Annotated in this window: 72 protein-coding genes and 1 tRNA gene (1 of these 73 only partly in view); 39 read left to right on the top strand and 34 right to left on the bottom strand. The window is 46.3% G+C overall.

What is annotated here, in order from left to right:
• Positions 1-590, bottom strand: the start of a protein-coding gene (locus QUA01_RS12810; RefSeq protein WP_333086945.1) for an elongation factor G. It extends 1,462 nt beyond the left edge of the window; the window shows 590 of its 2,052 coding nt (coding positions 1-590); the start codon lies at positions 588-590; its stop codon lies off the left edge, out of view.
• Positions 591-1,506: 916 nt separating this feature from the next.
• On the opposite strand from QUA01_RS12810, the gene metK reads away from it, so the two are divergent.
• From metK to QUA01_RS12795, 3 genes are all read left to right on the top strand, one after another.
• On the top strand, positions 1,507-2,769 hold the full coding sequence (metK, locus tag QUA01_RS12805; protein ID WP_333086944.1) for a methionine adenosyltransferase: 1,263 nt from the start codon (positions 1,507-1,509) through the stop codon (positions 2,767-2,769).
• 215 nt (positions 2,770-2,984) lie between these two features.
• Complete coding sequence (locus QUA01_RS12800) at positions 2,985-4,151, top strand: glycoside hydrolase family 10 protein (protein WP_333086943.1); 1,167 nt, start codon at positions 2,985-2,987, stop codon at positions 4,149-4,151.
• 466 nt (positions 4,152-4,617) lie between these two features.
• Entirely contained in the window at positions 4,618-6,498 is a 1,881-nt protein-coding gene (locus tag QUA01_RS12795; RefSeq protein ID WP_333086941.1) for a HEAT repeat domain-containing protein, read from the top strand.
• 356 nt (positions 6,499-6,854) lie between these two features.
• Here the strand turns inward: QUA01_RS12795 and QUA01_RS12790 are convergent, their stop codons facing one another.
• Entirely contained in the window at positions 6,855-7,862 is a 1,008-nt protein-coding gene (locus QUA01_RS12790; protein ID WP_333086940.1) for a zinc-dependent alcohol dehydrogenase family protein, read from the bottom strand.
• Positions 7,863-7,999: 137 nt separating this feature from the next.
• Between QUA01_RS12790 and QUA01_RS12785 the strand changes: the two genes are divergently transcribed.
• The 4 genes from QUA01_RS12785 to QUA01_RS12770 all read left to right on the top strand — a co-directional run bounded on the left by QUA01_RS12785 (position 8,000) and on the right by QUA01_RS12770 (position 14,468).
• Positions 8,000-11,539, top strand: coding sequence for a sensor domain-containing protein (locus tag QUA01_RS12785; protein WP_333086939.1), 3,540 nt, complete (start codon positions 8,000-8,002; stop codon positions 11,537-11,539).
• 56 nt (positions 11,540-11,595) lie between these two features.
• On the top strand, positions 11,596-11,832 hold the full coding sequence (locus tag QUA01_RS12780; RefSeq protein WP_333133075.1) for a hypothetical protein: 237 nt from the start codon (positions 11,596-11,598) through the stop codon (positions 11,830-11,832).
• A gap of 59 nt (positions 11,833-11,891) precedes the next feature.
• Positions 11,892-13,550: a CTP synthase gene (locus QUA01_RS12775; RefSeq protein WP_333086938.1), complete on the top strand. Its 1,659-nt coding sequence runs from the start codon at positions 11,892-11,894 to the stop codon at positions 13,548-13,550.
• 492 nt (positions 13,551-14,042) lie between these two features.
• Complete coding sequence (locus QUA01_RS12770) at positions 14,043-14,468, top strand: hypothetical protein (RefSeq protein ID WP_194009205.1); 426 nt, start codon at positions 14,043-14,045, stop codon at positions 14,466-14,468.
• A gap of 546 nt (positions 14,469-15,014) precedes the next feature.
• Here QUA01_RS12770 and QUA01_RS12765 read toward each other — a convergent pair.
• Positions 15,015-15,914, bottom strand: coding sequence for an ROK family protein (locus QUA01_RS12765; protein ID WP_333086936.1), 900 nt, complete (start codon positions 15,912-15,914; stop codon positions 15,015-15,017).
• Between the two features lie 155 nt (positions 15,915-16,069).
• The gene (locus tag QUA01_RS12760; RefSeq protein ID WP_333086935.1) at positions 16,070-16,600 is read right to left on the bottom strand and encodes a hypothetical protein; all 531 of its coding nucleotides are present in this window, start codon (positions 16,598-16,600) and stop codon (positions 16,070-16,072) included.
• 355 nt (positions 16,601-16,955) lie between these two features.
• Between QUA01_RS12760 and QUA01_RS12755 the strand changes: the two genes are divergently transcribed.
• Complete coding sequence (locus QUA01_RS12755; RefSeq protein WP_333086934.1) at positions 16,956-18,365, top strand: adenylate/guanylate cyclase domain-containing protein; 1,410 nt, start codon at positions 16,956-16,958, stop codon at positions 18,363-18,365.
• 756 nt (positions 18,366-19,121) lie between these two features.
• On the opposite strand, the gene QUA01_RS12750 is transcribed toward QUA01_RS12755, so the two are convergent.
• On the bottom strand, positions 19,122-23,342 hold the full coding sequence (locus QUA01_RS12750; RefSeq protein WP_333086933.1) for a chemotaxis protein CheB: 4,221 nt from the start codon (positions 23,340-23,342) through the stop codon (positions 19,122-19,124).
• Between the two features lie 1,452 nt (positions 23,343-24,794).
• Between QUA01_RS12750 and QUA01_RS12745 the strand changes: the two genes are divergently transcribed.
• The 3 genes from QUA01_RS12745 to QUA01_RS12735 all read left to right on the top strand — a co-directional run bounded on the left by QUA01_RS12745 (position 24,795) and on the right by QUA01_RS12735 (position 30,522).
• A complete protein-coding gene (locus tag QUA01_RS12745; RefSeq protein WP_333086932.1) occupies positions 24,795-29,000 on the top strand; it encodes a CheR family methyltransferase in 4,206 nt (1,401 codons plus the stop codon).
• A gap of 269 nt (positions 29,001-29,269) precedes the next feature.
• Positions 29,270-29,650 (top strand): endonuclease domain-containing protein, encoded by a 381-nt coding sequence (locus tag QUA01_RS12740; protein ID WP_333086931.1) that lies wholly within the window; start codon positions 29,270-29,272, stop codon positions 29,648-29,650.
• A 128-nt stretch (positions 29,651-29,778) separates the two neighbouring features.
• The gene (locus tag QUA01_RS12735) at positions 29,779-30,522 is read left to right on the top strand and encodes an HAD family hydrolase (protein WP_333086930.1); all 744 of its coding nucleotides are present in this window, start codon (positions 29,779-29,781) and stop codon (positions 30,520-30,522) included.
• A gap of 256 nt (positions 30,523-30,778) precedes the next feature.
• On the opposite strand, the gene QUA01_RS12730 is transcribed toward QUA01_RS12735, so the two are convergent.
• Entirely contained in the window at positions 30,779-31,270 is a 492-nt protein-coding gene (locus QUA01_RS12730) for a GNAT family N-acetyltransferase (RefSeq protein ID WP_333086928.1), read from the bottom strand.
• 287 nt (positions 31,271-31,557) lie between these two features.
• Positions 31,558-32,628, bottom strand: coding sequence for a tRNA (adenosine(37)-N6)-threonylcarbamoyltransferase complex transferase subunit TsaD (tsaD, locus tag QUA01_RS12725; RefSeq protein WP_333086927.1), 1,071 nt, complete (start codon positions 32,626-32,628; stop codon positions 31,558-31,560).
• A 341-nt stretch (positions 32,629-32,969) separates the two neighbouring features.
• On the opposite strand from tsaD, the gene QUA01_RS12720 reads away from it, so the two are divergent.
• From QUA01_RS12720 to cutA, 7 genes are all read left to right on the top strand, one after another.
• Complete coding sequence (locus tag QUA01_RS12720) at positions 32,970-33,458, top strand: Photosystem I reaction center subunit III (RefSeq protein ID WP_194012451.1); 489 nt, start codon at positions 32,970-32,972, stop codon at positions 33,456-33,458.
• 116 nt (positions 33,459-33,574) lie between these two features.
• A complete protein-coding gene (gene psaJ / locus QUA01_RS12715) occupies positions 33,575-33,703 on the top strand; it encodes a photosystem I reaction center subunit IX (protein WP_193971956.1) in 129 nt (42 codons plus the stop codon).
• Between the two features lie 415 nt (positions 33,704-34,118).
• On the top strand, positions 34,119-34,931 hold the full coding sequence (locus tag QUA01_RS12710; RefSeq protein ID WP_333086925.1) for a carbon-nitrogen hydrolase family protein: 813 nt from the start codon (positions 34,119-34,121) through the stop codon (positions 34,929-34,931).
• Positions 34,932-35,377: 446 nt separating this feature from the next.
• Complete coding sequence (gene ilvN, locus QUA01_RS12705) at positions 35,378-35,896, top strand: acetolactate synthase small subunit (protein ID WP_333086924.1); 519 nt, start codon at positions 35,378-35,380, stop codon at positions 35,894-35,896.
• Between the two features lie 482 nt (positions 35,897-36,378).
• The gene (locus QUA01_RS12700) at positions 36,379-38,889 is read left to right on the top strand and encodes a VIT domain-containing protein (RefSeq protein WP_333086923.1); all 2,511 of its coding nucleotides are present in this window, start codon (positions 36,379-36,381) and stop codon (positions 38,887-38,889) included.
• A 250-nt stretch (positions 38,890-39,139) separates the two neighbouring features.
• Positions 39,140-40,030: a pentapeptide repeat-containing protein gene (locus QUA01_RS12695; RefSeq protein ID WP_194065796.1), complete on the top strand. Its 891-nt coding sequence runs from the start codon at positions 39,140-39,142 to the stop codon at positions 40,028-40,030.
• 424 nt (positions 40,031-40,454) lie between these two features.
• Positions 40,455-40,787: a divalent-cation tolerance protein CutA gene (gene cutA / locus QUA01_RS12690; protein ID WP_333086921.1), complete on the top strand. Its 333-nt coding sequence runs from the start codon at positions 40,455-40,457 to the stop codon at positions 40,785-40,787.
• Between the two features lie 55 nt (positions 40,788-40,842).
• Here the strand turns inward: cutA and QUA01_RS12685 are convergent, their stop codons facing one another.
• Both QUA01_RS12685 and QUA01_RS12680 read right to left on the bottom strand, forming a co-directional pair.
• Positions 40,843-41,382 (bottom strand): DUF2231 domain-containing protein, encoded by a 540-nt coding sequence (locus QUA01_RS12685; RefSeq protein WP_333086920.1) that lies wholly within the window; start codon positions 41,380-41,382, stop codon positions 40,843-40,845.
• Between the two features lie 51 nt (positions 41,383-41,433).
• Positions 41,434-41,712, bottom strand: coding sequence for a hypothetical protein (locus QUA01_RS12680; protein WP_333086919.1), 279 nt, complete (start codon positions 41,710-41,712; stop codon positions 41,434-41,436).
• 319 nt (positions 41,713-42,031) lie between these two features.
• Between QUA01_RS12680 and QUA01_RS12675 the strand changes: the two genes are divergently transcribed.
• Entirely contained in the window at positions 42,032-43,231 is a 1,200-nt protein-coding gene (locus QUA01_RS12675; RefSeq protein ID WP_333086918.1) for an NAD(P)/FAD-dependent oxidoreductase, read from the top strand.
• A 347-nt stretch (positions 43,232-43,578) separates the two neighbouring features.
• Here the strand turns inward: QUA01_RS12675 and QUA01_RS12670 are convergent, their stop codons facing one another.
• The 7 genes from QUA01_RS12670 to QUA01_RS12640 form a co-directional block, all read right to left on the bottom strand.
• On the bottom strand, positions 43,579-44,691 hold the full coding sequence (locus tag QUA01_RS12670; RefSeq protein ID WP_333086917.1) for a hybrid sensor histidine kinase/response regulator: 1,113 nt from the start codon (positions 44,689-44,691) through the stop codon (positions 43,579-43,581).
• Positions 44,692-44,695: 4 nt separating this feature from the next.
• Positions 44,696-48,079 carry a PAS domain S-box protein gene (locus QUA01_RS12665; RefSeq protein WP_333086915.1) on the bottom strand — a complete coding sequence of 1,128 codons (3,384 nt, stop codon included), beginning with the start codon at positions 48,077-48,079 and terminating at the stop codon, positions 44,696-44,698.
• A gap of 270 nt (positions 48,080-48,349) precedes the next feature.
• Complete coding sequence (locus tag QUA01_RS12660) at positions 48,350-51,142, bottom strand: adenylate/guanylate cyclase domain-containing protein (RefSeq protein WP_333086914.1); 2,793 nt, start codon at positions 51,140-51,142, stop codon at positions 48,350-48,352.
• A gap of 273 nt (positions 51,143-51,415) precedes the next feature.
• The gene (locus QUA01_RS12655; RefSeq protein WP_333086912.1) at positions 51,416-52,966 is read right to left on the bottom strand and encodes a PAS domain-containing sensor histidine kinase; all 1,551 of its coding nucleotides are present in this window, start codon (positions 52,964-52,966) and stop codon (positions 51,416-51,418) included.
• Positions 52,963-53,499, bottom strand: coding sequence for a Rab family GTPase (locus QUA01_RS12650; RefSeq protein WP_194010105.1), 537 nt, complete (start codon positions 53,497-53,499; stop codon positions 52,963-52,965). Before QUA01_RS12650 ends, QUA01_RS12655 begins: the two co-directional genes overlap by 4 nt.
• Before the next feature lie 2 nt (positions 53,500-53,501).
• Positions 53,502-56,450, bottom strand: coding sequence for an OmpA family protein (locus QUA01_RS12645; RefSeq protein WP_333086909.1), 2,949 nt, complete (start codon positions 56,448-56,450; stop codon positions 53,502-53,504).
• A gap of 6 nt (positions 56,451-56,456) precedes the next feature.
• Positions 56,457-57,065, bottom strand: a complete 609-nt coding sequence (locus tag QUA01_RS12640; protein WP_333086907.1) for a hypothetical protein — start codon at positions 57,063-57,065, stop codon at positions 56,457-56,459.
• A 1,427-nt stretch (positions 57,066-58,492) separates the two neighbouring features.
• Here QUA01_RS12640 and alaS point away from each other — a divergent pair.
• Complete coding sequence (alaS, locus tag QUA01_RS12635) at positions 58,493-61,144, top strand: alanine--tRNA ligase (protein WP_333086906.1); 2,652 nt, start codon at positions 58,493-58,495, stop codon at positions 61,142-61,144.
• Here the strand turns inward: alaS and QUA01_RS12630 are convergent.
• The 3 genes from QUA01_RS12630 to QUA01_RS12620 form a co-directional block, all read right to left on the bottom strand.
• A complete protein-coding gene (locus tag QUA01_RS12630) occupies positions 61,141-61,317 on the bottom strand; it encodes a hypothetical protein (protein ID WP_333086904.1) in 177 nt (58 codons plus the stop codon). The two genes, alaS and QUA01_RS12630, sit on opposite strands and share 4 nt — an antisense overlap.
• Positions 61,318-61,452: 135 nt before the next feature.
• Positions 61,453-63,261 (bottom strand): CHASE2 domain-containing protein, encoded by a 1,809-nt coding sequence (locus tag QUA01_RS12625; RefSeq protein ID WP_333086903.1) that lies wholly within the window; start codon positions 63,259-63,261, stop codon positions 61,453-61,455.
• 540 nt (positions 63,262-63,801) lie between these two features.
• Positions 63,802-64,908, bottom strand: coding sequence for a FecR family protein (locus QUA01_RS12620; RefSeq protein WP_333086902.1), 1,107 nt, complete (start codon positions 64,906-64,908; stop codon positions 63,802-63,804).
• A gap of 455 nt (positions 64,909-65,363) precedes the next feature.
• Between QUA01_RS12620 and QUA01_RS12615 the strand changes: the two genes are divergently transcribed.
• Positions 65,364-65,549 carry a hypothetical protein gene (locus tag QUA01_RS12615; protein ID WP_333086900.1) on the top strand — a complete coding sequence of 62 codons (186 nt, stop codon included), beginning with the start codon at positions 65,364-65,366 and terminating at the stop codon, positions 65,547-65,549.
• A gap of 18 nt (positions 65,550-65,567) precedes the next feature.
• On the top strand, positions 65,568-65,768 hold the full coding sequence (petP, locus tag QUA01_RS12610; protein WP_194065781.1) for a cytochrome b6f subunit PetP: 201 nt from the start codon (positions 65,568-65,570) through the stop codon (positions 65,766-65,768).
• A gap of 394 nt (positions 65,769-66,162) precedes the next feature.
• Here the strand turns inward: petP and QUA01_RS12605 are convergent, their stop codons facing one another.
• The 3 genes from QUA01_RS12605 to QUA01_RS12595 form a co-directional block, all read right to left on the bottom strand.
• The gene (locus tag QUA01_RS12605) at positions 66,163-67,752 is read right to left on the bottom strand and encodes a glycoside hydrolase family 57 protein (protein ID WP_194065779.1); all 1,590 of its coding nucleotides are present in this window, start codon (positions 67,750-67,752) and stop codon (positions 66,163-66,165) included.
• A 106-nt stretch (positions 67,753-67,858) separates the two neighbouring features.
• Positions 67,859-71,071, bottom strand: a complete 3,213-nt coding sequence (locus QUA01_RS12600; RefSeq protein WP_333086898.1) for an EAL domain-containing protein — start codon at positions 71,069-71,071, stop codon at positions 67,859-67,861.
• Positions 71,072-71,392: 321 nt separating this feature from the next.
• Positions 71,393-74,671 carry a PAS domain-containing sensor histidine kinase gene (locus QUA01_RS12595; RefSeq protein ID WP_333086897.1) on the bottom strand — a complete coding sequence of 1,093 codons (3,279 nt, stop codon included), beginning with the start codon at positions 74,669-74,671 and terminating at the stop codon, positions 71,393-71,395.
• Between the two features lie 600 nt (positions 74,672-75,271).
• On the opposite strand from QUA01_RS12595, the gene gatB reads away from it, so the two are divergent.
• The 7 genes from gatB (at position 75,272) to QUA01_RS12560 (ending at position 81,854) form a co-directional block, all read left to right on the top strand.
• Positions 75,272-76,768: an Asp-tRNA(Asn)/Glu-tRNA(Gln) amidotransferase subunit GatB gene (gene gatB, locus QUA01_RS12590; protein WP_333086896.1), complete on the top strand. Its 1,497-nt coding sequence runs from the start codon at positions 75,272-75,274 to the stop codon at positions 76,766-76,768.
• A 502-nt stretch (positions 76,769-77,270) separates the two neighbouring features.
• Entirely contained in the window at positions 77,271-78,437 is a 1,167-nt protein-coding gene (locus QUA01_RS12585; RefSeq protein ID WP_333086895.1) for a pentapeptide repeat-containing protein, read from the top strand.
• 39 nt (positions 78,438-78,476) lie between these two features.
• The gene (locus QUA01_RS12580) at positions 78,477-79,052 is read left to right on the top strand and encodes a Uma2 family endonuclease (RefSeq protein ID WP_333086894.1); all 576 of its coding nucleotides are present in this window, start codon (positions 78,477-78,479) and stop codon (positions 79,050-79,052) included.
• Between the two features lie 81 nt (positions 79,053-79,133).
• Positions 79,134-79,772, top strand: coding sequence for a Uma2 family endonuclease (locus QUA01_RS12575; protein WP_333086893.1), 639 nt, complete (start codon positions 79,134-79,136; stop codon positions 79,770-79,772).
• A gap of 128 nt (positions 79,773-79,900) precedes the next feature.
• Positions 79,901-81,094 (top strand): pentapeptide repeat-containing protein, encoded by a 1,194-nt coding sequence (locus QUA01_RS12570; RefSeq protein WP_333086891.1) that lies wholly within the window; start codon positions 79,901-79,903, stop codon positions 81,092-81,094.
• 194 nt (positions 81,095-81,288) lie between these two features.
• Positions 81,289-81,492, top strand: a complete 204-nt coding sequence (locus QUA01_RS12565; RefSeq protein ID WP_333086890.1) for a hypothetical protein — start codon at positions 81,289-81,291, stop codon at positions 81,490-81,492.
• 119 nt (positions 81,493-81,611) lie between these two features.
• On the top strand, positions 81,612-81,854 hold the full coding sequence (locus QUA01_RS12560; protein ID WP_333086889.1) for a type II toxin-antitoxin system RelE family toxin: 243 nt from the start codon (positions 81,612-81,614) through the stop codon (positions 81,852-81,854).
• 135 nt (positions 81,855-81,989) lie between these two features.
• On the opposite strand, the gene dpdE is transcribed toward QUA01_RS12560, so the two are convergent.
• From dpdE to QUA01_RS12525, 7 genes are all read right to left on the bottom strand, one after another.
• Positions 81,990-85,325 carry a protein DpdE gene (gene dpdE, locus QUA01_RS12555; protein ID WP_333086888.1) on the bottom strand — a complete coding sequence of 1,112 codons (3,336 nt, stop codon included), beginning with the start codon at positions 85,323-85,325 and terminating at the stop codon, positions 81,990-81,992.
• 138 nt (positions 85,326-85,463) lie between these two features.
• Complete coding sequence (locus QUA01_RS12550) at positions 85,464-86,123, bottom strand: glutathione S-transferase (RefSeq protein WP_333086885.1); 660 nt, start codon at positions 86,121-86,123, stop codon at positions 85,464-85,466.
• Positions 86,124-86,334: 211 nt separating this feature from the next.
• Positions 86,335-87,282 (bottom strand): oxygen-dependent tRNA uridine(34) hydroxylase TrhO, encoded by a 948-nt coding sequence (gene trhO / locus QUA01_RS12545; RefSeq protein WP_333086884.1) that lies wholly within the window; start codon positions 87,280-87,282, stop codon positions 86,335-86,337.
• 54 nt (positions 87,283-87,336) lie between these two features.
• A tRNA-Gly gene (locus QUA01_RS12540) sits at positions 87,337-87,408 on the bottom strand.
• 278 nt (positions 87,409-87,686) lie between these two features.
• Positions 87,687-91,046: a beta strand repeat-containing protein gene (locus tag QUA01_RS12535; RefSeq protein WP_333086883.1), complete on the bottom strand. Its 3,360-nt coding sequence runs from the start codon at positions 91,044-91,046 to the stop codon at positions 87,687-87,689.
• A 715-nt stretch (positions 91,047-91,761) separates the two neighbouring features.
• Positions 91,762-92,058, bottom strand: a complete 297-nt coding sequence (locus tag QUA01_RS12530; protein WP_333086881.1) for a DUF2442 domain-containing protein — start codon at positions 92,056-92,058, stop codon at positions 91,762-91,764.
• Positions 92,059-92,073: 15 nt separating this feature from the next.
• Entirely contained in the window at positions 92,074-92,322 is a 249-nt protein-coding gene (locus QUA01_RS12525; protein WP_194065763.1) for a DUF4160 domain-containing protein, read from the bottom strand.
• Between the two features lie 66 nt (positions 92,323-92,388).
• Here QUA01_RS12525 and QUA01_RS12520 point away from each other — a divergent pair, with 66 nt between their 5' ends.
• Positions 92,389-92,520, top strand: a complete 132-nt coding sequence (locus tag QUA01_RS12520) for a hypothetical protein (RefSeq protein ID WP_333086880.1) — start codon at positions 92,389-92,391, stop codon at positions 92,518-92,520.
• A 302-nt stretch (positions 92,521-92,822) separates the two neighbouring features.
• Here QUA01_RS12520 and QUA01_RS12515 read toward each other — a convergent pair whose 3' ends face one another.
• From QUA01_RS12515 to QUA01_RS12505, 3 genes are all read right to left on the bottom strand, one after another.
• Positions 92,823-95,933, bottom strand: coding sequence for an efflux RND transporter permease subunit (locus QUA01_RS12515; protein WP_333086879.1), 3,111 nt, complete (start codon positions 95,931-95,933; stop codon positions 92,823-92,825).
• Between the two features lie 379 nt (positions 95,934-96,312).
• The gene (locus QUA01_RS12510; protein ID WP_333086878.1) at positions 96,313-98,106 is read right to left on the bottom strand and encodes an efflux RND transporter periplasmic adaptor subunit; all 1,794 of its coding nucleotides are present in this window, start codon (positions 98,104-98,106) and stop codon (positions 96,313-96,315) included.
• 135 nt (positions 98,107-98,241) lie between these two features.
• Entirely contained in the window at positions 98,242-98,388 is a 147-nt protein-coding gene (locus tag QUA01_RS12505) for a hypothetical protein (RefSeq protein WP_333086877.1), read from the bottom strand.
• 101 nt (positions 98,389-98,489) lie between these two features.
• Here QUA01_RS12505 and QUA01_RS12500 point away from each other — a divergent pair, with 101 nt between their 5' ends.
• On the top strand, positions 98,490-99,623 hold the full coding sequence (locus tag QUA01_RS12500) for an AI-2E family transporter (RefSeq protein WP_333086876.1): 1,134 nt from the start codon (positions 98,490-98,492) through the stop codon (positions 99,621-99,623).
• A 368-nt stretch (positions 99,624-99,991) separates the two neighbouring features.
• Positions 99,992-101,059 carry an ABC transporter permease gene (locus tag QUA01_RS12495; protein WP_333086875.1) on the top strand — a complete coding sequence of 356 codons (1,068 nt, stop codon included), beginning with the start codon at positions 99,992-99,994 and terminating at the stop codon, positions 101,057-101,059.
• A 293-nt stretch (positions 101,060-101,352) separates the two neighbouring features.
• Here QUA01_RS12495 and QUA01_RS12490 read toward each other — a convergent pair whose 3' ends face one another.
• Complete coding sequence (locus QUA01_RS12490; protein ID WP_333086874.1) at positions 101,353-104,757, bottom strand: PAS domain S-box protein; 3,405 nt, start codon at positions 104,755-104,757, stop codon at positions 101,353-101,355.
• Positions 104,758-105,383: 626 nt separating this feature from the next.
• Between QUA01_RS12490 and QUA01_RS12485 the strand changes: the two genes are divergently transcribed.
• The 6 genes from QUA01_RS12485 to QUA01_RS12460 all read left to right on the top strand — a co-directional run bounded on the left by QUA01_RS12485 (position 105,384) and on the right by QUA01_RS12460 (position 111,642).
• The gene (locus QUA01_RS12485; protein WP_333086873.1) at positions 105,384-105,728 is read left to right on the top strand and encodes a hypothetical protein; all 345 of its coding nucleotides are present in this window, start codon (positions 105,384-105,386) and stop codon (positions 105,726-105,728) included.
• Between the two features lie 396 nt (positions 105,729-106,124).
• Entirely contained in the window at positions 106,125-107,150 is a 1,026-nt protein-coding gene (locus tag QUA01_RS12480; RefSeq protein ID WP_194065756.1) for an ABC transporter permease, read from the top strand.
• A 390-nt stretch (positions 107,151-107,540) separates the two neighbouring features.
• Positions 107,541-108,287 carry a hypothetical protein gene (locus tag QUA01_RS12475; RefSeq protein ID WP_333195006.1) on the top strand — a complete coding sequence of 249 codons (747 nt, stop codon included), beginning with the start codon at positions 107,541-107,543 and terminating at the stop codon, positions 108,285-108,287.
• Between the two features lie 107 nt (positions 108,288-108,394).
• Positions 108,395-109,438, top strand: a complete 1,044-nt coding sequence (locus QUA01_RS12470) for a hypothetical protein (protein ID WP_333086871.1) — start codon at positions 108,395-108,397, stop codon at positions 109,436-109,438.
• A 405-nt stretch (positions 109,439-109,843) separates the two neighbouring features.
• Positions 109,844-110,617 (top strand): ABC transporter permease, encoded by a 774-nt coding sequence (locus QUA01_RS12465; RefSeq protein ID WP_333086870.1) that lies wholly within the window; start codon positions 109,844-109,846, stop codon positions 110,615-110,617.
• 125 nt (positions 110,618-110,742) lie between these two features.
• The gene (locus QUA01_RS12460; protein WP_333086869.1) at positions 110,743-111,642 is read left to right on the top strand and encodes an ABC transporter ATP-binding protein; all 900 of its coding nucleotides are present in this window, start codon (positions 110,743-110,745) and stop codon (positions 111,640-111,642) included.
• Positions 111,643-111,896: 254 nt separating this feature from the next.
• Here QUA01_RS12460 and QUA01_RS12455 read toward each other — a convergent pair whose 3' ends face one another.
• Complete coding sequence (locus QUA01_RS12455) at positions 111,897-112,856, bottom strand: GNAT family N-acetyltransferase (protein WP_333086867.1); 960 nt, start codon at positions 112,854-112,856, stop codon at positions 111,897-111,899.
• A 796-nt stretch (positions 112,857-113,652) separates the two neighbouring features.
• Between QUA01_RS12455 and pap the strand changes: the two genes are divergently transcribed.
• The gene (gene pap, locus QUA01_RS12450; RefSeq protein ID WP_333086866.1) at positions 113,653-115,140 is read left to right on the top strand and encodes a polyphosphate:AMP phosphotransferase; all 1,488 of its coding nucleotides are present in this window, start codon (positions 113,653-113,655) and stop codon (positions 115,138-115,140) included.
• Positions 115,141-115,343 lie beyond the last annotated feature (203 nt).

Raw genomic sequence — 115,343 nt, 5'->3', positions numbered from 1 at the left:
GGTGCGCCGGAGTGATAGTGGTAAGCTTGTTCGGTTACTAAGTCGATGAAACCGATGATTTGTTCGTTTTTGCCGATCGGGTATTGGTGAGGTACAATTGGTCTGCTGGAAACGGATTTGAGCGCGTTGACTACCTCGGTGAAGTTGCTGCCGCAAGTAGTTTCGTCGGTGCAAGCGCGATCGATCTTGTTGATAAAAACTAGGTGGGGAATTTCCCAATCGTCGAGGAATTTGAACAGCGGGGCGAGGGTTAAATTGCGATCGGCAACCGGTTCGCAAACAATCACCGCTGCATCGACACCGATCAGTGCATTGTAAGTTTCTTGGGCAAATTCTATCGAGCCCGGACAGTCAAGAAATGTGAAGCGAACGCCTTCGTATTCGGCGGTAGCGCTGTTGACTTCTACGCTCATTTTGCGATCGCGAGCTTCCGGCGAACTGTCACCTACCGTATTACCATCTTTAGCATTACCTTTGCGAGTAATTGTTCCTGTCACCGACAGCAAACTTTCTAGCAGTGCTGTTTTCCCGCTTAAATAAGGGCCGACAATTGCAACGTTTCGCGCGGCTCCGAGAACTTTTTCGTTCATAATTACCTCCTACACAAAGTGAAGGGGAAGGAGAAGGTGATGATTCAGGAAAAAAACTTTTGTTTGCCTGTTTCTCAGAACTCTTCCCTTGTGAATGTGAAAACTTTTATTTGCGAGCGTTCTTAGTTTAAACTTAAATTGCTACACTAATTCATTAATTGCTGTGAAGTATTAAGTATTTTTGTAAATCACTTTGAGTCGCGGGTAGCCAGAAACCGGGTTTTTTTCAAAATACCTCGGTATCACCAACAGATTCCGAAAAAAAATCGGTTTTTTTGAGTCTTAATGCGTGCTAATTCGTATACACAATGGCGGAAGGTGGGTAGATCAAATATCAAATTGTGTGTCGGTTTCATACAGCACTTCTCACAAAAATGAAGTATTGATCGATAGATTCCTCAATCCCTCAATCCCTCAATTCCCCAATTCCCAATCTCAAACTTGTACACTCGCGAAGCCGAAGTACAAGTTTGAGATTTGAGATTTACTTGCAGGATTTAATCTGCAAGCTGGCAGTTTAATCTAAAATTTTGGAATCGACCATCAGTCGTGTCGGCGGCGGCAGTTTTTTTGCCTGGGTCAAAGATTTATTGAGAATCCGACAAGACTTAAGTTTTTAGGACTTACCCAAACTGATATTAGTTTCCAAAAGTAATTAAACTGTAGATAAAGCTCCCAACCTCGCTCTCACCAGTTCTTCCCCAGCTCAAATTTAAAATCTAAAGTCTAAAATCCTATGACTTTGCTATAGTAGTGTCACTTTACCTAATTTCCAACCCTGCTTCAACACTGCAGAGCAGACCGACACACCTTAGACGGCGACCCAGAGGCGATGATTCTTGGCCTCTACCTGAAAAGTCAGTCGTCTGTCGCCGATGTCGTGCAGGATTCGCCCCCATCAAAGGAGAAATAATCATTGTCACGTCGCTACCTGTTCACCTCTGAATCTGTTACCGAAGGCCATCCCGATAAAATCTGCGATCAAATTTCAGATACAATCCTAGATGCCTTACTGACCGAAGACCCTAAAAGCCGCGTCGCTGCCGAAGTTGTCGTCAACACGGGCTTGATGCTGCTCACGGGCGAAATTACCACCAAAGCTCACGTAAATTACATAGAGTTGGCGCGGAAAAAAATAGCCGATATTGGCTACATCCACGCTGACAACGGATTTTCGGCCAATAGCTGCTCGGTGTTGGTGGCTCTAGACTCTCAGTCTCCCGATATTGCCCAAGGTGTCAATACGGCTCAGGAAAGCCGGGAAGAAGCTAGCGAAGAGGAATTGGATGCTATCGGCGCGGGCGACCAAGGTTTGATGTTTGGTTTTGCTTGCAACGAAACGCCGGAATTGATGCCTCTGCCGATCAGCTTAGCGCACCGGATCTGCCGTCAATTGGCCGCAGTCCGCAAAACAGGTCAGTTATCTTATCTGCGTCCCGATGGCAAAAGCCAAGTTACGGTAATTTACGAAGACGGAAAACCTGTTGGTATCGATACGATCTTAATTTCTACGCAGCACACTGAGGCGATCGGCGATATCACAGAAACAGCCGCGGTTCAAGCCAAGATTAAAGAAGACCTTTGGACTGCTGTCGTCCAACCAGTGTTTGCCGATATTAGCGTCAAGCCGGATTCAGAAACTCGCTTCCTTGTCAACCCTACCGGCAAATTTGTAGTCGGCGGGCCTCAAGGAGATTCGGGTTTGACGGGCCGCAAAATTATTGTGGATACCTACGGCGGCTATTCTCGTCACGGCGGCGGTGCTTTTTCTGGAAAAGACCCCACGAAGGTAGACCGCAGCGCAGCTTATGCTTGTCGCTACGTTGCTAAAAATATCGTGGCGGCTGGTTTGGCCGAAAAGTGTGAAGTGCAGTTGAGTTATGCGATCGGCGTGGCGCGGCCTGTCAGCATGATGATCGAAACTTTTGGGACGGGGAAAGTTGATGACGATCGGCTTTTGGAAGTTGTGAAGCAGCATTTTGAACTGCGTCCTGCAGGCATAATTCACGCATTTAACTTGCAGAATTTGCCGGCAGAAAGAGGCGGCCGTTTCTATCAAGATGTGGCGGCTTACGGTCACTTCGGGCGCACTGATTTAGAGTTGCCTTGGGAGCAAACTGACAAGGCCGAGCTTTTGAAAGAAGCTTTGAGCCAGAAGTTGTCTGGGGTAGCTGCATAGCACAATTTCAGGGCTGGCCAGTAAAATTTCAGGGGCGGGCACGCTAGCCCGCCCCACAATAAATTTTATTGTTTGTGTAACAGGCTTCTAGCCCGTGGCTAACAGCCCACAAGAAATTTTATTAATTGTCGAACAGGCTTCTAGCCCGTTGCTAATATTGACACCTAATGTGAGTTATAAAAAATCGTGCAAAATCTTGTAAATCCCTAGATTAAATGCCATTTTTAGAGCGATTCCAGTCAGCAATTCACAGTTTCAAATCTTTATTTAAACAGCAGTTTGCAGTTCCAGTTGACGCAAAAAATCAAATAACGGTTCCCGGAACATTTACGCCCCATCACACGGGAATTCGCGGCGTTTGGATCCCCAGCACCGACTGCAAAGTTCTCACCTCAAAACAGCGGATTGCTGAAGCAATGGACTTTCTGGCAGATACGGGATTTAATACAGTTTTTCCTGTTGTTTGGAACCGGGGTTTTACTGCTTATCCTTCTCAAATTATGCGCGAACAATTTGGGATAGAAATAGATGCGCGCTATCAAGGGCGCGACCCTCTGGCAGAATTAATTGTTGAGGCTAACAGAGTTGGTTTAAAAGTTATTCCTTGGTTTGAATACGGATTTGTGAGTTCTTACAATCTCAACGGCGGTCATTTGCTGGCGAAAAAACCTGAGTGGGCGGCTCGCGATTACAGCGGCAATTTACTTCAGAAAAATAAGTTTGAATGGATGAATTCTCTTGATGGGGAAGTTCAAGATTTTTTGCTGGGGTTGATGCTGGAAGTTGCTAGGAATTATCCGGTAAAGGGGGTTCAAGGAGACGATCGCATTGCGCTTCCTTCCGAAGGCGGTTATGACGAAAAAACGGTTAAACGCTACCTGCAAGAGTGCGGGAGAGAAGTACCACAGAATCCGAAAGAGCAACATTGGCTGCAATGGCGCGCCGATATTATTACTGAGTTTGTGGCTCGCTTGCACCGAGAATTGAAGGCTATTAGTCCTGATTTGTTGCTGTCGCTTTCGCCTAGTCCCTATGAATGGGGACTGGTGGAATATTTGCAAGATTCTCAAACTTGGGTTGACAAAAAGTTGGTTGATATGCTTCATCCCCAGTTTTACCGCCGGGATTTTAAGGCTTACAAACAATTGGTCGATCGACTCGTTGACCAACAGCTTAGCGGCGAACAACTGCACTGCGTATCCCCCGGTATTTTGTTAGCGAATCGAGGTAGTAAGTATAGCATGAATCCTGAGCTCTTGTTGCAAGTAATTGCTTACAACCGCGCCCGCGGTATTCAAGGAGAAGTGCTGTTTTTTTACGAAGGTTTGCGAGATAACGGTAACGCTTTGGCTGAGGTTTTGAAAAATGGGCCCTACGGGTGAGAGACTGTCCGGGAATTGGGCTGTTTCCGGTTCGCTGCGTTCAACGGAGCCGATCGCTCTTTGAACCTAAGTTGCTCTAAAATTATATAGCGCAGTTCGCCTAGTCAAGAGCGCGGCGATGCCAAGTAGCAAACACTACTAACTTTCTTGCCGATCGCCAAAACAAATTAGATAATTAATTATTGAGGAATTGCCAAAAATAGTCGAATCCGACATATTTTAAAAGTGGTACAAGTTTTATGAGAATTTGAGTTTTGTAGGTGCAGCTAATTTTTTTTATGAGTCAGCCCAAAAACAGGTACAAGTCGCTGATGCGAGAGTGAGTGTCTAACCGAAAAATTTTCACCCGAGTTTAAGCTTCCCGATTAATCTGTGGAGCAATTCTAAAATCTAAAATCTAAAATGGACGCTTCGGTGAGTTTAAAAGAGCAATCTCAAGCGATCGCCAAAATATGAGGATAAATCAGTGAACTCAGCAGCAACCCTCATCCAACAGCTACCAGAGCTCAGCGATGCTCAATTTAAACAAAAATATTTGAAAGAAAGACAAGGGATGCACGCCTTGGCGACAATATTGCCAAAAGTAGAACAGGAAAGTATGGCTTTGCGCACGATCAAATTAGCTTTAAAAGTAAACTTAAAACTAGGCTCGAAACTAGCAGGTACTCTCAAACCAGAATTTCAAAAAACAGCTATAAAATTAATCGAAAAAATCCCAACTTCGCCACTGCTGAAAATTCAACTGCTAGCACTAACTGGTTCTGATTGGGCAATTCCGATCCTAGTCCAAGCATTGAACCACAAACAAAGTGTCGTGCGCCTTCACAGCATTCGGGCGATCGGCAAAATTGGCTCGGAAGCCGCAGTAATTGAATTAGCCCGATCGCTCGAATCCGAAGATTCCCAAGTGCAAGCTTGGGCCGCTTGGGCCCTAGGAGAAATTGACTCGAAACCAGCAGTCGCAGCACTGCTAGAAGCCCTCAACCACAAAACCTCAGCAGTGCGCGCCAAGGCTGCTTGGGCCTTGGGCCAAATGAAGCCGAAAACAGCCGTCAGAGCACTGCTTGCTGCCCTCAAACACCAAGACCCCGAAGTGCGCTGGCGGGCTGCGGTCAACTGCGGGAAAATTGGGGGTTCTGAGGCGCTTCCCGGGCTGCTTGCCGCCCTCCGAGACACAAATCAAATAGTGCGCGCCCGGGCTGCGGCATCTTTGGGGAAAATCGGCGACCCCGACGCAGTACCCCACTTAGTAGAATTGCTGCACGATCCCGACTACTACGCCGTTTCTTTGAGGGCTGCCGAGGCCTTGGGACAAATCGGCACGGAAACGGCTTTGGCGGGGCTGCTTGCCGCCCTCAACCATAAAGACTCAGACGTGCGCGGCAGTGCAGTTTCTGCCTTGGGGGAAATCAGCAGCGAGGTGGCTGCGGTGGCAGTAATGCGATCGCTCTCGGATCGAGATATTTTCGTGCGCGGCAGGGCGGCGGTGGCCCTGGGGAACATCAATACAGGCGGCGATGCTAACTTGCAAAAAATGGTGGCTACGGGACTGGCGATCGCGCGAGGCGACAGCGAATCCTATGTTCGGTGGAGAGTTGCTGCTGCTTTGGGGCAAATTGCGACAGAGGAGTCCGTCGCAGGTTTGGTGCATCTGCTGGGGGACGAAACCCCTGGAGTCCGTCAAAAAGCTGTTAAATCCTTGGGTCAAATTGGATCTGGTGCTGCAATTTTGGCTCTGGAATCAGCTTTAAACCGCGAAGTTGCTGACGTTCGCGCCCTGGCGGCCCAATACTTGCCGGATGTTAGCGCTGAGGTAAACACAGTTGATTCTGAATTTTCAACTTCTGCAGATTTATTGGGTGAAAAACTGCCGAAAATTTTGATAGTTTCGGAAGGAGAAGCCACTGAATACATTATCGATCGCCCTGCGGGACGGCAACTCAAATACTTAATCTCGATCGGCACTCCGGGCCTACCCGAACCCAAAAGTTTTCACAAAATCCCGAACCGACTGCGGCGATCGTTAAACGACCTCGAAACCCCAATTGACGACCCCGATCTGGTTTTAGCTACACTCGATGACGTCCTCCAAATTATTGACTTTGCCCTCAAAATGTCGGCGAACCCCGGCAATTTGCTCGTCTGCTGTCAAAGTGGCATCAGCCTTTCAACAGCAACAGCTTTGACTGTTTGTGCTGCGCTGTTGGGCCGGGGTAAAGAAGCAGAAGCTTGGGCCTTGGTGCTCGCGGCCAGACCCCAAGCGCGGCCGAATCGCTGGATGGTGGAATTGGCCGATGAAGCTTTGGGTAGAGACGGTAAGTTACGGGATTTTCAATGGGAAATTTGAGGTTTTAGATTCGGGGATGATATCAATTTCCGTTGCACTCATAGATGTTATTTGTTATTTGTTATTTGTTATTTGTTATTTGTTAACTGTTAATTTACTATTCCGATGAAGAGAAAATTTGATATGATATCAAGTTTGATCGATTAATAACACAAATGGACGGTTCGTATTGCGGACATGATATGACTGATTTTCTGAGGGTTTCAACCACGAGCAAGCGAACTGCATTCTTGTTTTAAACCTTATTTTAGGTTCAATTTGAATGGCGGAATGTAGGTTGAATTCACAATGTTTTCAACCCGCTCCCGTAGTCGGCTGCAAGCTTGTGTCGCCGCTAATTCCCTTCGCCCGAAATCTCAATCGCCGGGAATTTCAAGAACTATTTTACCTGTTACAGAGCCTGTTTCTAACAGTTTGTGAGCAGCACCAGCTTGTGCTAGCGGGAAAGTTTTGCTGACATGAATTTTGAGCAAATTACGATCGCACAAACCAGCGCACTGCTGCAAAATATGAGCCTGCTGTTCCTGTTCTTCCCCCAAACCTTGCAGCATCGGAGTTAACATTAATTCCAGACTAATTCGCAGATTTCGCATCCTCGCTGTTTTCAAATTCCCCAAAGCCGGATCTGGTTCCAAAATTGTTACCAAATCGCCATAAATCTTCACAGCCGGAACAGTTTGGTAAAAAGTTTCTCCCCCGACTGTATCGAAAGCCAAGTCAACTCCTTGTCCTTGAGTCCAAGTCAAAACATCATCGACAACATCGGTATTTTTGTATAAAATAACTAAATCTGCACCCAAAGATTTACAAAATTCGGCTTTGGCTTCGGAACTCACAGTAGTGCAAACCTCAGCACCTTGCAACGAAGCCAACTGTATCGCGACGTGGCCGACACCGCCGGCACCAGCTTGGATCAATACTTTTTGGCCAGCTTGCAACCGCCCGCGATCGTACAGCGATTCCCATGCTGTAATTAAAACTAACGGTGCCGCCGCCGCCTCAACAAAACTTAAAGCAGCAGGCTTGATGGCGAGGAAACGTTCGTCTACAACGGCAAACTCAGCATAGGTACCCATCAACCCGCCCAAACCGCCGTTGCAGAAAAAAACCTCGTCTCCCACTTGGAAACTTTGCACCGCAGCACCGACAGCTTCTACGATTCCAGCACCGTCACACCCCAAAAGGTGAGGAGTTTTTTCTGGATAAAAAGTGCCGCGCGATCGCAACTTAGTATCTATCGGATTGACTCCCGCCGCCCGCAAACGCACTAAAACTTCACTTTCTGTTTGTATAGTAGGGGCGGGGATATCTTGCAGTCTCAGTACGGACGCACTTCCGGGCGTTTCAAAAACGATCGCTTTCATCAGGGTTATTAACTTGCATTGTCGCCTTCACTGCTATCCTACCTTGTCCGCGCTACCCATTGGTGACAATACTTAGTTATTTTTAATAAATAGATTGGCTTCAGATAACTACTATAATTGTCGAGCGGTATTAATCAATGTTCGATCGAGATTTATTTTTTTACTTTGAGATTCTTGTATACCTTCTAGGATTATCAGCGACTTTAGCTTTTGCTGGAGCGATTTATCTCAAATTGCAGCGAAGGCCTCCCAATCTGCCGCCCGCAAAGCAACCACAGCCGCCCCAATTAAACGGCGATTTATTTGCAAAATTGAAAATTAAGAAAAACTTTTGGCTTTTCCCCAACTCAAATCTGTTCCCCGTCGCTGACAGATTCTTGCGTAAAATTTTAGGTATTGTCCGCGCTCTATTATTCCCCCAGCAACAGCGCCCAACAGTAAACTCTTCACCTGTTGTGGGGTCTTGCACCAGCAAAGCCACAAGTTTGAGCGTGGAGGGAGAGATGACCCAAAATTCCTCTCGCCCCCAGGCCAGCAACCAAGCCGCTGTCAGCGATTCCCCGGAATTAGATCGAGACTTGCTCGGCCACATCCTAGCAGGTACTGATGCGCCGGGAGGAGCCGAATTCTTTGATACTTTAGTTCGCCACTTGGCCCGTGCACTCGGAGTTCGCTGCGCCGTGGCGGCCAAGTCGATTAAGTCGATCGAACGCAGCGATGCAATTCCCGATCGATTGGAAGTGCTCAGTTTTTGGAGCGACGGACAGCTACAGCCAAATTTTGAGTGCGATACCGCCAACACTCCCGAAACCCTAGTGTTCGAGCAGGCAATGTACTCCTGTCCAGACGGTCTAGTGGAAGCCTTCCCACAAGACCGCAGAGCGGTGGTTACAGGTTCGCGCAGTTTTGTCGGAGCCCTGCTCAAAAACTCTTACGGCGAACCTTTAGGGATTATTTGTATTTTCGACGATCAACCTTTGCTAGAAGCAGAACTCACTAAATTTCAACTAATTCTCAGCATATTTGCCGGACGCGCCGCCGCTGAATTAGAGCGGCAGCGCCTAGAAGCAGCACTCTGCACCGTAGAAGCGAAATACTGCGCCCTTGTAGAACAAATGCCGGCTGTCACCTACATTTCTACCCTCAACCGCAGCGCTGCCAAACTTTACATCAGCCCACAAATCGAGACTTTTCTGGGTTATTCTGTAGCTGAATGGAGGGCAGACCCAGATTTGTGGCTGAAACTCGTTCACCCAGAAGACCGTGATCGCGTGTTAGTTGAAAACGCCACACAAAAATTTAGCGAGGGAGAAGATATCTTTGGCGACGCCCCGCTGGTTTCAGAATACCGCGCGATCGCCCGCAACGGTCGAGTCGTCTGGTTCCGCGATCGAGCGATCGCAGTTCGCGATGAAGCAAGCAAATCAGTCATCATTCAAGGCGCGATGTTTGACATCACCGAGACTAAAGTAGCAGCCAGCGCCCTGCTAGAAAGCGAATACCGCTATTACACCTTGGCAAAAATCCTGCCAGTCGGGATTTTCCGCGCTGACGCGGCTGGAGATTGTTTTTACGTCAACGAGCGATTTTTGGAGATGGCGGGACTGACAGTCTCACAAGCACTCGGCGAAGGTTGGACTCAAAGTTTGCACCCCGAAGACCGCCAGAGCGTTTTGAGCCAATGGTATGGCGCTGTTAAAAACAAGTTGCCTTGTAAATTAGAGTACCGCTTTTGCAACGGCGACCGCACAACCTGGATATTTTGGCAAGCAGTCCCGGAAATTGCCAACAGCGGGGAAGTTCTCGGCTATCTCGGGACGCTGACGGATATCAGCGATCGCAAACAAGCGGAAGAAGCGCTGCAACAAGCCGAGGAAAAATACCGCAGCATCTTTGAAAACGCGATCGAGGGAATTTTTCAGACAACGCCCGACGGGCGCTACCTCAGCGCTAACCCTGCTTTGGCGAGAATTTACGGCTACGAGTCAGCCCCGGAACTGATCGCAAACATACACAATATTGATCGCCAACTCTACCTCGATCCCAACCGCCGCGTCGAATTTTTGCGCGCGATCGAAAAACACGGTTGTGTGTCAGAGTTCGAGTCCCAAGTTTACCGCGCTGACGGCACTACCATCTGGGTTTCCGAGAACGGCCGGGCGGTTCGCGACGCTGGTGGCAATTTGCTTTACTACGAAGGCACTGTCGAAGATATCACCCTCCGCAAAATAGCAGAAGAGAAGTTAGTACACGATGCTTTGCACGATACGCTAACGGGTTTGCCCAACCGAGCTTTATTTATGGATCGCTTAAGACACGCGATCGAGCTTTCAAAACGCCGTCCCGAGGTTTTGTTTGCGGTGCTGTTTATCGATCTCGACCGCTTTAAGGTTGTCAACGACAGTTTGGGGCATTTAGTGGGCGATCGCTTGCTAGTCGCGATCGCGCAGCGCCTGGAAACCTGTTTGCGCCTTGGAGATACCGTTGCCCGTCTCGGCGGCGACGAATTCGCTATTTTGTTAGAAAATATCAACAATACAGAATATGCAATCCAAATTGCCGAACGAGTGCAAGCGGAACTAGCAGAGCCTTTTTACCTCAACGAATATCAAGTTTTTAGCAGTGCTAGCATTGGCATTGTTTCTTCTGGTTTACCTCCGCAGCCAAGGCAAAGCAGCGAACTATCGGACTCTGGAAATGTCGAAAATATCGATCGGGCAACTGCTTTGTCTTGCTTGTCTTCCGACTCTCTCGTTGCCAATGTCCCGTTCCAAATGTTGTACGATCGACCCGAAGAATTGCTGCGAGATGCAGATGCAGCTATGTATCACGCTAAGGGATTGGGGAAAGCTCGCCACGAAGTTTTTGACTTAAGTATGCACACTCGCGCCGTCGCTCTTTTGCAACTAGAAAACGATTTGCGGCGAGCTCTCGACTCCCATGAATTTCGGCTTTACTACCAGCCCATCGTCTGTCTAACCAGCGGTAAAATCAGCGGTTTTGAAGCGCTGCTGCGGTGGTATCACCCTTCGCGAGGTTTAGTATCTCCCGGCGAATTTATTTTAGTCGCAGAAGAAACCAGATTGATTGTACCGATTGGTTGGTGGATGATGCGATCGGCTTGCCGTCAGATCCACCAGTGGCATCAAAGATTTCCCATAAATCCGCCCTTGACTGTCAGCGTCAACCTTTCTAACGAACAATTCAAACAGCCGGATTTAATCGATCGCATCAGCGAAATTTTACAAGAAACTCAACTAGACCCCCGCAGCTTAAAATTAGAAATTACTGAAGGCGTAATCATGGACAATGCCGAATCAGCAGCCGCTACCCTCGCACAATTGAAAAATTTAGAAGTTCAATTATATATTGATGATTTCGGCACAGGCTATTCTTCTTTGAGCCGCCTGCACACTTTTCCAACTGACGCTTTAAAGATCGATCGAGCTTTTGTCAGCCGCATGACTGAAGACGAAGGCAATGAAGCTATTGTACAGACTATTTTAATTTTAGCCACTCATTTACGCATGGATGTAATTGCTGAAGGAATTGAAACCATCGAACAGCTTAATTTGCTCAGATCGCTGAAATGCGAATACGGACAGGGATACTTTTTCTCAAAGCCGGTAGACACCATTGCAGCCACGCTTTTAATAGAAAGTCAACCAGTCTGGTAATTGGGAAGAAAAAATCAGGAATAAGGGAGGATCTGTGTTTGGGATTATAGACTTCGGTGTTGCATCTGCCCGATATCTGCGGTTTCTGGATCGATCGCCTGCATCTGGGTTTTGTAAAAAGCATTTTTTGTTTGAGTGGTGGGGCGATCGCCATACAAATGTTCGCGCACAGGTTGTTAATTTGGGCGATCGCTCTCAAAACCCGTGCAAAACGCCCGATCGAGCCAATCTGCAACCCATCGCCTCCCCACCCGTACAGGAAAAATGCTCTAGCCCTGCTGGACAATTTTTGATTTTAGCTCTTAAAGTTGAGTGTTACCTTAACTGAGAAACATCTAAAGTTGAAAATCCTATGAGCAAATTTGTGTTTGTGACCGGCGGCGTGGTTTCCAGTATCGGGAAGGGAATTGTCGCTTCTTCCCTCGGCCGCTTATTGAAGTCCCGAAACTACTCGGTCTCGATTTTGAAGCTAGACCCCTATATTAACGTTGACCCCGGCACTCTCAGCCCGTTCCAGCACGGAGAAGTCTTTGTCACCGAAGACGGTGCGGAAACCGACCTGGATTTGGGGCATTACGAGCGTTTTACCGATACTTCCATGTCTCGCCTCAACAGCGTCACCACGGGTTCGATTTATCAAGCTGTGATTAATAAGGAACGCCGCGGCGAGTATCAGGGGAGCACGGTGCAGGTGATTCCCCACATCACTAACGAGATTAAAGAGCGCATTCACCGAGTCGCAAAAAATACTAACCCCGATGTGGTGATTACGGAAATCGGCGGCACGGTGGGAGATATTGAGTCTTTGCCGTTTTTGGAGGCAATTCGCCAGTTTCGCAAGGATGTCGGGCGGCAAAATGTCTTGTATATGCACGTAACGCTGATACCTTGGATTCCTTCGGCTGGGGAGATGAAAACTAAACCGACTCAGCACTCGGTTAAGGAGTTGCGGTCGATCGGCATTCAACCAGATATTCTAGTCTGTAGGTGCGATCGGCCTTTACCTTTGGGCCTCAAACAAAAATTGTCGGAATTCTGCAACGTACCCGAAGAATGCGTCATCACGGCTCAAGATGCCAAAAGTATCTACGAAGTGCCTCTAATGATGGAAGAAGAAGGTTTGGCAGAACAAACCATCAATTTGCTGCAACTCGAACAGCGGCAACCCGATTTGACTCAGTGGCAAACCTTAGTCAAGCGGCTTTACAGTCCCAGCCACAAGATTGATATTGCTTTGGTTGGCAAATACGTGCGGTTGAACGATGCTTATCTTTCGGTGGTTGAAGCTTTGCGGCACGCGGCAATTGCGATCGGCTGCGACGTAAATTTGCACTGGATTAACTCAGAAGATTTAGAATCGGGAAATCTCGATAATTATCTCAAAGATATCAACGGCATTGTTGTACCCGGAGGTTTTGGGATTCGGGGAGTCGATGGCAAAATAGCGGCGATCGAATATGCTAAACAGCACAAAATACCTTTTTTGGGATTGTGTTTGGGGATGCAGTGTGCTGTGATTGAATGGGCGCGCAACACCGCCCAACTGAAGGATGCCAACAGTGCTGAATTTGACCCAACTACGGCAAATCCGGTAATTAATTTATTGCCAGAACAGCAAGATGTAGTCGATTTGGGCGGTACAATGCGACTGGGTTTGTATCCGTGTCGCGTCAACCCAGACACCCTCGCTTTCAAACTTTATCAAAAAGAAGTGATTTACGAGCGGCACCGCCACCGATACGAATTCAACAACTCCTACCGCAATCTGTTCTTAGAATCAGGTTATGTGCTATCGGGAACCTCTCCCGACGGCCGATTGGTAGAAATGATCGAATTACCCAACCATCCCTTTTTCATCGCCTGTCAATTTCACCCTGAATTCCAATCTAGACCTAGCGCCCCCCACCCCTTGTTTCAGGGGTTTATCCAGGCGGCTAGCACCCAGGGAAATCAGGATGTTTTAGAAACTGAGCCTCGGGACTTGGTAGCGGGGAAAGTTGCCGGAAGTTAATCTCCTATCCTGTGCGATCGATTAGTTTTGATATATTAAATGTCTGTAGGGACGGGTGAGTGCAGACAAATATTCACATAGGACGCATAATCGATCGCACTCTCACCCGTCCAACCCAACAATAGAATTTAAGAGGGGTCTCATCTACCGGACATGATATCGGGCAGCATTCTCAACGACAAAAAACCTCACCTCTGTCCTAACATAGGGTTTGGGGGGCTAGTACCCCAAGGTATAAGGGAAAACGTAAAAGGTAAAAAGCAAAAATACTGATATTTCTACTGAATTTTTTAGCTGTGATTTCAATAGTGATACCAATCTCAAAACACAATACAACTACAGGTAAGATGCCAATCCCCACAATCATCAGTCATTCTCAATCTAAAATCGATCGACTGAGCGTTAGCCGAAGTCTAAAATCTAAAATCTAAAATGGTATGAATTGTCAAACTATCCTAAAATACCAGGAAACGCAGGTTTGAGGAGGGTTGTGTGGCTTACTGGAGCAAGTTTATTTATGAAAAAAATACATACATAATTGATCTTGACACTATTAGTGCTTTTTCGAGCGAACTGGATAACAAGCGCATCACATTTTGGCTGCCTAATAGCAGTCAGCCGATTATCCTGCATCCCCAAGGCAATCATGAGGCTTACAAGCAAGTTCTCGATTACCTCAAAAAAACCATCGATCGCAATTCTAGAGGTTCGTGGATAAAAATTCATTTTGACCGCAAGGAATTTGCGATCGATTTAAGTCGAATTAGCTCTTTTGTTTGCGAACAAAACGGTCGGCTAATCAGCTTTTTTCTGCCTGACAGCGCGACTAATATTATCCTCATGCGCGAAGGCAACTCAGACGATTATCAAAAAATTCAGGAATACATCAAAAATACGACGGGGCAGTCTCTGCCATGAAGAAGTCATTGGTCATTGGTTGTTAGTTGGCAGTTGTTAGTTGTTAGTTGGCAGTTGTTAATTTTTAGTTGTTAGTTGTTAGTTGTTAGTTGTTAGTTTTTAGTTTTTATATCAATACGGTTTACTTAAGACGATCTCCCTGGCACACCCCTTAAAAAGGGGAGTAGGGGTGGGACAAGAATGCTCTCAAAGTCCCCCTTCTTAAGGGGGACTTAGGGGGATCTCCGGGGCATAAATATGTTAAGTGAACCGTATTAGTTTTTATATCGTTTCCGCTTGCATTGGAATGATTTAACCGGCGCTAGAACACAGAGTACAGAGAGTCCGAGAATATATATCTGAATCATTCCGATGCTACCGGATTTGATATTAGTTGGTAGCGGCGGTGGATGGTGCGGGCCCGCCCTCTTAGTTGGCAGTTGTTAGTTGTTATATCAAATCCTGTCTTCAGCGGAATAGTAAATTTACTATTAACTGTTAACAAATAACAAATAACAGTTAACTGTTAACATCATGTATGAGTACAACCAAAATTGATATTAGTCATCAGTTATTAGTCATTAAAGCTAGCTGCCAAGCTAATTTTGCGGCGCCTGCCATACCTGCTTGATTGCCCAATTGGGCAAGCAATAACTGCAAATCTTCGCGAGAACTAGGTAGCACCCGCCGCTCAATTTCGGCTCTAACCGCAGGCAAGAAGAACTCTGCACCCGCACTAATTCCACCGCCGATAATAATAGCTTCCGGTGTTAAAACATAAATCAGACTTGCTAAACCGATACCGAGATAGCGCCCGTAATTTTGCCAATATTCTAAAGCTTTGGCATCTCCCGACTTAGCTAAATTTGCTAATTCTAGGGGTTCCAAACCAGTGTCGCGGCGAATTGCTTGCACGGAAACGTATTGTTCTAAAGAACCGCGATTGCCGCTGTTGCACTCCGGGCCTTCGGGATTGATGGCAATTAATCCTAACTCTCCTGCCGCGCCTAGATGACCTGTAAATAGTTTGCCATCTAAGATAACTGCACCGCCGACTCCTGTTCCTAATGTTAGCAATATGAGGTTTTTAAAGTGCTTTCCTGCACCTAACCAAGCTTCTCCCAATCCGGCACAGTTCGCGTCATTTGCTAATATTGTTGGCAGTCTGGTTTTGGCTTCCAACAAGTCAGCTAGGGGGACGTTATGCCAATTTTTGAGGTTAATTGCGACTCTGGCTATTCTGCCGGCGGCGTCTGCTGGGCCTGGTGTGCCGATACCGATCGCACTTACAGCATTTTCGGCAGGATTCAGTTGTAAAATAGCATCGGTGATGGCAGCTAAGACAGCCTCTGGAGTTGCGGGTTGAGGAGTGGGAACTGTTAAAGATTGGTGACAAACACCATCTTCGCTAAATCTGCCGAGTTTAATTGCGGTGCCGCCTAAGTCGATGCCGATTACTTGTGTCATTACAATTTCAGTTTGTAGTGAGGAATTCAGTTTTGTTTAGTCCTATTTGAGTGCGTGAAAATTACCGACGGAAGCGGCGCTTAATTGCTAAGAATATCATGCCGATCGCCCAACTCGACCAAAATGCTAGATATAGGCAAGTTCGGCCATTCAATTCATCCGGGCACATCTGACGCGCCGCTGCGATTCCCATCCCCAGAAAAACCTAAACCATTCCCAACAAACACCGCCTCAATCACATTCCCATATCCAACATCATCCTCAACCACCGGTAGCGGAAATCGCGTCAAAATCTCCCGCCCAATATCCCCCGCCACCTGCGACAATTCCCCGCTACCCATTCTACCAAACAAACCTAGCCTGCGCGCCAATTCCTGCAGCGAAGCCACCACATCCGCAGGGGCGGTGGATGATGCGTGCGTCTCCTCCTCAAACAATCGAGTTCCAAACCGTCGCAACCAACCAGCCAATTCACTATCTTTAAGCCGTTTTGCGATTAAAAATCCCGCGACATCCCCTCGACTCCAGCCAGCATTTACCCCTTCCAGAATTTCCATAAATTTCGATTCGTATTCCGCGTCTGTGAGGGTGGGGCGGATGGGGGTATTTTGGGGTTTTGGTGGGGGTGCGGAGCCCAATAGGCGCTGAATTAGTTGTTTGAGGAATTGCCAAATTTTGTTTAGCATTTGTGGTATGGGGATGGGTGGGATATTTGCTATTTTAGTCTGGTTTCAATCGAGAGCCTCTGGGGCTGAATTGTTGTTTGAAACTAAGATTGATTATAATTAATTCGCCGGACATTTTATAATATATTCCTGAAGACAGATGCAGCGATCGCTCTTGTGTAACAACTGACCCATCCTTCAGCCTAAAGAAACATCGCCTTTAGCTTGCTAATTTGTTAAGATTTATACACAGATCAGGGACAGCGGGACAGGTGCAAATTTATCAGAATTGTCAGGGAAGAACCAAGCAGACGAAGAAATTATCTGAGACAATGCTTAAAAATTTCTTGCCCTGACGCTCAAAGGCAAGCAGCTCGTGAATATCGAATTATTAACAGAAAAAGTAGAACAACTTAAACAACGTTCCAATTCTAGCAAAGGAACGATCGACCAAATCGAAAACTGGTTAATCGGTTCCCACATTTTGCAGAGATTGCGGATTAATCCTTACTACGTAGCCGGCGATACTGTCAAGAATGTTAAAAGAATTACTTCCGAATTTCTGCACGGAGTAAAAGCCGGCACTTTTGACCTGCACTGGGACATTCACTGCCCGCACTGCAACATGATAGCAGACGAATTCAAGGATTTGGCAGACGCATCGGAAATGTCTTTTTGCCCAATGTGCGATCGCGAGTTTAACATTGATTTGCTCGATCGCATCGAAGTTACTTTTTCCCTCAACAAAGAAATCGAAGACCCGAAACTGCGCCCCATCTGTGCTCCCCCTCCGGTACTTCATAACAAACTGCAACTGGTAACACCTTTATGCTGCACCGCATCCGAGATAATTATCTTAGAAAGCGGTCAATATCGGTACTGCTGTCCCCTCACCTTAGCTAAAGGGATTTTAAAAGTTGAAGGCGAAGCAACCGAAGAAATACAAGAAATTAAAATCAAGCAGTTAACGGGGCCAGATTTTGACAAACAAAAGCTGACTGTGCGTCCGGGAAAAGTTAAAATCGAACTAACTAATACCGAGCACAATTTGTCCGGGCTGATTTTGCATCCCGATGAATTGCCCGAAGAATTGACATTAGAACAACTGCCCCTGCGACTGTCAGGAATGCAACTGCTTCACCACCCAGATTACAAGCGTTTGTTCGGCGAAGCAGCGATATCGGAAAGAGAGCGAGTCAAGATTCGCGCGATTACTATTATGTTTACCGATATTACTGGTTCTACCAGAATGTACGAAACCCTTGGAGATACTAAAGCATACAATATCGTGCGCGATCATTTTGAAATTTTATTTGAGTCGGTAGAGCAATTTGGCGGCAAAGTCATTAAAACCATCGGCGATGCCCTTATGGCTTCTTTTATCAGCAACGAAGAAGCAATTATGGCGGCTGCTGCTGCTGTGGCCAGTTTCAGAAAGTACAACTCTACTCGCCCGCCTGCAGAGTGGATTCGTGTTAGCGTGGGCATTCACCGAGGGACGGCTTTGCTGGTAAATCTCAATAATGCGATCGACTATTTTGGATCTACAGTCAACAAAGCGGCTCGCATTCAAAATCTTTCTAAAAGTGACGAAGTTTCGTTTTCCGAAGAAGTTTATCACGACCAAGCATTTTTGACAGCCTTAAAAGCTATAGGTGTGTCGGAAATTCACAAACGTGTTGAAGATTTAAAGGGAATACAAGGCCCACAAATCGCTTATACGGCGAGGATTAATACGGAATCTGTTATCGCTTTGGCTGCTGAACTAATCGCTGAAAAAAACTAATTCATGAAGGGACGAATATATTGGTTTGCCGGCTCTTTTTGGGAACCACTTAGCAATGAAAATTTAATAACTTAAGCGATTATATCGTTTCCGGTAGCATCGGAATGATTTAACCGGTGCTAGGGCGCAGAGAACACAGAGGAAGACAAGAGAGAGATGAATACAGAACTATGAAGCGCGGATTTGATCTGACTCGATTTTATAATTCCGATGCTACCGGATTTGATATTACTCGTTACCAGGAACAGCCTGGTAACGATTAGTATGCCATGTTTGGCCAATCCCTCCGCTTCGCTCCGCCCAATGCCCTGTTTGGCCAATGCCCTGTTTGGCCAATGCCCGATAGTACCTCATCTTTCTGAGAAAGGCTATAGAACAATACGGTTCACTTAACATATTTATGCCCCGGAGATCCCCCTCGCATCCCCATTAGGTCGGGGGACTTTGAGAGCATTCTTGTCCCACCCCCTACTCCCCTTCTTAAGGGGGGTTAGGCAGGGTGGTTTTATTGTGGGGAGAAGAAATCTGAAACGACAGAAAGCACCGCTCAAAGCTCGCGTCTGGGACGCAAGTGTTATATTAATAAAGGTACGTAGTTGGGCTTTAGCCCTCTTTATATATACGTCTAAAGAGGGCTAAAGCCCAATTACGTACCTATTTCTAGGATGACAATAAAACCACCCTGCTTCTTAAGGGGTGTGCCAGGGAGATCGTCTTAAGTAAACCGTATTGGGCTATATATTAGATCAAAAGTATTTAACATCGTCCTACTAAATTAGCAACAATTAATGCTAGTTCAACGGGTTTCACAGGCTTAGTAATATGCCTTTGAAAACCTGCTTCGATCGCCTTTTTGCGTTCGGGCTTGCTCGCATAGGCAGTCAGCGCAATGGCTGGGATTTGTCCTCCGGCTGCCTCAGCAAGAGCTCGCACTTCTCGAATCAAGAAATACCCATCTTCCTCCGGCATGGCGATATCGGAGATCAGCACGTCGTATTTGCCGGGATTTTCAGTCAAAGCAGCCATCGCACTTCTGGCAGATGCCACCGTCACAACCTCCGCCCCGTAGCTTTCGAGCACAAATTCCAATAACTCGCGCGTATCGATGCGATCGTCTACAGCTAAAATGTGCAAGCCTTCGAGAGAAGGGACGGTATCGCTAGATGCGTCGCCTGAATTTGCAGCCAATACAGTTGGTGGGAAATCGATCGCCCCTGTCAACACTTCAGCCGAGTCTGGCAAAGGCAATCTCACAGTTATTGTAGTTCCTTTTCCCTCCCCCGGACTTTCGGCGAGCACGATTCCCCCGTGCAATTGCACCAGATTGTAGACGATCGACAAACCCAATCCCAGCCCTTGATTCGTCTTAATGCTGCTAGAATCTCCTTGGCGGAAGCGATCGAAAATATGCGGTAACAACTCCGGCGCAATGCCTTTTCCCGTGTCAGTAACTCGAAGTTGAGCGCGAAGCTCGATCGGCTCCAAGGAAACTTCCACTCGTCCCTCCGGTGGAGTAAACTTAATCGCATTAGACAGAATATTCCACACAACTTGCTGCAAGCGATCGGCATCGCCTAAAATAGTTATAGAAGTCAACTCCGAAACAATTTCAATGTTTTTGGTATCCGCTGATAGTTGAACCCCGTCGAGCGCAGCTTGCACCACTAACTGCAGATCCATCGGACTACTATCGAGAACGAGCTTGTTGCCAGTAATCCGCGAAATATCCAGGATATCTTCGATTAACTGAGCTTGCGCCAGCGCGCTCCGCTCGATCACCTCTAGAGCGCGATCCGCGACGGCTTCCTTCAGCTTCCCGCTACGCAGCAGCTTCGCCCACCCCAGGATCGGAGTCAGGGGATTGCGGAGTTCGTGGGAGAGATTCGCCAGAAATTCGTCTTTAGTGCGGTTAGCAATTTCTGCTTCTTGGCGGGCAAACTGTTCCTGTTCCAATAACTGCGATCGCTCTGTCTCAAACTGCTTGCGAGCGGTGATATCCTCGATCGACAACAGAATCATTAAAGCTTGGTCTTCTCGTTCAAGTTTACAAGCATTCAGCAGCATAGTTTTGGAGCCGATATGCTCAAAGAAATGAGTCAACTCAAAGTTTTGAAGCTGAACATCGCTCACCAGAATATCTTCCAGAATCCATCGCAATTGCGGGATATTCCACTGCCCGTTTCCTAGCTCAAACAGCGAAGATTGCGCTGTTTCTGAGGATAAAACCTGAAACGTTTCATAGAACGATCGATTTGCTTTGTGCACTCGGAAATCAGCATCGAGCGTGACTAAAGGCGTTTGCACAGTTTCCACAATAGCTTCAGCGTAGTTGCGCGCCTCCTCCAAAGTTCTGGCACTGCGTTTTAGAGCATCAATATCGATCAAAACCATCACCACGCCCTCAATCTGGTTTTCCGTGGTGCGGTAAGGGCGAATGCGGAGGTTGTACCAATATCCCGACAAAGTTTTAACTTCTCGTTCTTGCGTCTGGAGAGTATCAATTACCTCCAAAATCATCTGTTCCAAGTCAGGAACATCAAGAGTCGATCGGATGTCGCTAAAGGGTCGTCCAATATCTGTGATAATTAGATTAAAAAGTTTCTGCGCCGTTGGCGTAAATCGTCTAATTTCTAAATTGTTTGCCAGCATTAAAACTGGGATATTGATACTAGCAAGCAAGTTTGTCAAATCGTTATTGACCAGGCTTTGTTCGAGATTTCGGCTGCGAAGTTCCTCGTTAGTGGTGGTGAGTTCCTCGTTAGTAGCTTGAATCTCTTCTTTAGCAGTTTCTAGTTCCTCGTTGATGCTTTGCAGTTCCTCATTGCTGGAGAGGACTTCTTCGTTGGCAACTTTGAGGTCTTGGTTGAGATTTTCCTGCTCTTGGATTAGCGAGTGCAGGTGCGATCGCGCCGCAAGTTTTTCTTGGTTAGCGGCGGCAAGCGCCTGCGTCAGCCGCTCATTTTCCGGATCGGAATCACCTCGATCGCCATTTTGGGCGGTGACGGTGGAAAAGTCGCTCGCCGGGGCTAAAACTTCTTCAAACAGCACCAAAAAATAGCGTGCTGCGGTGGTGCGCGACTGGAACGGCACCACCTGAATATTCACCGCAGACGATCGCCCGCCCCATTCAACCAATACCCTTTCTTTCCTAACAGTCGCGTTCTGCGTTTGTGCCTGAAAAATTGCGGTGCGAAGATCCACAAGCAAGCCTCCCCTTGCCATTGTCAGCAAGTTTAAGTCCGGCGTTCCGGCTACCACTCTAAAGTAAGGATCGATATCTCCCCGCACTTGCAGGATTTTCATCTGCTCGTTAACAAGCACGCTGGCTGGGGCGTAGCGATTCAAAATCAGTTGGTCAGTTTCGCGTTCTAAGTCAAAATTATCGATCGAATTTTCTTCATTCATTCTCTGTTCTAGAGCAGCTTTAACGACGGGATAGGAACTCGGCGCGAACGAAAATGTGGGACGAGTTGCCGTCAAGTTTTTGGCATAAATTTTAGACTTTTTATCGACAGAAGTAAACAAATATGAAAATTTCCCCGTACTTTCAGAACTGCCTAACAACAGAAAGCCTGCTGCGTTGAGACTGTAATGAAAAATCGGCATCACTTTTTTTTGCAGCGACTCTCCCAAATAGATCAGCACATTGCGGCAGCTAACTAAATCGAGATTGGAAAAAGGCGGGTCGCTGCTTAAGTCTTGTCGCGCAAATACACACAGTTCGCGGACTGCTTTGCAGATTCTATAACTACCTCCTTCTTCGGCGCGAATAAAGAAGCGAGTACGGCGTTCTGGTGAAACGTCTACCATCTGGTTTTCTGAGTAGGTGGCAGACCTCGCTTTGCCGATCGCCGTCTCGCTGATATCTGTAGCAAAAATCTGAATCGGCATAACTCGATCGCCCAAAAACTCTAACAAACAAATGGCGATCGAATAAACTTCTTCACCAGTAGAACATCCCGCCACCCAAATCCGAATCGAAGCTTCTGGCGATTTATTTTGGGTAATGCTGGGGAAAACCAGCTCTTTTAAATTTTCAAAGGCTTCGGGATCGCGGAAGAAACTGGTAACGTGGATCAAGATTTCTTCATACAAAGCTGTGACTTCAGGCGCATTTTGTCGCAGGTATTCGGCATAATCATCCAGGTTTTCGAGCTTGTACAATACCATCCGCCGCTGGATGCGCCTCGCGATCGTTGTGGGTTTGTAGTGGCTAAAATCAACGCCTGCGGTTGATTTTAGCAGGGCAAAAATAGTTGCCAGGGCATCTCCCGGTTCGGGCGATTCTTCAACTTTTGCTAGGGAAATTGTGGAAGTTAGAAGGTGACTGCGACTATAGTTTGCCAGTTCCTCGGCAATTTTTTCCGGCGGCAGAACAAAATCGACATTCCCTGTGGCGACAGCGGTATTCGGCATACTATCGAATTTTGCCGTGTCTTGACATTGAGCAAAAGTCATGCCTCCGGCTGCTTTGATTGCCTTGAGCCCCAGCGAACCGTCTCCGTCTCCCCCGGATAATACTACGGCGATCGCCTTGTGGCCGCGATCGATCGCCAATGAGGTAAAAAACGCATCTCCCGGCATATATTTGCCATAAATCTTCTCGCGCGGGGATAGTTGCAGCACGCCTTTACACAGCACCATCTTGGTGTTGGGCGGAATAATGTAGACTTGATTCGGCTCTACAGCCATGCCGTCTTTTACCTCACTAACAGGCATTTTCGTCTGTCTGGCGAGAATCTCGGTTAGCAGACTTTTGTGATCCGGGGCTAAATGCTGAATCAGCACAAACGCCATACCCGTATCTACCGGTAAATGGCTGAGTAGCCCCGTGAATGCTTCGAGTCCTCCTGCTGAGGCGGCAATCCCAACAATCGGAAAGGGGGCATCGGTTTCCGCTAATTGTTGGCTATCGAGGGCGGCTGGGGCGATCGATTCTGCTGGTTTAATTTCAGGGGAAGATTGATTAGAAGTCATGATGTGAATTCCGGGACTTCAGCTAATCAGTAGCATACATATTTTGTAAGCCGACCACTGAGTAATTTTTACTATTTTTATTTTAACTTAAATTGTCGGCATTCTCCCGTTTTCTTAAGGATTGAGGAGGTATTTATAACTATTAGACCTTTTGCAAAAGTCAAATTTACCCCCCTTAGTCCCCCCTTATTAAGGGGAGAAATAAGAATAATCTTGCTCCCTCTCCTTAATAAGGGGAGGGTTGGGGTGGGGTGCTTTGGATTTTTGCAAGAGTTAGTTCTATTACACACCTCCAAAACTTCTGATTTGCGATCGATATTATTAGGCTTTGGGCTTTCTTTTTCCTAATTATTGGAAATGTCTGTGACCTATGAGCGCGATCCGATCGCTCTATCTGCTATTGTGCGAGACGATAGCGCCATAGTTAGTTAAGGAAAAGCGATCGTCCTAGTCCCCGGTGATGCCGGGAGAAACCCAGGGTGGATTAATTGTCATCCTAGAAATAGGTACGTAATTGGGCTTTAGCCCTCTTTAGACGTATATATAAAGAGGGCTAAAGCCCAACTACGTACCTTTATTAATATAACAATTGCGTCCCAGACGCGAGCTTTGAGCGGTGCTTTCTGTCGTTTCAGATTTCTTCTCCCCACAATAAAACCACCCTGGGTGATGCCGGGAGAAACCCGGTTTCTTGGAGTTTTTGATTGGGTGACGAAAAATATAAAGAGAAACCCGGTTCCTGAGATTTACGCAAGGGGAGAGAAACCGGGTTTCTACGACTTTTTGATTGAGTGACGAAAAATATAAAGAGAAACCCGGTTTCTGAGATTTACGCGGGGGAGAGAAACCGGGTTTCTAGGACTTTTTTGTTGGGTGAAAAGAAATATAGATATAAACCCGATTTCTGAGATTTACGCAGAATAGAGCTCTCGCTCTCGATCGCACAATTAATTCCCACGATTTACCGCAACCGACGACAATTTATGTCATAGTTGTAAGGAAAAAGTTATTAAATTAAAATATCCCTACCTTCCCAAGTAAGCGATAAAAGCTTAAAATAGGGTGTTCTGAACAGAAAGTAGGGGGTATGCGAGCCGGTTCTCAGCCCGAACGATGGGACAACCAAATAGGCCCTCGGGGGGATAGTATTTAAGCGATTTCGTGCTTAATATATGAATATGGCAGCCGCCGACGAGAGTAGAAAAAAAACACGATTTTTCAAGTATTTGACCCCAATTCCTACCATCGCTCTAACAGGGTACCTAATCCCTAATAGCTGGTAAAACTATAGTCATTTATTGCAATGACATGGGAGGCGTCAGCCCTCCCCTTTGTGTTTTACCAGCTATAAGACGGTTTCACAATTTTAGCAGCTCAAACTGCTATAAATTAACCTCTATTATATTTTTTCAAGCTGACCAGATTCATTAGCTGCTAATCGGCCGTACTTAAATGAACTTAATTAACGAAAATACATGGGGATCGATCGCCCCCGGTGCGATCGACTTAGAACTCGAAGCTAAAACCGATGCCCCTTTTCCGATCGTCGGGATTGTGGCCTCTGCGGGAGGGTTGGAAGCATTCATTCAGTTGGTGATCAACTTACCCGCAGATACCGGCATGGCATTTGTGTTTATCCAGCACCTAGCGCCCGATCGCCAAAGTTTGCTGGGCGAAATTCTTGCCAGAACCACGCAAATGCCCGTGCGCGAGGTGGAAGAGGGGAACGCCCCACAACCGAACCATATCTACATCATTCCGCCGAATACCAAGCTGCTGCTGCTGGAAGGAAAGCTGAGACTGATGCCGAGGGAAAAGGTTTTTGGCAAATATATGCCGGGAGATGCGTTTTTCGAGTCCTTAGCACTCGATTGGGGACAAAAAGCCATCGCCGTAGTTTTATCGGGAGCCGATGGAGACGGCGCTCTGGGGCTGATCGCCATCAAAGCAGCCGGAGGCGTGACTTTTGCTCAATGCGAAGCAACCGCAAAATTTGACAGTATGCCCAGTACCGCCGTCGCTACAGGCAGTGTAGACTTCATTCTGCCGCCTGAAGCAATTGCGCGGGAACTGGCAAATCTCAGCCACCACGCCTTTCTCGCCCTGCCGCTTCCCGTGGTTAACACTGAGGAATTTCCCGAACCTGGATCGGCCCTGGCGACGATTTTTGCGCTGCTCCAATCCAGTACAGGCGTTGACTTCAGCCACTACAAACCGGCCACCCTGAACCGGCGGATGCAGCGGCGGATGCTGCTGTACAAGCTGGAACGAGTGGAAGATTACGCTCAATATTTGCTGGATCATCCGGCGGAAGTCAGAGCTTTGTATGAAGAAATCCTGATCCACGTCACGAGTTTTTTCCGCGACTTAGAAGTTTTTCAACGCTTAAAAGAACAAGTTTTTCGCACAATTACCCAAAATAAATCAACAGAGGCTCCGGTGCGGATTTGGGTGGCTGGATGTTCGACTGGTGAAGAAGTTTATTCGATCGCCATTTGCTTGTTAGAGTATTTGGGCGATCGGGATCTTTCGCTGCCGATCCAAATTTTTGCCACAGATATCAGCGAAGGGGCGATCGGCAAAGCTCGGTCTGGTTTATACACAGAAAACCAGATGTTAGGCGTTTCACCAGAGAGACGCACTCGCTTCTTTGTCTCCGTAGAAGGAGACCGATATCGCATCAGCAAAGCAGTCCGCGAACTGTGCGTATTCGCCCGACAAAACTTAGGCATCGACCCGCCTTTTTCTAATCTCGATTTGATTAGCTGCCGCAATGTACTGATTTATTTAGCAGAACCTTTACAAAAACGAGTTTTATCGATTTTTCATTACAGTCTCAACCCAACAGGCTTCTTGATGCTCGGCACTTCCGAAAGTACGGGGAAATCTTCGGACTTATTTAATTTAGCCGACGGCCAGTCGAAAATTTATGCCAAAAAGTTAACGGCGACTCGTCCCCGACTGTCCTTTGCAACAAGTTTCTCTCCCCTCAACCAAATAGAAAATTCCCAGCGAATGAATCCAAATTTTGCCAACAGCTTTGACTTGGGACGCGAAACAGACCAATTAATTTTAAATCGCTGTGCTTTTGTGGGGGCGGTGGTCAACGACCAGATGGACATTGTGCAACTGCGGGGAAATACCAATCGCTATTTGAAATTAACACCCGGAACGCCGAGTTTAAATTTGTTTGCAATGGCGGTTTCAGGATTGTCTCTGGAACTTCGCACGGCTATTTATCAAGCGCAAACTCAGAACGTGACGGTGACAAAAGAACGGGTGAGGCTGCAAGAGGGCGAATTCACGAATTTTGTTAATTTTGAGGTGATTCCGTTCCAACCTGCGATCGCGGAAGTGCGCTATTTTTTGTTAGTGTTTGAAGAAGCTTTACCCCCAGCGCTCGATCTGACTGACGTAACTTTTGACAGCCTAGAACCAAACGATTTGGAGCGGGAAATAGTGCGGCTCAGACAGGAACTGGGCACCGCCAACCAAGACAAAACTGTGGCTCAATTGCACCTGCAAGCGGTGATAGAGGAGCAAGAAAATCTCAATCAAGACTTGAGAGTTGCTAACGAAGAAATTATTTCGAGCAATGAAGAACTGCAAAGCATCAACGAAGAACTAGAAACTGCCAAGGAAGAAATTCAAGCGACTAATGAAGAACTGATTACCACTGTTGAGGAACTTCGCACTCGAAATCTAGATTTGCAGCAGGTTAATAACGATGTAACTAATTTGCTTGCAAGTATCAGTATTCCAATTTTAATGCTGGCAAACGATTTGCGGATTCGCAGCTTTACGCCGATGGCGCAGCGGCTGTTCAATCTAATTTCTACGGATGTCGGACGCCCGTTTAGCGACATCCGAGCCAATCTGGAAATTCCCAATTTAGAAGCGATGATTTGGGAGGTACTGGATACTCTCAATACCAAAGAACAAGAAGTGCAAACTGCATCGGGATATTGGTACGCACTCCGCATTCGTCCTTACCGCACAGCGGAAAACCAGATTGAGGGTGTGGTGATGGTTTTGATCGATATTGACGCTCTCAAACGCAGTGCTGCAACCTTAGAAACAGCCCGCAACTATGCAGAAACAATTGTGGAAAGTGTGCCAACTCCTTTAATCGTGCTGGATGCTGATTTCCGAGTGAATACCGCTAATCGATCGTTCTACGAAACGTTTAAAGTTTCATCTTCAGAAACCGCCCAAACTTGTTTGTTTGAACTTGCTGACGGGCAGTGGAATATCTCGCAACTGCGAGGTATGTTGCAAGATATTCTGCTTAATAATGTGGAAGTTGAAAATTTTGAGGTGGAGCAGGTTTTTGAGCGGCTAGGGCCGAAAACTGTGCTGCTAAATGCTTGTAAAGTTGAGCCAGAAGAGAGGGTTTCGATGATTCTGCTGTCGGTGGAGGATATCACGGAGCGCAAGCAGTTTGAGACAGAGCGATCGCAGTTATTGGATCAGGAAAAATGGGCTCGCCAACAAGCAGAAATTGCTAACAGAGCTAAGGATGAATTTCTGGCGAATCTCTCCCACGAGCTCCGCAATCCCCTGACTCCGATTCTAGCGTGGGCGCAAATACTCCGCACCGGAAACTTGAAAGAAGCAGCCACCGATCGCGCCCTAGATGTGATCGAGCGCAGCGCTATGACGCAAGCTCAGTTAATCGAAGATATTATCGATATTTCGCGGATTACCAACGGTAAGCTTCAACTCAATATTAGTTCGATCGATCTGGCTTCTGTGGTGCAAGCTGCGATCGATGGGCTGCAATTATCAGCGGAGGCCAAAAACCTTGAAATTGTTTCGCAGTTGACTTCTGTAACTGTCTTGGGCGATGCCGATCGCTTGCAACAAGTTGTGTGGAATATCTTGTCTAATGCGATTAAGTTTACTCCACCGGGGGGACGAGTGGAAGTTGCTTTACAGGCGATCGACGATCGCGCTCAAATTCAAGTCACCGACACGGGAAAAGGGATGGCGCCGGAGTTGTTGCCGCATATTTTCGATCGCTTCCGCCAAGGAGATTCTAGCACGACTAAGAAAAATCAAGGTCTGGGATTGGGTTTGTCGATCGTCTACCATCTCGTGGAATTGCACGGGGGAAGGGTGCAAGCCGATAGTCCGGGGCAGGGAAAAGGTACTACAATAACTGTGAGATTGCCTTTGCGAGGCTCGGCTGAAGATATTGCACAGCTAAACGCTTTAGAGTCGGCTCCACAGTCAGAGCCTGCGAACATTTTAGGCGATCGCGTCCCTTCTTTAGAAAATTTGCAGGTTTTAGTTGTCGATGATGAAGCTGATACCCGCGAACTCTTAAAATTTGTGCTTGAAAGCTACGGCGCGGAAGTATTGACGACGGAATCTGTCACAGCGGCGATGGCTGCTTTGACGGAAAATCCCGGCAGATATGACGTGCTGATTTCGGATTTGGGAATGCCCCAAGAAAACGGATATTCTTTAATTCGGCAAGTGCGAGCTCTGGCTGCAGCAGCCGGAGGACAAATCCCCGCCGCGGCGCTGACTGCGTATGCGAGCGAGCAAGAGCGCGAAAGGGCGATCGCAGCGGGTTTTCAAACACATATTGCTAAGCCTGTGAAGCCTGTTCAAATAGCATTAATAGTTGCCAATTTAGCCGGAAGATTTTAAACACTGTGGAATTTTTACTGATGATATTTGAGATAAAAATTAGCGGCTTCAACTCTTGTCCCCCCCTTCTTAAGGGGGGTTAGGGGGGATCTCCGGATCGAGAAAAGGAGAATTACGACCAAATACGGTTTACTTAATATATTTATGCCCCGGAGATCCCCCTCGCATCCCCCTTAAGAAGGGGAGTAGGGGTTGACTTTAAGAGCATTCTTGTTCCCCCTTTCTTAAGGGGGGTTAGGGGGGATCTCCGGATCGATAAAAGGAGAATTATGACCAAATTAAACGACTCCAATTTCCACCTACCTTACAACCAAAAACTTATCCCAATCGCCCAGGAACTTCGGAAAAATCCAACTCCAGCCGAAAAAAAACTTTGGCAAAATTGTCTAAGAAATTTCCCTTTTCGAGTTTTGAGGCAGCGACCGATAGACAATTTTATTGTGGATTTTTATTGTGTTGTTTTAAGATTGGTAATTGAGGTAGATGGGGAAAGTCATTTTACGGAACAGGGGAAACAACATGATGCAGAAAGAACAGGGATTTTAGAGGGGTATGGACTCAAATTTGTCAGGTTGACGAATGTTGATGTGTTGCAGTATTGTGAAGGAGTTTGTCAGGAGTTGTTGGCGGAGTGCGATCGTAATAGTTAGGGCCTAGATCCCCCCTAACCCCCCTTAAGAAGGGGGGGACAAGAGTATCATTGCGCTCAAAACAATTGCCAAAAACAGCACAACATGAGACAATACAAAAAAATATAGAAATTTCGGAGTTATGATTCTTGGTAAGTATTAAATGTCGGGACATTACCTTCTCAAATATTCAAGCCATAATCTTTGACAAAGACGGCACTCTAGAGGATTCTCAGGAGTTTTTGAGACTTTTGGGGCTTAAGCGATCGCGCCTCGCAGATGCTCAAATTCCCGGCGTTGGAGAGCCTTTACAAATGGCTTTCGGCATCGAAAGCGGCAGCATTGACCCCACGGGTTTGCTAGCAGTGGGCAGTCGCAGAGAAAATGAGATTGTGGCGGCGGGATACATTGCGGAAACTGGCAGGGGATGGTTGGAATCTTTAACTATTGCGGGCCGCGCTTTTAATGAAGCGGACGAAATGTTTAAAAATGCGTCATCTTCTCCTATGTTTGTCGGCAGTTTGGAAGTGCTGAAATCTCTTTCCGAAGCTGGTTTAAAACTGGGAATTTTGTCTGCTGCTACGACGGCGGCGGTGCAGAAATTCGTGAAAACCCATGAATTAAGCGATTGGATTCAGTTAGAAATGGGTGTGGATTCGACGGAACTTAATAAACCAAATCCGAGATTGTTTTTGCAAGCTTGCGAACAACTGGGAGTAAATCCTGCAGCGACTTTGATGGTGGGAGATTCAACGGGTGATATTCAGATGGGTCAGAATGCGGGGGCGGCTGGCTGTATCGGGATTTGTTGGGGAAATGCCGAGGTTAGTCATTTGGAAAAGGCTGATGTGGCGATCGCATCTTTGGATGAAATCATAATTGTAGCAGATTGAGCAACAATCGTATCACTAAGGCTGGTTTGGCTTGGAAAAATATGGCGCTACCGCCTAATCTAGATCCCCCCTAACCCCCCTTAAAAAGGGGGGGACAAGAAATAATATTCAAAGTCCATCTTAAAAAGGAGGAGAAAAAAGAGCATTCAAATTCCCCCTTCTTAAGGGGGATTTAGGGGGATCTAGACTAAGCTATAAGCGAGAGATACAAAGGTTTTTAATCTTAATTTTACACCAATTGGCAATGCTTAACTCCCTACAAACAACGCAAACCGAGAATTACGATATCCCTTTCAACCCCATCAAGTTCGGTGACTTGCGGCAGATATCCCCACTGCTGAAAGCCAAATTTCTCGAACAATCTTAAACTCGGCCGATTGTGGGCAAAAATCATACCTATCAGGTTTTTAAGTTGCAATTCGGGACTCCGCAGGATTGCCGATTGCAATAATTTTTGTCCAATTCCGCAGCGTTGGCGATCGGGCGAGACGTAGAGGCTAACTTCTGCTGTATGCTGATAGGCGGCGCGTCCGTAGAAAAGCTGAAAACTCAGCCAGCCCACAATATTTTGTTCGGATTCCATTACCCAAATCGGCCAGGAATTGGGAGAATGTTCTCTGTACCACGCGAGGCGACTTTCTACTGAAACTGGTTCTAAATCTGCTGTGGACAGTCTGCCCGGTATTGCTGCGTTATATATTTGAACAATTGCTGGTAAATCGCTTTCTACTGCGGATCTGATTTTCATAGTTTGGTTGACTGTTAGTTGTTATTTGTTATTTATTATTTGTTAGGTGTTGACTGTTGGCTGTTGGCTGTTGACTGTTAGTTGTTGACTGTTAGTTGTTGACTGTTAGTTGTTGACTGTTGACAGTTGGCTGTTAGCTTTTGGCTGTTAGCTGTTGACTGTTGGCTGTAAGCTGTGGACTGTTGGCTGTTAGCTGTTGGCTGTTAACCAATAACAACTAACCAATAACAACTAACCAATAACAACTAACCAATAACAGTCAACAGTCAACAGTCAACAGTCCACAGTCAACTGCTGTACAATTGCATGATATTGCTGACAGCCATGCGCGAATTTGCTCCTAAATTCAGCGGTGATGTGTGTCCTCGCTGCAAGTGTTCTGCTGCGGCACAGCCGATCATTGCTGCGTTGTCTGTACAATATTTTAATGGGGGAAACAATACTCGCAATTTGTGTTTGGTTGCTGCTATTTGTAAGTGTTTTCGCAGTCCGCTGTTTGCTGCAACTCCGCCGCCTACTACTATAGTGCTGAGCCCGAAATCTAGCGCGCAGCCGATCGCTCTTTTTGTTAAACTCTTAGCTACTGTTTCCTGAAAACTCGCCGCAATATCATTAATTGTAGAGTCAGCTAAAATGCCTTCGCCACCGGTATTAATATCTTGTTTTTTAAGTTTCTGCACTAATTGCAAAACTGCTGTTTTCAACCCGCTAAAGCTACTATCGTAGGGATGGTAGCCGCCTCCCGGCATCGAAATTCTGCCTTCTGGTAGGGGGTATGCTTGGGGATTGCCAAGGGCTGCTAATTGGTCAATTACCGGCCCGCCTGGATATCCTAGCTGCAAAAGTCGGGCGACTTTATCAAAAGCTTCACCGGCCGCATCGTCGCGTGTTTGTCCTACTGTTTCGTAAACGCCGCAATCTTTGACGTAAATCAAGCTAGTGTGTCCCCCGGAAACTAACAAGCACAAAAATGGTGGCTGCAAGTCGGGTTCGGTAAGGTAAGAAGCGTAGATGTGTCCTTCGAGGTGGTGGACACCTAAAAAAGGTTTTTGGTGGACTATTGCTAAGGTTTTGGCTGCTGTGAGCCCGACTAACAATGCACCTACTAAACCGGGTGCACAAGTGGCTGCAATGCCGTCAATTTCTGACCAACTCAGGTTGGCTTCACTCAAACATTGGGCAATTACCTGATTTAGCATTTCTAGGTGACTGCGCGAAGCTACTTCGGGCACTACTCCACCATACTGCTGGTGGATTTTAATTTGTGATGCTACAACATTGCTGCAAACTTGACGATTCTTAACAATTGCTGCTGCTGTTTCGTCACAACTTGTTTCGATCGCGAAAATGGTTGCCATTAACTGGTAATTTTATTTGATAGGTTAGCTATTGCTAGCTTAACTAATTCGGCGCAACTCCCCCGCTATACTTGTACTCAGGTTATAGCTCCTAGGAGCATCTGCCTGTCCTGTGGACAGATGCGGGCGATCGAGAAGTGATGCAAGCTGTGGAATATCCTTGCGGTATTGCTAGCTCTCACGCTGACTGATAAAATGCGAATCCCTGATTGTATTGGGTTTTCCCGCATCAATGATGGAGATTTTACACTCTCAGCAAGTGCGGTAATTTAGATTCGCGATCGGCAAGTTGAAATGCTTGTAAAAAAACTTATTGTTTTGTAACAAAGGGAAACAATTTCATGCGACGATTGTTTGCTGCAATTTTAGTGGTTAGTCTGTGGTTCAGTTTTGCTCCAGTTGCTTCGGCTTACAATTTAGTGCCGTGCAAAGACTCTCCCGCATTCCAAGAACTTGCTAAAAATGCGCGTTCTACAAATGGCGATCCAGCATCTGCGAAAGCGCGATTCGAGCGTTATTCTGCCGAGATGTGCGGCCCGGAAGGATACCCGCACTTAATCGTAGACGGCAATTTGAGTTTCGCTGGCGACTTTTTGATTCCCAGCGTCCTGTTCTTGTATATTGCTGGTTGGATTGGTTGGGTGGGCCGCGCTTACCTGCAAGCAGCCAAAAAATCATCAACTCCCGAGGAAAAAGAGATTATTATCGACGTTCCTTTGGCAATTAGCTGTATGCTGAGCGGTGTTTTGTGGCCTCTGGCGGCTGTCAAAGAAATCACCACCGGTGAAATGTTTGCTAAGGACGACGAAATTACTGTTTCCCCCCGCTAAAATTGGGAAATGGATCGGCGCTAATAGCTAGTAGTTAACCAATTGCACTGCAAATTAGCGCAATTAGCGGTAGACCGACAATTACCACCTGTCTCAAATTTTCAGGAGCAGAATTCATGCAATATTTTGTCAAGTTTCTTTCGACAGCACCAGTATTGGCAATCCTCTGGATCTCAATTCAAGCTGCGGGTTTGATTGAATTTAACCGCTTTTTCCCAGACTTGCTTTTCCATCCGCTACCGTAAGATTTGAGCGAAATTAGATCGCCAAACCTAGGGGAAAATAGTTGAGAGTTTTGAGTTTTGAGTTTTGAATTAAATGTGAATTGAAATTTCAAACATCAAAACTCTCAAAGCCGGTTGGTTAAAGGCCACCCGCGCGGGGAAAATCTCCGGCTTGGTAAAAAGTATTTTTTGTTTGAGTGCGAGGTGTTGCGGCAACGGTTAGACTCGCTGGCGGGGAAAACTCCAGATTGCAACACCTCGCACTACAAAAGCACTCCAAAGAGAGGCTTCCCCCGCGCCAGTGGGAAAAAGCCAAAATTTTCAACTATCTAGTTACCACATTAGTTTCTCAAGTTTCTGATAACTAATGACTAATGACTGATGACAGATGACTATTGACTAATGACTATTGACTATTGACTAATATTGTGAATCGATGAAGTCTTATCTCGCCGCAGCAATTCAAATGACTAGCTTGCCTGACCTGGAAAAAAATTTGGTTCAGGCAGAGGAATTAATCGACCTAGCAGTACGTCGGGGTGCGGAATTAATTTCCTTACCAGAAAACTTCTCCTTTATGGGAGAAGAAGAGGATAAAATTGCTCAAGCAGAGGCGATCGGACTCCAAAGCGAAAAATTCCTCAAAACTATGGCCCTGCGCTTCCAGGTAACGATTCTGGGTGGCGGGTTTCCGGTGCCGACCGAGAGCGGGAAGGTATACAATACTTGTTTGCTGGTAGACCCAAACGGCAAGGAGTTGGCAAGGTACAAAAAAGTACATTTATTTGATGTGAATGTACCAGATGGCATTACTTACAGGGAATCAAACACGGTGAAAGCTGGTGAAGATTGGCCGCAGGTTTATGTGTCGCCGGAGTTGGGGACGCTGGGACTTTCTGTGTGCTATGACGTGCGGTTCCCGGAAATGTACAGGTATTTGTCGCACAAGGGTGCTGATGTTTTGTTCGTGCCGGCAGCTTTTACGGCTTACACGGGTAAGGATCACTGGAAGGTTTTGCTGCAAGCTAGGGCGATCGAAAATACTTGTTACGCGATCGCCCCGGCACAGACTGGACGCCACTACGGCCGCCGTCAAACTCACGGTCACGCGATGATTGTAGACCCTTGGGGTGTGGTTTTGGCGGACGCGGGAGAAGAACCGGGTGTGGCGATTGCAGAGATTAATCCCGATCGGCTAGAACAAGTCCGCCGCCAAATGCCATCGCTGCAACACCGGGTTTTTCTGTAAATTTCTTGCCTAAATCTTTGATGCGATCCGGTGAACAGCAGATGTAAAGCAGATCGACACAGATGATTTCAACAAGAGCGAGTTAATGAATGCAACAAATCTTGTGAGTTAGGGTTTCTTGGTACTTGCCAATTTTGTCACCAATTGGTGTCAAAATTTCAGTCTGTACCAGGCACCAAACCTCAATAATTTTTATTCGACCGATGAATTGTGTACGTTCGTACACAAAAAAACTTAGTTATTGTAGAGTGCGATTCTGGCCGATGGTGACGGCGACAGACTAAGAAATTTTTCCCTCGATCGCACTCTAAAGTCGTGTTAGCTACAAACAAACGCTAACCGATGCTGGCGGCACACCCTACAAACTCAACCGGTGCGCCACCACAGCATCCTACCGCGCACTTTCTGCAACAGATATTCAGACTAATTTAATAGTTTTAGGAGAAATGAAACACACTCTTTCGGTTTTAGTTGAAGATGAAGCGGGTGTCCTCACTCGAATTGCTGGTTTGTTTGCCCGTCGGGGTTTTAATATTGAAAGTCTGGCCGTCGGCCCGGCGGAGCAAGTGGGAGTGTCTCGGATTACGATGGTTGTACCGGGAGACGATCAGGTGATCGAACAGTTGACCAAACAACTGTACAAGTTGATTAATGTGCTCAAAGTTCAGGATATAACGGAAATTCCCTGTGTGGAACGGGAGTTGATGTTGCTGAAAGTTAATGCCGCTAGCGGGACGCGATCGGAGATCATTGAGTTAGCTCAGATTTTTAGAGCGCGAGTGGTGGATATTGGTGATGATACGCTGACTTTGGAAGTTGTCGGAGATCCGGGTAAAATGGTGGCGATCGTCCAAGTTCTGAATAAATTTGGGATTAAGGAAATTGCTCGGACTGGAAAAATTGCCCTGACGCGGGAGTCGGGGGTAAATACGGAGTTTCTCAAGTCTTTGGAAGCGAAAGTTTAAGCAGTCAAGCCTGAAGATACGAGATGTAACGGATCTAATATCAAATCCGGTAGCATCGGAATTATATAGTGCTGTCCCCCCCGAGCGAAGTCGATGTTCGGGGGGGACAGCATTATCAATAATTTACATATAAAATCCATTTGATATCTATTCTGCGTAAATCTCAGAAACCGGGTTGATCTCTATATTTCTCGTCACCCAACCCAAAAACTCAAAGATGTCAAATGGGTTCTATATAGCCTTTCTCCAAAAAGTGAGAAGTCAGTCGATTTTAGATTGAGGGATTTTAGATTTTAGATTTTAGATTGGGCGAGGGAGGGATTGAGGAATCGATCTGTCAATACCTCATCTTGATGAGAACTGCTTTATGTAAATGCAAAACACAGATTCCCTCACTGTTTCCAGAAAGGTAACTCAGGAACGTTTCGCCAATGCTAAGGTCATGGTAGACAGAGCACCTCAAGTCTGATGATAAATACGCTATGAAGTTTGTCTGCGTTCTGTCCCCTCAACAATTGCTTTCTGCTGGTATCGCATTGTTTGCTGCGATCCTCTTCGAGGGCTTCGCTAACGAGTGCGGCGTGTGGCTAGCTCCAAACGCGGCTCAAGCCAACGCCTTGGGGCCAAATTACTCACCTCTGTCGCCGAAAATCCTTGCTAGTAACGATGTTGGTTGCAAGGTGGAAGCCCGATCGCCCGAAACTCGCTGTCATGTAGGCGGTTTGTTCGTCAAAACTCAAAATACCGCCCGAGAACAAGTTTTTCCTCTCAAAAGAACCGAAGTTAAAGCCAAAATTGCCGGCAACATCTCCCGCGTCGAAGTTGTTCAGAAGTTTGAAAATCCTTTTCCCGAATCTTTAGAAGCTGTTTATGTCTTTCCTTTACCCGACGAAGCGGCGGTGGATGACATGGAAATTAAAATCGGCGATCGCATTATTAAAGGTGATATCAAACGGCGCGATGAAGCTTTGGAAATTTACCAAAAAGCTCGCCAAGAAGGCCGGACTGCGGGTTTGTTGGAACAAGAACGCGATAATATTTTTACTCAGTCTCTGGCTAATATCAAACCGGGAGAAAAAATTGAAGTTAGGATTCGCTACACCGAAAGTCTCAAGTTTGTCGGTGGCGATTACGAATTTGTGTTTCCCACGGTGGTTGGGCCGCGCTACGTTTCGCGAAATACGACCGATCCCGATCGCATTAACCCGCCTGTTTTGACTCCCGGAACGCGATCGGGTCACGATATCGCTGTGGAGGTAGAAATAGATGCCGGAGTGGCGATCGGCGATGTCCGCTCTACTTCCCATCAAATTACCACTGACCGCAGCGCCAATATTGTTCGCGTCAAATTAGCTGACTCTGACACAATTCCCAATAAAGATTTAATTCTGCGCTATCGAGTAGCAGGCGAAAATACTCGCGCCACAGTCCTGACTCAATCCGACCAGCGGGGCGGTCATTTTGCTACTTATTTGATTCCCGCCTTAAACTACAAAACCAATGAAATTGTACCGAAAGATGTCGTATTTTTGATGGATACTTCCGGTTCCCAGCAGGGCGAACCGCTGGCAAAATCTAAGGAGTTGATGCGTCGCTTCATTCAAGGGCTAAATCCCAAGGATACTTTTACTATTATTGATTTTGCCAACACTGCGAAAGCGCTTTCAACAACTCCTTTAGCGAATACAGAAGCTAATCGACAAATGGCAATTAAGTATATCGATGCTTTGCAGGCTAACGGCGGCACAGAACTGCTCAACGGCATTCAAACTGTGATGAAGTTTCCAGCGACAAAAACAGGAACTCTGCGGAGTATTGTACTGATTACTGACGGTTATATTGGTAATGAAAATGAAGTTCTCGCCCAGGTGCAGCAGAGTCTGAAACCGGGAAATCGACTTTATAGTTTTGGTGTGGGCAGTTCGGTGAATCGGTTTTTGCTCAACCGTTTGGCAGAAGTGGGAAGAGGTACTTCTCAAGTAGTTCGTCAAGATGAACCGTCAGCACCGGCTGCTGAAAAGTTTTTTCGCCAAATTAATAATCCGGTATTGACTAATATTCAAGTTAGTTGGGAAGGAATGGGGGAAAAACCAGAGATTTATCCGATCGCCCCGCCAGACTTATTTACCAGTCAACCGCTGGTTTTGTTTGGCAAAAAGAACGATCGGGCTAACGGCAAACTTCGCATCCGCGGCACTCAAGCCGGCGGCAAAGTTTACGAGCAGATTTTACCTGTGAATTTTGCTCCCGAATCGGGGCGACAGCGGGAGTCAACTTCAGTCGCAGCAAGTGTTACAGATTTTGGTAATCCGGCGGTGGCTCAACTTTGGGGGCGATCGCGCATTAAAGGTTTAATGAATCAAATGTTTGGCGGCGAGACTAAATCTCTGGTGGAAGCTGTGACTAATACTGCTCTGACTTATCACTTGCTATCGGAATACACGGCTTTGGTGGCGGTGAGCGAAGAAGTGCGAGTCGATCCAGATGGATCGCGCCGTCGCGTGCAAGTGCCTGTAGAATTGCCGCAGGGTGTCAGCTATGAAGGTATTTTTGATGCCCAGAAGGACGAGCAAACTAGGGGCAGGGTTCGCAGTATGACCCCGACTCGGAGCCCGCTACCGGTGAGTCCAGCTCCTGGTGTCGCGCGGCTAGCCCCTTACGCCGAACCAGCACCGCCGCCGCCGCCCGCGCCGAAGCCTTTGACTTCTCGCTTGCAAGTAGTCAGTGCCCAAGGCTTGGATGCCGCGAGTCGCGCTGCTTTGACTCAATACTTGCAATCTGTTAATCTCCCGGCGGGAGTTAGCGGTGAGACGGTGTGGGAGTTTTCTGTACAAAACGGCCGCGTACAGAAAGTGGCGATAGACTCTGGAAGCTCTACCCTGAAAGCAACAGACGCTCTAGAGACTCTCAAGAAAGCCTTGATTTCCTGGCAACCGCCGGCAGGGTTCCAGGGTACGGTGCGCCTGAATTTGCGGATTAATCCCGATCGTTAAGGAATGACTATCTATGTCAAGGAACATTAACTTTTAAGTCAAAAGTACCGAAATGGCGATCGCTACTGTGAGAACAATATAAAATCTTTATTAAGAGATTGTGTTTGAACAGAAACTGGTGTTATGGGAAGTTATAAAGTTTGAGGCAAACGCTAAAACAGTCTAATTTCTGACACAGTTCCATTTCTGAAACAACCTCCTAATTAAGATTTCTCGATCGCCCCCCCAATCAGAGAAGGTATCACGCCCTATGGAAGTTAGCGAACTGCTCAACAATTACGAAAAAGGAGAAAGAGACTTTGCTGGAGCCGATTTGCGCGGTGCGAACCTCAGCGGAGCCATCTTAATCGGAGTCAACCTTTCGGGCGCTAATCTTTCCGGGGCGAACCTCAGCAGAGCATTTCTCACCAAAGCAACGCTCAAAGGCGCACAAATGCACAGAACAAATCTGAGTTTTGCCAAAATGGGCGAAACCAAACTCTCCGGCGCAGATTTGACAAAAGCTAATTTGAGCGGAGCTTTTTTGGTAAAAGCAAAATTGCCTAGAGCTAAATTAAGCGGCGCAAATTTAAGCGGCGCAAACCTGCGGAGTGCTGTATTGTGGAATGCCAATTTGTGCAGCGCCGACTTGCAATTAGTTAACTTCCTGGGCGCGAATCTGACGGGAGCTAATTTTAAATGGGCAAACCTTTACGGTGCAAAGCTCAACAGTGCAAAACTTTTTGGAGCTCAACTAACCGGAGTCAGTCTGCGGCGAGCGCAGTTGACAGGAGTGAATCTTTGCGGTGCAGATTTGAGCGGCGTTAATGTCAGCGAAGCTAAACTGATGGGAGCTAATTTGGAAGGCTCGAATTTGGCGGGAGCAAATTTCAGTGCGGCTCAGTTGCGAGGCGTTAAATTGGCTGGTGCAAACTTAACTGGGGCTAAGTTTAAGGGAAGTTGTTTGATCGGAGCAAATCTGAATTGGACAAAGCTGTGTCAAACTGATTTGATGGCAGCAGATTTGAGCGAGGCGACTTTAATCGGAGCTAATTTAGACAGTGCTTTGTTGGCGGGAGCTATTTTGCCGGAATCTACTAGGCGCTACTTTTCCTTAGCTGGGGCTTGCAGAATCAATTCTTGGGAAGTTGCGGCAATTTAAAATAATTAGTTAGTAGTTATTGGTTATTGGTTATTGGGAATTGGGAATTGGGAATTGGGAATTGGGAATTGGGAATTGGGAATTGGGAATGTCTAAGGATCGAAAACTTAATAAATTAAACACCTCCTACAGTCCTCTCTCCCGTAAGTTGCCAGATAAAAGGAGGCTCTTCCTCGCCCCAGAAGCATTACCAGGCTCTTCCTGGTAACTAGCGATCGCTTAAGTTATTAAATTTTCATTCCTAAGCTATTGCGGTATTTAAATTAATTGTATGTTAAAAAAAGGATCGAACAATGAGTCAGGTGTCCCGCTAGCCCTGAATATACAATGTTTATTTGCGCGACAGCTTACCGTTTTCCTGCTAGAAAATGCGATCGGGCTTTTCTATTCAAATTAATTATTTAATCTCAAAACTTAAATCGTTATGACAGTTAATTTTGGAGTGGTACTGGTAACAGCAGGCTCGGAAGCCGAGGCCGAGAATATCGCTAAATCTCTCGTCGAAAACAAGCTGGCTGCTTGTGTGAGTTTGTCGCCGATTCGCTCTGTTTATACTTGGCAAGGCGAGATTCATTCCGAGGCGGAGTGGCAGTTGGTGATTAAAACTGATTTGGCTAAATTTGAGGCTTTAAAAACAAAAATACAGGAACTCCATTCCTATGAAGTTCCCGAAATTATTGCTATTCCGATTGTCGCTGGCAGCGAGACTTATCTCCATTGGCTGCGACAATCTTTAAGTTTGGAGTCAGGACTTTAGTCCTAAATTATCCCAAAAATAGGGAATCAAGTCCCTACTACAAACGGTCTCAAACTTACAGATTTTGACTGGTAGGGCCGATGACACCGACTTTGTGACGAAAACTTAGTTCGCCGCCGAACCAGCCTGTAACGCCCAGCAAGGAAGCAACGACGACCGACAAGGCTAAACCTGTAAAGACGATCGGCTCAGCCGGATTTCCCTGTCGCAACAGCAGGTTAATCAGCGAAAGTACGAGAGCCACCACATTGCCGCCCATGTGCAACCAACCGGCACTGCGATCGCGCACTCTTTTAATTCTCGTAAAATCTAAAAAGCCCGTGATTCCAGCCAAAATCCCCGCACCAAAACCGCAACCGATCAGCCAAACCGAAGCCCTCGCCCAAAACGGATCGCTTGTCAGCCAATAACCGATATCCGTGCCGGCGGCTCCGACTAAAAAGGCTACCGGAAACACGATCAGCACTGGGTGGAGGGGATGGCCCGCAACTGAAACTGTACTGGTAATCCCGGCATCGCGATACTCTGCGTCATCACTTTCGAGAATGGGCGGAATATTGGGATAAGGTGTACTATTTGTTTGATTTGTTTCCATGATTTTTACAGATAACTTTTGTACGACAAACCCGTTTTTATGGGATTGAAGTTAATCCATAATCCGATCGCCATTTTCGTCAACGCGGATCTGCCGAACTACATCAGAAATTTCCTCGGCGTCTTTGACGTGGTGCAAGGCTTTCTTTTCCCCGTCTGGTTCTTCTACGATTACATAAGTTGGAACTGTAACTGTGTCTCCCGTGATGTCTGGCACATGATCTACCGCCAGTTGCTGGGCTTTTTCTTCGATGGTTTGCGGTTTGTCGGAAATGCGATCGCCCGGATTGGCAGTGCGTTCCATATCTTTGCCCGGTTTGTCGATACTCATAAAACCTCTGTAGTATTTCTAAATTTTTTGTTGACTCTAATTCTTAATATTGAACGAAAAATGTGCCTGCGTTAACATCTCCCAAGGGGTGTAAATTGCAGTTATGCCGATCGCGCGCAGCATCTTCCTCTAGGTAGAGACTTTTGAGCTGGTTCCAAAACTTCCTAAGCTAAAATCAAAGTATTATATCAATTTCGGTTGCATCGGAATGATGTTAACAGTTAACTGTTGACTGTTAACTGTTAACTGTCAACAATGAATTTACTATTCCGATGAATAGAGGATTTGATATTATTTGTTCTTTCCCTTTAAATTACTAATGAAAAGTTACGATTGGATTGTTGTCGGCGGCGGAATCACGGGCGGAGCAGTGAGTTACGAACTCACAAAAAAAGGTTTTACGGTGCTACTTTTGGAACGAGATACTGCGATGCAAAATGCTACTCGTTTTAGTTACGGCGGCTTGGCTTATTGGTCGGGTACGACTGATTTAACTCGCCAATTATGTCAGGAAGGTATCGAACGCCACCGCAATTTATCGACTGAATTAGATGCTGATACGGAGTTTCGCGAGTTGGATTTGTTGCTGACAATTGATGCGGGAAGCGATGCCGAACAAGTGGCGGCTAATTACGCCCATTTTGCAATTCCTCCGCAGCTTTTGAGCGCTGCAGAAGCTGGTGAGTTGGAACCTTTGCTGAATAAAAGTGCGATCGCCGGAGCTCTGACTGTCCGTCACGGTCACATTTCCCCCACAGCCACAAATCAAGCTTATTGTCAAGGGTTTTTGCGGTTGGGAGGAACTATAGAATTTGCAGAAGTAATTGGGTTGATTGCAGAAGGAAATCGGATTTCGGGAGTTAAGACGGTAGGCGAAAATTATGCTTGCGAAAATGCGGTGATTTGTGCGGGAGGTTGGAGTCGAAGTTTGCTGAAGGCGGCAGGTATTTCTGCGGGAGTTTATTTTACTCGCGCTGAGATTTTGGAGACTCCACCTGTGGATTTGCAACTCAGGACTTTCGTGATGCCCGCGCTATTAAAACGTTTTGAATTGGAAGCTGAATCGAGTAAAATTGAGGTAGATTTTCTTTGGGATGAACCGGGTAAAGAGTTGCATCCGCCGATTTTAGATGCTGGTGCAATTCGGTTTAATGATGGCAGTTTGCGGATCGGGCAATTGTCTCGCACTTTGAGCGATTTGAATGCTAAAGTCGATCGCCAAACTAGCGAAAAAGCAATTCGTGCCGGTATCGGCAAGGTTTTGCCAGATGTGGCAAATTTACCTGCAACTTGGCACGATTGTATTGTAGCCTTTAGCGCCGATAATTTGCCTGTAGTGGGGCCGATTGGCGATCGCCCTGGATTGCAGGTTTTTTCGGGTTTGAGCAATCCTTTGGCTATTGTGCCCGCTTTAGCTGAGCGATTTGCAAATTGGGCGGCGGGAGAAAAAGATTGGGCGATGGCTTACGCCCCGCTACGCTACGAGCTTTTGTCTCCAGATAGATTTGCTAAAAAATGACTAATCTTAACTGTTAGTGGGTAGGGCCGGTTGATGTATATTAATTAGTTGGAATTATAGATATACCGGTTCTCAGAACAATGAGGTACTATCCGGCATAGGGCATAGGCCAAACCGGGCATAGACCAAACCGGGCATAGGGCATAGGCCAAACCGGGCATAGGCCAAACCGGGCATAGGGCATACCTCACCACGCGATCGAACCGCTATAGTTGGTTAACCCGCCCCCTTTCAGCTAATGACTAATGACTAATGACTAATAACCAATAACCAATAACCAATAACCAATAACCAATAACCAATAACCAATAACTAATAACCAATAACCAATAACCACTAACTAATAACTAATGACCAAGAAAAGGAAGCGCGACAATAAATGTAGTACCTTTATCAATAGCACTTTCCACACTTATTGTACCGCCGTGCAGGTCAACTATGTGTTTGACAATGCAGAGTCCCAAACCCGATCCTTTAATCTTACCTACATTAGCACCACGTTCAAACTGCTGAAATAGTTTTCCTTCATATTCCGCTGTCATCCCTATTCCTTCATCTCGAACGCAAAATATTATTTGCTGGTTTTCGCAGCTTAATTCTAAACTAACATTGCCGCCATTAGGAGAATATTTAATAGCATTTGATAGCAAATTAGTCAGGAGGTGGTGCAGCAATTTTACATCAAGATTGGCGTACAGCGGCTTGGTTTGGGCGCGAAAATTTAGGATGTGTTTATCGGTGACGATAGGTTGCAATTCTTCTAAAATAGAGCAGCAGAAATCTGTCACATTTAAACTATCTAAATTCAAGGAAAGTTTGCCGGCTTCTGCTTTACTGAGCATTAAAATATCCTCCAGCAATCCACTCATATTACTGACCGCTTTTTTGATGCGAGCGACATTTTTATTGGGAGTTTCTGGAGTTTTACACAATTCGCTATCTTCCAGCATTTCGGCCGATAGTTGTATCGTAGTTAAAGGAGTGTTTAAATCGTGGTATGCCATTGAAATAAATCGCGATCTATTGTTGCTTTTCACGGCGGCTAATGCAATAAGTGTTTGCATTTTAACTGCTTCTTGATGTTTGCTCAGCGCTATCTTGATCGTAGCGTGCAGTTCTCTTTCTTTAAACGGTTTGAGGAGGTAGCCGTAAGAACCACTATTTTCGGCTCGCTGCAAAGTTTCGTCATCTGCATAGGCAGTTGTATAGATAATTGGGATATCTAATTTTTGATTAATTCTTGTTGCTGTTTCTATGCCGTCAATCTCGCCTTTTATGACTATATCCATTAAAATTAAATCGGGTTTTATTTCGCCTGCACGCTGGATGGCATCGGCTCCTGAAGAAACGATACCAGCGATTGCATATCCCAATTTTTCTAATTTTACAGATAAATTTTTAGCGATTAATAGTTCGTCTTCGACAATTAAAATATTAATTTCTTGAGTTGGAGACATCATAACTTTAAAACCTTTGAGAGTAGTTGAGTTCGTTAAATATTAGGTGAAATTCGGTGCCGATTTTTCTTGAGAGTTCGATGGTTCCTTCTAACTGTTCGGTTAAGGTGCAGACAACTTGAAAGCCCATCGAGTTAGTTTTCCGAAAATCTAAGTTTTGAGGAAAGCCAATGCCATTGTCCTTGACCAAGAGGTGGATTTGCCGATCGCCCGTTTGATAGCATTCTACACTAACTGTACCGCTAGCACCATCAGGAAAAGCGTGTTTCAGGATATTTGAAACCAATTCATTGGCAATTAAGCCACAAGGAGTAGCAGTCTCTAGATTGAGGGAAATTGGTTCAGCTATTACCTGCAACAGAATGCGGTTGTCACTAATATTGTAAGAGTGAAACAAGTTAGTTACCAAATCTTCGAGATATTCGCCAAAATTAATTTGCGCCAGGTTAGTCGATCTGTACAGTTTCTCGTGAATCAGAGCCATAGAGTACAGGCGGTTCTGACTTTCTTCAAACATTTGGGCTAATTGGGGATCGGAAACTGTGTTAGATTGCAATTCTAACAAACTGGCAACGACGCAGAGGTTGTTTTTGACGCGGTGGTGAATTTCTTTGAGCAAAATCTCTTTCTCTTTGAGGGAGTTTTTCAAATTTACTTCCGCTTGGAAGCGCTCGCTCAGTTCAGCTTGCAGTTGCTGGTAGAGTAGAGATTGGTGAATGGCGATCGCCAATTGATTAACCAACTGCTGAAATAAATTGATTTCCGATTCTTGCCAATCCCTGGGCCCATCGCACTGATGTGCAATCAGCAATCCCCAAAGCTGGCCCTGCTGAATAATCGGCACTACCAACTTTGCCCTCACTTCAATTTGTTTCATAAACTCCATTATACAAGGGGTAATAGAGGCATCATTTATATCGGAAATCGCACGAATTCGCCCTTGCAAATAAAGCTGATAGCTTTCGGCAGGAAAAACCTCTTCGCCAAAAAAATTCCCTACCAGCGGGCTGCATCCTTCTGCCACGGATTCAGCAACGACCAAACCGCCACTTTTAGGTAAAATTTGATAAACCAAAACTCGATCGGCTAACAATATTTGCTGGAGTTCGGCAACCGTGGTGTTGAGAATTTCCTCTAATTGCAAAGACTGGCGGACGCGACGGGCGATCGCCTCCACCAGCCGTTCTTGCTCAAACTGCTGCCCCCTGGCGATTTCAGCGTATTTAGAATTGCTGATATCGGCAATGTAACCAATAATTTCGATCGGTTTTCCTCTGCTATCTACCAATAGTTTTAGTTCCGTCCGCAGCCAGCGGTAAAATCCGTCTCTGTGCCGAAAGCGGTACTCAAAAATAGAATTTTTACCATCGGATAAATTAGAAAATTTTTCTATAAATTCCGGTCTATCTTCAGGGTGAATGCGATGCGACCAAAAGTGAGAATCTGTTAACAGTTTTTGAGAGTCGTAGCCAACTATCGCCCTCACGTTGTCGCTAATATAAGTAGTACGAAAATTCCCTCTCGGCTCGACAGTAAAAATTACCGCCGGATTGAAGGCTAGCAAAAATTGTAGCCGTTCTTTTAACTGTTGCAATTCCATTTCTGCTCGCTTGCGATCGCTGATATCTTCGATCGCCGCCATGCTGTAGAGAGGAAGACCCTCGCCGTCGCGGATCAGCGTCACCGTCAAGTTAGCCCACATCAGTTGACCATTCTTCTTAATCAAGCGTTTTTCCATCCCGAAGCGAGAAATATTGCCCTCGATTAACTGCTTGATTTGCTCTAAATCTGCTTCTAAATCTTCTGGGTAAGTGATATCAGCTAAACTCATTGTCACCAACTCCGCATCGGTGTAACCCAACATCTGCCGGTGAGCTGCATTCACTTCGCTCAAGCGGTAGTCGCGCACGGTTGCCAAACAGATCGCAATTGGAGCATCATCAAACAAATTGCGAAACTTTTCCTCACTTTTTTGGAGTGCAGCTTCTGCATTTTTGCGAGCGGTAATGTCTCGCGCTACCCACATCACTCGATCGACCCCCAGCGGCGAAATACGGCCATCAAACCAGATTAACTTGCCCTCAATTTCCATGCTGTATTCAACTCTATGGATTTTCCCAGATGCCAAGGTTTGGTGAATGTAGTTGAGGGCAAAATGAGCTTCCGCTTCCGGGAAGATTTCCGCGATGGTTTTGCCCAGCACTTCAGAAGCTGGTTTGTACAGCAGTTGGGGAGGCGTAGGGGCGATTTTGAGATAGCGGCCGCTTGCGTCGAAAACCAGCACGACATCCGTCATGGCATTAAACAGCGCCAGCAGTTCGGCTTCGGAGTTTTGCAGTTTTTCTGCGGTCAATTTACCTGCTAATACGGCTTGTTTGTAGCATTTAGTGCGTTGCTGGACTCGCTGTTCTAACTCTGCGTTGAGTTTTTGCAAAGCGGTTTCTGCAAGCCAGCGATCGCTCACATCTCGACCCACAGCTTGATACTCGACGATTTGTCCTGTCTCGTCAAAGATTGCGCGATCGATCCACTGCTGAGTGCGAATTTCTCCGTTCGGCAAAATTACCCGGTGTTCGCAAGTAAAAACAGGCTTTTCGGGAGACACTAAATTATATTGCTCTACAATAGATTCTCGGTCTTCTTCTAAAATTAATGGCAGAAAGCTATTACCCAGTAAGTCTTCTGGTTTCATGCCAAAATAGCGGTAATAAGCTTGATTGACAAATGTGATTGTGCCGTCGGGGAGGTAGCGGCAAATCAGTTCGGTTTGGTCTTCCACAATCGCCCTGTAGCGGGCTTCGCTGTGGCGCAGGGCTGTTTCGGCATTTTGGCAATCGCTGACTTCCTTGGAGATTTCTGCATTGTTTTCTAAGAGTTCAGACTGTTTTTGCTGAAGTTTGACAACTTTTTGCTGCAACTTTTTAACTCGCCTGTAAATTTCTGGGCGTATCCTTTTTTCGCTGACTAAACCTACGGGCTGACCCCGTTCGTCCACAATTGGCAAGCAATCGATCGAGTGTTGACAAAACAGCTTAAATGCGGTAAAAACATTTGTAAATTCAGATTCTTTTAAGACAATTAAATTTCGCGTCATTGCGTCGGCGACTTGCATTGTTTGCCAGCCAGATTCGGAGGCGACTAAGTTCAGTACATCTCGGGGGCTTAGCAGTCCGATTAGCTGATTTTCATCGACAACTAAGACGCAACTAATCGATGCTTTTACCGTTTCGTGCGAGTCTGGCGGTGAATTTGGCAGCCCACAAGGGTTTGTCGCCCGACGCATCAGGGCGATCGCCTCTGGGAGCAAAGTTGAGGGCGCAACCGTCACTGGCGGGCGATCGACAAATTCTAAGGGCGATCGTAAATTTGTCAACAAATTCGTAAATTCCATCAGTCTAGACCTACAAAGTATTGTTAACTAACTTTAGCAACACTTTTAGTCATCAGCCAAATGACTCCTGACTCATGATATCAAATCCTCTCTTCATCGCAATAGTAAATTCACTGTTAACTGTTAACTGTTGACTGTTAACTGTTGACTGTTAACTGTTGACTGTTGACTGTTAACATCATTCCGATGCAACCGGAAACAATATGACTAATAACTACTGACTAATAACTACTGACTACTGACTACTGACTACTGACCACTGACTACTGACTACTTGTTTTTTTTTCTAACTAGCAGATAAGTTTTCATACCCCCTTTTCCTTTAACTTGAATAATTCCCCGTTCCTGAAATAAATATTGGTGTTCCAATAACTTATAAGTAGTTTCGCTGACTTGAATCCGCCAAGATATACCGTGAGACTCCATTCGGGAAGCAATATTTACCGTGTCGCCCCACAAATCATAAATAAACTTTTTGATGCCAATAACTCCGGCCACAACCGGGCCGCTGTGGATACCGATGCGGATGCTAAAAAATTTGTGATTCTTCTGATGAAACCGAGCCATTTCTGTTTGCATATCTAGAGCCAGTTTGGCGATCGCCTCAGCGTGATCTGCCCTGGGATTCGGCAGCCCTCCCACAACCATGTATGCGTCGCCAATTGTCTTGATTTTTTCTAAGCCGTGCTGTTCGCACAACAAATCGAATCTTGAAAAAACTTTATTGAGGAGTTCCACCAGAGCGATCGGATTCATCGTGCTAGACAAAGCGGTAAACCCCACAATATCTGCAAACAAAACCGTCACTTCAGGAAAATATTCAGCAATAGTAGTTTCATTTTGTTTGAGGCGTTCTGCTATTGCCTTCGGCAAAATATTTAACAGCAACTTTTCTGATTTTGCTTGTTCTTCCCGCAAGGCATCTTCAGCTTGCTTGCGTTCCGTAATATCGTGGTAACTCCAGACTCTGCCGATAATCTTATCTCCCAGCCGCTGCGGTTCCGAATAGCGTTCAAAAAATCGGCCATCTTGAAATTCCAACAAATCGAAACTTTCGGCTTCTGGCTGATCGTAAAGCGATTCTATTCTGTCTTGGAATCCTTGGGGATCTTTGAGTTGGTTCAGCACAAAAGCGATCGTTGTAGCATCGTCTCGCAGCGCCATCACTTCATTAGGTATCCCCCACATTTCCACAAATTCTCGATTGAAACTGACTATTTTTCCGTTCCTGTCAATAGCTAAAATACCGTCAGCAGTAGAATCAAACGTTGCTTGCAGCAAAGACACCGATTGTGCCAGGGCATCTTCTGCCACTTTTCGAGCAGTAATATCTCGCAAAATAGCGCGAATCGCCACTAACGAACCTTCCGAAAATTTACAGCTTATGCTGCCTTCTAACAAAATTTGTTTTGAATCCTTCGTAATAAATATTACTTCGATAGAATCGGGATAAAATTTATCTTCATTAAAGTTATTTTTACTGATAGCTTGATATAATATATCCAGAGACTCAGGGGAACTGTTGGGATGAATAATATCAAAAACACTCATTTTAGCAATTTCTGCTTCGCTGTAGCCCAGAGTTTCCCGCCAAGCCCGATTTACATACAAAAAATGACCGTCATCTCCAATACTTTGAATTAAATCAGTAGCATTTTCAAATAAATCTCGCAGTTGTTCTTCGCTTTCCTGCAAGGCTATTTCAGCTTGTTTACGCTTAATAAATTGACCGAGTTGACTGCCGATTGTCCCCATTATTTGGAGCAATTCTTCATCAAAACTCCGCACTTCACAACTAAAAAAAGTCATCACTCCCAACACAGACTTTTCCGAAGTTTCCTGCTCGTAATCGCCCAAAATAGGGAAGGCAAAAGCTCCGTGCAGTCCTTCTGCAACAGCGATTTCTCGGCGCAGAAAAATGTCACTTTTTGTGACATCGGCAATCCACTCAGGGGAACCGCTAGCCCAAACGAGACCGGGCAATCCTTCGCCCAACTCACAGGTCATTTGTTCGCCAAATTCGGCAAATTTAGGGATAGAAACCGATCGTTTTCTCCAACTGACCACGCAGCGCAGCAAATTGGGGTCGGAAACCGCAGTTATTCTCTTACTTCCTGACAGCAGTTTTTCGCCAGCTTCCGGCATCCAAAGTTCGGCGGTATCCCATCCCAAACTATCACAAATTACGGGAAGAATTGCTGTTAGAGCTTTTTTGATTGTTTCGGATGTAGACAGGATACGAGTGGTGACGTACTGAGCTAGTTTTCGCTTGCGGGCTCGCTCTCTATCTGTAACGTCGCGGCCGATGTACACGAAATCTTGGAGGGCGGCTCTTGTTTGAGAAATTCCTTGAATTTCACTCGGAATTGGCGTACAGGAAAAAGCAACTGTGAACTTTTCTCCGGTTTTTGCCGTGCAAACTACTTCGACATTGCTTGGAGAGGATTGAGGCTGCTGTTGGCTGACTGCTTGCAAAGATTCACCATCAGCAGCAAGAGCGTTTATTTGCTGTCCTACTAATTCTGATTCGCTGTAACCGAATAAATCTTGAGTCGCTTGATTGATTTTTTTGATTTTTCCCGATGCAGTTGTCACCAACAAAACTTCAGCAATTGAAGTAATAATTTTTTCAACATAATTATTAGTAGCGGCTAAGGTACTCAATAAAATATTCATTTCATTGGTAGCTTGGACTAGAGTTTGTTCTAAACCCATCCTGTCGGTTACGTCTTCAAAAAATATAATTAATCTCTGATAATTATCGTCATTGCTGAATTCGACGATATACATATCAAAATAAAGCCGCGAGCCATTTTCTAGTACCCGAGTTATCGCTTTAAATTCAAAGTTTGGCAACCGCCCTTCAAAAATATCGATTAAAATTTCTTCAGTTCCCACCAATTCAGGAAAAGGAAGCCGCACATCGTTGCCGGCCGTTACTTCTTCGGGAAAGTCGGCGAAGCGCTGCACTTGGAAAGATGTCTCTTGGATTAAAAAGTCTTTATCGAGTGCTAGGTACTCCAGGTGGTGGGGAACCAACAGTTTTTTTAACAGGGTGTTCATGTTGGATTCTTAGTAGTGAATACGCCCTCTGTTCCTGATAGTTATCAATCAGTAAATTTTAGATTTATATCCTGTCCTATCGACTATCATAACAAAAACAGTTCGATCGCGCGTGCGTCCTCGTGTCCGTTCTTCTGCTGCGGACTAAAGTCCGCACTACGAACCAATTTTACTGCGGTTTATCATCAAACACGATATTACTCCATAGATGATCTGCAAGCAAGTACCCGTTTTTGAGCGGGGTAATTCCCAAATCGCAAATCGCAAATTGTATTATTTTTGTTGGTAAAATGGAATGGTGACTATAAAGGTAGTGCCTAACCCTGTCTCGCTGGAAAATTCGATTTGACCTCCGTGCAAGTCTACACACTGCTTGACTATAGATAAACCCAGTCCTGTACCGGGGATTTTTCCGACATTTTGGGCCCGGTAATAGGATTCAAATAGTTGTTCTTGGTCTTCTATCGGAATGCCAATGCCTGCGTCTTGAATTTTAAATATAGCTTTTTCATGATAACAATTTAATTGAAAATAAATATTGCTTTCGGTAGGTGAATATTTTACTGCATTAGAAATCAAGTTTGTCAAGATGTGCCGCAGCAATTTTGGATCGAGTTCGGGATCTGGTTGTGTTTTCTCCGAATCGCGATCGGATTTTTTCGCAGGCGGAGTTGATTGTCGGCAAATAAAGTTAATTTTACGATCTTTTCCCTCACTAATTTTAATTGATTCTACTAATTCGCTGCAAAATTTTTGCAAGTCAACTGGTGCGGGATTGAATTGGAGTTTTCCGGCTTCGGCGCTGCTGAGCAACCGCACATCATCTAATAGGTGAGCCATGTGTTTAGATGCTGATTTAACGTGTCCGAGATATTCTTGTTTTTCTGCGTGGGTGATTGAGTCGCCGTATTCTTTGAGGATTTGAGTAGCAAATAATACTGTATTTAAAGGATTGCCGAATTCGTGAGCAAGCATTGAAAAAAAACGAGATTTTATTTGTCTGAGTTCTTGCTCTTTTACCAAAGAACTACGAATTTCTATATCTTGTTGTTTGCGTTCTGTGATGTCTCTGCCGATATAGATGAAATCGTAAAGTCCTTGTAATTCTGTCTGAATTGCCGAACAGGAAAATTCTACCCAAATTTCTTCTCCTGTTTTGGTAGTACAGACTACTTCCAGTTCTCGGAGTAGCTCTTTTTGAGACAAAATATAGCGATGGCGAGCTTGGTAAAGCAAGGTTTCTTCGACTACTATTTTGGAGAGTGGATGGTCGATTAATTCTGCTTCGCTATACCCAAATAACCCTTGTGCCGATTGATTGACTGTTTTGATAATTCCTAAGGTTGTTGTCACTAACAAAGCATCGCCCATCGAGCTAATAACTTTATCTATATAATCTTTAGAAGCTGCTAGGGCGCTCAACAACAGATTAGCTTCATTCGCTCTCTGAATTAATGATTGCTTCATCACCATTTTTTCTGTGGCATCTTCAATCAAAATGAGCAAATTATTTGCCACACCTTGTTCGTTTTCATGTTCTACTGCCAACATATCGAAGTATAAAGGGTGGTTGTTGTCGGCAAACCGAGCGATACCTTTGATTTCAAAACTCGGCCGCCGTCCCATTGCGATGGAAATCAGGATATTTTCAATACCAATCAATTCGGGAAAACTGATGCGAGCATCTGTACCGGGGAGCGCGTCGCCGGGAGTATCGGCATAATGCTGTGCTTCGGCGGAGGTTTCCTGAATGATGAAGTTGTGATTTACTACCAGATACTCTGTTTGTCGCGGGCCTAAGAGTTTCTTAAAAAGGGAGTTCATGTTTGTTCTACCATTGTGTAAGCTAGTTTGTGGAAAATTTCGTCAACGTCTTGGCCTGTTTTGGCAGATGTGGTGTAAACTGCTATTACTTTGTCTTTAGCGATCGCATGGCAGATTTCCACTAGCATTGCCAATTTTTCTTCGTCTATCAAGTCTACTTTGTTCAAGGCGATGATAATTAACCCTTTGGGATTGACTGAAGAAAAAAGCTTAATGTGTTCGGGGATTCGCTCAACTGTTTCGGTTCGGCTGACATCGGCAACGATTAAAACACCGCTAGCTCCTTGCAAGTAAGTCGGTGCAATTCCTTTGAATTTTGTATGCCCTTCTAAGTCCCAAATCAGCAACTTGGCTGTGACGTTTGCCTGCTGTTTTATATTTTCTAATGTAATAATTTTGCTGGAAATTTTGACTCCTACAGTGGAGAGGTACTCGTCGCTGAATTGCCGATCGACAAAACGGCGGATTAAGCTGGTTTTACCCACGCCAAAATCGCCGATCATGCACATTTTTTTAGATATAGTAACTGACATAATTATTTGCCGTTTGCGGTCTTAGTTATTGGTTCAAATATCACGCATCTGCTCAAAAGTAGCGGTTGATTGGGTTCTACGCCGTCGGGTGAATTGGGGCTGGCGATCGTTTGAAGGCGCTTGGGGTCTGCACCTTGCCGCATCAAAGCATCTCGCACTGCTGCAGCACGCCGGAGCGACAGCCGTTGATTTGTGGCAACTTCGCCAGTTCCATCGCTGTGCCCAATTATCTTAATATGTTTTTGAGGATATCGATCCATGAATTTTTTGACACTGGCGATGATTTCTGCGGATGTTGAGTCTAATTTCGCCGTTCCTGGGTCAAAGTAGATGCGGCTTGAGATCTGGAGCGGATCTAGTTTAATCGTGCTGACGACGGACTGAACGCCGGGAATTTGTTTGAGGGACTGAGCAATTTTTTGTGAGTCTGCAGCGTCGGTGATTGTGCCCTCTACTGTCACTTTGCGATCGCCATAGCGACTAGAAATAGAAACGCCCTCCCTCTGGTTCAAAACAGCAGTAATTCGCTGCACTTCTCCCGCTGTCAAAACAGGGTCGGGAGGTACATCTACAGCGATTATTTGATTGTCTAATTTCAGATTTGGTACAGTTGATGCAGCTATTTTTTCGGCTTTTGCCCGCAATTCTGGATTTGGCAATTTTCCGGTTAATTTGAGAGTGTTTCCCTCAACGTCGGCGTTTAAGCGGTAAACTGCTAATTCTGGGGTCGATGCTAAAGCTAAAGCGACATTTGCTACCACGGGGCGGTCGATGCTGCGGCGATACTGATACATTCCCCAAGGTACTAAGATTAAGCTGAGGGCGAGTAAACTGATCCCGGCTAGGGCGATCGGGGGTTTTGTGGATTTTTTCTTGTCCAGCGGGTCGAATAAAGTTTTGATAAACGGGTGCAGCGACTCCGGTATAGTATCGGGGTCGCCGTTAAATTCGTGAATTAATTGAGCGTAACTAAGAATGAGATTGCTAAGTGTTTTCCGCAGTTTGTTGATGAACGATTCTGGCGGTTCTCCTTTAATTACGACTGCCATGTAGCAGTATCCCGCTACTTCTAGCAGAATTTTTGAGTCGCCGTATTCAATTTGATTGAGTTCGGAAACTTCACCAGGCTGAACGATACACTCGTTAACAAAGCTGCGAATAGCTGTGAGCATTCCTGCTACCATTTCTGATTCTAACTGATAACTTTCGGAGTGTTGAACTTCGGAAATTATTAAGCCTGATGCTTTGTGAATTAAGAATACTGCTTGGATGGTAAAGGGTACTGATTCTTTGAGGATCAATTCGGCTTCGGAGACTCCTTGTACTTTGGAGCGAATTTTGCGCTTCACTCCTTCCACGCTCATGGCATTTGACACTTTTTCATTGATTGTCTTGATAGCTTCTGTCATGTATCTGGCAATAGTATTGCCTATGACTGGATAGAGGGCATCCACCATTGCGTCTCGTTCGAGTTGTATTTGGGCTGTAATCGCTTTGCCCATTTCCGGGGCGAGGGCTTGGGCGATCGACTCTTGGTCAAGGCGAATTTGCTCTTTAATTGCCATGCCGATTTCTGGGGCGATCGCCTTAGCAATTTCTTGTGGCGAATTTTTTATTTGTTGAGCAAGGGCATCTGGGAGCAATTCAGCGATCGCCGAACTCATTGCTGGCCTGTTTTCTACCGTTTTTGCCCTAATGACTTCATCAATAATTGGCACGATCGCGTTAACAACTTCTTCTCGGGAATCGGTAATTTTGCGGCTAAGAATTTCTGCGATCCAAGGCAGCATCAGCGCGATCAGTTCTTGGGGATCGTGGATTTGGTGTTCGAGTTTTCCTAATTTATCGTTGATTGTTACCATCAGGTGACGCACACCGGGCAAGTCGTTTTGTTCGAGGAGATTTTTGACTTGCTCGATATCCGAGATTTGCGAGCCAAAAATCAGACTTTGCAGCCTTTCCATCGCGTTGTCGGCTTCATTTAAGTCTTGTTTAATTTCGCCTAATATTTCTGCTCGCTGCGATATCGGTGTCGGCTGTTCTGGCAACTCTGCCATCAATGGCAGCGAAGCAACCACCGCATCTAGATACATTTTTTCTGACGGCTGTGAAGGTGCGGAAACTGCGGCATTTGGATTAGTTGCTGCGGGTGATTCTAGAGTTTGGCGATCGGACAAATCCTCTAAAGCCGTGTCTAAATCCTGGGATTTTTCCGCCTGTACGTACTGAGGATAATCTGAAATTGTCAAGTCAGGCGATTCTCTCTCAAACTCCGAAACATCTGCGGAAATATCTATAGTTTTAGCGGAGGAATAGTTTCTTTCTAGTTCAGAACTGTTGAGTTTTTGAGTAGGGAAAAGCTTGCTTTTCGACTCGCCTACAACGGCCGGAAAATTTGTAGATTTGGGTTCGCCAGAGGCAGTTTTGTGCTGGACGCTCGCTGCAATTTCCTCTTGCTCTCGCTCAGAAATACCTAACAAATCCATCAACCCGCCGAGGGCTCCAGCTTGAGCTTTTTTGGTGTTGCTGTGACTTTCGGAATCGGGATTTTGCGGCGCTGCAATTTCCTCTTGCTCTTGCCGAGAAATACCTGACAAATCCATCAACCCGCCGGGAGCTGCGGCTCGATGGTTTTTGCTGTTGCTGTCAGCTTCGGATTGGGGAGATTGAGTGTTTGAGGGGGCAGTTGTGGTAATTTCCTCTGCTTCTGCTGAGGAAATAGGTAACAAATCCATCAACCCGTCGAGGGTCCCAGCTCGATGGTTTTCGCTGTTGCTGTCACTTTTGCAATCGGAATTTTGCTGGTTTGAATCAGCAATAATTTTGAGATCGAGTAACAGATTCAGGAATGGTTCTAGCTGGGTTGCTGCGCTGGCAGCAGACTCGTCAGGTTGAGAAACAAAACCCTCTAGCTGATTTTCACCTACTGGATTTTCTTTCGGTAAAGCCATGCGTGATTATCCGTGGTGGTGGCGCTCCGGCAACAAGAATTCGTTATTTAATTTATTATCAGTAACGCCTTTAAGTTCGGGGACAAATTCTGTTCCTTTGAGCCTCATGCCTAGTTCAAACAGAATTTCTGCCATGTCATCTCTGGAAACTTTAACGTCTCTGAGCATGGAAAAGCGGCGGTCGAGTTCTTCAAAAACCTGTGTTTTAAGAGTGCGGGTTTCTTCGGAGAGTCGCTCTCTGGTTTGGGAGAGTTCGTCGCGAATCGAACTGGTTTGATTGTCTATCGCTTCGTCGAGGGATTCTACGCTGCTGGAGAATTTGCGGTTAACGCGATCGATTTGCTGGCGGAGGTCGGCGTTTTCTTCTTGCGTGTTTGAGGTGAGCGATTTAACTTTCTTTTCTAACGAATCAATTGCCACCTTCATTTCTGCAGATAGAACTGTTTTTATCTGTTCGATGCGAGCTTGGTTATCTTGCTGCATCATTGACAGCTCAGAATCTATTTTATCGAAGCGATTGTCGTATTCTCTAAGCTGCGCCCCGAAAATTATATCTCGAATCTGGTCTATATTTCCCAGCCGTTCGCGCATTTCTTCTTTAGTGATTTCTGCCATGTTTGTACCTCGAATCTCCCGATATTGTGAGTTTTAGAACTGTGTGGAATTTTTTGTTAATTTGCCTGTCGAGCATTTTAAGTAGGCTCTAAAGACGCGCCTGCAGCTTTTTCTGTGGTGATTTATTACAACAGTTGGCTGCACTACTTTTTTTGACTTGACAGAACTCTATTGCTTGAAACTCTCACCCCTGTGTCGGGGAGGGGATTTTTTAGAGTTTTGACTCCTTTATATCCTGAGATTCAAATTCTTAGGGTGGGTTTTGTAACCTAAAATGGCGGTTTGCTATTCTTGCTTTGCAGCAAGCTCCTCAAGCTTAGAGTTTCCTGCTATACAGGGGATAGGTTTTAATGTCTTGTCTTGACTTTTCCATGATATCGCATCTTTGAGCGCGCCTAATGCTAGGGCATCTAGGTCACGGCAAAAAAAGGGGCGGACGCGCACCAGTGCAACTATCTATAATATCCTGTCTGGTCGATTCACAACGATAAAATTGGTTTCTAGTGCAGAATAAAGTCCGCACTACGAACCGTTTTTGTTACGATCGCAGACAGGACGTGATATCATATATGGCTCGAAAGATCCAACTCGGCGGTTAAAATCAGGACTGCACCAACTTTCCTCCGCATCCGCAGACTGAAGAATAAACATCGAACTTTCTCCCCGTCTTCCTCTCAAAAAGCGTAGGGCCCGATCGACAGCGATCAGACCCAATAATATGAGAGCTTTGTTTTTTCTAACAAACGAGATGTGTTTCCGGTAAAGAACGATTACTTACTAGGGTTGACAATTTGTGCAACTTTACTTTTAATCCGCAAGCACAATAAGTCTGACTCGACTGCGGTTTGGCTTAACTGCGCGATCGCTAGTTTTGCCACTATTCCAAGTTGTGTTCGGTTAATTTCGGCTGCGCTGGGGAATGTAGACCGGAGACACCATGCCTATATCCTTGAACTTTGCTTCTAAATATAGCGACCTCCTGTTTCTTTCTGTCCCGGTGTCTATTATTAAGTTAGCACGAGCTTTCGGAGTAGTAAAGCACTATTTGCAAAACTTGATAGGTCTTTACATTACTACGTATAATGATATTAATATCCACATAGATGTAAGTTAGGACTCACGCACTCCGAACAAAGAAACCGGGTTTTTTCACCGAGATTGAGGATTTTAAGCAAATACGCTTGGGTTAACACTGTTGATTCCCCGGAGATCCCCCTAAATCCCCCTTAAAAAGGGGAGTAGGGGTTGACTTTGAGAGCTTTCTTGTTCCCCCCTTCTTAAGGGGGGTTAGGGGGGATCGGGCTTAACTTAACCGTATTGGATTTTAAGCAAGTATTCTATTTAAAAAACCGGGTTTCTGGACATCCGTGCGTAAGTCCTATAAATTCTATTGTTGCTACATCTTCACATACTTAAGTGCTTTTCTCATGTCTATTTCTCCTAAATGTCTCAGTGGTAGCGAAATCCGCCAAACATTCCTCGACTTTTATGCCCAGCGGGGACATAAAATCTTGCCCAGCGCTTCTTTGGTGCCGGAAGATCCGACAGTGTTGCTGACGATCGCCGGAATGCTACAATTCAAGCCAATATTTCTCGGTCAGCGCGCCGCCACTTCGCCGCGCGCCACAACTTCGCAAAAGTGCATCCGCACCAACGACATCGAAAACGTAGGCCGCACCGCCCGCCACCACACGTTTTTTGAGATGTTGGGTAACTTCAGTTTCGGGGATTATTTCAAGAAACAGGCGATCGCCTGGGCTTGGGAACTTTCCACGGAAGTTTTCGGTTTACCAGCATCCAATTTAGTTGTGAGTGTTTTCCGAGAAGATGACGAAGCCTTTGCGATTTGGCGCGATGAAATTGGCATTCCGGGCGATCGAATTCAACGCATGGGAGAAGCAGACAATTTCTGGCAATCTGGCCCCACAGGCCCCTGCGGCCCTTGTTCCGAGATTTACTACGATTTTCATCCAGAAAAAGGCGACAATATCGATCTCGAAGATGATAGCAGGTTTATCGAATTTTATAACCTGGTTTTCATGCAGTACAATAAAGATGCAGAGGGCAACTTAACACCGCTGCAAAATCAAAATATTGATACTGGGATGGGATTGGAACGGATGGCGCAAATCCTCCAGAAAGTCCCTAACAATTACGAAACAGATTTGATTTTTCCGATCGTTCAATCGGCGGCGGAAATTGCCGGGATTGATTACCACAATAGCGATGAAAAAGTCAAGGTTTCGCTGAAAGTAATTGGCGATCACATTCGGGCTGTGGTGCACATGATTGCGGACGAAATTCGCGCGTCGAATGTGGGTCGGGGTTACATTTTGCGGCGGTTGATTCGCCGGGTGGTGCGCCACGGGCGGCTGATTGGAATTCAGGGCGAATTTACGGTGCGGGTGGCTGAAAGTGCGATCGCCCTTTCGGAAGCAGCGTATCCCAACGTGCGATCGCGCGAAGCTCAAATTAAGGCAGAATTAGCCAGGGAAGAGGCGCAGTTTCTCAAGACTTTAGAACGCGGAGAGAAGCTGCTGGAAGAAATTGTCGATCGCACAAAACAGCAAGCCAACCAACAAATCAGCGGTCAAGATGCTTTCACCCTTTACGATACCTACGGTTTCCCCTTAGAACTGACACAAGAAATTGCTGAAGAACAGGGAATTACGGTTGACTTGGACGGCTTTGAAGTCGCGATGAAGGAACAGCAAACTCGCGCCAAAGAAGCTCATCAAACAATTGATTTGACAGTGCAAGGTTCCTTGGATAAGTTGGCTGAAACTATCCAGGGAACTGAGTTTGTCGGTTATGCTGAATTGTCGAGTTTAGCTGAGGTGGAAGTTATCTTGGTTGACGGCAAATCTGTGGAGGAAGCAGCGGCAGGGACTGAGGTACAAGTTGTTTTGAACCAAACGCCGTTTTATGCAGAATCCGGCGGACAAATTGGGGATAAAGGTTATTTGAAAAGCGGAGATAATGGTGATGGTTTGTTAGTAAGAGTTGATGATGTGAAGAAGGAATCGGATTTCTTCGTGCATTTCGGCTTTGTGGAACGGGGAACCCTGAGAGTTGGCGATAGTATTACTGCGAAGATTGACAATAGCGGTCGCCGCAGAATTCAGGCTAACCACACAGCAACTCACTTATTACAATCAGCTTTGCGAAAAATTGTGGATGATTCGATTTCGCAAGCTGGTTCGCTGGTATCGTCAGAAAGATTGCGGTTTGATTTCAATTCTCCGCGCGCTGTGACCGCAGAAGAGTTGCAGAAAATTGAGGATTTAGTTAATAGTTGGATTGCTGAGGCGCACGCTGCGGTCGTTGCAGAAATGCCGATCGCCCAAGCGAGGGAAAAAGGCGCGACTGCGATGTTTGGCGAGAAGTACGGCGACGTGGTGCGGGTTATCGATTTTCCCGGCGTTTCGATGGAATTGTGCGGCGGAACTCACGTCAGCAATACGGCAGAAATCGGGCTGTTTAAGATTGTTTCGGAGGCTGGGGTTGCGGCTGGTACTCGCCGGATTGAGGCGGTTTCGGGCCAAGCTGTTTTGGATTATTTGAATGTGCGAGACAAGGTTGTGCGCGATTTGGGCGATCGATTTAAGGCGAAGCCGGAAGAGTTACCCAACCGGATTACTAATTTGCAAAACGAGTTGAAGGATACTCAGAAACAGTTGGCTGCTGTAAAGTCGGAATTGGCGATCGCGAAATCTGACCAATTGCTAAATGCGGCTGAGGATCTCGGTGAATTCAAAATCATTGTAGCTCAATTGGGTGATGTGGATACAGAAGCGCTGAAAACTGCGGCGGAAAGATTGCAGCAAAAATTAGGAAATGCTGCGGTAGTTTTGGCCTCAATTCCTGAACCGGATAAGGTAAGTTTAGTAGCAGCTTTTAGTCCAGAAGTCAATAAAATAGGATTGCAAGCTGGCAAGTTTATCGGGGGAATTGCTCAACTTTGTGGCGGAAAAGGAGGCGGGCGGCCTAATTTGGCGCAAGCTGGCGGACGTGATGTTAGTAAGTTGCCGGAAGCGTTAAAAAGTGCTCGCAATTTGTTGATTGAAGGGTTGGGTTAGTTGACTGTTGACTGTTGACTGTTGGCTGTTGACTGTTTCCTGCTGGCTGTTGACTGCTGGCTGTTGACTGTTGACTGTTGACTGTTGGCTGTTGGCTGTTGGCTGTTAAGAAGAAGGGCGGGCCCGCACCATCCACCGCCCCTACTGACTAATGATATCAAATCCGGTTGCATCGGAATGATTCAGATATATATTCTCGGACTCTGTGTACTCTGTGTTCTAGCGCCGGTTAAATCATTCCGATGCAACCGGAAACGATATGACTAATGACTAATAACCAATAACCAATAACCAATAACCAATAACTATTACTTTTCGCCCAAAATAGCATAAACCACAGTCTCTTCTTGTTTGCCCCGTAATTGAATCGATCCTACTTTTTGGCCTTCGTAGCGATCGCACACGTAATCAAAAGTCTTCCCCGTCACCAACAAATTAAAAGGACTGTCAGAAACAATTTGCTTATTCATCGCCTCCAATCTAGCGGCAACATTGACAGCATCGCCGATCACAGAATAATTCAAACGCCGGGAACCGCCAACGCTACCAGCAATTAACTGTCCGGTATGCAAACCTATGCCAAACTTAATTAAAGGTTTGCGTTCAATTCTCAGCTTCTGGTTAATTTCGTTCAGTTTTTCGTGCATGGCGATGCAAGCCGCAACTGCATTCAAAGCATCTTGTTGAATTGCGGGATATTCTGTTTGGCAAAAAGGCACTCCAAAAACTGCCATAATTGCATCGCCGATGTACTTATCGACAACGCCGCCGTGATCCATAATACAGTCAGTCATCGCTTCTAAATAATTGTTCAGCCAGGTGAGTAAATCCCGCGCGGGCATTTTTTCGGAAATCGAAGTAAAACTGCGAATATCCATAAACAGCACAGTTGCTGTAAGTTCTTGAGGTTCGAGTTCTCCTTGTTCAAATATCTCCGCTTTGCGCTTCCAAATAAGCTGAGCAGTTTCGGGGGCGACGTGCTTTTCAAACAACCTCATTAACTGCTGTTTTTCGTATTGTTCCCGCAGTTGCAAAGCAGTGCTTGATAATATTAAAGTGCCGATGGGTGCGGCAATGGGAATCCACCAAAAATAGTAGCTAAATAATACAGCAGCGGCGGCAATCCAAACGACAGGTAAACCGAGGGTGATCGCAATTCTCTCTTTAACACCTCGGTTGCACAGAACCAAAGCCGTCAGCGGCCCAATTCCCAACAATAAAAAAAATTCTAACAGTACCGGTAGCCGCTGCAGCAAGCGTCGATCGAGTAAATTGTCAATCAACGCCGCATATAAATAAACCCCAGCCGTAGTTTTGTTGAGAGGGGTAGATATCTGATCGACACCGGTAGCGACGACACCAACTAAGACTAATTTATTCGCGAAAGCATTTTCAGGAATTCTACCTTTTACAACATCAACAAAAGCGTAGGTTGGTAGATTTTTTGTTTTCCCTGGCCAGTTAATCCAGACTTTTTGGTCTTGCATATTTTCTGGCTGCGGTAGCAATACAGGATTTTGCGGGTTAGCAGCATTATACCTCTGAACCATTGCTAAACCGAAATTAGGAATAGATCCCAGAAACATTGTTGAATCGCGGCTAATGCCGTCGCTGTTGGCCTCGTGCATTATGTGTCCGACACCTGCGGCTACTGCTTTTAAAGATGCTACTGGTTCTTCTTTGGTGGTTCTCGGGAGTACAACTTTGCCATTGGCGGCGATCGCCTCCGCTAAAATATCATCTTTCGGACTCGGATCGAGAAAAAGAATGTCGAAGCCAATTGCTGTGGGGGGAGATTTTTTCAGCGCCTGCAGCAATTCGGCGTAGCGATTGCGCGGCCAAGGAAATTTACCGTATTCCTGCAAGCTTTGGGGTTCGATCGCAATTACGGCAATTCTCGAATCCCACCCTGGATTTGGCAAAATTCCCGATTCTCGAATTTCAAATAGTGTTTTGTATCCTAAATAGTCTAGGGGTTTCCACATTCCCAAGTGCAGCATTAGTACAGAAACTACGCCTGCTAAAGCACCTGTCATCCAGGGAGGATTTGTGATTATATATTGCCGGATGGCGATGGGTTGACGTTTGAAATGCTCAATCAGTTTTTTGAACTTCATGCAATTAATATAACACTATAATTGATATCAAATTATCTCTTTATCGGAATAGTAAATTCACTATTAACTGTTAACTGTTGACTGTTGACTGTTAACATTATGTATGAGTGCAACCGGAATTGATATGACATTCGCGTCCGAGGTTCGAGAAAATTTATGCTATTGAACTTTTACAATACCGCAAGCACAAAGCGCGGGTGCAAATTTTGTTTATTTTGACTGCACAGATTCACCGCTAAATGCTTCGTCTGTAAACGAAATTATCAAGCCAAGCGTCGCCGATTACCATAATAAAAAAGGTTAGTAATGCGGACTGAATTCCGCACTAATAACCAATTTTTGAACTGTAAATTTACCGGATACTATTCTATTTTGCGGACTCAAGTCCACACTACTAACCTTTTTCTGAACTGTAAATTTACCGGACACTATTCTATTTTGCGGACTCAAGTCCGCACTACTAACCTTTTTTCGCTCGGTCAATTGAGTTGAAACTGGTGTCATATCTCAGATCTAACTCCTTACAGCTAGATAGGCTGTTTAGGGCACTACAAGGATGTAATGCCGTTGTCTGACGGAGGGGGCTAGCACTACGATGTTGAGGCGGCGGCTGGGAGGTAAAACCCCTTGGATCTTGAACTTGCCGTCTCGATCGATCTTAATCGCTTCGTTATTGACATAAATTATGTCGATCGGGTTAATTTGACCGCTGAGGCGATAGATATTGCCACTGAGTCTGAACAAACTGCGGACTTGGAGTTCTGCTAGGTGAGGGCTTGTTGAGGTGGGCGCGGGAGGAGATTGACGGAAAATTGTCGTCGCGCTGCCGCCGTTGACAACGACTTCGGAGTCGGTGCTCCCGGATACTGCGACGGCACCTTCAATAGTTTCGACTGAGGTTTTGCCGTCGCTGACGCTGACTCCAAAGGAAGTGCCGCGGACTCCGGCCACGCCTTCGGGGGTTTCTACCCTGACAGGGGCGGTTCTGGCAGATTTTTTTTGTTGGGCAATTTGCATGGAGTTGCCGAGTCCGCTGAAGGTATTGAGGGCGGCAATTTGGTTCGGCGGGATAATTGTTGAGGTGTTGGCTGCGGGAGTTGTCGCATTTGTTTTGCTGACGGACAACCTGACTCGCCCCCTGCTGACAAAAATGGCTGTCTCTTTTTCGCCCTCTGCACTACCAGACAAATTGGATATTCTGACTGCAGTGTTTTGGGCAACTTCCACGATGCCGCCGTTGTTGTCGATCGCGATCCTGGCTGTGGAATCTGCGCCGGTGATGATTTCGTCTCCGGGTTCTGTGAGCCGATCGCCCGCGACTGCTGGTCTGCCCTTAAAGCTGACAGTACCGCGAATTTCAGTAATTTGGAGCGATCGTCGGGCCGCTGTTCCCTGAGCGTTGGTGGTTGCTGCTGGGGATGGATTCGCCCCCGATTCTGCCGGATTTTCTGGATATTTTGAGTCGCTCGGCTTTGCTGGCGGTCGAGGATCTGAGACAATTTTAGTAAAGTTTGACTGCTGTTTGAGGGATGGAGAGATCGGACTGGCGATCGCCCCGCTCCATGCCGGCAGACAGGCCAACACAGCCAAGGACAAACTTCTCAACGGAATTTTGCTCGATCGCCAGCACGTAAAAATTTTCTTCATAATTTCGATTTTGTCATTTTGAAGTTCCTACACTTCATTTCCTTTCTTAGACTCCCTACATCCGGCAATCGTTCCACTTTTTATTCTATCAAACAGCAGCCAAAATAAGCTTTCTCAGCATCAACTCTTACCATTAAATCTTCTGTTTATTGTGAAGTTTTAGTAAAGTTTTACAACGTGCCCGTTGACTAAACTCCGACCTTGGGGAAATTTTATCTGCCACACTCAAAGTCTTTTATAGCAAGAGTTTGCGCCGATGTCAAGGTTCATGGATGAGTATTTGTATATAACAAACATAAAATTTATTACTGCTAGTGAGTGCTTTTTGCATTCGGCCGGAAGGATGAATAATTGGGTAGAAATATTGTAATTGTGGGAGTTAATAAAAAAATATTTTTGCAAAGCGATAAAAAATAATGATCTGTAGCAGTGCGGCTGGGTCTGGCGAGTGAAGCTTGCTGCTGTGGAACCGTAGGTCGTCGGCGATCGCGATCGAGCAACTCGGACTAGAATACCGTCTTTTCGGAAAAGTTGGTCGAAATTTCGATCCAAAAATCGTCTGGGGCGATCGGTCTGCTGGTGTTGCTGTTCGATCGAGTCCGCCAAACTGTAAAATGGACGCTTGTATAGAGGTTATATAGAGCAGGAGAACAATTTCAGTGGCAATAGAAGTAGGTCAGAGAGTTAAGGTGCGCCGTCTCAGAGATCGGATACCTGCAAATATCGTGGGCAAGATCAAGGAAAATCCCGTCGGCACCGTTGACGGATTCAGAATGGTTGACGGCAGTGGAGTAGGCGTGATTGTGAAGTTTAACGGTTTTGCGACTTGGTTCTTTGAAGATGAGCTAGAACCGGTTTAGCAGAAGTCAAGCGTGAAGTTCGGCTTCCGCCGCCATGTACGGGATGTCAAGGATGTAACGGATGCTGAGGTTCGAGGTTCGAGAGAAGAAGGAAAATTTTTTCACACTCCCCTACTCCCTCACTCCCGTTCTCCTCTACTCCCGTTCTCTGACTGACAGTTACGGTAAATGTTAAGTAGCACGCTTGGGCGCGGACATAAAAACGTGCTATATTTTTATCCATAAAAAACCCGCGCTGGCGGGTTTTAATTTGTTGGGAATTGGCTGGAAGTAAGAGCGGACTGGTAAGGGCTGGGCGGGTTGATATCATTTGTCGATAATTATCAAATATCAGGCGCGAAGGAACCCCTACAAAACTTGAAATAATACCAGTCGGGTACTACCGGACTTGATATTAAAGCGATCGATAAACGCGATAGTTGATCTCAGGAAAAATGTTGTCAATCTCTTCGACCTTCTCCAACCAACCGGAATCGACTTTACCTTCTTTGACTTCATCGTACAGCTTGTGAAAGCGCATTAAATGCGATCGAGTCCGCCGCACCGCATAGGGAACCATCGTCCCAGTCCGCATGATAAAGGCCCAGTCAGACGATTGAGCTAACAGCACTTCCCGCGCGGCCTGGTTCAAAGCCCGATACTGCAATTCGTCCTCCGGTTCCATACTTCCCAACTCAATCATCCGTTCCGCAGCTTTGTGCAAGTGCGGGTAAATCCAAGCATTGGTATCGTTGAGCCAATACTCGTGAAAACCCCGGAAACCCCAACTCGACTGCGACGGACGGCAAACTTGCTGATTCGGATTTCCCCGCAAATAATCGGCTAAATGCGTCATCTCGTAGGTATTTTGGTCGTACCAACTCTTGCGGAACAAGTAATCTAAGAACCAAGGCCCTTCGTACCACCAGTGACCGAAAAGTTCCGCGTCGTAAGGCGATACAATAATCGGCGGGCGCTGCATGATGCCGTTGAGGTGTTCGACTTGCCGCTCGCGGTTGAAAGCAAAGTTGCTGGCGTGTTCGGCTGTTTTTTCCCGCGCCCAGTACGGATCGTATAACTGTTTGTCGCCTAAACCCAATCCGCGACCGGTGATTTTGTGATACTTAATCCCGGTGTTTTTGCGCTGGCCGTTGGGCATGATGTAGGGTTTGATGTAGTCGTATTCGGCTTCCCAACCCAAATCTTTGTAGAATTCTCGGTATTCGGCTGCGCCGGGATAGCCGACTTCGGAAGACCAAACCTGCTGCGATGATTCGTGATCTCGACCGAAGGCTGCTACTCCGCATTCGGTGAAAATTGGCGCGTAGCTACCGTAGCGGGGACGGGGGCGGGCGTAGAGAATGCCGTGACCGTCTGTGAGAAAGTAGCGGAGACCGGCATCGGCTAACATCCTCTCTAAGCCTTCGTAATAGGCGCATTCGGGCAGCCAAATACCTTTTGGTCGGCGGCCGAAGTTTTGTTCGTAGCTTTCGCAGGCTACTTGTATTTGCGCCCAAACTGCCTCGGGGTACATTTTCATCAGCGGTAAGTAGCCGTGGGTGGCCCCGCAGGTCATGATTTCGAGGTTGTTGCTGTCTTGGAATTTTTTGAAGGCTTTGACTAAATCTCGATCGCACTTTTCCCAATAATTGCGAACTTGAGAGAAGTGGGCGGCGTAATGTTCGCCTAAATATCGGAGATGACCGTTGCCGCTGTTGTGTTCAATTTCGAGATCCGCTAGTTCTTCGAGTTTCGCTAAGTGGTTGTCGAAGCGGTCTTGCAGTAATGGGTCGCGCAGCATCGCCACCAAGGGCGGTGTCATGCTCATGGTAATTTTAAAGTCTATGCCGTCGCGAAGCAGCCCCTCAAAGACTTGCAGCAGGGGAATGTAGGTTTCGGCGATCGCCTCAAACAGCCATTCTTCTTCTAAAACGTAGTCGCTTTCGGGGTGGCGGACAAAAGGCAGGTGGGCGTGGAGAACGAGGGCGAGGTAGCCAATAGTCATAGCGATTTCGATGCCGTAGTTATTAACTGACGCCAGTAGTTAGGGACAGCTTTAAAATATTTTAAGATTTTATGCTGAAATGGGACGCACAAAATGCCGTGTTTTTTTAATGACCTTTTTCTAAAAAACTCAATGTCAGCAAATCTTGAGTTTCGGCTTGCTGTCGGATCAGAATTGCTGCTGTTTGAGAGTCTACTGGCTTGGAAAAAAAGAATCCTTGGGCGAACTCGCATTTTAATCCTTTGAGTATAGATAGTTGCGAGGCTTCTTCGACTCCTTCGGCTACCACATCCATGCCCAAATTGTGCGACAAAGTAACGATCGACCGCACAATCTCTGTCGGGTCAATACTTCCTTTGCTTAGGTCGAACTCGCCTCCCATTCTGCTGACAAAAGATCGGTCTATTTTTAAGGTATTGGTGGGGAAGCGGTGCAGGTAGGACAGGGATGAATAGCCGGTGCCGAAGTCGTCGATGCAAAGGTGTATGTTTCTGGCTCTAAGCTGCACCAGCATTGCTGTTACTGAGTCGGAATTTTCTATGAGTACGCTTTCGGTAATTTCTAGTTTTAAACTGCTACCGTCGAGGTGACTTTCTTCGAGAACTAGATCGATATATTCGATTAAATCTGGCTGAGAAAACTGTTTGACTGAAAGGTTGACGTTGACGCTTAAGGGCGGGTTGTTTTGAAATAGTTGCTGCCACTGGCGGATTTGCTGGCAAGCTGTGCGTAGCACCCAACGGCCGAGGGCTACGATTAATCCGGTTTCTTCGGCGATGGGAATAAATTCAACTGGGGAAATTAAGCCGCGTTCTGGATGCTGCCAGCGCACTAGGGCCTCGAAACCGTTAATTGTGTTATTGGCGATGCTGACGATCGGCTGATAGTGAATGATAAACTGGGGGGCTGCGGATAAGGGAGGTAAGCCCGATCGCGTGCATGGATTACATTCTTGTTCTATGGCTTGGTCTCTAATTGATTCGATCGCCCGCCGCAAGTCATTTTCTAGCTGCAACAGTCGCAAAGCGTGGGCGTGCATGGAACTGTTAAAAACTTCGTGTCGGGCTCGGCCGAGTTTTTTGGCGCGGTACATGGCGGTGTCGGCGTCGCGCAGCAGGTTTGTCGTTTCCAGGTCTTCATCAGAACTCAAAGCAATGCCGATGCTGGCGGTGATAAATACTTCGTGTCCGTCTAGCAAAATCGGAGATGTGATTTGCTGTTGCAGGCGGTTGACAATGCTACTAGCTTCATTTACGCCGTCGATATCTTCCAGCAAAAGCACGAATTCGTCTCCCCCGATGCGGGCTACTGTATCTCCGGGCCTGAGACAAGCTTCTAGACGGCGGGCGATCGCCACTAGCAGTAGATCGCCGATGGCGTGGCCGAGGGAATCGTTGACGACTTTAAATCGGTCTAAATCTAGAAACAGCACGGCAAACAAGTAGTCTGTGCGCCTTTTTGCCAGCCTCACAGAGTGTTCTAGCCGATCGATAAATAGCGATCGGTTGGGTAATCCGGTGAGGGCGTCATGAAAAGCATCGTGCAGCAGTTGTTCTTCGGCGAGTTTGCGCTGAGTGATGTCGTGACAGTTGATCACGATTCCCTTGACAGCAGGATCGTGCAGCAAGTTGGTGGCTACAGCTTCTACATAACACCAAGAACCGTTGCGGTGGCGGACTCGATACTCAACTGGGGACTGGCTTCTTTTGGGGTTTTGAAGGGCTTTGTGGAGGGTTTGGGCGATCGTGGCGCAGTCGTCTGGGTGAACTGTCCCTAGGGCGCTGCGCCCGATCGCCTTATGGGGCGCGTATCCTAAAATTCGCTTCACCGAAGGGCTGATGTAGCGAAAGATTCCCTCGCCGTCAAGAATGATCGTGATGTCTGTAGCGTTTTCAATCAGCGATCGAAATCGCTGTTCGCTTTGTCGCAGCGCTGATTCGGCAAATTTCCGATCGCTGATATCGAGGGTTACTCCGTCTATAACTACGTCGCCGTTTTTGTTATGAGAAAATTTGGCGCTATCTTGCACCCACTTGGTTTCGCCGGAATTCAAGACAATCCGGTACTGGCGATCGTAGTGTTCTAGATTGTCACACGATGTTGCTACGCTGCCGTCAAACAAGGTTTTGTCGTCTGGATGAATGATTTCGGTCAATAGTTGCGGGCACGCCATGACTTCTGCAGGATCGAAGCCAGTAAGTTCGCGCACCCCTGGACTGATGTAGGGCATCGACATCTTGCCGTCTGGATGCAACACGGCGCGGTAGACTGAGCCGGGAATGTTGGCTGCCATCGTGGCTAGTTGCTGCTGAATGCCGCGGACTTCTGCTTCGGCGCGCTTGCGTTCTGCTAGTTCGGTTTGGGCCGTTTGGTAGAGTTCGGCTTGATGGATCGCGATCGCGCACTGATCGGCAATAGCTTTGACTAGCGACAGTTCTTCGGCATTCCAAGAGCGCGGTCGATCGCACTGATAGAGGCAAATTCCTCCTAAAAATGATTGCTGGTAGAGCAGCGGTGCGATCGCGATCGCGCGAAACCCTAAGAATTCGGCTGCTGCTTGCAGGGACGGGGCCAGACTCGATAACTCGGTGATCGTGATCGTTTCTCCGCGGCCGAGGGAGGAGCGATAGTATTGAGCAAATTCGCAATTTAGACCGATCGCCAGTTCTCTGCCGACTGCCTTTGAGCTCATGTAGCGAATCGCGATCCCGCCTGCGGTATCTGGCTGCAAAATCGCGCAGCCGCTAATTTCTAGAGCTTCATGCAGTTGATCTGCGGTGGTTTGCAGCACTTCGTCGAGTACGAGGGTGCAGCGCATGGCTTGAACGATGCGGTTGACGATCGCCTCGCGAGTCGCTTGACGCTGAATTTGGGCGATCGCCTCTTGCTGCTGGCGGCGCATTTTGTATTCTTGGAGCGATCGTTCTAATACTGTTGGCAACCTAAACAGACGCCCTTTTAATACATAATCGGTCATGCCGGCTTTGATGCACTCAACTGCCGCTTCTTCTCCCAAACTTCCCGTTACTAAAATAAATGGTATGTCTTGCCCCAATTCCTGCATTAACTTCAACACTTCTAAACCGTTGAATTCCGGGAGGCGGTAATCTGACAGCACAGCATCGTAATTGCTATTTTGGAGCATTTGTCTGCACTCTGCTGCTGTTTCTGCTGTATCGAAATTAAAATTAACTCCGCCCGCTTCTAAGGCTACTTCTATTAATTCTATATCTTCTGCCATGTCTTCTATTATCAACAATTTTAATGTTGATTCGGCTACCATTTTAAGTAAAGAATCGGTCGAGTTTCTATTTAACATACAGTTTTTCGTAATCTTTAAATGGTGTTTTTTTTGCTATATGTCATTTCTGAAATTTACTTTCATTGAGCTTTCTAAATTTTTAAGTTATTTTTGGGACGATTTATTATCTATTCTCAAGACCTTGATTTCGCACCTGCCACTGAGGGATTGCCGAACCGACTGTGACTTATTAAACTGCATGATAGTTTTCAATTCAGAATTAAAAACTACTATAGCGGTTCTCAAAAAAGTGAGATATGCCCTATGCCCTTCCTATGCCCTATGCCCTATACCGGATAGTACCTCCTATGAAAGCTCGAAAGGCTATATCCCGATCGCTCAGGAATCTAGATTAGCATTTGAGATTGTCGGCCCTAGTTTAAAGTAAAACGTGGCTCCTTGACTGGGTAAGCTTTGAACCCAAATCGTGCCGCCGTGGCGGTGAATAATCCGCTGGACGATCGCCAAACCTATGCCAGTACCTTCAAATTCTCTCTGGGAGTGCAGCCGCTGAAAGGCTCCAAACAGCCGATCGGCATATTCCATCGAAAAACCTACCCCGTTATCCTTGACAAAAATAGTTCCGTCAGGTAAAGCATCAATCACTATTATAGCCGGAGTGCGTCCGCGGCTGAACTTGACAGCGTTGTCGATCAAGTTGCTGAACACCTGTTGCAGCAAGGTGGGATCTCCCATCACCCCCGGCAAATCTCCCACGGTAAATTCAACTTTGCTGTCGGGATTTTCGGCGGGATCTGCCGCAGTTCGGGGTTTACTCAATTTAATCGCAGTTTGCACCAACCGGGCAAGATCGATCGGAATTTTGATTAAATCAGTCCGCCCCACCCGCGAAAGAGCCAGCAAACCATCAATCAACAAGCTCATTTTTTGGCTGCTGTCCTCAATTATTTCGATGTAATGAACAATTTTAGGATCGTTCAAAACCTCAGTTGATATTAAGCGCTGTTTCAAAGCATTAACAAAACCTGAAATGTGGCGCAAAGGAGCGCGGAGGTCGTGGGAAACCGAGTAGCCAAAAGATTCTAATTCTTGATTAGCAACCTCTAATTGCTCCGTGCGTTCCGACAAAGCTTGTTTCGTCTGGATCAACTCAGTGACATTGCGAGCCGTGCCAATTAAAGCATAAACTTCGCCGTCAAGATTCCTGAGAGGAATTTTAAAAGTGTCGAAATAAACAGCATCACCAGCAACCACAAAATTTTCCTGAAAATGAATCGTCTGGCCAGATACAAATACTTGCATATTTTCCAAGTAAAATTGTTCTGCAAGTTGGCTTGGATAGCATTCATAAATAGTTTTGCCCTGCATCTGTTGCCTGCTGTCGAATCCGCAAAATTCGACAAAAGGCCAGTTGACAAAAGAGAAGCGCATATTCTCACGTTCTACCACAAAAATAAGATCGGGTAAAGAATCAAAAAAAGTCTCTAATTCGGCTGTACGCAGGGCTACTTGAGCTTCTAAAGTTTCGTTGAGCTGCTGGAGTTCTGCTTCGGCTCGCTTGCGATCGCTGATATCTTGACCGATACCGATCAACCTGCCGTCGGAGAGGCGAACATTTGCCCAAGTCGTGTCGATAATTCGCCCATCTCTAACTTTCGTTTGGAAGTCGCCCCACTTCTGAGTTGCTGCTTGAATGAAGTCGAAAACGTATTTGCGGTATTCCGGCTCAGGATAAAATTCTGCCAACATATCGCGGTTTTTGGTTTCTGCAAAACTCCAGCCGAGCACTTGTTCCCAGTGGCGGTTTACCCAGCATAATTCACCCTGGGCATCTAAGAATGTCAGCATGACTGGAACGTTCTCGAAGATTGTTTGCAGCAATTCGTTTTGCTGTTTTAAGGATTCTTCGGCCCTTTTGCGATCGGTAATGTCGAGTACGGAACCGATTACTTGCTTCATTTTTCCATCGGGAGTTCTTTTGAAGATAGTCGATCGATCGTGAACCCAGCGCCATTCTCCATTTTTGTGTTTTATCCTGTAGTCGATGTCATCGGTTTCGTGGGGGTTGGTACTGTTTTCTAGCCGCTGCATACCTACAATTAACTTGGGCATATCCTCCGGGTAAATCAAGCTAGAGATTGCTTCTGAACCCCTGTCTTGCAATTCTTGGGGACTGTAGCCCAACATCGCTGTGACTGCCGCATTTGCATAGATATTTTGCTGTGCTTCTGTGTCGTAAATGTACAGGAAGTTGGGGATGGTTTTAATGATGCTTTCTAAAAGTTCTTGTTGTTTCTCCAGCTCTAATTCGGCTTGTTTGCGCTCGGTTAAGTCCAGCACAAAACTCACTCCTAATTCCTGCGAACCTTCTAACAATGCAGAGCCTAGCAGCACCGGAACGCGGCTACCGTCGGCTCGGATGTATTCTTTTTCAAAAGGGGTATTTGTGTTGTTAGCTGCCAGTTCTGCAATTTTTTCTTCATCGAGGCTGCGGTACTCTGGCGGTGTCATTGTTTGCCAGCCAATTTTTTGGGAAAATAAATCGTCTCGCGTGTACCCTACCAAGTTTAAAAAAGCCTGATTCGCATCGGTGATCTCGCCGTTAATGTTCCAAAATATTATGCCGATCATGTTAGAATCAACTACGCGCCTAAATCGAGATTCGCTTTGGCGCAACTGGGCTTCGACTTGTTTGATTTCTGTGATGTCGCGGGTAATCGCCAAAACAGTTTCTACTGAATTGTCCTCAGCAAATTCTGGAATGATTCGACACTGATAGTATATTGTCCCGTTGGAAGTGGGGAAATCAAATTCGATAGTTTCTTGTTTGCCGACGCGGAAAACTTTGACACAGGCTTCGTCCCACAGGTTGCAAATATCGGGGGAAATTCCTAATTCTTTGTTACTTTTGCCGATAAATTCTGAGGGGGGTTTGGCGGTGGCTCGTTCAATTTCTTGGTTGACATAAAGGTGGCGCAGTTGTCGGTCGAACCGCGCTATGATATCGGTAGAATTTTCGGCAAGCGTGCTAAATTCCTGTTCGCGCTGGTGAAGTTCTTCTTGAGTGCGGTGTTGTTCGGTTATGTCTCTAGCAAAAGATAGAATTGAAACTAATGTTCCCGATTCATCAATGAGTGCAGAATTGTACCATTCGCAGTAAATTACCGAGCCATCTTTAGTATAGTTGCGGTTGCGGCAAACGGTGCGGGTTTCTTTGTTCTGTAACAGTTGATGTGTGACGGCGGACACCATATCGAAGTCTTCTGGATAAACTATTGACCATTCGTGCCAATATTTGCCGATTACTTCTGCTGCACTCCAGCCAAATATTTGTTCGGCCACTGGCGACCACCGCACTACTCGACCTTCACTGTCCCACTCTATAACTGCTAATGGCGAGTTTTCTAAGTGAAATTCCCGCCGCGAGTTGGCTTTTTTTATTTTAGTTTGAAGTTGCTGGCGCAGTTGCTTGGCTTGGGCAAATCGCTCGCCGATCTTTTCTGCGTTTGCTTGGTCGGCTTTGGCTATCTGAGCAATCGTTTCTGCTGTTTGTTTTTCGAGTTCTTCCCAAGCGATTTTGAGGGCAGATTCTGCCTGTTCTAGCTCACTGATGCTGTTCTGAAACTGTGCGGTACTTTCTACAGGGATTTCATGCATAGTTTTGATTGTTAGGCAAGTGTTTGTTTAAAAAAGTTAATATAGTTGAAAAATTAAAACCTAAAAATAGGCAATTGCTGGTTAAATTATACATTTAAAATCTTTGATTGGTGCGCGGAATCGGTGGTTGGAGGCGGGAGGCTCTATGGCCTTTCTCAAAAAGGTGAGAAGTCAGTCGATTTTAGATTGAGGGATTGAGGGATTGGGGAATCTATCGATTTTAGATTTTAGATACTTCGGCTTCGCTGGCTCACAAGTTTTAGATTTTAGATTGGGGAATTGGGGGATTCGGGAATTGGGGCGATCGATATCTCATATCAGAGCTCCAATTGCTATATTCTCGCACAGGGTTGGGGTTTGGGGGCGAGCGCGAAGCTGTAGTAGGGCGTTGGCGCTGCCGATCGCACGGCGGTTAGAAACCCGGTTCACACAAATAAAACCCATCCCAAGCGGGCCCAAGAGGCGGTTGCAACCGATATTTTTTGCCAGCACTGCCGGTGTTCAGTGAAAACCGTCCCTAGCCTACAAAGAATCTCAAGTCAGTTTGGCAAATAAAAAGTTAAAATATAATCTAAAGTTATTCATTTTTTTAGGTCGCCTATGACTGCTGCAGCACCCTCTTCGATCAAAAACCAAACTCAGTACGAAGCCATTATCGGTCTCGAAACTCACTGTCAATTGAGCACGAATACTAAGATTTTCTCCAGTTCTTCTACAGAATTTGGCAATGCCCCAAATACTAATATTGACCCAATTTGTATGGGAATGCCGGGAGTATTGCCAGTATTAAATCAAAAAGTGTTGGAGTATGCGGTGAAAGCTGGTCTGGCTCTCAACTGCGAAATTGCACCTTACAGTAAGTTTGACCGAAAGCAATATTTCTATCCCGATTTGCCGAAAAATTATCAAATTTCTCAGTTCGATTTGCCGATCGCTACTAACGGTTCGATAGAAATTGAACTGGTGGACGAGGCGGGCAATTCTACTAGAAAAAAAATCGGCATTACTCGGTTGCACATGGAGGAAGATGCAGGCAAATTGGTTCACGGCGGCAGCGATCGGCTCAGCGGTTCTACCTATTCAATGGTGGATTACAACCGGGCCGGCGTGCCTCTAATCGAAATTGTTTCGGAACCGGATTTGCGCTCGGGCGCGGAAGCTGCCGAATACGGTCAAGAAATACGCCGGATCGTCCGCTATATCGGTGTTGGCGACGGGAATATGCAGGAAGGTTCGCTCCGCTGCGATGTGAATATTTCGGTGCGCCCGGTTGGGAGAAAAGAGTTCGGCACCAAGGTCGAAATTAAAAATATGAACTCTTTTAATGCGATCGAACGGGCGATCGATTACGAGATTGAGCGGCAAACTCAAGCTATCGAAAATGGCGAAACTATCATCCAAGAAACGCGGCTGTGGGATGAAAACAAGCAGTGTACTTTCAGTATGCGGATTAAGGAAGGTGCGAGCGATTACCGGTATTTCCCGGAACCGGATTTGCCTCCGATCGAAGTTTCAGCCGATCAATTGCAGGATTGGAAAGCTCAACTGCCGGAATTGCCGGCCGAAAAGCGACACCGCTACGAAACTCAACTAGGTCTTTCTCCCTACGACGCGCGGGTTTTGACTGACGACAAAGCGGTGGCGGAGTATTTTGAAAAAACGATCGCCGCCGGTGCTGTTGCTAAACAAGCTGCTAATTGGGTGATGGGCGATATTACTGCTTATCTGAAAAATGAGAAACTGGCGATCGCAGAAATTCCTTTTCAACCGCAGGATTTGACCGAACTGCTGGCGCTAATTGATGCTGGCACGATCAGCGGCAAAATTGCTAAGGATATTTTGCCGGAGTTGCTAGCAAGCGGCGGTTCGCCGACTAAGTTGGTTGAGAGTAAGGGTTTGATTCAAATTTCGGATACTGGGGCGATCGATCGGGCAATAGATGCAGTTTTGGCCGCCAATCCCAAGGAGCTCGAACAGTACCGGGCTGGCAAAACTAAGCTGTTGGGCTTTTTTGTCGGTAAGGTGATGAAGGAAACGGGCGGCCGGGCAGATCCGAAATTGACTAATGAGTTGCTTGCGACCAAGCTTAACGGCTGAAGTCAAGGCCGCCGTTAAGGGGATTGTGTAGCGGACGCGCGCGCAGGGCGATCGGTTTTTCCCGATCCCGCCGCGCGATCGCCGATCCCGCTGCATGATAACTTTATAATTAATACACATTCTTTTACCATATCTTCATGCTTGGGGGTGTCACCCCTCATCCTGGTAATGTTATATTGTGTTATGTAGATGCACCCTGATGGCAGAGAGAGTTACTTAGGTAACTCTCTCTTTTTTTGTCTTTTTTGTCTTTTTTGGCGATCGGGGATGTATAACTCGTTTGTAGTGCGGACTTCAGTTTGTTTCCCGGCCCAAAAGCCAAGTCGGGACTGCGAACCTTTTTTGTCCAGAAGAGCGATCGTCCTTCGCCGCCAACCCTTCGGCTGCGCGGAGACTGAACTCTACCAAAATTTAGAAAAAGTCGCTTTTCGGGCCAACTGTCAACGGTGGAGCGCTTTAAGTAGATTAATATCAATTTGAGTTATTAAGTAATTTTGACAGTATGAGCGAACAAGCTACCGAGCTAATCAAGCAGGGGATTTCGCAGTATCAGGCGCGCCAATTTGAGGCGGCGCTGGATTCTTGGCAGGAAGCGCTGGCGCTGTATCGGGAAGTTGACGATCGCCGCCGAGCGGGTGCGGCGCTTGGTAATATGGGCGTAGCTTACGAAGCGCTCTTGAATTACGATCGGGCGATCGACTGTTACCAGCAGCATTTGGTGTTGGCGCGGGAAATTGGCGATCTCCGGGGCGAAGCAAATGCTTTGGGAAATTTGGGGAATGCTTGCTGTGCTCTGTCTGATTTTTCTGGTGCTATTGATTACCAGAAACAGCGTTTGGCGATCGCGCGGGAAACGGGCGACTTTCGATCTGAGTTGGAAGCTTTGGAAAATTGGGCGCTGGCTTGCGATGCTAATGGCGATTTACCTGGTGCGATCGAGTGTTATCAGCAGCAGTTGTCGATCGCGCGCGCCCACAACGACGATCGCGTTGAGCGCAGTGCTCTCAAGAATTTGAAACTCGCTTATAAGCATTTAGCAGATTACCAGAAAGCCGACGAGTACCGACAGCAGCAATTGGCGATCGTGCGGCAACTGTTTTTAACTGATAAAAATAATAGTTTTCTACAACTTGCAGAAACAGTTGGTTTGAATCCCGTCGAGGATTTTGCCGGAGCTGATTTAAGCGGTTTTGACTTGCACTACGCTGATTTTAACGGTGCGGATTTGCGCGAAACCAACCTCCAAGGCGCAGATTTAACCTTAGCCGATCTCAGCGGTGCATTGCTGAGCGCTGCACTTTTAATTGATGCTAATTTGTGCAATGCTAATTTGCGGGATGCTGAACTCAGCAGCGCCAATTTAAGCGGTGCTGATTTGCGGACAAAGCTACCGCGGGCGAATTTGAGCGGTGCTGATTTAAACGGCGCTAATTTGAGCAGCGCTTATTTACCGAATGCGATTTTAGTAAATGCAAATTTAACAGATGCTAATTTAAAAAATTCTGATTTGAGCGGCGTAGATTTGAGCGGTGCTGATTTAAACGGTGCTGATTTGAGCCGCGCTGAATTAAAAAATGCGGTAGTAAAAAACACGAAGTTTTCTGGTTGTTTGGGGCTTTCGGAAGCCGTGAAAGTTGAGTTGAGAACCAGGGGCGGAATTTTCGAGTAAAATGGGATTTTTGGTAATTCTAGAGGGTAATTCAAAGCTATGACTGCCGTAACTGCCAAACGATTCTCCATCGCCGAATATCACCGTTTGGCAGAACTGGGGTTTTTTGAGTCTGATAACCGATTTGAATTGATTCGCGGGGAAATTATTAAAAAAGCTAAAAAAACTACGTTTCACTCGGCTTGTAACTCGCTATTGCTGGGAGAGTTGTGCATGATGATGGCAAAAAGTGCCTGCGTGCGCGGCCAAGAACCGATTATCTTGTCTGATGATAACGAACCGGAACCTGATGTGGTGATTGCGCGCCATCGTTCCGATAGTTATTTATCTTCTCACCCAAAAAGTGCTGATATTTTGTTGGTGGTTGAGGTTTCTGATTCGACTTTGAAGTACGCTCGCAGAACTAAGCTATCTCTCTACGCTGAATCGGGAATTTCTGATTATTGGATATTTAATTTGGTAGATATTCAACTGGAAACCTACAGCGAACCTTATCAGAAACAAACAGGTAGTTTCGATTATCGAGTCAAACGAGTGGTTTTACCGAATGAGTTTGTGGTAATTCCCGGTTTTCCAGAGTTGTCTCTGGATTTATCTGCGGTATTTCCCGGCTAGGCTTCCTGCGATGATATAATGCAAAAGTGCGATGGCTGCTTCCTTAGCTTGCGCCTGCGAACTCTTCACCAAAGTAGCACTATGACCGCTCAAACTCTCGCCCCGCCCCAACAAATTGTCCAGCTATCGGGTATCAGTTGGCAAACCTACGAAAATTTGCTTGCCGAAATTGGCGATCGGCAAATTCGACTGACATACAATCGCGGCAATCTTGAAATTATGGTACCATCCCCAGAGCACGAACGTTTCAAAGAAGTATTGGGTCGATTTGTGGAGACCTTAGCTGAAGAATTAGATGTAAAAATTGAACCTCTTGGTTCTACCACATTTAAGCGTCCTGAACTTAGCGGTGCAGAACCGGATAAATGTTTTTACATCCAAAATCTGAGTGCAATTAAAGGCAAAAAAAGAATCGACATGGATCGAGATCCGCCACCGGATTTAGTGGTGGAAATTGATATTACCAGCCGTTCGGAAAATAGCTTGCAGGTTTATGCGGATTTGGGAGTGCCGGAAGTTTGGATTTATAATGGAACGCGGCTCAGAATCAACAGATTTGAAAATGGAGAATACGTTGATTGCGAGATCAGTTTAGCATTTCCCAGCTTGCCGATATTAGAGATAGTGAGATTTTTGGAACAAGCAGAAACAATGGATTATTTGGAATTAATTAAAGCATTTCGGACTTGGGTAAAAAGCCAAATTCAGGCAAACCAATGACTTGCCGATCGAATCAAACAAAATTTACAATTTAAACCCGCGAGAAAAATCTGTGTTGCGATCGATTAGAGATGATAAACTAATTTAAATATCAATTACAATCTGGCAGAGCCAGCACTTTTCCCGATATGCGATCGCTAGAGTCTCACAACAAATACCCAGATTGTTTGTGGATGCAATTAGAAGCAATTCCCGTGCGCTCCGTTGCAGTCCAAACCGAGCAGATCCACATTCACTTGAGCCTCAATTTTAACGAACATTGGGAACCCCTGCTAGGCGGTCGCGTCAAATTTGGCTTGCAAAGCGGAACGCTCAAGCTCAATCTGGAAAACTGCGAAATTCCCGTAGCATCGCGTCAGTTAGTAGGTGATTTCATGCTGTCGCCAATTCAAAGCAGCACAGAAGTTTTATTTACGGAAAATCCGGCGGTAGTTCTAGAAAGCGAAACTGCGGAAAAAACCAAAGAAAATCCTGGCACTTTGTGTCATGTTTCCACCCTAGGCGACGATACAACGCCTGCTTGGTTTTTTGCATTGGAGCGCGCTGATTCTGTATTAAAAGGCTTGCTAAAAAGTGTTAGAATAGCAGAATTGACAGCCCAACCATTGCGAATTGCTGCGGCTTTTGAAGTTGCAAAAGAAGATATTTATATCACAGATGCGGAGGGTTTGTGGCCGCACGATATTACGCCAAACCAACATTCGGTTTTAGAAAGAATTTTGACTGTATATTTGCAAGCAAATAAACTCCAACCTGCTCTCAGTTGGGCGCTATTGTCCTACAATTTGCCTGCGGTGGAACAGCCAGAGGTGGAAATTTTCCCGGAAGCTGAAGCTAAATTGCAAGAAATGGTCGATCGCATCATCTCTGCTGAAACCGACAATTTTACAGAGTTGGCAAAAATCGCCAATCTCAATCCAGCACGAGATTTCGCGGGCGCTAACTTGCGCGGAACTACTTTGAATACAGTTGATTTTAGCAGTGCAAAGCTCCAGGGAACAAACTTCCGAGGTGCAAACCTCAGCGATGCCGATTTCAGCGATGCCAACCTGCAAAATGCCAAATTCGGCGGTGCAGATTTGAGCGGCGCTTTCTTAGGAAATGCCGATTTGAGCCGCGCCGATTTGTACCGCGCCAGTCTGGCTTTAGCAAACCTCAGCGGTGCCGATTTGAGCCGCGCCAATTTGCTCGAAGTGAACTTAACAAATACTAATTTCAGCGGTACGAATGTCGAGTCAGCAAGGTTTGGGAATAACTCAGGACTTGCGGAGGATGTGAAGTTGAATTTACAGCAGGGGGGAGCGATTTTTGAGGATGTTTAGTTCCTAAGTGCGAGAAGCCTTTCATCCATCCGCATCCCTCGTGGCACGGGCATCCCGCCTGTGCGATGGCTTCAAAAAAATCCCGTGAAGCGTAGCTATCCCGTAGGGAATCGACCATCATCAAACCTTGTAAAAAAAATCCTAGTTAAAATAGAACCATCATTTCCTATCAACTCATCTCCACATAAAAGTATATGAAGATAGAAGATTATCCACTTGCCCAAAAATTGATATTAGATGCTGAAGGCAACATTAGTCAAGTCATTCTAGATTATACCGACTATAAGTATTTATTAGAAGCTATCGAAGATAGAGGACTTCTGTTAGCTATGCGGGAAGTAAAAAATGAAAAGCCGTTAAATTTAGGGGAAGCACTTGCAGAACTGGAAACAGAATGAAAGTAGAATATCTGCCCAGTTTTTTGAAGGATTTATATCATTTCCGGTAACACCGGAATGATGTTGACTGTTGACTGTTGACTGTTGACTCGAATTTATTATTCCGATAAAGAGAGGATTTGATTTTAAAAGCTCTTAAAAGTACGCCTGCTTTTGTGCAAATCAAGGAATTTGCTTTTGTGGAAATTGCCAATGTTAATGATTTACAGACAATAGTTAACTTAAAAAAATTGAAAGGCGATGATAATGCGGATCGGTTTCGGGTTGGCGACTATCGAATAGGTTTTTATTTTGATGGCGAAACAGTTACTTTTGTAAGAGTTCTTCACCAGAAAGATATTTATCGCTACTTTCCACCCTAAAGCTGTTTTCAAGAAACAATTTGATTCAATAAAGATCGATCGCCCTTTTATCCCTATCCGTCCATCCTAGCACGGGCAAGATACCCGTGCTTCCGAATCAGGTCAAAAAGAGCGATCGCACTCCACCCAAACAAGCTATCCTTCTTCCTTCTCCTTAACAGGCGCGCGCCCAGAAATTACAATAAATCCCACCGACTCAAGGGTCATCTGCGGGCGGCGAATTCCCGCTAAAACCGCTTCACTCAACGCACTTTCGGTACTGATTTCATCACCCAAAACCGATTCTAAAAGTTGTTCCGATTTAGAAAGTCGATTCAATCGCAATTGCAATTGATTCACCCGGTTTTTGAGTTGGATTGCAGCACTGACAGCAGAATTATTGCACATTTTCACAAAAGCCTCGCGCCCTCGCAGCAATTCCTCGGATACCACCCGGCTTTTTTGACAAAAATCATCCCATTCCAACGGATCGACAAAACTGTCAATCAGCGAAGTACGATTTTTAGACAAATTATAATCCCGATCCGGGCCGCCTTTGCCTTTATAACCCCGCTGCAAAATCTGCAGAACTTCCGCATCTTCCACCAGAGACATCTGCTCGCTGCGAGCGTCTACAAACACAGTTTCAAAAGTTGGGATAAACAGAGCATCAGCGCGCCGCTGCAAAGCTTTCAAGTTGTAATTGTCGATGCTTTGTGCTTGCAAAACTAGAGCCGCAGGTTCCACATCAGTCTGGATAGAATAATTAAATTGGAAGCCGAACCACTCCATCCCTTCCGCAGCATCCCAACTTTGATCGTGCCGCCACATCGCAAAAGCTTGACCCCGATCGTCCCAGCGAATGTAAGAGCCAAGCGCATCGATCAATCCTTCTCCGATGCGGTAAAGAACGACATCGTTATTTTGATGAGCAATGCGGCGATTGTAACTACCGTACTGCTGACAATAAGGAATCAATCGAGTTCTCAAATCATTTGAAGGAATCAAGGTTTTTTGAGTGGGTTGATAGCGCATCAACCCTGATACTGTCGGATGTTCGATTTGTTTGAAGTGGAGAGCTTGACAAAGCCAACCTTCCGTCGCCCGCTGCATTTCTTTATGGCGGTCGTCGCAGTTTTCGAGGGATTCAAAATACTGAGATGCGCTGTCTTCTAGAGTGTCAATTTCATCGAGAACGTACTGTTCGTCGATTTTTGTTTTCTCTTGGGCGATTTGATTTTTGATTGATTCAATTTCGCTTGACAAGCCCTTTGCTCCCTCAGCAAACAACTTTGCTTCAAGTTCTAGCTGTTTTTGTTTGGCATAAAACTGAAGGCTGGCGATCGATTTGTTGAAGATATCGAAGCCGTCTTTTAAGACTTGAAACCAAGCTTCGTGGGGACTTTCTGGCAGATCCGGGCCTGCAAACAAACAAAATTGTACTCCCATTTTGCTGCCAATGCGATCGACTCTGCCGAGTCTTTGTTCTAGCTGGTTGGGAAACCACGGTAAATCGAAGTGAATTAACCAATCGGTTATTTGCAGGTTTACGCCTGTTTCTGCCGATCGATCGCAGACTAAGATAAAACAATGCGGCTCAGTCTTAAACCGATGCAGACTAGCCTCAACATCATCCGCAGACTTGCCGCTATCGTGGCTGGCGATCGCCTTTTTACCAAATATTTTAGCTAAGTTTTCCGCAATCTCTTGACAAGTTGCCGTAAAACTGGTAAAAATTACAATCTTCGGGAAACGCTCGCCCGGAATTGGCCGTTTAATTTGCTGTTGAATTCTCGATAGCAAATCGCGAGAATTGTTGTGATACTCGCGCGGAACCTTCAAAGCAACTGCCAGAAATCGGAGAATGGCGATTCGTAACAAACTGAGTCGATCGAGTCCTTCCTGGGGCTTTTCCAGGGTATTGAGCAAGGTTTCCAGCATTTCCCTTTCTTCGGGAAACAGCGCTGTTTTGGTCAAAATTGCCGTGTCATTTTGTCCGAAGTCGCGATCGAGTTCTGGAGTCGATTTTTTCTGCAAACGAGCTTTGACAACCCGTTCTAAAACACTCAGCCAAGTACCAGAAGCGCGGAAAAACAGCAGAAAAATTCTCTGATATTCGCTCGACTTGGGAGCGACTGTGCGCCATTTATCGAGTACGGTTTGAATTTCCGACCACTGTTCATCATTCAGATCGTACTCAGTTTTGGGGACAGCATCTCGATCGAAAATCACATCTTCCACCGCATCCCGGCGGTTGCGAAGGATGCGGCGGTGGAGGCGGTAGGTATTGCTAACGTGAGTGCGAATAGTTCGGACAAGGCGAGATTGTTCGGCAGTTTCTGCGGTTTTCAAACAAGTTTCTAACTCGTGGATCAATCCCAGCAAATAATCATCTTTCGCAAACAGAGTGCGGAGTTGAGCTATTTTTGTTTGCAAAACAGCAGGCTTTGCTGTTTCTCGGAAATCTAGCAAGGCGCGACCGATTTCCTGACGGTTCTCCACTCTTTCTTTGAAATTTTCTAGGTCATCTAGACGGTAAGTAGTCGGGTCTAGCAAGTGCAGCATCGTGAGAAAATCTTGCTCGTGACCGATAACTGGCGTTGCAGATAATAACAATAAGTTATGGCTTTTTTGAGCGAGTTGCTGACATAGTTCAAAGGATTGTTGCTGATTGCGATCGCCCGAATTAGCCATTGCGGCCAGTTCCTGCGCTTCATCCACAATCAGAAAATCCAGGTTGGCGTTGCGGCTAATTTGATTGATTTCGCTAATAGCAACAAGCTGCACTCGGTCAGCAAAATGAGACAAATAGAATTTATTTTCTAACTCTTGTCGCCACTGTTCGAGCAAATATTTGGGAACCAGCACTACAGCGCGTCCGTTGGGATCGTCGAGTAGGAATTGGCGGAGAATTGTCCCGGCTTCTACGGTTTTCCCGAGTCCTGCTTCGTCTGCTAACAAATAGCGCACGATCGGGTCTTCTAGGACGCGCCGGACGACTTCAACTTGGTGCGGATAGAGCTCTATGTTAGCAGAAATTAATCCGGTCATGCCGCGGCTGACGGCGCGCTGTTCGATCGCAGATTGCACAAATGCCAATCGGCGATCGTGAAAATACGGTGTTTCTTGGCCTTTGACTGCTAAAATATCGATCGGATCGGCGATCGGGATATTGCAGCGGACGTAAAGTTCGGTTTCGACAGCTTGCAAACTTTGGCTGTCGGGGAGGTCAATTTCGTATTCTAATTTATCTTCATCCCAATCATAAATTCGCCCGATTATCCACCTTTCCTGAGTGTTACTCCAGAGGTAGCAGCGGGTTTGTCGCTGAAGTCTAGCTTCTTGTAGCAAACCCAACGCTATAGTTTTGCGGAAGCGGTTTTTTACTGAGCAAAAATATTCAATTACGGCATCGGTAGACGATACCTCGACAACTTTTCCGATTCCCAAATCGTTTTTGGGCGATCGAACTAACGAACCAACATCAATCATAATTTCAGCCTGACAATACTCACTAGAATACACTAACGCCTGAGCGACAAAAATAACATTAGTTTAGGTTCGCAGTCAGGACTTTAGTCCTCTCTTGGATGCGGACTAAAGTCCTCACTACAAACGGTTGATAGGTAATTACGATCGCCCAAAAACAACGCCGGCATTGCCAGATTCCCATTTCGGGTATTTGTGCATAATACTAGCGTAGATTTCCGAGTCTGTAAAGGCGGCTAACCAAGCTTCTAGCTGATACCAAGGCTGTTCGTTGAACCAATTTTTATCGGTATGAGCGAATTGACGAACAAAAGGTGCGATCGCGCGATCGGCCAATGCTACATTATTACCATACAAATATTTAGTTGCGTTTAACTTTGCATTGAGTTTTTCCAGATATACAGCAGCTTCATCTCGATGTACTTTAGCCTCAACATCAGCATAACGTTCCGGGTATTTATAGCGGTCGAGATGATATTTAAAACCACTATCAAATTCAGCAATTAATGCTAGCATTTTTGCAACAGTACCTTGTTCTGGAATCAACCATTTTTCAGGATCGTGTTGTTCTAATGCCCACAACATGATATCAATACTTTCATCCAGTACCCGCCCGTCAACATCAATCAATATCGGTACAGTACCCTTGGGCGATACATCTAACATTTCTTGTGGCTTGTCTCGCAAAACAACTTCCCGCAACTCGCACACCCGATTGCTAACCATCAGCGCCAAGCGCGCGCGCATAGCATAGGGACAGCGGCGGAAAGAATACAAAATTGGGTATATTATTACTGACATATTATTTGTTTAGTCGATCGCGCGATCGGGTTTTTCGGAGCAGAAACCGGGTTTCTTTCGAGATTTCACGCCACCAAACCTAATTTCTGGTAGAAACCAGGTTTCTTGGAGAAACTACAGGAGTCAGAAACCGGGTTTCTTTCGAGATTTTACGCCACCAAACCTGATTTTTCAGAGAAACCCGGTTTCTTTGAGAAACGCGATCGTACTATTAATCTATCCCATTATCAACTTTTTCCTTAACATCATAGCGCGCGCCAATATGTGTTTGGTTGCGGCGTTTAGCAAGCTCAATCTGACGCTGCCGCTCGAATAAAGCTTGTTTTTTGGTTTCAGTTTTCGAGTCATGACAATGAGGACAACTTACACCAACTACAAATAATTCAGAAGCTTTATCTTCCTGACTAATTGGGTGACGACAACCGCGACAAAGTTCGTAGTTACCAGGCTTTAACTCATGAACAACAGAAACCCGTTCATCAAAGACAAAACATTCACCTTCCCAACGACTTTCTGCTGCGGGCACTGTTTCCAAATATTTTAAAATTCCGCCTTCGAGATGATAAACTTCATTAAAACCTTGAGAACGCAAAAAAGCAGTAGATTTTTCGCAGCGAATACCGCCAGTGCAAAACATTGCTACCTTGGGTTTATCGCGCAAAGCAGCTTCTTTGAGCGCCCATGCTGGCAAATCGGAAAAGCTTTTTGTTTGGGGATTAATAGCGCCTGCAAAAGTACCCATAGATACCTCGAAGTCGTTGCGTACATCAACTACCACCACATCAGGATCGTCAAGTAGCTGATTCCACTCATCGGGTTTGACATATTTGCCAGCCATGAGAGATGGATTAATATCAGGTATTCCCATCGTGACGATTTCGCGTTTTAAGCGGATTTTTAGGCGGTAAAACGGTGCTTTTTCGGAAAAAGATTCTTTGTGAACCAAATCAGCAAAACGTGCGTCACAGCGCAAGAATGCGAGGACTGCGCGCACGCCTTCTGACGAACCGGCGATCGTCCCGTTGATGCCTTCTGCAGCCAACAAGATAGTGCCTTTGACGTTGTGGTGGTTGCAACAATCGAGTAGCGGTGCTTTGAGGTCGGCAAAATCCGATAGTTCAACGAACTTATATAATGCAGCGGTTAAGAATTTAGCCATAAATTGAATCGATCGCACTAATTAATTTTCATAGTTCTATGAAAATTCAGTTAAAGCGGGCGGTGGGGCTCGAACCCACGACGTCCAGCATGGGAAGCTGACATTCTACCACTGAATTACGCCCGCGTTTAGTCTATTTTACCTGCTTTTACTTTTGAGTTATTGCGGTCAAAAATGACTAGAAAAACATTATACAACAATTTTGCCATTCTGAGTCAACTATTTTGAGAATTAAGTTTCGGTGCCCGATCGCCCATCCCGACAAAAAAAGTCCTGCACCAAAGGCAGGACTTATACTTCTACTCTTCAGTCCGCGGAGGCGGACATCGTTTGTGTAGCCGCGGTTTCAACCGCCGAGGCCATTGAAGAAACTGAAGAAACGATCGCCCGATCGCCCTCAACCGTTAAACAAAGCGCAAAGAACTGCTGTCAAGGCCAAAGCCAGAAACAGGTTGGACGATCGCGATCAATTCGTCATCCGCCCCAGTCTTCTTGAAAATAGCAGCACCCTCGGGCAATCCAGCCGGAGAAGCGCCGATCCTGTAGGTGCTGGGAGCGCCTTGAAGTTGGATAATATCGTTACTGGGGTTGTAGCCGACAATCAAAGCGTAGTCGCCAGCGCCAGTGCTGCTATCGATGCCGTCGTTGTAGTAGAACTCTGTGGCATTTCCCAGCAAGAAAGTATCGCTACCATCTGCACCAATCAGCGTATCAACTTCGCCGCGCCCGGGATTAGCACCGGTATAGTCAACACCAACCAAGATATCGTTACCTTTTGTGCTGTAGAGGAAATCGTTGCCGCTACCGCCAAACAACACATCATTATTTTCACCGCCGTACAGAGTATCGCTACCCTCGCCGCCGAGTAAAGTATTGTTGCCGAGTTCGCCGCCGAGGACATCGTTACCAGCGCCACCAAAGATCAAATCGTCAGCTTTGCCGCCCAATGCGGTATCTGCACCGTCGCCGCCTACAAGGGTGTCGTTGCCGAGGTTGCCAAACAAGAGGTCGTTGCCAGCATCGCCGAATAAGCCGTCATCGCCTTTGCCGCCAAATACGATGTCGTCGCCGCCATTGCCTCCTACGGTGTCATTTCCAGCGTTGCCATACAAGATATTGTTGGCTTCGCTGCCACCGATCGCGTCGTTGCCGCTGGTGCCCAAAACCTGTGGCAATTCGCTTGGTGCGGGCCTGTTGGTGAATGGGGGCGCGATCGGCTGTGCGATCGACAGTGCAGTCGCGGGCGTGAAAGGTGGAGGTGTTGGTGTGGGTGTGCCCGGTGTTGGTGTGGGTGTGCCCGGTGTTGGTGTGGCTGCCGGTGTTGGTCTTATAGGAATAGGAATAGGCGTTGTCCCTGGAGTTGGCGTTGTCCCTGGAGTTGGGGTTGTCGCTGGTGTGGGCGTTGTCGCTGGAGTTGGGGTTGTCGCTGGAGTTGGGGTTGTCGCTGGTGTTGGCGTTGTCGCGGCCTCCGGTAAATTAGCGGCCAGGATATCGGCACCCGATAAATTACCCACAGTTTCAATGAAGCCAGCACCCGCGACAGTCGGGGATGCACCGAAAAAGTCTAAAATCACAACGTCATCGGTAGCCCTGATGATGCCGTCTTTGTTGGTGTCGATGGCTAAACTCGTGCCTTGGCGGCCTAATCCCAAAGTACCCGATGAAAGCGACAGCGACAGCGTAGTGCTGGTACTGATCTCGCTGCCAAAATCAGTAAAGTCTAGGCGATTGCTCCCGCCAGTATCCTGAATTTGAAGTTGACTCTGCCCGTTCGCCTGCAACAAATAGCGATCGTTACCTGCACCGCCTCGCAGCACAGCCCCACTGCCAAATCCAGCGAGCGTATCATCGCCCGCACCGCCTTCTAAGGTGCTATTACCAAAAGCACTGAGATAGTCATTGCCCGCACCGCCATCCAAGGTGCTAGGCCCAGAGCCGAACAGGGTGTCGTCTCCATCGCCGCCGGCCATGCTACCGCTTGCATCCAGAAAGTCATTGCCCGCACCGCCATCGATGGTGTCAGTGCCACTGAAGCCACCAATCAGGGAATCATTGCCCGCACCTCCACTGAGGCTGTCGTTTCCTTCACCGCCTAGCAAGGTATCGTTGCCTTCTAAGCCCGCGATGGTGTCGTTGCCTGCTAAGCCTGAGATGTTGTCATCGGCTGAAGTGCCTGTCAGGTTGTCATCGTTTGGTGTTCCGGTGAGCGCATTAGTTCCGGGTGCCGCCGTAGCCTCCGTTAAATTAGCAGCCAGGATATCGGCACCGGATAAATTACCCACAGTTTCAATGAAGCCAGCACCCGCGACAGTCGGCGATGCGCCGAAAAAGTCTAAAATCACAACGTCATCGGTAGCCCTGATGATGCCGTCTTTGTTGGTGTCGATGGCTAAACTCGTGCCTTGGCGGCTCAATCCCAAAGTGCCCGATGAAAGCGACAGCGACAGCGCAGTGCTGGTACTGATCTCGTCGTTAAAATCAGTAAAGTCTAGGCGATTGCTCCCGCCAGTATCCTGAATTTGAACTTGACTCTGCCCGTTCGCCTGCAACAGGTAGCGATCGTTACCTGCACCGCCTCGCAGCACATTCCCACTGCCAAATCCAGCACTGAGCGTATCATCGCCCGCACCGCCTTCTAAGGTGCTATTAAAACTACCCCTGAGATAGTCGTTGCCCGCACCGCCATCCAAGGTGCTAAACCCAGAGCTGAACAGGGTGTCGTCTCCATCGCCGCCGGCCAGGCTACCGCTTGCATCTAGAAAGTCATTGCCCGCACCGCCATCGATGGTGTCAGTGCCACTGCCACCAATCAGGGAATCATTGCCCGCACCTCCACTGAGGCTGTCGTTTCCATCACCGCCTAGCAAAGTATCGTTGCCTTCTAAGCCCGCGATGGTGTCGTTGCCTGCTAAGCCTGTGATGTTGTCATTGGCTGAAGTGCCTGTAAGGTTGTCGTTGTTTGGTGTTCCGGTGAGCGCATTAGTTCCGGGTGCCGCCGTAGCCTCAGTGAGATTAGCAGCCAGGATATCGGCACCGGATAAATTACCCACAGTTTCAATGAAGCCAGCACCCGCGACAGTTGGGGATGCGCCGAAAAAGTCTAAAATCACAACGTCATCGGTAGCCCTGATGATGCCGTCTTTGTTGGTGTCGATGGCTAAACTCGTGCCTTGGCGGCTCAATCCCAAAGTGCCCGATGACAGCGACAGCGACAGCGCAGTGCTGGTGTTGATCTCGCTGTCAAAATCAGTAAAGTCTAGGCGATTGCTCCCGCCAGTATCCTGAATTTGAAGTTGACTCTGCCCGTTCGCCCGCAACAAATAGCGATCGTTACCTGCACCGCCTCGCAGCACACTCCCACTGATAAATCCAGCGAGCGTATCATCGCCCGCACCGCCTTCTAAGGTGCTATTAAAACCACCACTGAGATAGTCATTGCCCGCACCGCCATCCAAGGTGCTAAACCCAGAGCTGAACAGGGTGTCGTCTCCATCGCCGCCGGCCAGGCTACCGCTTGCATCTAGAAAGTCATTGCCCGCACCGCCATCGATGGTGTCAGTGCCACTGCTACCAGTGCCACTGCCACCAAGGAGGGAGTCATTGCCCGCACCTCCACTGAGGTTGTCGTCTCCTTCACCGCCAGACAAAGTATCATTGCCATCTAAGCCCGCGATAGTGTCGTTGCCTGCTAAGCCTGTGATGTTGTCATCGTCTGGGGTGCCTGTAAGGTTGTCGTTTGAGGATGTACCAGTTAATACTGCCAATGTTTTTTTCCTGCTTGCGATAAACAGGCGGGGGCTAATTTTGAGATTAAGCGCCACACCTTACTTATCTATCAGGGGTTTTCCTCAAAAATTATGCAAATTGTCAAAGTTTTTTTTGCGAGATTTTTTTTATTTTATTTGCGCCAAAAGATGTTATGCTTACCACCTTCATATTTGAACGATCGCCCAAATCTGTATCTACGCACTGATCGATTCACTGAATTAAGCAACGAGATGCCGATCGCGACACCGCAGTCGGACACCGCAGTGCTTTTTCCATACCGGGAGGATATTGTAGGTTATTGTGGCCATACGCAGGGCGATTCCCTACGGCATAACTTCGCTTCACGGCTTTTTGGTATAGTAGAATTGTGACTGTAATGTCGATCGCAATATCACAGAAACCGACACCAAACAACTGATATCGCCGACAGAATACTTTCTCAATTTTGCCACAGATAATATTGATTCTCTGCCTTCACAATCTGGGTAAATGATAGGGAGTAGGTTTTAAGGATCGAAAACTTCATAACTTAAACACCTCCTAAAGTCCTCTCTCCTGTAAGTTACGATATCAAAGGAAGCAGAGCCTCGCCTATCTGCATTACCAGGCTCTTCCTGGTAACGAGCAATCGCTTAAGTTATTAAATTTTCATTCCTGATATCGAGATGTGCGCGATCGAAAACTCGATCGCCCAACATCAGGCATTGTTTCTCAGTGAGCAACACTATGTATAGATTCAATATATTGCTCAATTTCCTCATCCGTCAAACTAATTCCATTCTGCCAAAGTTCATATTCACTGAGATCGATGTCCTCATTCCAAACCAGCCCATAACCACCAGGTTCAATTCTAAAGTTTCTGAAAAACCCAGGATTGCGTAAGTCCGAAAACATTACATTATCTAATAATTTAGAAATGTCATATTTTCTGATTTCTGAATTGGTAAATTTAACAATCAAGGTGCTATCATCAATAGCTTTAGCCGAAACAATGCGCTCAGGTTTCATAAAAAAAAATCACAGTTATTTTAAGGGTGGAAGTTTACTAAATTCTTGGCTGTTCCACATATCTAGCAGTTCTTTTTGGTACAGCGCAGCCCATTCTAATACCAGCTTTTGGGCCCGATTCGGTAAATCTCCTTCAATAATCTCTAAAGACTCAATGGCTATCAAAGCATTGTACTCACCGTAAACTGCGTGAAAATGAGGAGGTGCGTGATCCCCAAAGAAAATTTTGATGATGATTCCGTAAAATCGTGCAACTTCTGGCATAAAGCTTCTCTAAACGACTAGATAAGGATTATTGTAACCAAGTTCAGGGCCCAATGAGATTTGAGATTGAAGGGATTTCTAGCGAATGTCGATCGCAATATCACAGAAACCGACGCCAAACAACTGATATCGCCGACAGAATACTTTCTCAATTTTGCCACAGATCATATTGATTCTCTGCCTCCACAATCTGGTTAAATGATAGGGAGTAGGTTTTAAGGATCGAAAACTTCATAACTTAAACACATCCTAAAGTCCTCTCTCCTGTAAGTTACGATATCAGCAGAACCTGGTAACGAACACAACGAGCAAAACCAGTCTTTTGTCCCTTAACATGAGCCTCTCGATACCCCCTAACCCGACTTAAGAAAGGGGGGAAAAGAGTCTTGTCAAAGTCCCCCGACTATCCGGGGGATTTAGGCGGATCTGGCTACTGCTAAAAGCAAAATTTCTCAGGGATTTAAGGCTTAAATTCACAGCCTCTAGGCTGTACCATTTCCCTAGCCAGAGAACTTTGATCGCCCTTGACGTTTTTTCTTTCCCTGCACCAAATTAAAAATCCAGATTTGCACACCATCCATATAAGTAAACACCACCGGAATCACCACCAAAGTCAACAGCGTGGAAGTCATCAAACCCCCAATTACCGCCATCGCCATCGGGCTGCGAACCTGAGAACCAGCGCCAATTCCCAGCGCAATCGGTACCATCCCAGCAATCATCGCAATAGTTGTCATCAAAATCGGCCGCAACCGCGCTATTCCAGAATCCAGCGTCGCCTCATACGTCGGTTCGCCTTCCTTCTGATTCATAATCGCGTAATCCACTAACAAAATCGAATTCTTCGTCACAATTCCCATCAGCAACACTACCCCAATCAAAGCGTACAAACCGAGGGATTTTTGTCCCACCAAAAGTCCCAGCAGCGCGCCACCGAGAGACAAAGGTAAGGCCGCCATAATTGTGATCGGATGCAGGAAATTTGCAAACAGCAACACCAACACGCCATAAATAAACAATACCGCCGTTCCCAGAGCCCCCGCAAAACCGCTGAAAATATCCTGCATCACCTTGGCATCACCCGAAGATTCTTGTTCCACACCGGGAGGTAAAGGATTCATTGCAGGCAGTTTCTTCACCGCCGCCGAAGCTTCTCCTAAAGTCGTACCCTGCAACAAATTGCCCTCTACAGATACTTGACGGGCTCTGTCGTAGCGATCGATCTGAGAAGGCCCACTGCCCAAAGTAATATCCGCCACCGCCCTCAACGGCACCAAAGTATTATTTTTTCCCGGTACTTGCAGGTTCTTAATTGTTTCGATATCGCTGCGAAACTGCGGCGCTAACATCACATGAATTGGAATTTGTCTGTCCGCTAAATCAAATTTAGCCAGATTTGAATCAACATCTCCAATTGTTGCCAGAGATGCAGTGCGAGCAATTTGCTGCACCGATACACCCTGATCCGCCGCCCGAATTGGATCGGGTTTTACCAAAATCTCCGGCTTCACTAAACTCGCGCTCGATTCTACCTCAATCAGCCCTGGAACTTGCTTCATTTGTTGCGTCAGAGATGCCGCAGTTTTGGTTAAAGCTTCCGCATTTTCGCTCTTGAGGACGATCGACATTTGCTTCCTACCGCCCACACGCCCTTGAGCAAAACTCAGCCGCACGCCCGGAACATCCCGCAGTTTCGGCCGCATTTCCTCCTCAAACTTCTGTTGTCCGATTCGTTGACCGGCCGGCTTCAATTTCACGTACAGACTGGCTGAATTTACGCCACCCGCGCCCCCTCCGCCGCCACCCGCGCCCCCGGAGACAGTCGGAGCGCCTTCAGTCTCCAAAACGCTATCTACGGCTGGGTGGGCTAGCAATAATTTAGTTGCTTGCTGCACTGCTAAATCTGTCTGCTGCAAGGTGGAGCCGGGGGGCAATTCGATCGATACAGTGGAAAGTCCGGTATCATCGCGATCGATAAAACCTGTCGGAATGAAAGGTATTAATTGAACGCTGCCGAAAAACAAAGCAATTCCTAAAATTAGGACGATCGCCCGATGCTTCAGCGCCCAAGTCAAAAGCCGGCGATACTGATAAGAAAGTTGGTCTTTTTTGAGTTCCTCATGATGTCCTTTCTCCTTAAACATATAAGCCGCCATCATCGGAGTCACTGTGCGGGCGACTAACAGCGAAAATAACACCGACGCCGAAACCGTCACCCCAAAAGGCCGAAAAAACTGACCAGGAATTCCCGGCATAAAAGCCACCGGTGCAAATACCGAAACAATCGTCATCGTCGTCGCCACCACAGCCAAACCAATTTCAGCCGAAGCATCCAAAGCAGCTTGATAAGGCGTTTTACCCATCCCGACGTGCCGTTCGATATTTTCAATTTCGACGATCGCATCATCAACTAATATGCCAACCACCAGCGACAGCGCCAACAAAGTCATGCTGTTAAGCGTATATCCCACCATCCTCAGCACAGCAAAAGTAGGAATTACCGACAGCGGCAAAGCCACAGCAGCAATCAAAGTAGCCCGCCAATCCCGCAGAAAAATAAAAATAGTAATAATCGCTAAAGCCGCCCCCAAAATTAAAGCATCCACAGAAGCTTGATAAGAATCTCGGATGTGGTCTGCTAAGGTATAAATAAGTTCCAGCTTCACATCCGGCGGCAAAGTTTTTTCCATTGTCTTGACAGCTTCCCGCACTGCTTCTTCCACAGTCACGAGAGTGCTGCCGGTGCTGCGGAGGATAGAAAAAGCCACCACGGGTTTGTTGTTTAGCCGCGCGCCCTGACGCGCTTCTGCATAGCCTTCGTCAACTTTTCCCAAACTAGAAAGCGGCACAAAACCGCCTTTGGGCAAAGTAATTTGATAAGCTTTCAACTGTTCGATAGTTTTGGCACTGCCGAGGGTGCGGACTGTTTGCTCGGAATTGCCGATTTCAGTTCTGCCACCGGGAAGATTGATATTAAAATTGCGAATTTGGTCGTTAACTTGCGTAGCTGTAATGCCGAGACTTTGCAGTAATTCCGGGTTTAAATCAACTCGAACATCCTTGTCTCTGCCTCCGATTCGCTGCACTTGAGCGACACCTTTGACAGAGAGGAGGACACGGCTGATGTTTTGGTCGATTAATTCGCTTAGCTGTTCTACGGTTTGGCGATCGGAAACCACGGCGTAGGACATAATTGAACTGCCGGCAAATTCCACCCGCTTGACAACGGGATCATTAATATCTTGCGGCAAGTTTTGGCGAATTTGGGCGATCGCATTTCGGACATCATTCGTAGCGCGATCGCTATTTGTACCCAACAAAAAGTTAACTGTCGTATTAGAAGAACCATCATTAACAGTAGAAATAATGTGGTCAATATTCCCCAAGCCCGCCACAGCATCTTCTACTTTTTTCGTAACTTGAGATTCAAGTTCTGCTGGATCTGCCCCCGGTTGGCTGACAGATATCGAAACAGAAGGGATATCGATATTAGGTGAATCATCAATGCCTAAAACTGGAAATGATACCAAACCCCCGATTGTCAGAATCAAGAATAGAACAATCGTGGGGACTGGCTGTTTGATCGACCAAGCCGAAATATTGAAAGACATAATGGGAAGAAGTCAGTTGTCAGTTGTCAGTTGTCATTAGTCATTAATTGCTGGTTATTAGTTGCTGGTTATTAGTTGTTGGTTATTAGTTGCTGGTTATTAGTTGTTGGTTATTAGTTATTGGTTATTAGTGCTGTCCCTTCCCCCGAGCTTTGCGTCCAACGTCATCAGGAAGAAGGAATAATTCCCTTCGGCTTCGCTCAGGGTGAAAAGAAGGAATAAGGAATAAGGGAGAAAGAAGAAACTAATTAACTAATCGTAGGGTGCGTCAGGGATAAAGTTAATCAGCAATCTCTGAGAAAACAGTTAGCCTTGACGCACGCTACAACCACTCACTAATAACGATCGCGATCGGGGACAACTGACAACTAACTACTGACTACTGACTAACAACTTTTACCCGATCGCCATCCTTCAGATAACCAGCCCCAGCAATAACTACGCGATCGCCCGCTTTCAACCCTTTTTTAATCTCAACCTGAGCTTTCGTCAAATCGCCAACCGCCCCTCCAGTAATCTCCCCAACTACCACATTCTGAGCCTGCACCTTGTCCTCGCCTACAAGTTTGTAAACAATAGAACTGCCGTCAGACTGCGGTAAAATAGCCTTAGCAGGAACTTTCAAACCTTGCTCCGTCGCCGTCGAAATCGAAGCGCGCAAAAACATTCCCGATCGCAAAAAATCGCTTGGCGGCAAATCAATTTTCACCGTAGCTTGGCGATTTTGCGGGTCAACTAACGGCGAAATCTCTCGCACAGTTCCCGACAACTTAATCCGCTTGTCAGAATCTGAAGTAATTTGCACGGCTGTTCCCGGCTGCACTTGCGAAATTTGAGTTTCCGGCACTTTCAATTGCAGTTCTAGCTTGTTTCCGCGAATAATCGAAAATAGTTTTTGATTCCCCGAAGAAACATCCCCAACACGACCAATTCTTTCAGCAACAATACCGCTGTCCGGTGCTCGGACGATCGTTTGTGAAAGTTGAGTTTCTAACTGTTGGATTTGGGCATCATTGCTGCGAACACTTGCTGCGTTGTTCCCCACGTTTGCTCTAGCGCTGCTGACAGTTGCGGCCGCCGTATTCACCTTAGCGCGGGCACTGCTGAGGGCCGCTTGCGCCGTACTGATATTAGCTTCGCCATTAGCTACTTTAGCTTTAGCCGATCGCACTTCTTCCGCTGCTTTGTTCTGTTCTTCCAAAGCTTTATTCAAATCAGCCTTAGCCTTGTTCACATCTTGCAGAGCAGTTTCTCGCTCGGTTTTACGCTGTTCCAAATCTTGCTGGCTAATTACTCCCTGCGCCGCCAAATTGGAAAAACGATCTACTTCTCTTTGAGCTTGAGTTAATTTAGCCTCGGCCGAAGCAATTCCCGCTTTAGCTTGATTCACGCCAGCTTTAGCTTGTTCGACACCGGCTTGGGCTTGGCCGACACCTGTTTTAACTTGCGCTAAGTCAGCGACGGCTTTTTCCACGCCAGCTTTAGCTTGTTCGACACCGGCTTGGGCTTCTTTTTGGCTTGATTGAGCTTGCTGCACCTGAGCTTGCGCTTGGTCTACTGTAGAATCGGCGGATTGTCCTTTAGCTACCGCTGCGGCAATTTGCGATCGCACCACCGAATCATCCAAAATCGCCATTACCTGACCTTTTTCTACCGCATCCCCTTCCTTCACCAAAACCTGTTGGATTTGCAAGCCGTTGGCTTGCGGCAATACCGGCAGCAAATCGTGGGGGGCCACAGTCCCCGTCGCTTCGAGAGTTTGAGCCACATCAGCCGATTTCACAGGCGCGACTGTCACCGTTTGGGCCGCCGCCTGTTGAGCAGCCGCTGGGGCTGTAGCGGCCGGTTTCGCGCTCTTCTGGCCAGCAGTCAAGTGTACCGCTAGCAGAGTTGCAGCTACGCCAATCCCCGCGCCCGCCAACACCGTAGGCCACCTGATTCCTTTGCTGGGCCCAATTTCCGGCTCTTCTGGTTCCCCAAGTTCTGATTGTTCCCCATCTTCTGGAACTTCTAGGGATCTTTCTCGTTCATCTTCCTCACCGGAAAAGTGCCAGCTAGATCGGTCTGAAACTCCACTTTCAGGCGCATCGGCTATTGAATTTCTGTCGCGCCCGCTTTGCACGGGGAGAAGCGGTTGCTTTTCTTCCGCTTCTGAAAAAACTTGATTGGTCACTGTAGTTCCTCCCGCCGGTTTGAACCTTTGGTTTTTTTATATTGTAAAGAAAGATTGCAATTTTTAGATCTAGTTTATTTTAGCCGAGGGCGCTAGTAATGTCGCGTCCTCCTTTTGGGTGAGTGTGAGGCGATTTCACTTGACTGCTGGCCGATCGATCGCCGGAGAGTTGCGATCGACATTTAATTCGCCCAGGGTTCCTCGCCGAGTATTATTAGCGTGATTTGGGGCCTGCGGGCGATCGGGCCAGCCCTGTCTGTAGCAAAACAATTTTCTCGTCACCAACTGATCCTCACAGAATTCAGCCTAATTTTGAACGAATTATTGCTAAAATCAGGCACATCGGCTAAAAAGTTGTACCAGTTTAATTGACAAAAATTACAATGAACAGTGTTTTTTCTCCCGTCCAACAGTTGCTAATTACTTGGTTGCTAGTGCTAGTAACGGGATGGTTTACCCTAACTGCGATCAGTTATGTTGGGGAACTGGTCAGCATTTTAGTGACAGCCGGACTGATTGCATTCTTATTAAATTATGCAGTAGCAAGACTTCAAGTCTTTTTGCCGCGGGGAGTAGCTGCTGCGCTCGTTTACTTAGTTGCGGGTTTGGTGGTATTAGTAATTGGTCTAACTATTGTACCGCCTGTGTTCACCCAAGCGAGTCAGTTAGGGGTAAGGTTCCCGGACTTGCTGGAGTCGGCGCGGCAGCAGTTAGGTGAATTTCAAACATGGAGTGCCGATCGCAATTTGCCCTTTGACGTGCAAATATTGGAGCAGCAGTTATCGGCGAAAGTACAGGAGCAAGTACAGGCGATCGCAAGTACAAGTTTAGGTTTAGTCGTAGGTACTTTTAACTGGTTTATCGACTTAATCTTTATCCTGGTAATTTCATTTTATATGCTCTTAGACGGTAAAAGAGTGTGGCAGGGTTTGACCAGTATTTTTTCCCCAGATATTCGCTATGTGTTAACCGAAACTTTGCAGCGCAACCTCCAACGATTTGTATCGGGACAGTTGCTGCTGGGACTATTTATGGCGATCGCACTAACTCTCGCTTTTTCGTGGCTGCAAGTTCCGTTTTTTCTGTTGTTTGCCGTGTTTATCGGATTGATGGAAATAATTCCGTTTATCGGAGCGACGCTGGGCATTGGAGCGGTTACTATAATTGTAGCATTTATCGATTGGTGGCTGGCGCTGCAAGTGTTGGCAGTGGCGATCGGTCTCCAGCAAATCAAAGACAATTTAGTCGCCCCCCGAATCATGGGGAATCTCACCGGATTGAGCCCAGTAATTATTTTCACAGCTTTACTCTTAGGAGGTAGAGTAGGAGGATTGTTAGGAGTTATCCTGGCTATTCCCCTAACTGGCGTTGTCAAAAGTATAGTAGAAATCTTACTCAATCCCAAATTACCTCCGCAAACAGGCTCGTTTTTCTACAATCCTTTTAACGGCGAGGAATTGAGTCAAACAACGGATCGTGAAACTCAACTAATTTTGGTTGCCGATGAAGAAAAATAGTCTAAGGTTCGTAGTAAAAAATTCTGTCCGTAAAGTTTTTATCAGTCACCAATTCAGCCCTTGCTACTGATTTATTTAAGAATGACTTGCATTCCGAACGATCGAACCTTTTAAGCAAAACTTGCTCATTACCAGGCAGAGCCTGGTAATGCAGATTCGGAGGCTCTGCATCTCTTTCTCTTTACCTCCCTGCTTCTGAAGACATAGAATTTTGGCAGATGTTTAAGTTATAAAATCTTCGTTTCTTAAGAAGCACTAAAGTCCTGACTACGAACTTTTCAATAAGCACTAAATTCCTGAAGACGAACCTTTTAAAAAGAACTAAAGTCCTGACTACGAACCAACTTAAAATCTCAAACCTAAAACTTATGAAATGGTGGCAAAATCTTAGGCAAAATCCTCTCGCTCGACTGGGAGCAGTGGTATTATTGTTTTTTTATACAGTCGCATTTTTCGCCGAATTTGTGGCCCCCTACGACCCCTACGACTCTCAATTAAACGGTTCATTGTTGCCGCCGACTCAGATTCATTTAAGCACCAAAGACGGGCGATTTATCGGGCCTCACGTTTATCCGACCACTCAGGGCCCAGTAGACGTGAATACGGGTGCTCGCGAGCTAATTGTAGACTGGCAAAAACCCTCTGCTGTCGGTTTGTTTATCAAAGGTTCTCCCTATAAGTTTTTAGGAATTTTACCTTTAAATATCCACTTGTTTGGAACTACCGGCCAAGCCAAAATCAATATTTTAGGCACAGATGAACAAGCTCGCGATCAATTCAGCCGCCTAGTACATGGTAGCCGAATTAGCCTCAGCATCGGTTTAGTTGGTATAGCAATTTCTTTCCCCTTGGGATTGTTGATCGGAGGGATATCCGGTTATTTCGGCAGTTGGATTGACAGTATTTTAATGCGATTCGCCGAAGTATTGATGACGATTCCCGGACTTTATTTATTAGTAGCCCTAGCAGCAATCCTACCTCCCGGATTAACAAGTGCTCAGCGATTTATATTGATTGTGCTGATTACTTCATTTATCAGTTGGGCGAGTTTGGCGCGGGTAATTCGCGGTCAGGTACTGTCAATAAAACAGCGAGAATTTGTGCAAGCGGCGCGGGCTATGGGTGCGAATCCAATTTATATTATTGTCCGCCACGTTTTGCCACAAACTGCAACCTATGTCATTATTTCTGCTACTTTGTCGGTTCCGGGTTTTATTGTGGCGGAGTCGGTTTTGAGTTTAATTGGTTTGGGAATTCAACAACCCGATCCTTCTTGGGGAAATTTGCTATCTCTGTCTACGAATGCTTCAATTTTAGTGTTGCAGCCTTGGTTAGTTTGGCCTCCGGCGACACTGATTATTTTGACAGTTTTGGCGTTCAATTTATTGGGGGATGGGTTGCGGGATGCTCTCGATCCGAGAAGCATTCAAAGGTAATTGGTAATTGGTAATTGGTAATTAGTAATTGAAAATTAATATATTTGTAGGGGCTAATTTTCCAACAATAATCGCCTCAAAACAAATAATATCAAAACCCGCCTCCGCCCAATAATGAATCGAAATAATCTCGATTCTCAAGGTTGATGTAAATTATTCGCGGTGTGGGGGCGGGTTTATTAATACTTGGGATGTGAAGGAAAGATTGTTAGTGAACGCGCCCCTACGGAATTATATTAATGACCAATAACAAATAACCAATAACCAATAACCAATAACCAATAACCAATTGTTTAAGTATTGAGAGGTAAGCGGATGGTAAAAGTAGAACCAACGCCGACTTGACTGTTTACTGAAATATTGCCGCCCATCATAAAGCAAAAACGCTGGCTGATTGCTAGTCCCAAACCTGTACCGCCGTACTTGCGTGTGGTAGAAGCGTCTGCTTGCGTAAAGGGTTGGAAAATGTGCTGCAATTGGTCTTGATTCATTCCAATTCCTGTATCTGTACAATTAAAAACTAAAAATTCTTTAGAGGAGTTTGATTGGGCAGAAGTTTCTGCCGTTTCCGAACGGTTTTCTGCTATCGCTTCGCTGTTGTTGCGGGCGCTTTCTCGGCTGGCGGTGAGGGTAATTGTACCGTTTTGAGTGAATTTGGCGGCATTGCTTAGCAAATTTAATAAAATCTGCCGCACTTTGGTAATGTCACCGTACATACTACCAAGATTGGTAATTTCCTGTAAGTTTAAAGTGTTATTATTTTTTTCGATTAGTGGGGTAGCGGTGTCGGCTACTTCTTCAATTAAGGCGGCAATGTCGAAGGTTTCTAAATAGAGATCCATGCGACCGGCTTCGATTTTAGAAATATCGAGAATGTCGTTAATTAGTGACAGCAAGTGTCGGCCGGATGTGCGGATTTTGTCTAAATCTGGGGTTATTTCGTCATAGCCCAATTCTTCGGTTTCTTCTTGCAGCATTTCGCTATATCCGATGATGGCATTGAGGGGTGTTCGCAGTTCGTGGCTCATGTTTGCTAAAAATGCGCTTTTTGCGGTGGAGGCGGCTTCGGCTGCTTCTAGGGCGACTTGCAAGGCGTTTTCAAAGACTTTGCGATCGCTAATATCCTCGACGCTGCCTTCGTAGTAGAGTACCTCACCGTCGGCGCTGCATACTGCGCGGGCGCTTTCAGAAATCCAAATTATGCTGCCGTCAACGCGGTAAACTTCTGACTCAAATCCTGATATTTGTCCGCATTCTTGCATCACTTGCATAAACTTCTGGCGCTGCTTAGGATTGACGTAAGATTGCTGTCTAATATTTGTGAGATTTGATGTCAATTCTTCGGGAGTTGCGTAGCCGTAGATGCGGGCTAAAGCTGGATTTACGCTCAAGAATCGGCCTTCTTGGGTTGTTTGAAAAATGCCTTCGACTGCGTTTTCAAAGATGCTGCGGTATTTTTGTTCTGCTTGACGCAGTGCGTTTTGTGTTCGATCGCGATCGCTAGCTTCGATCGCCAATGATACCAAATCTGCCAGGGAAGCAGCAAAATTTTGCTCTTCTACTGTCCAGTGGCGAACACTTCCCACCTGTTCGATACAGATAACTCCGACTGTTTGGCCTCCCAGTCGCACCGGCGCATCTAAGGTGGATGTAGTGCCGTTTTCGGCAAAGTAAGATGTCGCTAATTCTCTAGTTCTGATATCTGAGAGAGCGTTGTCGGCTGCGATCGTCCGATCTTCTTCCAAAGCTTTAAAATAAGCTGGATAGTCTGCTGCAGCGAGTTCCACACCCTGGGAGTGCTGCTGGTTGCTGCACCAAAATTGGTCGAGACATTGCAGTTTTGAGCGGCCCTCATCGTACAACCAAGCTCCTGCTCCTTCTGCATTTAAGGTACGAGCCGCAGCTTCAGTGATTTGCCTCAAAGCTACTTGCAAATTGCCTCGATATAGCACTTTATTTCTGGCTAATTCTACCAAAACTGTATTTTGTGTGAGCAATTGTTTTTGTCTCATCCGCCGCAGCGATTCGGCTCGCTTTTTTTCGGTAATGTCGCGGGCTACCAAAATTACGGATGTTTCTGACAGCGGCGAAATGCTGGCGGCAAAACAAACTTCGCGTTCATCAATGGTTAAATCGTACTCGATACTGATAGTTTGCTGAGTCTCTAAAGCTGCTCGGATATGGCTGGTAAAATTGTCGGCTGTAGCTTGCGGAAACATTTCTCCGATAGTTTTGCCCACTAATTCTTCGGCTGGTTTGTATAGCAGAGACATATTTGTGGGCGCGATTTTCAAGTAGCGGCCGGTGGAGTCCAAAACTATAATTAATTCGTTCATGGCTGCAAACAAAGCCCGCAATTCTGCTTCGGTGGCTTCGAGCTCGGCAGTCCGCTCTGCTACTCGCTGTTCTAAATTGGAGTTGGTTTGTTCGAGGGCGACAAAAGACGATCGCAATTGTCTGGCCATCTGGTTGAAAGACTGAGCTAAAAGACCGAGTTCGTTGATGCCTTTGACTTCGACTTCGCCGTCTAATTCCGAGGATGTGAAGTCGGAGGATTCGGACATTTTTGTTAATGCTTTGGAAGCTTCCAGCAGTCGGGTAATCGGTTGGACAACCCAGCGAGAGGTGAAGATTCCTAGGGCGATCGCCAATATGAAGGCAAAAAAGCACAATAAGATAGTTGTGCGAGTGTTGGCGTTAATTTGCTCCATAAAGTCTGCTTCCGGGATGACCACTACGATCAGCCAATCGAGGCCGCGGCCGTCTTGCAGGGGAGCAACCGTAATGAATTGACGTTTGCCGTCTAGATCGAAGGTAAACTGTCCTTGGCTGCTAATTTGTGTAAAACTGCCAAATTGTTTTTGCAAGTATGTGGATGCCGATCGAATGAGCAAATTTTTGCTTTGTGTCGCCAACAGCCGTTTTTGTCCGTCTTTGGTGGTGACAAAGGGCAGTTCGTCCGTGGAACTGGCGACTATTTCCCCGCTGCGTTCGATCGCAAAAACTTGTCCCGACGGGCTAATTTTGATTCTTTTGAGAAAATCGCTGATTTGAGAAAGAGTCAGGTCAATTGCCAGAACTCCTTGCAGGCTGCCCGTTTGGTTGTAGATGGGCATCACCGGAGTAATCCCCAGAACTGGCGCTGCAGTGAAGACGTAGATCGGAGACCAACTGGCTTTTCCTGACTGTTTGGCAGTTGTGTACCAGGGTCTTGTACGGGGGTCGTAGGGGGCGGTTTGGATTAGTTCTGTGCGATTTCCCTGGCTGTCCAGGCGATAAATTTGGCGGTTGGGAGCGGTTGATTCGTCTCTGATGTATACCAAGTCTTCTGCTTCGCGTTTGAGCAAGAGAAATCTGCCCTGTTCGTCGCCGTAGTAGATGGTTGTAGTTCGATCGCTCAGCTTGGTCTGGTTCCACAAATAGCGCTCTAAATTGGGGAAATCTTCCGGGTTTAAGTTTCCCGAAGCGATCGCAGCAGTATTCATTTGCAGAAACAGGTGAGACACATCCCCAAAACTGCGGAAATTTTCTTTCGTCCGGGCTGCGACTTCCAAGCTCAACCTGGTAGCAAGGTTATTGACGGTTTTCTGGCTGTTGCGAAACGACAGCCATCCCGTTACGCCGACTGCTACGGATATTTGTACCACCAGGGGTATCAACAAAACTAGGCTCAGTGACATCTTGGGCGAGCTTTTCATCAGACAACACTGCTCAGAATTTTCAATAACATCAATATTCTTGCACTTACCAGGTTTGCGTATCGTTTGTCGATTAAAAGATGCCCTAGATATTATAAATTATCAAGTTGCACACCAATAGTGAAGTGCCGTAGCCTGCCGCTCAAAACTTGGTTGAGGTTTCAACAGCTACTGTAAAAAATTATAATATTAATTGTGCCACTACTTTTGTGAATGCGCCGATCGCGAGCGGGGACACAGCGCCCAAAACTCACACCCGATTAAACATAATACAACTGCAGGCAACCTTCGAGCCCTTAATTCATCAATCAGTCCCAATTATTATTTAACCTCAAACCTCAAATTGTCTAAAATCTACAATTCTCTCATTTTCTCCGGGTGCCGAACGCCAGCCTTGTCCCTGCTGAAAAAAAAATTGATTCTAAATTTTTCTACCAAGCCATCACAAATGTAAGTTATTTGACAATCCTCTGTTAAAAAATTTGCTATTAATAAAATAAGCGGACCAAATCCCGATCGCGCCAAAAGAGGTTGAACAGTAGACTGTTGACAGTTGACAAACGGACGATCGCTTGCGCCCCGCTCCGCTACGACCTTTTAGCAAAATAATACTTCTGGAGGATGACATGAACTATACATTTGAAATCCTGGGCGTATCTCCAACTTTATCATTTTTTAACCAGCAGCAGGAATTGCTGCAACAACAGCAACCGTCCGGTGTAGAATACTTGGGAAACCGGAAGTGTACTCTCGATTCCTTTGTGGCATCCGTAGAGATAGTTTCTCCCTATCGCGGCTGGGATGTCGATCGAGTCGTAGACACCGTAATTAGTTTCTGGTTTCAAAACTCCGAGAGCATCCAGTATTGGAAGGACAGGTTGCAGGATGCCGGCAGCGAAAACTTGTTAGTCGCCAGAGTAGGCGACATCAAGTCTTTACAAGCCGCATTTGAATCGCTGCTGGGCGAATAGGAAAATTGGTCATTAGTCATTAGTCATTAGTCATTGGTTAGTTGTTATTGGGAATTGGGAATTGGGAATTGGTTATTGGTTATTGGTTATTAATTCGTTGCTAGTTATTGGTTGCTAGTTACTAGCGATCCCCCGATCAAACGTCCAACGTCATCAGGCAAAAGGAAGGAACTATGCTAAATTACCAACTTCTGTTGACAACTAACTACTAACAACCAACAACTAATAGCCAATAGCTAATAACCAATAGCTAATAACCAATAACTAATAGCCAACCAATAACCAATAACCAATAACCAATAACCAATAACAACTAACCAATAACCAATAACAACTAACCAATAACCAATAACCAATAACAACTAACCAATTCCCAATTCCCAATTCCCAAATATTATGTCTCGTTCAAAAGCCCTGCAATCTTATATTTTTGTCCGCTTACTCCTAGCACCGCTAATGTTGTGGACAATCACCACAGCAGTATTTTTGCTGCTCCGGGCCACTCCGGGCGACCCCATAGACGCAATTCTCGGTTCGCGAGCTCCCGCCGCCGCTAAAGCAGCAATGCGAACCCAACTAGGTCTCGACGCACCCCTGTGGGAACAATATCTTAAATACATGAAAGACTTGTTGGGCTTCGACTTGGGAACCTCCATCACCACTCGCGGACAAACAGTCTGGCAAATTATCGGAGATTATTTCCCCGCTACAGTGGAATTAGCAGTGTGTAGCATGGCCATAGCTTTAATTGTCGGCATCAGTATCGGTTCCCTCGCAGCATCCCGCCCCAACACTATTTTCGATGCAGCAGGCCGTTTGTTTGGCATTATCACTTACTCGCTGCCGGCTTTTTGGGCTGGCATGGTTTTGCAGTTGATTTTCGCGGTGCAGTTGGGCTGGTTTCCCTTGGGAACCCGCTTTCCGGTGACATTAAGAGCCCCCCAAAGCTACACGGGACTTTACACTGTAGACAGTCTCCTGAGCGCTAACCCGGGTCAGTTTCTCACCAGTTTGCATTATTTGGCACTTCCGAGTTTGACGCTGGGCATTCTTTTGAGCGGCATCTTTGAGCGAATTGTCAGGGTGAATCTCAAGCAAACTTTGCAAGCAGATTATGTGGAAGCAGCCCGAGCTCGCGGCATTCCTGAATTTCAGATTTTATGGGCTCACGCTCTGAAAAATGCGCTAATTCCGGTGATTACTGTCTTAGGATTGACTTTTGCTGCACTGTTGGGCGGCGCTATTTTAACCGAGGTTACTTTTTCGTGGCCGGGGCTGGCAAATCGCCTTTATGAAGCGATTAGTTTGCGGGATTATCCAACTGTTCAAGGTATTGTGGTATTTTTTGCTGGGATTGTAGTAATTGCTAGCATTGTAATTGATGTTTTGAATGCTTACATCGATCCGCGCATTCGGTACTAAATAGTCAGTGGTTAGTTGTCAGTTGTCAGTGGTTAGTAGTTAGTTGTTAGTTGTCATACCAAATCCGGGTTTTGGATACCCTTTATGAACCAGTCGGCGCAGGCCGACTTTGTTTCTGTAGACGCGGTTTCAACCGCCGGATCATCTTTATCAACCAGTCGGCGCAGGCCGACTTTGTTTGACTCTTCCGCGTTTCAACCGCCGGATCATCTTTGTTTGACTTTCTGGCGGTTTCAACCGCCGAATCATTTTTCTACGTGCGCCAAATGTTGCAGCCAAAATGAGCCACCTAAGAAAGAGCGATCGAAAATATCGGCTTTTAGACTCAGGACACTTTGCAGTCGATCGGCAATACTAGAGCAATAAAAAGCAAAATTTGAGGAAAAGCTGATGAAATTATTACAAATAACCGTCGCTCTATCGGCTGCTTTGACCCCACTAATGGCTGAAGCTGCCTTTAGCCGCCCGATAGTGGACGCAGGCGACTTTCCCAGAGCCTCAAACCCCCGAGTAAACGTGCCGGTTTGCTTCATCGAAACCCCAAGCGGTACAACTTTTGATTTAGTCAGATTGTGCGGCACCAACGCCGAGCCCGAAAAGACGGCTCCCGCCGCCGGCAACCCCGTCAATGCTCCTGCAAACAACCGCAACGTAACTAATCCGGCTGCAGCCCCGAACCCCAACAGCGTCACCAGAGATGCTGTGGGCACTCCCATAACTACTCCTGGGAGTGCAAATCCCGCCAATCCCGCCAATCCCGCCAATCCCAACAATCTCAATCCGGGAACTTCGCCGAATATCACTCCCAACAATCTCAATCCGGGAACTTCGCCGAATATCACTCCCAACAATCTCAATCCGGGAACTTCGCCGAATACCACTCCCAACAATCTCAATCCGGGAACTTCGCCGAATATCACTCCCAGTAATCTCAATCCGGGAACTTCGCCGAATATCACTCCCAGTAATCTCAATCCGGGAACTTCGCCGAATATCACTCCCAACAATCTCAATCCGGGAAGTTCGCCGAATACCACTCCCAACAATCTCAATCCGGGAACTTCACCTTATATCACTCCCCGGAGCAACAATTTGTCTCCAAACGGTGGAAATGGCAATGGCACGGGCACTTTTTGAACTGCCTGGGATGAGTTAAGCTAAGACATTGAAGTGCCGATTCCCTACCCTTCGGGAACGCTTCGCGAACAGGATAGCTTCGCTTCACGCGCTTGAGGATACCTATTGTGTCAAACTTAGTTCAACGCTTAGAAATAACCGCTCACCCGCAACTGGAAAAATCCCTTGGTTATCGAGGAGATAGCCGCTGGGTAGCCTGGGGTTGGGAACCAGACATCGACCAAATTATTTCCAGCGACGGCAAAACAGTCGGCACCGGCAATAATATGGCTTGGCTGGTGTTTTTGCAGCACGATTTAGTTCAGCCTGCTGTACGAGAATACAACTTCGGTGAGGGCGATCGCTACTGGCTGCTTTTAGACAGAGAAACTAGAATTCTCTACGCCGGCGAAGAGAAAGCAGTGCAGAATCTGCTCGAACAGCCGGAAAGTTTAGCTTTGTTAGCTTGTCTCGATGGCGGCCAGAGTTCGCTACCAAACCCTGAAACTTGGCAGCAAACGCTATCTAAACTAACCGCCAAAAAAGCCTTTCGCAACCTGACAAACGCCATTCCTTTCGGCATCGCAGCCGCTTTGATAGGTGCTTTAGGAGTCGGAACCGGACTCTGGGTTGTCCCGGCGGTGCAACAGAAACTAGCCGAAAAAACAACTTTTATTTCCCCAATTAGTTCTAGCGCCAACTGCGGGATTGGCGGTTCCGACGATTTTTCATCTTATGTCGGTTCGTCAAAGGGAAATAAAGAGCTTCACTTAATCGGGGTTTACGAAGCAAATGCCGCTCACGGGAACGGAAAAAGAGCGAAAAGCACTATCGAAGTCAAAGTAGAACGCCGAAACAAGCCAATAATTCTTGCACTTTCCGCCTACGAACCGATTAACTGGAACCTGACTGTAGAACCCGGAGCAGTTATCGAGAAAATCATTGTTAACGGATACCACAACCAAACTGTTTCTGGAGTTTCTGGAATTCCCATAGAAGAGCACAGTTACGAAGAAACCGGAGAGCATATCGGCAACTTTATCTACAAGTGGGATGCTACTCCTGAAAGTGGCGAAAATGACTCTCTAGTCACCAAATTGGAACAGATAAACCGCACAAGTTTAACTTCTTTTCAAGGATGCTATCGAGGTACGAACTTTAGTATTAAATGAGCGCAGCGACAGAAAGTGAAGAGTTAAAACCGAGTCCGATTGAATCAAAAAACCCGCGCGGGCGGGTTTTTTATTAACATTTAAAATTATCGATCTTTATATGGTAAAATATTAAGTCCGGTAGATTGCCGCAACAAAAATGATTGGTTAGTAGTGCGGACTAAAGTCTGCACTACGAAGCAGTTTTATTATTTTTAACAGACCGGACGCGATATAATATGCCGTAGTGTCGTTATCAATTGTCATATAATGTCCGGTAAATTTAACACCATCAATAAGGTTTGTAGTGAGGAATTTATTCCTTCTTGATGCGGACTCAATTCCTCACAACGAACCCTTTTGATTGTCAGTGTTTTTTCTGGCTCAATATCAATTTCTAGTTCTAACAATGCTAATAAAAACTCTATGAAATACTGGTACGAAACCCTCGCAGTAGCGCAGCGAATTTTAATTGAATTGGGAAGACGGCGGCGCAGCTTAGTCTTGTGGAGTATTTTTCCAATTTCTATCTTGCTAATTAACGCTTTAATTTTAAAAGAACGGGCTAATCTCACTACAGATAAAGCTTTTGAAAGTGCCGCACCTGCAAGTTTAGTAGGAGCGGCTTTATTTTTTAGCTGTCTCGGCGGCAGCGTAGCAACGGTGGTTTCAGAGCGAGAACAGCACACTCTCAAACGCTTGTTTATTTCCCCCTTGAGCGGCACTTCTTACTTTTTAGGAATTTTTCTGGCTCACAGTTGTATCGGCATCGGTCAGGTAATCTTAGTATATGCGATCGCCTCTTTTTTCGGAGCACAATTTCAAGGCTCTATTTTATTAGGATGCGCGATTATTTTACTGAGTATTATATCTTACGTAGGAGTCGGCTTTATTCTCGGCACGCAGTTTGCGAGGCGCACTGAAGATGTCAATTCGCTAGTAGCGGCTTTCGGCGTTCCTTTGTTAATTTTAGGAGGGGCATTTTTGCCTGCTTCGCTTTTTCCCAAAACTCTGCTGGATATCGCCCAGTACAATCCAATTTATCACATGAACGAAGCACTGATGGGTGTATGGGCTGGTGGCAAAGATTTTGCTGATATTGAATCGCACTTCTGGTTTTTGTTTGTTTTTGCTATGTTAATGCTCGGAGGCGGATGGATGTCTTATCGGCGGATGTTGAGAGTGGAAAGAAGGCTTTAAGTAAGACCGAAGAAACCGGGTTTTTTACTGAATTTGTGGGCGAAAGCGCAGTATTTGTCGTAAAAAACCCGCTTTCTAGCTAACTCTGTGCGATCGTACTATTAAACTTAAGGAGATGTAAAATTTTGCTGCAAATAGAAAAGCTCAATAAATCCTACGGTTCGCGTTCAGTGCTTAAAAATTTAACACTGCACATTCAAAAAGGAGAAATTTACGGTTTACTCGGGCCAAACGGGGCGGGGAAAACTACAACTATCAATATTTTATGCAGTTTGCTAAATGCTGACAGCGGCAAAGTTTCTATCAATGGCGAACCTGTTTCGGAGTCTACTAAATTGTTAATAGGTGTAGCACCACAGGAAAATTTGCTTTACAAAAGCCTTAGCTGCGAAGAAAATCTCAATTTTTTTGCTCAAATTTACGCTTTAGACCGCAAGCAGCGCCGCTATCAAGTTGAACAATGTTTAAAGGCTGTAAATTTGACTGATAGAGCTCAAAGTCCGGTGGAAACTTTGAGCGGAGGGATGCAGCGCCGTTTGAATATTGCGGTGGCTTTGGTACACCAGCCTAAATTAGTAATTTTAGATGAGCCGACAACGGGTTTAGATATTGAGGCTCGCTATGAAATTTGGGAGTTAATTCAGCGCTTGCAATCGGAAGGAATTACAATTTTGCTAACAACTCACTTGTTAGATGAAGCTGAGCGTCTGTGTCAGAAAATTGGAATTTTAAAGAATGGTAGTATTGTGGCTGAGGGCAGTTTGGAAGAGTTGCAAAAACTGATTCCGGCTCAGGAAATTATTGTTGTTAAAACTGCTGAGGAAGAAAAGGCGATCGTTCGCGCTGCAAAATACGGTTTCATTCCCCGCCGCTACGGTAGCGATTTGGCTTTTTGGCTGCCGGAACGTTTGGAATTAAAAGAGATTATTTTGCTTTTTGATGGGATTTCTATTTATTCGATCGCTCGGTATCCGGTGCGGTTAGAACATATTTATGTCGAGGTGACGAAACAAAGCGAACAATGACACAAGGGAGGATTGGCCCGCACTATCACGAACCCTACAAAATCCTTCGCGCCGAAAGAGGCACAGCATCTGCATTACCAGGCAGAGCCTGGTAACTGTTGACTATTGACTGTTGACTGTTGACGGTTAAGAGGGCGGGCCCGCACCATCCACCGCCCCTACTGGCTGGTAACTGTTGACTGTTGACTGTTGACTGTTGACTGTTGACTCGATTTTATTATTCCGATGCAACCGGAATTGATATAAGTATGAGTTTAGACGGCTTTTGCCCACGATTGCCAAGTTTCCATCAGGCGGAAACCGACTGATTCATAAAGCTTTGTCGCGCCTGTCAAACTGTCAGCATCGACGCTGAGTTTAGCGGTATTTGCACCCGCTGCTTTTAAGGTATGCAATCCGGCTAACAACATTGCTTTTCCTAAACCCATTTTCCGAAAGTCGCGCCGCGTTCCCAATAGTTCAATCCAGCCGTCTTTTGTGCCGCTGCAGGGATTTTTTTGGGGTTTGATTTGACAGTCGCAGAAAGCTGCAAATTTACGATCGCCCGAAACAGCAATTAAATCTAATTCCGGCTGATAATTTTCGTCTTGCATCCAGTAGCGCACGATTTCGGCAGTTAAATCGTGGTGGTTCCAGTGATCGATAAATGACTGGTTGAACATTTCTACCCAGGGTTGGATGTCTTGTTCTCCCGATACGTGTGTCAGCGCAAAGTCTGCGGGAAATTCGGGTGTGGGAATGGGTTCGGCGAGCGATCGCGCCATTGTGAGAAAATAGCGATCGACTTCAAAGCCCTGTTTCTCTAACAGTAGCATCAGATCGGTTTTATCCTCACGGCTGTAGGTGTGCAATTTTGCGGGCAAATTGCATTTTTTTCCTACTTCGCCCAGGCGTGTTTCTCCCCATTTAATTATGTCTTTTTCTAAGCCTTCACCCCGTACATTTGGATGCACGTAAAACCAGAGACAAGCTTCTATTTCATCGGTGGAATCTGGCATATCTAACAGTGCCAAACCGATGAGTTTGCAGTTACCGTCTTCCCACAATTGGACATCGCGGGCTTTGTCGAGTTGGGGGGCGTCAAGGATCAGCTTTAGTTCAGTTGCTGAAACTTCTTCGCCTAGTCGATCGACTGTTTCGCAATCATCTATTAAATTTGCGATCGCGCGCCAGTCACTTTCGCCCTTATAGGAGCGTGTTGTCAAGATATTCATAAAAAACTTACAATCCGTAATTTCGGAATGTTCCTGTTAATCGGTATTGGCAAATGAGTAGAGTAATTCTGACATTTTGCACAAATGTCAGTAACAGTCAAGATGGCTGTTCCACAAAAAATCTATTTAGGATGTAAGAGGCCAGAAAGCCTGTTACACAATAAATCAATGTTTTTTTGGGGCTGCAGCAGTCCGCACCTCAACTGATTTTATTATTAGAGAATGATGTTGATAAAACTCATAAACCTGTTTATATCACCCAGGCTTTCAGGTTTTATCTCATAGCGCAATCATAAAAATTGGTTAGCCCATTTGGGCAGTTTTTTTTATTGAAGTCTGTGGTTAGAGGAACGCCCAACCTTTGCAAGCAGCGTCCTCGAAGTTATCAAAGCTGGTGCTTAAGTAACTGTTGTTTAAATAAATTTAATGCAGCTAAGTAAAGAAGTTTTCACCCCCACCGGGTAGTTGATTTTTACTTTTGCTCTATCTTACAACAAATCCTCTTTCAAGAATTTGTTGCTGCTTCTTTTAACTCACCCGATCGGGGGAGGGGAACAGTTGAAGTTCTTAAAAAGTTCCCTAAGTCAACTATAACCGCTCAGGTTTTTTTTGGCAACTTCGATCTGAGGGGAGTTTTGTTAGTATTAGCCCGATCCTGGTTTAGACGGCAGAAGCAGCGCGCTTTGAAGCGTTCGTAAGTATAGTTTTGATAACTTTTTGCCAGACTTGAAGATTTAACTTTATCCGAACGTTAAACTGACGTTAAACTGCTTTCTGGGATTTGTGTGAGGTAAATATGCTTGACAACCTCGATTTAGATATTTCGCTGGATAAAGAAACCTATGAGACCAAAATCGAAGTTTTAATGCAGCAGTTGCGATCGCTCCAACAAACCTGCTGGGAAAAAAAAATGCCCGTAATCATCGTACTCGAAGGCTGGGCCGCTGCGGGCAAAGGCGCACTCGTCAAAAAAATGGTGGGTTACATGGACCCGCGCGGCTTTACCGTGCACCCGATTTGGCCGCCGTCAGAGGCAGAAATGGACTATCCTTTTCTGTGGCGGTTTTGGCAGAAACTCCCAGCCCGCGGTCGGATTGGCTTTTTTTATCACAGTTGGTACACTCATCTTTTAGAAGACCGGTTGTTCGAGAGAGTCTCCGAGGCCGAAGTACCGACAATCATCAGACAAATCAACGCCTTCGAGCGAATGATGGTAAACGACGGCGCGGCAATTGCCAAATTTTGGATTCATCTGAGCAAAAAAGAACTCAAACATCGGCTCAAAAAACTAGAAGACGATACTTTACAAGCTTGGCGAGTGCGGCCGGAAGATTGGAAACAAGCCAAAAAATATCAAGAATACACAACTTTGGCCGAAGAAATGATAACTCAAACCGGCACGGGCCCGGCACCTTGGACGCTAGTAGAAGGCGACTGTCAGCGCTGGGCGAGAGTCAAAGTTTTAACGCAAATGGCAGCCAAAATTACAGAAGCCTTAGACACACAGCCAGCGCAATCTGCACCCCTGAAACTGCCGCCTCAAGAAAAGTTGCAACCCACCGAACCAGACTTGCTCGCCCAAGTAAATTTAACTCTATCCTTGTCGCCAGACGAATACAAACACGAACTTCGCGAAGCACAAACGAGTTTTGGCGAACTGCAACAAAGCATCCACGAAAAGGAAATCCCCGTTTTAGTGCTGTTTGAAGGTTGGGATGCGGCCGGTAAAGGAGGTGCGATCAAACGTTTGACGGACATCCTAGACCCCCGCAGTTACTCCGTCAATGCCTTTGCTGCGCCGACGGACGAAGAAAAAGCTCACCACTATCTCTGGCGCTTCTGGCGGGAGTTGCCGACTGCTGGTAAAATCAGCATTTACGATCGCAGTTGGTATGGTAGAGTGCTCGTCGAACGAGTCGAAGGATTTGCCACCGAACTCGAATGGCGTCGAGCTTACCAGGAAATCAACGAATTTGAGGAGCAACTCACCAGTTTCGGTTGTGTCTTAGTTAAATTCTGGCTGCACATCAGTCCCGACGAGGAACTAAAGCGGTTTACAGACCGACAAAATAATCCATTTAAACAATACAAACTCACTCAAGAAGATTGGCGGAATCGAGAAAAGTGGAATTATTATGAAGTGGCGGTAAATCAAATGATTCAGCGCACCAGCACGCCGACAGCTCCCTGGACGCTAATTGCGGCCGATAACAAGTATTATGCTCGTGTTAAAGTAATTCAAACGGTAACGCAGGCAATTCGGAATCAACTGAAACGCCTATAAATTGGGATTGGTAAATGGGTAACAGATAATGGGAAAATAGCAGGCAGCAGAAAGCAGGCTGGAATTACCAATTTTACAGGCTGCTGGCTCGCTCCATTAGCAATTACCAATCAACCATTACCAATTATCAATTACCAATTAACTCTCAGCAATCTGTAACCCGCCCCAAAACGGGTACCGTGTCCCGACTATCTTGTTTGGAG

The organism is Microcoleus sp. S36a_B3 (assembly GCF_036700745.1).
GTDB lineage: Bacteria > Cyanobacteriota > Cyanobacteriia > Cyanobacteriales > Microcoleaceae > Microcoleus.
The sequence above is the reverse complement of the archived record's forward strand: the minus strand, read 5'-3'. Positions and strand labels throughout refer to the sequence as shown.

Excerpts from the sequence above, each read along its gene's own strand:
- QUA01_RS12625 (WP_333086903.1), bottom strand. The coding sequence starts at position 63,261 with ATGAAGTTCAAAAAACTGATTGAGCATTTCAAACGTCAACCCATCGCC.
- QUA01_RS12455 (WP_333086867.1), bottom strand. The coding sequence starts at position 112,856 with ATGAATATCTTGACAACACGCTCCTATAAGGGCGAAAGTGACTGGCGC.
- QUA01_RS12740 (WP_333086931.1), top strand. The coding sequence starts at position 29,270 with ATGACCAAATTAAACGACTCCAATTTCCACCTACCTTACAACCAAAAA.
- QUA01_RS12570 (WP_333086891.1), top strand. The coding sequence starts at position 79,901 with ATGCGATCGCTAGAGTCTCACAACAAATACCCAGATTGTTTGTGGATG.
- QUA01_RS12650 (WP_194010105.1), bottom strand. The coding sequence starts at position 53,499 with ATGTCAGTTACTATATCTAAAAAAATGTGCATGATCGGCGATTTTGGC.
- QUA01_RS12745 (WP_333086932.1), top strand. The coding sequence starts at position 24,795 with ATGAACTTAATTAACGAAAATACATGGGGATCGATCGCCCCCGGTGCG.
- QUA01_RS12675 (WP_333086918.1), top strand. The coding sequence starts at position 42,032 with ATGAAAAGTTACGATTGGATTGTTGTCGGCGGCGGAATCACGGGCGGA.
- QUA01_RS12515 (WP_333086879.1), bottom strand. The coding sequence starts at position 95,933 with ATGTCTTTCAATATTTCGGCTTGGTCGATCAAACAGCCAGTCCCCACG.
- QUA01_RS12530 (WP_333086881.1), bottom strand. The coding sequence starts at position 92,058 with ATGAAACCTGAGCGCATTGTTTCGGCTAAAGCTATTGATGATAGCACC.
- QUA01_RS12790 (WP_333086940.1), bottom strand. The coding sequence starts at position 7,862 with ATGAAAGCGATCGTTTTTGAAACGCCCGGAAGTGCGTCCGTACTGAGA.
- QUA01_RS12595 (WP_333086897.1), bottom strand. The coding sequence starts at position 74,671 with ATGCATGAAATCCCTGTAGAAAGTACCGCACAGTTTCAGAACAGCATC.
- QUA01_RS12575 (WP_333086893.1), top strand. The coding sequence starts at position 79,134 with ATGACCGCTCAAACTCTCGCCCCGCCCCAACAAATTGTCCAGCTATCG.
- QUA01_RS12665 (WP_333086915.1), bottom strand. The coding sequence starts at position 48,079 with ATGGAATTTACGAATTTGTTGACAAATTTACGATCGCCCTTAGAATTT.
- cutA (WP_333086921.1), top strand. The coding sequence starts at position 40,455 with ATGACAGTTAATTTTGGAGTGGTACTGGTAACAGCAGGCTCGGAAGCC.
- trhO (WP_333086884.1), bottom strand. The coding sequence starts at position 87,282 with ATGGCTAAATTCTTAACCGCTGCATTATATAAGTTCGTTGAACTATCG.
- QUA01_RS12785 (WP_333086939.1), top strand. The coding sequence starts at position 8,000 with ATGTTCGATCGAGATTTATTTTTTTACTTTGAGATTCTTGTATACCTT.
- pap (WP_333086866.1), top strand. The coding sequence starts at position 113,653 with ATGCTTGACAACCTCGATTTAGATATTTCGCTGGATAAAGAAACCTAT.
- QUA01_RS12730 (WP_333086928.1), bottom strand. The coding sequence starts at position 31,270 with ATGAAAATCAGATCCGCAGTAGAAAGCGATTTACCAGCAATTGTTCAA.
- gatB (WP_333086896.1), top strand. The coding sequence starts at position 75,272 with ATGACTGCTGCAGCACCCTCTTCGATCAAAAACCAAACTCAGTACGAA.
- QUA01_RS12475 (WP_333195006.1), top strand. The coding sequence starts at position 107,541 with ATGAAATTATTACAAATAACCGTCGCTCTATCGGCTGCTTTGACCCCA.
- QUA01_RS12695 (WP_194065796.1), top strand. The coding sequence starts at position 39,140 with ATGGAAGTTAGCGAACTGCTCAACAATTACGAAAAAGGAGAAAGAGAC.
- QUA01_RS12685 (WP_333086920.1), bottom strand. The coding sequence starts at position 41,382 with ATGGAAACAAATCAAACAAATAGTACACCTTATCCCAATATTCCGCCC.
- QUA01_RS12585 (WP_333086895.1), top strand. The coding sequence starts at position 77,271 with ATGAGCGAACAAGCTACCGAGCTAATCAAGCAGGGGATTTCGCAGTAT.
- psaJ (WP_193971956.1), top strand. The coding sequence starts at position 33,575 with ATGCAATATTTTGTCAAGTTTCTTTCGACAGCACCAGTATTGGCAATC.
- QUA01_RS12680 (WP_333086919.1), bottom strand. The coding sequence starts at position 41,712 with ATGAGTATCGACAAACCGGGCAAAGATATGGAACGCACTGCCAATCCG.
- QUA01_RS12550 (WP_333086885.1), bottom strand. The coding sequence starts at position 86,123 with ATGTCAGTAATAATATACCCAATTTTGTATTCTTTCCGCCGCTGTCCC.
- dpdE (WP_333086888.1), bottom strand. The coding sequence starts at position 85,325 with ATGATTGATGTTGGTTCGTTAGTTCGATCGCCCAAAAACGATTTGGGA.
- QUA01_RS12500 (WP_333086876.1), top strand. The coding sequence starts at position 98,490 with ATGAACAGTGTTTTTTCTCCCGTCCAACAGTTGCTAATTACTTGGTTG.
- QUA01_RS12490 (WP_333086874.1), bottom strand. The coding sequence starts at position 104,757 with ATGAAAAGCTCGCCCAAGATGTCACTGAGCCTAGTTTTGTTGATACCC.
- QUA01_RS12485 (WP_333086873.1), top strand. The coding sequence starts at position 105,384 with ATGAACTATACATTTGAAATCCTGGGCGTATCTCCAACTTTATCATTT.
- QUA01_RS12655 (WP_333086912.1), bottom strand. The coding sequence starts at position 52,966 with ATGAACTCCCTTTTTAAGAAACTCTTAGGCCCGCGACAAACAGAGTAT.
- QUA01_RS12465 (WP_333086870.1), top strand. The coding sequence starts at position 109,844 with ATGAAATACTGGTACGAAACCCTCGCAGTAGCGCAGCGAATTTTAATT.
- QUA01_RS12565 (WP_333086890.1), top strand. The coding sequence starts at position 81,289 with ATGAAGATAGAAGATTATCCACTTGCCCAAAAATTGATATTAGATGCT.
- QUA01_RS12580 (WP_333086894.1), top strand. The coding sequence starts at position 78,477 with ATGACTGCCGTAACTGCCAAACGATTCTCCATCGCCGAATATCACCGT.
- QUA01_RS12620 (WP_333086902.1), bottom strand. The coding sequence starts at position 64,908 with ATGAAGAAAATTTTTACGTGCTGGCGATCGAGCAAAATTCCGTTGAGA.
- tsaD (WP_333086927.1), bottom strand. The coding sequence starts at position 32,628 with ATGGCAACCATTTTCGCGATCGAAACAAGTTGTGACGAAACAGCAGCA.
- alaS (WP_333086906.1), top strand. The coding sequence starts at position 58,493 with ATGTCTATTTCTCCTAAATGTCTCAGTGGTAGCGAAATCCGCCAAACA.
- QUA01_RS12495 (WP_333086875.1), top strand. The coding sequence starts at position 99,992 with ATGAAATGGTGGCAAAATCTTAGGCAAAATCCTCTCGCTCGACTGGGA.
- QUA01_RS12630 (WP_333086904.1), bottom strand. The coding sequence starts at position 61,317 with ATGCAACCGGATTTGATATCATTAGTCAGTAGGGGCGGTGGATGGTGC.
- QUA01_RS12765 (WP_333086936.1), bottom strand. The coding sequence starts at position 15,914 with ATGACACAAGTAATCGGCATCGACTTAGGCGGCACCGCAATTAAACTC.
- QUA01_RS12760 (WP_333086935.1), bottom strand. The coding sequence starts at position 16,600 with ATGCTAAACAAAATTTGGCAATTCCTCAAACAACTAATTCAGCGCCTA.
- QUA01_RS12775 (WP_333086938.1), top strand. The coding sequence starts at position 11,892 with ATGAGCAAATTTGTGTTTGTGACCGGCGGCGTGGTTTCCAGTATCGGG.
- QUA01_RS12670 (WP_333086917.1), bottom strand. The coding sequence starts at position 44,691 with ATGATGTCTCCAACTCAAGAAATTAATATTTTAATTGTCGAAGACGAA.
- QUA01_RS12645 (WP_333086909.1), bottom strand. The coding sequence starts at position 56,450 with ATGGCTTTACCGAAAGAAAATCCAGTAGGTGAAAATCAGCTAGAGGGT.
- QUA01_RS12800 (WP_333086943.1), top strand. The coding sequence starts at position 2,985 with ATGCCATTTTTAGAGCGATTCCAGTCAGCAATTCACAGTTTCAAATCT.
- QUA01_RS12750 (WP_333086933.1), bottom strand. The coding sequence starts at position 23,342 with ATGACTTCTAATCAATCTTCCCCTGAAATTAAACCAGCAGAATCGATC.
- QUA01_RS12710 (WP_333086925.1), top strand. The coding sequence starts at position 34,119 with ATGAAGTCTTATCTCGCCGCAGCAATTCAAATGACTAGCTTGCCTGAC.
- QUA01_RS12700 (WP_333086923.1), top strand. The coding sequence starts at position 36,379 with ATGAAGTTTGTCTGCGTTCTGTCCCCTCAACAATTGCTTTCTGCTGGT.
- QUA01_RS12720 (WP_194012451.1), top strand. The coding sequence starts at position 32,970 with ATGCGACGATTGTTTGCTGCAATTTTAGTGGTTAGTCTGTGGTTCAGT.
- QUA01_RS12480 (WP_194065756.1), top strand. The coding sequence starts at position 106,125 with ATGTCTCGTTCAAAAGCCCTGCAATCTTATATTTTTGTCCGCTTACTC.
- QUA01_RS12600 (WP_333086898.1), bottom strand. The coding sequence starts at position 71,071 with ATGTTAAATAGAAACTCGACCGATTCTTTACTTAAAATGGTAGCCGAA.
- QUA01_RS12660 (WP_333086914.1), bottom strand. The coding sequence starts at position 51,142 with ATGAACACCCTGTTAAAAAAACTGTTGGTTCCCCACCACCTGGAGTAC.
- QUA01_RS12640 (WP_333086907.1), bottom strand. The coding sequence starts at position 57,065 with ATGGCAGAAATCACTAAAGAAGAAATGCGCGAACGGCTGGGAAATATA.
- QUA01_RS12605 (WP_194065779.1), bottom strand. The coding sequence starts at position 67,752 with ATGACTATTGGCTACCTCGCCCTCGTTCTCCACGCCCACCTGCCTTTT.
- ilvN (WP_333086924.1), top strand. The coding sequence starts at position 35,378 with ATGAAACACACTCTTTCGGTTTTAGTTGAAGATGAAGCGGGTGTCCTC.
- QUA01_RS12525 (WP_194065763.1), bottom strand. The coding sequence starts at position 92,322 with ATGCCAGAAGTTGCACGATTTTACGGAATCATCATCAAAATTTTCTTT.